Consider the following 115,343-nt stretch of genomic DNA (forward strand, 5'->3'; position numbering starts at 1 on the left):
GGCCCCCCCGCGCGGCCCGGGGGGGGCGGGGGGCCCCCCCCCCCCGGGGGGGGGGGGGGGGGGGGGGGGTGGGTGGGGGGTGCCCCCCCCCCCCCCCCCCCACCCCCCCCCCCCCCCCCCCAACACTCGGTGTCTGCGGATGCAGCTGACCGAACACTCGGTGTCAGCGGGGGACAACTGACCGAGTACTCAGTGTCAGCAGGTGCAGCTGACCGAGTACTCGGTGTCAGGCAGCGGGGGCAGCTGACCGAACGCCCGGAAGCGGGGCGGGGGGCAGCTGACCGAAACGGGACCATCGCCGCCAGGCACCCGGTTCAGCCGGTCAGTACGACGTGGCCGAGGTTGCCGCGATGCGCTCAGCCTGGGCACGGGTGATGTCACGGACGATCCGGATCCACAGGACGAGCGCCACGATCATCGCGACCGTGGCGACGACCTCGAGCGGCACCAGCCCGTCCGCGGCGATCGCCGCCGCCTCCGGCGTCGTGCGGAGGTTCATCCGGCCGACGGCGTTCGAGACCGTGAGGAAGACGAGCCACGCAGCCCACCATCCGCCGACGCCTCCGAGGATCCGTGTCGCCGTCGCCCGCCGCGTGTCGCGCACGACCTGGTAGGGGAACCAGAAACTGACCACGGGCACGACCCAACCCAGCCAGACCCAGACCCGGCCGCGGGCGTGCACGAAGGACGGGTCGGCGGCCTCGGCCGTCGTCCGGCTCGCGTAGAGCCAGAGGCAGGTCACCACGAAGGCGGCGAGCTGCAACGGGACGTACAGGAGCCCGATGGCGTCGTACCCGGTGAAGGCGCTGGCGAGAGCACCCTGGCCCGCGTCGGAGGCCGCACGCAGCGCCTCGGCCGCCTGGGGTGCGAAGGCGAGCCGGAGCACCTGGACCACGGTCCACGCGCAGGCCAGCACGATCGCCGCGACGCCGAGCCCGGCGGCACTGCGCAACGGCGGCTGCCCATAGGGCGGCACGCCGTGGGCGTAGGCCGGCACCGGGGGCGCGGCGGGGTCCACGGGCGCTGCCACGGGCAGGTTCCCAGGCACGGGCGGCGTCGGGCCGCCGGGCGCTGTGAAGGGGTTGTCGGGCTGCGTCATCGAGGTGCCTTTCCGGACGTTCTCAGGAACACCGGAACGCTAGCCCGACCAAACCACCACCTAAGGCCGAAAAAGGGTGAACTCGTGGGCGAAAGAGAACGGGGCCGTGCGCCTGATCTGGCTGATCAGGCACACGGCCCCGTCCCCCGGGTGCCGGCCGTTACGCCTCGACGACCACCGGCACGATCATCGGCTTGCGCCGCAGCCGGGTGGCCACGTAGCGACCGATGGTCCGCCGCATGATCTGCTGAAGCTGGTGCGTGTCCGTGGCCCCGCCCGCGATCGCGTTCTCCAGCGCCGCGGTGACCTCCGGCATCACCTTGTCGAACACCGAGGCGTCCTCGGCCATACCCCGCGCGAGCACCTGCGGGGGTGCCAGCACCTTACCCGTCGCCGTGTCGATCACGGCGAAGACCGAGACGAAACCTTCCTCGCCCAGGATCACGCGGTCCTTGAGCTCGGCGTCGGTGATCTCGCCCACCGACGAGCCGTCCACGTACACGTAGCCGCACGGCACGGCGCCGACCACGGAGGCCTTGCCGTCCACGAGGTCGACCACGACGCCGTCCTCGGCGAGCACCACGCGGTCAGCCGGCACGCCCGTGCGGACCGCGAGCGCCCCGTTGGCCACGAGGTGGCGCACCTCGCCGTGCACCGGCATGACGTTCTTCGGCTTGAGGATGTTGTAGCAGTACATGAGCTCACCGGCCGAGGCGTGCCCGGAGACGTGCACCTTGGCGTTGCCGCCGTGCACCACGCGCGCGCCGAGGCGGGTGAGCCCGTTGATGATGCGGAAGACGGCGTTCTCGTTGCCCGGGATGAGCGACGAGGCCAGGATCACGGTGTCGCCGTACTCGACCTGCACCTTGTGGTCGCCGTTGGCCATGCGGCTCAGCGCGGCCATGGGCTCGCCCTGCGAGCCGGTGGACATGTAGACGATCTGGTCGTCCGGCACCGAGTCGGCCTTCTTCAGGTCGATCAGCACGCCCGGCGGCACGTCGAGGTAGCCGAGATCGGCGGCGATGCCCATGTTGCGCACCATGGAGCGCCCCACGAGGGCGACGCGGCGGCCGTGGGCGTGCGCGGCGCGCAGCACCTGCTGCACGCGGTGCACGTGGGAGGAGAACGACGCGACGATGATGCGCTTGTCCGCGTGGGCGAACACGTTGTCCAGCACGGGGCCGATCTCGGCCTCCGGCGTCACGAAGCCCGGCACCTCGGCGTTGGTGGAGTCGACCATGAACAGGTCGACGCCCTTCTCGCCGAGGCGGGCGAAGGCGCGCAGGTCGGTGATGCGGCCGTCGAGCGGCAGCTGGTCCATCTTGAAGTCGCCGGTGTGCAGCACGGTGCCGGCGGCGGTGGTGACCGCCACGGCCAGCGCGTCCGGGATGGAGTGGTTGACCGCGACGAACTCGCAGTCGAAGACGCCGAGCTTCTCCCGCTGCCCCTCCCGCACCTCGAGGGTGTAGGGCTTGATGCGGTGCTCCTTGAGCTTCGCCTCGATGAAGGCGAGCGTCAGCCGGGAGCCGACCAGCGGGATGTCCTTGCGCAGGCGCAGCAGGTAGGGCACGGCGCCGATGTGGTCCTCGTGCCCGTGCGTCAGCACGATCGCCTCGATGTCGTCGAGGCGGTCCTTGATGTAGTCGAAGTCCGGCAGGATCAGGTCCACGCCGGGCTGGTTGTCCTCGGGGAACAGCACGCCGCAGTCGATGACGAGCAGCTTTCCGGCATGTTCCAGGACAGCCATGTTGCGTCCCACCTCGCCCAGGCCGCCGAGGGCGACCACGCGCAGGCCGCCTTCGGGCAGCGCAGGGGGCAGGGACAGTTCAGGGTGAGGATGACTCACGTGGCCTCCAAGGCCTCGTTCCAACAGAAAAGTTTCAGTGCCCGACGGCGGCGCTCGCCTCCGCGAGCTCGTTCGCCTCGGGCCGGGGTGCGCCGTCGCGCAGCAGGCCGGCCTCGGCCAGCACCGCGCGCAGGACGGCGACCTCGTCGTCGGTCGCGGCGACGTTCGGCAGCCGCAGGAAGCGGTTGTCGGTGATGCCGAGCAGCTCGACCGCGGCCTTGGCCATGACGGCCTGCGCACCGGCACCGTTGAGCGCGTCGATCACGCCGGTGGTGGTACGGAAGACCTCGGCCGCGCCGGCCAGGTCCCCGGCGTCGAACCGGCGGACCGTCTCCGCGAAGCGGGCGCCGACCACGTGGGCCGACACGGACACGATACCCGCGCCGCCGACGCTCAGGAACGGCAGGAGCAGCCCGTCGTCGCCGGAGTACCAGGCCAGGCCCGTCTCGCCGATGAGCTTGGTGGCCGCGTAGACGTCGCCGGTGGCGTCCTTGTTCGCGACGATCCGGGGGTGCTGTGCCAGGCGGCGGTAGGTGTCGGGGGCGATGCGCACCACGGTGCGGCCAGGGACGTCGTACAGCATCACGGGCAGGTCGGTCGCGTCGGCGACGGCCACGAAGTGCTGGTACAGGCCCTCCTGGCTGGGCCGGGAGTAGTAGGGGGAGACGACGAGCAGGCCGTCCGCGCCGGACTCCGCCGCCTGCTCGGCCATGCGGATCGCGTGCACGGTGTCGTTCGAGCCGGCGCCCGCCACGACGGCGGCGCGGTCGCCCACGGCCTCCACGACCGCGGCGACGAGCTCTTCCTTCTCGGGCGTGTGCGTGACCGGCGACTCGCCGGTGGTGCCGGACAGGACGAGACCGTCGTTCCCGTCGTCGACCAGCTTCTTCGCCAGCTTGACCGCCGCCTTCAGGTCCACGGCGCCGTCGGGCGTCATCGGGGTGACCATGGCGGTCAGGACCGCGCCGAACGGGCGCGCGGGGTCAGTGGGAAGAACCATGGCACTACCGTACCGTTTACGGCACCGTTCACCGCCCGGTGACGGGCGTGCGGAGCCGCTGCACCGAGCGACGGACGCCCGGGTCGCGCGGCGCCGTCGGCCGGGCTCCCGCCGCGCTCAGCGCTCGACCAGCACCCCGTCCTCGTCGGCGTAGACCATCGCGCCCGGCCGGAAGACGACGCCGCCGATCTCGACGGGCTCGTCCAGGACCCCGGCACCGGTCTTCGACGACTTGCGGGGGTTGGTACCGAGCGCCTTCACGCCCAGGTCCAGCCCGCCGATCGCCACCGAGTCGCGGATCGCGCCGTAGACGATCGCCCCGGCCCAGCCGTTCTCGACGGCGGCGCCCGCGATGAGGTCGCCCATCAGGGCGCTGCGCAGCGAGCCGCCGCCGTCGACCACCAGGACCGCACCGTCGCCCGGGGTCTGCGTCACCGCCTTGACGATGCCGTTGTCCTCGTGGCACCGCACGGTGCGGACCCGGCCGGAGAAGGCCCGGACCCCGCCGAAGTCCCGGAGCTGGACGGCGAGCGAGGCCAGGGCCTCGCCGTGCTCGTCGTACAGGTCGGCAGTCACGGTCATCGTGGTCCTCCGTCTCGTGGGCGTAGGCCGGACGATACCGGGGAGCCGGGCAGCCCCCGCGGTCACCGGCGGCTTGCGCGGGCGTGGATACTCGAAACATGACGGCGACGACGCTCTCCCCCGCCCTCGTGGCGCACCTGCCGACCGGTCTGCTCGTCGACGGGCACTGGGGGCCCGCCGCGGACCGGGCCACGTTCGAGGTGGCCGACCCCGCGACGGGTCAGACGGTCTTCGACGTCTCCGACGCCACGCCCGCGGACGCCGTCCGCGCCCTCGACGCCGCCCACGTGGCCGCCCCCGCCTGGCGGGCGGTGCCGCCGCGCGAGCGCTCCGAGCTGCTGCGCGCCGTGTTCGCCCGCCTGGTCGCACGTGCCGACGACATCGCGGCCCTGATCACCGCCGAGGCCGGCAAGCCCCTGGCCGAGGCGCGCGCCGAGGTGGTCTACGGCGCCGAGTTCCTGCGCTGGTTCGCCGAGGAGTCCGTGCGCGCCGACGGCCTGGTGCGCAGGGCGCCGTCGGGCGGGAACACGCAGTACGTGAGCCGCCGGCCCGTGGGCCCGTCGCTGCTCATCACCCCCTGGAACTTTCCCATCGCGATGGCGACCCGCAAGATCGCCCCCGCCCTGGCCGCCGGCTGCACCGTCGTGGTCAAGCCGTCGGAGCTCACACCGATGACGACGCTGCTGGTGGCCGAGATCATCCGCTCCGAGGCGGAGTCCCGCGGCCTGCCGACGGGCATCGTCAACGTCGTGCCCACCACGCACGCCGCCGCGGTCACCGGGCCCCTGTTCGAGGATCCCCGCCTCCGCAAGGTCTCGTTCACCGGCTCGACGGGCGTGGGGCGCACCCTGCTCGCCCAGGCCTCGAAGAACGTGCTGCGCAGCTCGATGGAGCTGGGCGGCAACGCCCCGTTCGTCGTGTTCGAGGACGCCGACGTCGACGCCGCGGTGCAGGGCGCGCTGATCGCCAAGCTCCGCAACTCCGGGCAGTCCTGCGTGGCGGCCAACCGGTTCCTGGTGCACGACGCCGTCGCCCACACGTTCGCGGAGAAGTTCGCCGCCGCGGTGGGCGCCAAGGTGACCGCCCCGGGCACCCAGCCCGGGGCCGAGGTCGGCCCGCTCATCAACGAGGCCGCCGTCGAGAAGGTGACCGACCTGGTGGACGACGCCGTCGCGCACGGCGCGCAGGTGCTCACCGGCGGATCCCGCCTGGAGCGCCCCGGCCACTTCTTCGAGCCGACCGTGCTCACCGGTGTGGACGGCGACGCGCGGATCGTCACCGAGGAGATCTTCGGCCCGGTCGCCCCGATCGTGGCCTTCGGGTCCGACGACGAGGCGTACGAGCTGGCCAACGGCACCCCCTTCGGGCTCGCCGCCTACGCGTACACGACTTCGCTGGCCCGCGCCCAGCGGGCGATGGACGAGATCGAGGCCGGGATGATCGGCATCAACCGCGGGCTCGTGTCGGACGCGAGCGCCCCGTTCGGTGGCGTGAAGTCCTCCGGGCTGGGCCGCGAGGGCGGGGACACGGGCATCGACGAGTACCAGGAGACGGTGTACGTGGCGCTGTAGCGCCCGGTCGCGCTGCCGTCCGGTCGGCGGGCAGCCGCGCCGCCGCGCACCCGCGACGACGTAACCTCGCCGCGTGAAGCTTCTCCCCAGCGACCCCGCGGCCCGTGCGGCGGTCCGCCAGGGCGTGAGCGTCTCGGTGGCCACGGGGCTGTACGGCGTCTCGTTCGGCGCCCTGTCGGTGGCCGCGGGCGTCGGCCTCGGCCCGACGATGGCGCTGAGCCTGCTCATGTTCTCGGGCGGCTCCCAGTTCGCGCTGGTCGGCGTGATCGGCGCGGCGGGCACCCCGGTCGCCGCCGTCGCCACCGCCGCCCTGCTCGGCCTGCGCAACACCCTGTACGGCGCCGTGGTCTCACCGCTGCTCCAGGTGCGCGGCTGGCGCCGCCTGGCCGCCGCCCAGCTCACCATCGACGAGTCGACGGCGGTCGCCGTCGCCCAGCCCGGGCCGGCGGCGGCGCGCGTGGGCTTCTGGGTGACGGGCGCCGGCGTGTTCGTGCTCTGGAACACGTTCGTGCTGCTCGGGGCGCTCGCCGGGGACGCGCTCGGCGACCCGCGCGCGTGGGGGCTCGACGCCGCGGCCGCCGCCGCGTTCCTCGCCCTGGTCTGGCCCCGGCTCGCCCCGCGGCGGGCCCAGGTCGTGGCGGGGCTCGCGGTCGTGGCCACGGCGGCCCTGATCCCGTTCGTGCCGGCCGGCATCCCGGTGCTCGCGGCGGCCGCGGTCGCGATCGTCGTGGGGCTGGTGGCGCCGAACGGCGGCGCGGCAGGCCCGGGCCAGGGCGGCCCGGAGGACGGCACGGCGACCCGTCCCGGCGGGACCGGCCACGACACCGGCCACGACACCAACCGGGACACCAGCCATGACACCGACCGGGAGGCCGTCCGATGACCACCGCAGCCCTCTGGACCACCGTGCTGGTCGCGTCGTTCGCCTGCTTCGCGCTCAAGCTCGGCGGGCACCTCGTCCCCCGCTCCTGGCTCGCCTCCGAGCGCGTCTCCCGGGTCACCACGCTCGTCACGGTCGCGCTCCTGGTGTCGCTCGTCGTAGTCCAGGGCTTCGCCGACGGCCGCTCGCTCGTGATCGACGCCCGGGTGCCCGCCCTCGCGGTCGCGGCCCTCGCCCTCGCCCTGCGCGCCCCGTTCATCCTCGTGGTCCTCCTGGCGGCGGCCACGGCAGCGGGCCTCCGCGCCCTCGGCTGGGGCTGACCGCACCCGACGCCGGGCCCGGCTGCTGCCACCACGACCGGCCCGTCCTGGCAGCGGCAGCCGTGGTGAACGCCGTCCGGCGGGCGACGCTAGGGTGGGCCGATGGCACTGTTTCGTGAGATCGCCGACGTGTCCGTGCGGCCCGCCGTCCCCGGCGACGAGTCCGCCGTGACCGCCGTGCAGGTGGCCTCCTGGCGAGCGACCGGTGTGCTGGGAGAAGGCGTCATGGAGGCCCTGGACGTCCCCGCGATGCGCGAGCGCTGGGCCTCGGCCATCACCTCGCCGCCCGGCCCCGGGTTCGCCGTCCTCGTCGCGCTCGACGGGCCGGACGTCGTCGGGTTCGCTGCCGTCTCCCCGGGTCAGGTGCTGTCGCTGGAGGTGCTGCCGGAGGCACAGCGCGCCGGCCACGGGTCGCGGTTGCTGGCGGCTGCCGTGGACCGCCTCCGTGCGGACGGGTCGGACACGGTCACCACGTGGGCGCTCGCCGACGACACGGCGCGCGCCGCCTTCCTGGACGCCAGCGGGCTGGGCGAGGACGGTCGCAGCCGCACCCTGGCGACGGGGGTCCGCGAGGTCGTCGAGCACCGCTGGTCCGCGCAGATCTGACGCCGGCGGGTGCCCCCGTGTTCGCCACGCGAACCCCAGGTTTCACGCCCGTGTGACAGTCCCGTGACACGGCCTTGCGACGATCGCCGGCATGGGGATCCGCACCGAGTACTTCGCAGCGCCGACCGACGAGGCGGCGGCGACGGTGCTCCTCGCGCCCGGCGGGCCCTCCGAGCCGGACCTGCGCACCGACCAGCCCCGGTTCGACGCCGTCGCCGTACCGTCCGTGGACCCGTTCGTGATGCTCGGCGGTCTGGCCGGCGTGCTGTCCGGCCGGTCGTACGCCGAGGTCACCGCGCACCCGCGGCACGGCGCCCTGGTCGGCAGCGGGGGCGAGGAGGGGCCGTGGGTGGTGTCCGTCCAGCAGCCGCTCGTCGACGACCTCGCCTCGGCCGGACCGGCCCGGCTGGCCGAGGCCGCGCGGGAGTGGTCCGGCACGGCGACGCGCGTCGTGGCACCCCAGGTGCTCGTGGCCGCGCTGCTCTCCCTCGGGGCGCTCGCCGCGCGCGCCGCCGACGAGCGGCAGAGCGTGTACTGCTGGACGAGCCTGACGGACTGAGAGAGCAGCGTCATGCGCGCCACCGGCACCCCGCCCGTCGTCGTGCACCCGTTCGGACCGGGCTCCCCGACGGAGGGCCTCGCCGCCCTGCTGACCGCGTACCACCTGCAGACGGAGGCTGAGAAGGGCATCCCGGCCGGGCACGTCGAGGCCCTGCCCGACCGCTACCGGGCGGAGATCACCGACCCGCGGACCGCGTTCGCGGACGACACGGTGCTCCTGGCGGGGTGCGGTCCGGCGTCGGTCGGCTGCCTGGTCGGCGCGGCGCCGGTCGCCGGCCGCACCGAGCTGAAACGGCTCTGGACGGACCCCGCGCTGCGGGGCCAGGGCGTGGCGTCCCTGCTGATCGGCACGGCGCTGACCCGGGCGGCCGCGGCCGGCGTGCGCACGGCCGCGCTGTCCGTCTGGGCGTGGCGGACGGGTGCGATCGGGCTGTACGAGAGGCTGGGCTTCACCGTCGTCGACCCGTGGGACGAGCGGGAGGGTCTGGTCTGCATGGAACGGCCCCTGTAGCCCTCGCCGGCCGAGGGACGAGGCGGGTGCACGGCCACCGTCGCGGAGGTGCTTCACTAGCCCCGTGACCCGCTCCCCCAACCCGCTGTGGCGGACCCTCGTCGAGCTGCGCGGCAACCCCCGCGCCTGCGTGTGGACGGAACCGCTGTGGGGCCTGTCGATGGCTCTGGTGCTCCCGTACGCGTCGGTGTTCATGCTGGCGCTGGGCCTGCACGACTACCAGATCGGGTTCCTCGCGACCGTCGGCATGATCTCCCAGGTCGGCTTCGGGCTGGCCGGCGGGATCATCACCGACCGGCTCGGCCGGCGCGCCACGACGGCGTGGTTCGACGTGATCGCCTGGGTGATCCCGTGCGTGCTGTGGGCGTTCGCCCAGGACTTCTGGTTCTTCCTCGCGGCCTCGCTGGTCAACGGCGCCCTGCAGGTCACGCAGAACTCCTGGGACTGCCTCATGGTCGAGGACGCCGAGCGGGGCCAGATCACCCGGATCTACTCGCTGGTCAAGGTCGCTGCCGACTGCTCCGCGCTGTTCGCGCCGCTGGCCGCCGTCCTGGTGGCCCAGCTCGGCCTGGAGCCCGCCGTCCGCATCCTGTACGTCAACGCGGCGGTCGTGATGACCGTGAAGATCGTCTGGCTCTACCTGTGGTCGCGGGAGACCCGCCAGGGCCGGATCCGCATGGACGCCACCCGCGGGCAGAGCACGTGGCGGCTCCTGGCCGGGTACCGCGGGGCGCTCGGGCTGCTGCTGCGCTCGCGCGGGTCGCTGCTGGCGCTCGGCATCGCCGCGCTGACCGCGGCCGTCACGCTCGTCAACGGCACGTTCTGGCAGGTGGTGGCGAGCCAGCACCTGCACGTGCCGGACGCGCTGCTGCCCTTCTTCCCGATGGTCCGCTCGGTGCTGTCGGTGACCTTCTTCTTCACGCTGATCCCGCTCCTGACCACCGCCGTCGACCTGCGTCGCGCCGCCCTGTGGGGGTTCGGCGTGCATCTGGCCGGGCAGGTCGTGCTGGTCGCGATCCCGGCGGCCGACGGCGCTGCGACGGCGTCGACGTACGCGTTCCTGGGCCTGTGCCTGCTGCTGGACAGCTTCGGCGCGGGCATGCTGTTCATGCTCTCGGAGTCCCTCGTCGCGCTGCACGTGGACGCCGGCGAACGGTCCCGCGTGATGGCCATCCAGCGCACGTGCATCATGCTCGCCGCGGCGCCCTTCGGCTGGATCTCCGGGTGGCTGTCCGGCATCGACCGCACCTACCCGTTCGTGCTCACGTCCGCGCTGCTCGTCGTCGGGCTCGTGCTGGTGGCGGTGCGCTGGGTGCCGACGCACCCGGACGCCGACCCGTCGCCCGAACCGGCCTGACGCGGCGGGGCCTGGGGTGGTGCTCGCCAGGCCCTCCCCGCAGGAGCACGTGCCCGGGCGCCCGACGCGGTGAGCCCGGCACCGCCGGTGACCGGTACGCCGCCAGGACCGCTCCGGCGGCGGTCGCGAGCAGCATCACGGCCCCGCCGGCGACCAGGGCACCGCGCACGCCCAGCAGCTCCATCAAGAGGCCGAGCAGCGGCGGGCCTGCCAGGCCCCACACCGTGCTCGCGCTGCGCCAGACACCCAGGACACGGCCCCGCATGGCGGCCGGCGGATCGGTCTGCAGCACGGTGGCCCCCGCGGTGTCCGACAGCGACTCGACCACGGCCATCGGTGCCACGGCGACCAGCAGCAGGGCCAGGTTCGGCGACAGCCCGGCCCCGACCTGGAGCAGCGCCCCGGCCGCGGCCAGCACCGCCACGAGCCGCACGGTCGGACGGCGGAGCCGCCCCGCCAGGAACGCACCGACGATGCCGCCCACGGCCAGCACGGTGGCCACGGTCGCGAAGTCCTGCGTGGTCCCGGCGAGGGCACCCGTGACGAGCACGGCCAGGGTGAGGGAGTAGTTGCGCCCGAGGACGGCGCTCACCGCGGTCACGCCCAGGAGCGCGACCAGGCGGGGACGGCCCCAGAAGTACCGGATGCCGTCGAGCGACCCACCCCGTGCCGGGGCAGGCTCGACCGGGCGGGGCGGGAGCGCCGCGGGGACGGGCTCCACCGCCTCCAACGGCTCGGTCGCCCGGGGAGGCCGCCGGTACGGCCGCAGGAACGGCACGAGCGCGGCGACCGCCAGGAACGAGACGCCGTTGGCCAGGTACGCCGCGGCCGGCCCCGTGAGCGCGACGAGGCCACCCGCGAGGCCGACGCCCGCCAGCCGGCCGACGCTGTGGGTCACGGAGCCGAGGCCGATCGCGGAGGGCACGTCGCCGGGTGCCACGAGGTCGTTGCCCAGCAGCGACGTGGCCGGGCCGTCCACGGCCGCCACCAGTCCGGTGATCGCCGACAGGGCGAGCAGCACCGGCGTGCTGAGCAGGCCGAGGCCGACCAGCCCCGCGGTCACGAGAGCGATGACGCCCAGCGCCGCCTGGCTCACGGCGACCACGGTCCTGCGCGGCCACCGGTCCACCACGGCGCCACCGGCGACGCCGAAGAGCAGGCCGGGCGCGGCCTGGACCGCCAGCGAGAGGCCGGTCGCGGCCGGGGAACCCGTGATCTGGAGGACCAGCAGGTTCTGGACGGTCATCTGCGTCCAGGTGCCGGCGCTGGAGACCAGGTTGGCGCCGGTCCACCAGCGCATCGCAGGATGCCGCAGGGCCCGCCACGGGGACCGGCCGGAACCGGTGCCGGGCAGGGTGTTCGTCTTCGGCGCGCGCGGGCGCGCCCGGAGGGAGGCAGGGGCGGGCACGGCAACTTTCCGTCAGGGAGGAGACGCCGCCCGGCCGGTGTCGCCGGGCGCGGCGCCGACCATTGAAACAACCGCTTCCCGGTGCGCTCCACCCTCGGGGCCCGTTCGTGAGCAAGGTCGCAGACGACCCCGCCCGCCCGGCCCTGCACCTCAGGCCCCGCGCCTCAGGCCCCGCGCGTCGGACCCTGCCTCAGGAGGCCTTCGTGGTCCCGGCGCGGTAGAGGCCTGCGGCCCTGCGCAGCGCCTCGCGGGCCCGCCGGCGGTCACCCGCGGCGTCGTAGGCGAAGGCCAGGTGGTACCAGGCGCGCCAGTCCTCGGGGGCCGCCTCGACGGCGGCGCGCCGGGGCTCGAACGCCTCGTCGGCCGCGGCCCGGTCGATGCGCCCGCCCGGCGAGCGCGGCAGGTCGTCCACCGGCAGGTCGCCCTCGGCGAACAGGGTGTCCGCCATCCGCTGCACCGTCGCGGCGAGCCAGTACTCCCGGGCGATGAGCCCGATGACCAGCAGCGGGATGACCAGCACACCGAGGCCGATCGCGATCAGCACCGGCTCGCCCGTGCCGATCATCGCGACGCCGCGCCCCGCGATCTGCCACACGTACAGCGCGAGCAGCGCCGTCACGGCCAGGGCGCCCGCCAGCCCTCGGGGCAGGCCCCGGCGGCCCGCCGACGCGTCCGGCGTCGACGGCCCCGGCACCTCCGCCGAGCCGTCGGAGCGCTCGCGGCCCTCGTCGCTCACGACAGGTCCAGCACGTTCTCGAGGCCCACGGTGAGCCCGGGACGGGACACCACGGAGCGGACGGCGAGCAGCACGCCCGGCATGAAGGACGCGCGGTCGAAGGAGTCCTGCCGGATCACGAGCTGCTCCCCCTCGTTGCCGAACAGGATCTCCTCGTGCGCCACCAGGCCGCGCAGCCGCACGGCGTGCACGCGTACCCCGTCCACGTCGGCGCCGCGCGCCTCCCAGCCGGACTCGGTGGCGTCCGGCGAGGGCCCGCGTCCCGCCTCGGCGCGGGCCGCCGCGATGGCCGCGGCGGTGTGCCGGGCGGTGCCCGACGGCGCGTCGACCTTGTTCGGGTGGTGCAGCTCGACCACCTCGGCCGACTCGAAGTAGCGCGCGGCCTTGGCGGCGAACGTCATGGCCAGCACCGCCGACAGGCCGAAGTTCGGGGCGATGAGCACGCCGAGCGCTCCCGGGCTGCCCTGGCCCCCGGGGGACAGCTCGGCGAGGTGCGCCGCGACGCGGGCCCGGGAGTCGTCGTCCCAGCCCGTGGTGCCGACCACGGCGTGGGCGCCGGCGTCGAGCACGGCGTGCACGTTCGCCTCGGTGACGGCCGGCACGGTGAAGTCGACGACGACGTCGGCCCCCGCGAGGCTCTCCGCGGAGATGGTGTCGCCGCGGCCCAGGCGCGCGACGAGCCGGAGGCCGTCGGCGCCCTCGACCGCCGCGCACGCCTGGCTGCCCATGCGCCCGCCCGCACCGAGCACGGCCACCTTGATCTCACTCACGATCTACCCCTACCTCCTCGTTGAGTGCCGGATCTTCGCCCTTCCAAGGACCGGAAGGGGGCGAGTATCCAGCGCTCAGCGTGCGGTTCAGTTGTTGGACGGGCCGACCCGGACTATCGAGCGGGGGCGGGACGCCAGGTCCTGCGCCAGCGACTGGACGTCCGACGCCGTGACCGACTGGATGCGGTCCAGCGACTCGGCGAGGGACAGGAGCTCGCCGTAGACGAGCTCTGCCTTGCCGAGGCGGCTCATGCGCGAGCCGGAGTCCTCCAGGCCGAGCACCGTACCGCCGGAGAGCTGCCCGACGGACCGCTTCAGCTCGGCCTCGGTGATGCCGTCGTGCGCGAGCTTCTCCAGCTCCGCCACGAGCAGCTCGGTGACCTGGTCCGCCTTCGCGGACGCGCAGCCCGCGTACAGGCCGAAGGTGCCGAGCCCGCCGTGCGCGGAGGCGAACGAGTAGGTCGAGTACGCCAGGCCCCGCTTCTCGCGGATCTCCTGGAACAGCCGGGACGACATGCCGCCGCCCAGCACGGCGTTGAGCACCGACAGGGCGAACCGCCGGTCGTCCGTCGCGGAGATGCCCGTGGAGCCGACGATGATGTTGGTCTGCTCGACCGGCCGCTCGACCAGGCGCTCGGTGCCGGCGTCCGGCACGCCCACGCGGTCCTCCACGACCGGCCGGCGGTCGCGGGGGGCGACGGCGGCATCGAGGTCCCAGCCGCCGTCGGACAGGGCCTGGGTCACCTGCTGCACGAGCTTGTCGTGGTCGATCCCGCCCGCCGCGGTGACGACCAGCGTCTCCGGGCGGTAGTTCCAGCGGTAGTGGTCCCAGACGGCGTCGCGCGGCACCGCGTTGATGGTCTCGGGGGTGCCGCCGATGGGCCGGCCCAGCGCGTGGTCGCCCAGGACGGCGGCCGAGAACTGCTCGTGCACGACGTCGGTCGGGTCGTCGTCGTTCATCGCGAGCTCTTCGAGGATGACGCCGCGCTCGGTCTCCAGCTCGTCGGAGTCCAGGCGGGCGGAGGTGACCATGTCGGAGATGACGTCGACCGCCATCGGCAGGTCCGAGTCGAGCACCCGCGCGTAGTAGCAGGTGTGCTCCTTGCCCGTGGCGGCGTTGGCCTCCCCGCCGACGGCGTCGAACGCCTCGGCGATGTCCATCGCGGTCCGCCGGGTGGTGCCCTTGAAGAGCAGGTGCTCCAGGAAGTGCGTCGAGCCGAAGTGGCCGTCGGTCTCGTCCCGCGAGCCGACGCCGATCCACGCGCCCACCGTCGCCGAGCGCTGGCCCGGCATGTGCTCGGTGAGGACACGGACACCGCCGGGCAGGACGGAGCGACGGATCGTCGCGCCGTCCTGCCCGGCGGTGAGCTCGGCACCGGGCTCGCCCGCGGGGACGAGCGGCAGGTGCCATGCCATGTCAGGCGTCCGCGGGTGCGGGGGTCTCGGCGGCCTCGGCCGGGGCCGACTCCTCCTCGTCGGTGACGGCGACCAGCGACAGCTTGCCGCGCGGGTCGATCTCACCGATCTCGACCTGGACCTTCTGGCCGATGGACAGCACGTCGTCGACGTTCTCGACACGCTTGCCGCCCACGAGCTTGCGGATCTGGCTGATGTGCAGCAGACCGTCCTTGCCCGGGGACAGCGAGATGAACGCGCCGAACGACGTCGTCTTGACGACGGTGCCGACGAACCGCTCGCCCACCTCGGGGACGTGCGGGTTGGCGATCGCGTTGATCGCCGCGCGGGCGGCCTCGGCCGAGGGGCCGTCGGTGGCACCGATGTACACGGTGCCGTCGTCCTCGATGGAGATGTCCGCGCCCGTCTCCTCCTGGATCTGGTTGATCATCTTGCCCTTCGGGCCGATGACCTCGCCGATCTTGTCGGTCGGGACCTTCACCGTGATGACGCGCGGGGCGTTCGGGGACATCTCGTCCGGGACGTCGATCGCCTCGGCGAGCACCTCGAGGATCGTCAGGCGGGCGTCGCGCGCCTGCCCCAGGGCGGCCGCGAGGACCGACGCCGGGATGCCGTCGAGCTTGGTGTCGAGCTGGATGGCGGTGACGAACTCCTTGGTGCCGGCGACCTTGAAGTCCATGTCGCCGAAGGCGTCCTCGGCACCCAGGATGTCCGTCATCGCGGCGTAGCGGGTCTCGCCCTCCACGGTGTCGGACACGAGGCCCATCGCGATGCCGGCGACCGGGGCGCGCAGCGGCACACCGGCGTTGAGCAGCGACAGCGTGCTGGCGCACACGGAGCCCATCGAGGTCGAGCCGTTGGAGCCGAGCGCCTCGGACACCTGGCGGATCGCGTAGGGGAACTCCTCGCGGCTCGGCAGCACCGGCACCAGGGCACGCTCGGCGAGCGCGCCGTGGCCGATCTCGCGGCGCTTCGGGCTGCCCACGCGGCCCGTCTCACCGGTCGAGTACGGCGGGAAGTTGTAGTTGTGCATGTAGCGCTTGCGCGTCTCCGGACCGAGCGAGTCGATCTGCTGCTCCATGCGGAGCATGTTCAGCGTGGTGACACCCAGGATCTGGGTCTCGCCGCGCTCGAAGATCGCCGAGCCGTGCACGCGGGGCAGCACCTCGACCTCGGCCGAGAGGGTGCGGATGTCCGCGAGGCCACGGCCGTCGATGCGGACACCGTCGGTCAGCACGCGCTGGCGCACGAGCTGCTTCTGCAGCGAGCGGAAGGCGGCCGACAGCTCCTTCTCGCGGCCCTCGAACTGGGCGTCGAGCTGCTCGTGCAGCCCGGCCTTGATCTCGTCGAGGGTGTTCTCGCGCTGCTGCTTGTCGGCGATGGTGAGCGCGTCGCGCGTGGCGGCGGTCACGGCACCCTCGACGGCGGCGTACGCGTCGGGCTGGTAGTCCGGGAAGAGCGGGAACTCCTGCGTCTCCTTGGCGGACTGCGCGGCGAGCGCGGCCTGCGCGTCGCACAGGGCCTTGATGAACGGCTTGGCCGCCTCGATGCCCTCGGCGACGACCTCCTCGGTGGGGGCCGCGACGCCGTCGTTCTTGATGAGGTTCCACGCGTCGTCGGTGGCCTCGGCCTCGATCATGGCGATCGCGACGTCGTCACCCACGACACGGCCGGCCACGACCATGTCGAAGACCGCGCGCTCCTTGTCGGAGTACTTCGGGAACGCGACCCACTGGCCGTCGACCAGCGCGATGCGCACCGCGCCGACCGGGCCGTCGAACGGCAGGCCGGAGATCTGGGTCGACGCCGACGCGGCGTTGATCGCCAGGGTGTCGTACGCGTCGTCCGGGTGGATCGCCATGACGGTGATGACCACCTGGACCTCGTTGCGCAGGCCCTTGACGAACAGCGGGCGCAGCGGACGGTCGATCAGGCGGCAGGCCAGGATCGCCTCGGTCGAGGGGCGGCCCTCGCGGCGGAAGAACGAGCCGGGAATGCGGCCCGCGGCGTACATCCGCTCCTCGACGTCCACCGTCAGCGGGAAGAAGTCGAACTGGTCCTTGGGGTGCTTGCCGGCGGCCGTGGTCGACAGCAGCATGGTCTCGCCGTCGAGGTACGCGGCGACGGAGCCGGCGGCCTGCTTGGCGAGGCGCCCGGTCTCGAACCGGACGGTACGGGTGCCGAAGCGGCCGTTGTCGATGACGGCCTCGGCGAACTGGATCTCGGGACCCTCCACGGGTGCCCTCCTTGTTCTCTCGTACGCCCCCGTGCCCGACGGTCATCGATCGAGGCCCACCGAGCCGTCGCTGGTGCGACGTTCTCGGGAGGCCACTACCGAGGACCGGACGAGGTCACGGGCGGCGCTGTGGTTGTTGTACTACAGCATCTCACCAGACCAGCCCGGCCCCCGCAGTGGGGGCCGGGCTGGTAGGCGTCAGGTTCAGCGGCGCAGGCCGAGCTTGTCGACCAGGGCGCGGTAGCGCTCGATGTCGATGCCCCGCAGGTAGCCCTGGAGACGACGACGCTGGCCCACGAGGAGCAGCAGACCACGACGGCTGTGGTGGTCGTGCTTGTGCTCCTTGAGGTGCTCGGTCAGGTCCTTGATGCGCTGCGTGAGGAGCGCGATCTGCACCTCGGGCGAGCCGGTGTCGCCCGGCTTGGTCCCGTACTCGGAAATGATCTGCTGCTTCGTGGCAGTGTCGAGCGGCATGGCTCTCCTTCAGTGTCGTTGCGCGGTGCTCCGGGACTCGTTCACCGGGCGCTCTGGATCCGCGGCCGTTCAGACGGCGGTACAACATTACCAGTGCTGAGCCCGTACGTCCGACTGCCCGGATGAGACCTCCCGCACGTGTCAGACGCTCAGGTCGCCCGGGCGACCTGAGCGTCCGACACGTGCGGCGGGGTGGGCGTCACGCGCCGTCGTGGCCCGCGTAGCCCGTGCCCGCGGTGTCCCGGCGGAACCGCGGCAGGCCCGCCTCGTCCTGACCGACCGGGAACACCCCGGCGAACGCCAGCAGGTCCGTGATCGTCGTGACCAGGCGCCCGTCCTCGAACCGCACCCCGTACGCCGGGTTCCAGTCGCCGCCGGGCCGGCGCATGAACGAGTCGGGGTCCAGGCGCAGCAGGTAGAGGAACGTCTCGACCAGGATGCGGCTGCCCACCTCGCCCAGGAAGCTGCCGTTGCCCTGGACCTCGGCCTCCTTGAGCACGTAGTACCACAGGGGTGTGCCGTCCAGGTCGTCGAGCGCCGCCACCACCTCGGGTGACGCGTTCCGGCGGAGCTGCTCCGGCGTGAGCGGACGCACGCGCAGCGCCCGCGCCACGGCCTCCCCCGTCGGGATCGCCAGCATGTACCCGCGCAGCAGGTTGCGCTGCGCGAGCTGCTTCAGCAGCGCCCGGACCGGACCCGAGGCCGCGTTGCCCTCGTTGAGCAGGTCTCCGAGGCCGTCAGCCAGGAACGGGTCGATCTTGCGGGCCATGCGGAACGTCAGGGGGTCTCCCTTGTCGGTCAGCCGGGTCCACTCGACGGGCCAGTTCGACGGCAGGGCGGGCAGCGGGTTCGCCGGGTCGGGCGACAGCCCGCCGTTGCCGGTGAACCGGAAGAGCTGGTCCAGCGTCGCCACCCCGCCGGGCCCGCCGCCCGTGAAGTTGACGTTGAAGTCGTAGGCGCCGCGCACCATCGAGTGCCCGAACCGGAACGCCGCCACCGCGAACTCCAGCGGCATCGCGACCCGGCGGGCGGGCCGGAACAGCGACGGCCCCGTCGCCAGGACCGAGTCCAGCACGCCGGCCTTGGTCAGGGTGCGCAGGTAGTCGTGCACGACCAGCCACTGGTAGTGGAACCGGACGAGCTGCTGCGCGCGGTCGAACAGCGAACGCTGCGTCACCGCGAACCACGGCTCGTGCCGCGACACCCAGTCCACCACCGCGTTGTGGAACCGGATCATCGCCACGTGGAACTGCGCCACCACGAGGTTCTCGTCGTTGCGGCTGTCGGGGATCAGCGGCATGCGCTCGCTGCCCGGTGCGGTGCTGCGGGGCAGGTCGCGCTGCGGGTCGTCGCCGGGCGCCACGAGCTGGAACCCGCCGATCGGCTGCGTCGAGACCCGGCCGAGGCGCAGCTTGGCCGAGCCCGGCACGTACGCCGCCTCGCTGCGCGTGGTGCCCCGGTCCTTCTCCCCCTCGAACCGGGGCCCCGACCCGTACAGGCTGTCGAGGTCCAGGAGCGGGATGCGGCCGTTGTGCAGGCTGCGCCGGACGACGTCGGGCGCGAAGACGCGGAAGGGGTCGCTGACCACGTCACCCAGCGCCTGGTCCCCGCCCGGGCCGGAGCCGTCGTCGGGGCCGTTCGTGTTGAGCGTGATGTCGTGGTCGATGAACTGGCCCCAGTAGGTGTAGATCGCGGGGACCGTCGAGTCGCGCGGCGGTACCGGCGTCGCCGGGGGCGCGCCCGGTGACGGCGCGGGCGGGGGCCCCGCGGGGGCCTCGATCATGCCGGCACCGAGCCGCAGCAGGGCGTCCCGGGTCTGCGCCACCCGGTCGCCCACGGGCAGGTGGGCCTCCGGGAACTGCCGGGCGAGGTCGCGCAGCAGGTAGTCGAACGACGTCGTGGCGTCGAACCGGTGCTCGCGCAGGTCGCGCCGCACGGCGGCCTCGGTGCGCGGCATGAGCGTCGCCGTGCTGTCCTGCGGCGCGGCCTGCGCGTCCGCGTCGGCCGGTACGAACACGCCACCGTGCCCGATGCGGCGCACCGTCCGGCCGGCCGGTGTCTGCGCCAGGTCGACCGCCTCGTGCGGGGTGTGGTTGGGGTCGCCCTGGGGCGGCGCCTGGGTGGTCTGGGCCATGATCCTCTCCTTGGCTGGTGTGAAGGCCTTCCACCAGGGGAGAGCAGGACGCCGCGGCCTGCGTGCCGGGTTCGGCCAGGGCCGAATCACCCGGCGCAGGTGTCACGACGTGCGCTTGACGTGCGCGGCCCACAGCACCGCGCCCACGGCGCACACCACCTGCGCCGCGACCACCGCCGGCGCGGCGGGCCCGGCAGCCGCCGCCCAGGCGAGCGGCACCGTGCCGAGCACCGTCAGGTCCAGGCCCCTGAGCTGGTGCAGCACCAGCCCCGTGGGCAGGGCGCCCGCCGGCGTCGCGATCATCGGCACGTCCCACGGCACCGGGCCGCGGTAGGCGGTCCGCACGGCGGCGGCGCCGAGCACGACGGCGGCCGGGACCGCGGTGGCGACCCACGCCCCGCCACCGGTCGCCACGGCGACCGCCAGCAGCACAACGGCGGCGCCCGCCGTCGGCCAGACCGTGCGGACCGCCCGGGTGCCCCGGGCGCCGAGCGGGACCAGCGCGTCCAGGCGCGGGTTCTCCCCCGCCGCCCGCGGGCCGACGGCGCTCGCGACGGCCCCCGCGTAACCGAGGACCGCCAGGACCGCCCACAGCCCGATCCCGTCGGCCAGCAACGGCACCTGGACGGCGACGGCACCCGTCGCCGCGAGGGCCACCAGCCCCGCCAGCGCCGCGGACGAACGGGCCAGGAACGTGACGTCGGCGGCGAGCACCGCGCTGACGGGTCCGCGCGCCAGCCGGGGCACCCCGGCCAGGACGCGCGACGCCGTCGGGCCGGAGCTCAGCAGCGCGCGGCTCACGCCCCCGCTGTCGAGCGACAGCAGCGCCGCCGAGGCCTGCATGGCCGCCGAGGCCCGCGCCCGCAGGTCACCGGCGCGGAGCCGGTCGAGCCCCGCCGGCCAGGCCGCGAGGGCCGCCGTGCCCACGAGCGCCAGCGCCGCGGGCACGGGCCACGGCACGGTCCAGGCCGCCCAGCCGGGCACCCACAGGGCCCCGGCCAGCCCTGCCACCGGCACGGCGGCGAGCAGCAGGGTCAGCACCTGCCCGAGCCGCGTGCCGGACGTGGTCCCGGCCACCTGGAGCAGGCCCGCACCGGTCACGACGACGAGACCGAGCGCGCCACCGAAGGCGGCGTCGAGCAGGATCCCCACCGGGCTCACGCCGACGAACGCCGCGGGCAGTCCGCCCACCACGACGCCGGCACCCGTGCCGGCCAGCACGGTCCGGACGAGCGACGGCGATGCCAGGCCGGTCCGCCCGGCGGGCGTGGGCAGCCACCACCGCACCCCCGCAGCCGGCAGCCCTGCCGGGCCCAGCCGCGTCGCGAGCACGGCCCCCGCGGCGACGGCGAGCGCGAGGACGAGCGCCTGGATCAGCCCGGGACCGAGCCCGAACCCCGTCGCGTCCGAGCCGAGCAGCTCGCGCACGGGTGCCCCGAAGCCCCACACGTACAGGGCGACGAGCGTGAGCAGGATGGTCACCTCGCCCACGTCCGTCGCCACCTGCCCGGTCTCGGGCGGCAGGTTGTGGGCTCGCACGCGCGCCGTGAGGCGGCGCAGCTCGGCGCCGGTCAGTCGTTCGGCGTCGTCCCCGGCGAGGCGCGGAAGCGGCCGGACGACGCCCGGCGCCCCGCCCAGGCCCGGCTCCGCCGCCGCGTCCGGTGCCCCGCCCGCCTCCGGCGTCCCGCCCGTCACCGGAAGCCCGCCAGCACGCCCGGCGCCTCGGCCGGTTCGAGCAGCTCGGCGCCGTCGTCGGACAGGTGGAGCGCGCGGGCGCCCGTGGCCGCCAGCAGCCGGTCGTCGTGCGTGGCGAACAGCACCGCCGTCCCGGCGTCGGCCTCGGCGCGCAGCGTGTCGCCCAGGCGGGCGCGCATGGCGGTGTCGAGGCGCTGCTCGGGCTCGTCCAGGACGAGCAGGTCGCGGGGGCGCACCAGGGCGCTCGCCATCAGGAACCGGCGGCGCTGCCCCGAGGAGAGGGTGTGCGGCATGGCCCCGCCGTGCGCGGCGATGCCGACGTGGTCGAGCACCTGGTCGGTGACGGCTCCCGCGTCCGGCACGCCGTGCCCGCGTGCGGTGAGCACGAGGTGCTCGCGGACGGTGACGCCGGGGAAGAACGCGTCGTCGTCCAGCACGCCCGCGACCCGGGCCCGGAAGCCGCGCTCGCGCTCGTCCACGACCCGCCCGAAGGCGCGGACGGTGCCGCTCAGGGGTTCCTGCAGTCCGAGCACGGTGCGCAGGAGCGTGGACTTGCCGGTGCCGTTGGTGCCGATCACCGCGACCACGTCGCCGGGTGCCACCGTGAGCGTGACCGGCGGGCAGACGGCGTTGCCGCCGTACCCGACCACCAGGTCCGACAGTTCGAGGAGCGTCATGCCCGGCTCAACGTACGAGCGCCGCAAACGTCTCCACGACCTCAGGCCCGGAGGATCTCACGGGAGCGTGCCACGTCGTCGTTCATCTGGGCGATCAGCGGCTCGATGCCGTCGAACCGCAGCGTGGGGCGCAGGTGGGCCACGAACTCCAGCACCACGGTCTGGTCGTACAGGTCCAGGTCGGTGCGGTCGAGCACGTACGCCTCCACGCGGCGCTCGACGCCGTCGAAGGTCGGGTTGGTGCCCACGGAGATCGCGGCGGGCAGGATCTCCTCCTGCCCCCGGGCGCCCTCGTCCGCGGGCGTCGCCAGGCTCGCGCACGTCGCCGCCGTGCCGCGGCGCAGCCAGCCGGCGTAGACGCCGTCGGCGGGAACGAGGCCGGTGATGTCGCCGAGGTTCGCGGTCGGGAAGCCCAGCTCCCGGCCCCGGGCGTCGCCGTGCACCACGGTGCCGCGCACGAGGTGGGGGCGGCCGAGCACGTCGGCGGCCTGGCCGACGTCGCCCTCCGCGAGGAGCGCGCGCACCGCCGTCGACGACCAGCGCTGGTGCCCGTCGCCCGCCGAGTCGCCCACGTCCTCGATGGCGACCACCTCGAAGCCGTGCTGCCCGCCGAGCTCGACCATGGTGGCCAGCGTGCCGGCGTTCTGCTTGCCGAAGCGGACGTCGTGCCCCACCACCACAGTCCGCGCCCGCAGCCCGTCGACGAGGTACCGGGAGACGAACTCCTCCGGCGTCTGGGCGGCGAAGTCGAGGGTGTAGTGCACCAGCAGCGTGGCGTCCAGGCCGGTGCGCTCCATGAGCGCCAGGCGGTCCTCCAGGCCCGTGATGAGCTCGGGCGCCGACTCGGGCCGGTGCACCGCCGACGGGTGCGGCTCGAACGTCACGGCGACGGCGCTCGCGCCGTCACCCCGGGCGAGCCGGAGGATGCGGTCGAGCACCGCCTGGTGGCCGCGGTGGACGCCGTCGAAGTTGCCGATCGTCACCACGGATGGCCCGAATCCCGGGGGAACCTGCTCCAGGTCCGTCCACAGCTGCACGCGGGTTGCTCCTCATGAATCAGGTGGCGCGGGGTGCGGGCGTCGCATCGCGCCGTCCCGCACCGAACGTCAAAAGCGTAGCCCGAGCCCGGCGGTGCCCCGTGCGCGGGGCCACCCGGCGGCGCCCGGTCGCCTCAGTCGGCCGGTGCGAGCACCAGCACGGGCCGGGCCAGGTTCTCGCCGCGCCGGCGCGTGTCCTCCAGCAGCGCCACCAGCGTGCCCGACGGCGACAGCGCGGCCACCACCTCGGGCCGGCCGGACGGCTCGACCCACTGCCCGTAGCCCAGCGCCCGCACCTCGACCTCGTCGAGCCGGCGGACCGGGAAGGTGCCGCGGGCGGCGTCGGCCAGCGGGAGGGTGGCCAGGGTGCCGTCGGCGTCGGCCTGCGCCTCCAGCTCCTCCAGCGTGCGGGCACCGGTGAGGTCGTAGCCGCCCACGCGGGTGCGGCGCAGCGCGGTCAGGTGCCCGCCGGTGCCGAGCGCGGCCCCGAGGTCACGGGCCAGGGCACGCACGTAGGTGCCCGACGAGACGGTGACGCGCACGTCCACGTCGATCACGGGCACCTCACGCGTCGGGACGCCGCCGGGGTCCGCGGCGGTCGGCGCGCGGCCCGGCTGCGCGGCATCGCCCGGGGAAACGTCGTCCGGGTCCACGTGGACGTCGGCGAGGTCGCCGTCGGGCACCGCCGTCGTGGCCGTGCGGACGTCCAGCACCTCGAACCGGGACACCGTGACCGGCCGCGCCTGGAGCGTGACCTCCTCCCCGGCGCGGACACGCGCGTAGGCGCGCCTGCCGTCCACCTTGATCGCGGACACGGACGTGGGCACCTGCAGGATGTCGCCCGTGAGCCCGGCGACCGCGGCGTCCAGCGCCGCCCGCTCCACACGCCCGACCGCCTCCGGTCCGGCGACGGCCGCGACCGCGCCCTCGGCGTCGTCCGTCGTCGTGGCCACGCCGAGCCGGATCGTCGCGTCGTAGTCCTTGTCCGCGCCCACCACGTAGGTGAGCAGGCGGGTCGCCTTGCCGACACCGAGCACGAGCACGCCGGTCGCCATCGGGTCCAGCGTCCCCGCGTGCCCGATCTTCCGCGTCCCAGCGAGCCGCCGCATGCGCCCGACGACGTCGTGGCTCGTCCAGCCCTGCGGCTTGTCGACGACGACGAACCCGTCGGCCGCCGTCGGACGACGGGTCTGCGCCTGCGGGGTGGGAGAAATCATGGGTACCAGTATCTCGCGGCTCAGGGGTGGCGCACGGCATCGGGGTCACCCGCGGGCGCGGGGCCCGGGGTCACTCCGCGTCGTCGTCCTCGCGCGGCTTCTTGTACGGGTCGGCCTCGCCGGCGTACTGGGCGCCGGCGCGCAGCGCCTCGAGCTCGGCGTCCCGCTTGCGGGCCTCGATCAGCGCCGCGTCGAGCGTGGCGGCGGTCTCGGGCACCGAGTCGAGGTGGAACTCGATGGTGGGCGTCAGGCGGATCCCCGTCTGCTTGCCCACCTCCGAGCGGATCAGGCCCGTGGCGCTCTTGAGCGCCGCGGCCGTACCCGCCCGGTCCTCGTCCGAGCCGTAGACCGTGTAGAACACCGAGGCGTTCTGCAGGTCGCCGGTCACCCGGACGTCCGTGACCGTCACGAAACCGAGGCGCGGGTCCTTGATCCGCGTGTCGATCATCTGCGCGACGATCACCTTGATGCGGTCGGCGAGCTTGCGTGCCCGCGGGTTGTCGACCATGAGTCTGTTCCCTTTCAGCGTGAGTGCGGGGTATCCGCACGGACCGGACCAGCCGGCCGGGCAGATACCCCGCACTCAATGAACCATCAACGTCAGGCGCGCGGCTTCTCGCGCATCTCGAACGTCTCGATGGTGTCGCCCTCGGTGACGTCGTTGAACGACCCGAGACCGATACCGCACTCGAAGCCCTCGCGGACCTCCGTGACGTCGTCCTTCTCGCGGCGCAGCGACTCGATCGTGAGGTTGTCCCCCACCACCGTGCCGTTCCGCAGCACACGCGCCTTGGCGTTGCGGCGGATGGTGCCCGAGCGGACCACCGAACCGGCGATGTTGCCGAACTTCGAGGAGCGGAAGACCTGACGGATCTCCGCGGTCCCGAGCTGGACCTCCTCGTACTCCGGCTTGAGCATGCCCTTGAGGGCCGCCTCGACGTCCTCGATCGCCTGGTAGATGACCGAGTAGAACTTGACGTCCACGCCCTCGCGCTCCGCCAGCTCCTCGACGCGCTCGCCGTACTTCACGTTGAAGCCGATGATCACGGCGCTGTCGACGGTGGCCAGGTTGACGTCGTTCTGCGTGATCGCACCGACACCGCGGTGGATGACACGCAGCTCGACCTCGTCGCCCACGTCGATCTTGAGCAGCGCGTCCTCCAGTGCCTCGACGGCACCGGACACGTCGCCCTTGAGGATGAGGTTGAGGCTCTCGACCTTGCCCTTCTTGAGCTCGGTGTCGAAGTCCTCGAGGCTGATCCGCTTGCGACGCTTGGCCAGCGTCGCGGCGCGCTCGGCCGCCTCGCGCTTCTCGGCGATCTGCCGAGCGGTCCGGTCGTCCGGCGCCACGAGGAACGTGTCGCCGGCGCTCGGGACGCTCGTCAGGCCCAGCACCTGCACCGGACGGGCCGGCAGCGCGGCCTCGACCGAGTTGCCGTGCTCGTCGAACATCGCGCGGACACGGCCGTGGGCCGTACCGGCGACGATCGCGTCACCGACGTGCAGCGTGCCGGACTGCACCAGCACCGTGGCCACGGAACCGCGGCCCTTGTCGAGGTTGGCCTCGATGGCGACGCCGCGCGCGTCCTTGGTCGGGTTGGCGCGCAGGTCCAGCGAGGCGTCCGCCGTGAGCAGGACGGCCTCGATGAGGTCGTCGATACCGATGCCCGGCTTCGCCGCGACGTCGACGAACATGGTGTCGCCGCCGTACTCCTCGGCCACCAGGTTGTACTCGGTGAGCTGCTGACGGACCTTCGCCGGGTTGGCACCCTCGACGTCGATCTTGTTGACGGCGACCACGATCGGCACGCCGGCGGCCTGCGCGTGGTTCACGGCCTCGACCGTCTGCGGCATCACGCCGTCGTCGGCCGCGACCACGAGGATCGCGATGTCCGTGACCTGCGCACCACGGGCACGCATGGCGGTGAACGCCTCGTGACCCGGGGTGTCGATGAACGTGATGGCGCGCTCGACGCCCTCGTGCTCGTGCGTGATCTGGTAGGCACCGATGTGCTGGGTGATGCCACCGTGCTCGCCGGCCACCACGTCCGACTTGCGGATGGCGTCCAGCAGCTTGGTCTTACCGTGGTCGACGTGACCCATGACGGTCACGACCGGCGGGCGGGCGACCAGGTCGTCGTCGGACTCCCCGGCCTCCTCGGCCTCCAGGTCGATGTCGAAGGTCCCGAGCAGCTCGCGGTCCTCCTCCTCGGCCGAGACCATCTCGATCACGTAGCCGAGCTCGGCGGCCAGCGTGCCGAAGGTGTCCTCGTCCAGGGACTGCGTGGCCGTGGCCATCTCGCCCAGGTGGAACAGGACGGTCACGAGCGACGCGGGGTTCGCGTCGATCTTGTCCGCGAAGTCGTTCAGCGAGGCGCCGTGGCGCAGGCGCACGACCGTGCTGCCGTTGCCGCGAGGAACCTGCACGCCGCCGAGCGACGGGGCCTGCATCGCCTCGAACTCCTGGCGCTTCGCCCGGCGCGACTTGCGTCCGCGGACCGGCTTGCCGCCGGCGCGCCCGAAGGCACCCTGGGTCGCACCGCGCCCACCGGCACCACGACGCGGGCCGCCGAAGCCGCCACCGCCACCGGGACGACCCGGGGCACCGGCACCGGCGCCACCACCGGCACCACCCGGACGACCGCCGCCACCGGGGCGACCGCGGCCACCACCCGGCGCCGGGCGGTCACCCGGACGCGGCATCGAGGTCTTGCCCGGCATCATGCCGGGGTTCGGACGCGGACCGCCGCCACCACCGGGACGGGGGGCCGACGGACGGGGACCACCGGGGCGGGGGCCGCCCGAGCGCTCGCCGCTCGCGTCCGCACGCTCGGGGCGCTGCCCCGGGCGGGGCATGCCCTGGCTCGTCGCGAACGGGTTGTTGCCCGGACGCGGGTTGCCACCGGCAGGCCGGTCACCGGAACCTGCGCCCGGACGGCCGCGGCCGCCACCGGGACGGGGCATGCCCTGGCTCGTGGCGAACGGGTTGTTGCCCGGACGCGGCGTGCCGCCACCCGGACGGTCGCCACCCGGACGCGGACCACGACCACCGTCACGCGCGGGACGCGCGCCCGAGGGCGCGGCACCCGGCTTCGGGGCACCGGGCCGCGGGGCTGCGGCCGGCTTCGGCGCACCCGGCTTGGGTGCGGCCGACGGCTTGGCCGACGCCGCGGGCGCGGCCGGGGCCTCGTCGGCGGCGGGAGCCGGAGCCGGGGCCGGGGTGGCCGGCGCAGGGCTGGCGGGAGCCGGAGCCGGAGCGGCCTCGGCCTTCGGGGGTGCCGCGGGTGCCGGAGCAGGCGCGGCGGGCTTCTGCGCCGCGGGCTTCGCGGCGGGCTTGGGTGCGCTGGGTGCGGGCTTCGCCGCTGCGCCCTTGTCGGACGGGCCGGCAGCGCCACCAGCCGGGAACTTGTCACGCATCGCACGCTCGACCGGCGCCTCGAGGGTCGAGGAGGCCGAACGGACGAACTCGCCTGCGGCCTTCAGCTCGGCCATCAGGGTCTTGCTCTCCACTCCGAGCTGCTTTGCGAGCTCGTGAACGCGGATCTTAGCCACATCTCTCCTGTCTCGGTCCATCCCGGGACAGGGAGGACCGCCATTAGTACCAGGTACTCATCGCTGGGGACTCATCGGGTGCCCATCGGCTTCTGACCCGCTTCCTTGTCGACGATTCGCTAGGTTCGGCCGGACGCGCAGGGGCGCCCGGTCGGGACGGTCTTGCGGCCGGCGCACTCACCGGCCGAGGTGTGCTCGTACCTCGGCCAGATCGACGGGGCCGTCGACGCGCAGTGCGCGGGACACGGCCCTACGACGCTCGGCGAGCTCCAGGCACCGCGGCTCCGGGTGAACCCAGGCGCCGCGACCCGGCAGGCAGGCCCGGACATCGACGACGACGTGCCGTGGACCTGCCACCGCATCACCGTGCATCGAAGGGTCCGGCACCAGACGCAGGAGTGCAGACCGCTGGTCGCGCCCCCGGCATCCGACACACGTTCGCACCGGACCCTGGACGGGTGGTCCCGGATCAGGCACGGGGGAGGTCGAAAGACGGGCGCGTGGCCCAGACTCGGACAGTCTACCGCGCCGTCCCACCTGGCGTTACCGACCCCTCTGCGTGTCGGCGGGCGTCCCACCTGCGCCGGAGTCGGTCGCCTCGTCCGACCGGATGTCGATGCGCCAGCCCGTCAGCTTCGCGGCGAGGCGCGCGTTCTGCCCCTCCTTGCCGATGGCGAGGGAGAGCTGGTAGTCCGGCACGACGGCCCGCGCGGCGCGGGCGTCCGCGTCGACCACTGTGACCGACGACACACGGGCCGGCGACAGGGCGCTGGCCACGAACGCGGCCGGGTCGTCGCTGTGGTCGACGATGTCGATCTTCTCGCCGTGCAGCTCCGCCATCACGGCGCGCACGCGAGCGCCCATCGGACCGATGCAGGCACCCTTGGCGTTCAGCCCGGCCACCCGGGACCGGACCGCCATCTTGGTGCGGTGGCCCGCCTCGCGGGCGATGGCCGTGATCTCCACCGAGCCGTCCGCGATCTCCGGGACCTCGAGCTCGAAGAGCTTGCGCACCAGGTTCGGGTGCGTACGGCTCAACGTGATCTGGGCGCCCTTCATTCCGCGGCTGACCTCGACCACGTAGGCACGCAGGCGCTCGCCGTGCACGTACTCCTCGGTGGGCACCTGCTCGTGCGGCGGGAGCACGGCCTCGGTGCCACCGACGTCCACGAGCACGACGCGCGGGTCACGGCCCTGCTGGATGACGCCGGCCAGCACCTCGCCCTCCTTGCCGCGGAAGGTGCCGAGCACCTGGTCGTCCTCGGCGTCGCGCAGACGCTGCACGATGACCTGGCGGGCCGTGGCCGTGGCGATCCGGCCGAAGTCCTGCGGGGTGTGGTCGAACTCGGGGCCGAACTCCACGGTGGGGCGCGCGTCGGGGTCGTCGGGGTCGGGCTCGACGGGCAGCTCCTCGCGCGCCCAGACCGTGACGTGACCGGACGAGCGGTCCAGCTCGACGCGGGCCCGGGTGTAGGCGTCGGGGGTGCGGTGGTAGGCCGAGAGGAGTGCCTGCTCGATGGCCGCGACGAGGACGTCCAGGCTGAGATCTCTCTCGCGCTCCAGCATCCGCAGGGTGGTCATGTCGATGTCCATGTCAGCCTTCCTCGTTGCGGCCGGGGTACCCCGCGGTCGCGTCGTCGAAACCAGCACCGTCGACGTCGTCGTCGGTGTCTTCACCTGCACTCTCGCCCAGTTCGGTGCCCTCGGCATCCTGGACGTCGTCGAGCCGCTTGAGCTCGACCTCGACCTTGCCGCGGACCACGTCGGCGAGGTCGATCCGCCGGTCGTCGTCGAGCACGAGGACCGCCGTGGCGCCGTCGGCGAGCACGTCGGTCAGCCGGCCCTCGGCGCGGCCGCCGTCCGCCAGCTTGAGCGTCACCAGCCGGGTGCGGGCCCGCTTGAAGTGCCGCAGCTCGGTCAGGGGCCGGCTGGTACCCGGCGTCGAGATCTCGAGCGTGTACGCACCGGCGACGACGTCGTCCACGTCCAGGGCCGCCGACACGGCCCGCGACACGTCGCCGAGGGCGTCGGAGTCGAGGCTGCCCACCGCGTCCTCCGGCAGGTCCACGGTGATCCGCACGACCGACCTGCTGCCGGCCCGAGTGGTGGTCACCTCTTCCAGGTACAGACCCGCGGCCTCGACCGCCGGCCGCACCACCTCGCGGACCGCTTCCGCCTGCTGTGTCATCGCCTGCCTCCCGTCGGCTCCCCCGTGCGGGGGCACGGTTCGAGCCGGAACGGTTCGACCGATGTGCTGTTGTCGTCTGTGCTTGCTGCCTGTGTCCAGCCTAACGAAGCGCCGGGGCACGGCACCTCGCGCGGGACGTGACGTCCGTGACCCGACCGCAACCGGCACGGCCCGGGTCAGCGCACGAACCGGCCTGGGGAACGTGGCATCATCGGCCACGATGAACCCCAACGGCCCCAGGTCCCGTACGCGACGCCGGTCAGGCCTGACCGCGCTGGTCCTGACCTGCGCGATCATTCTCTCAGGTTGCGGGGTGCGTCTGGAGACGCCCCCGCCGACCGAGCCGGTGCCCGACGCGGCCGAGGTGGTCCGGCGCACCGCCGTGGCGGACGCCCTGCTCGTGGCGGAGCAGGCCGAGGCCGCCGCCGGCACGCAGGGGGTCGACGCCGACGTCGCGGCCGAGCTGGAGCGGATCGCGACGGCCACCACCGAACAGGCGGAGCAGCTCGGCGGCGAGTACGACTCGGGCCTGGACGACATCGTGACCGACCGGTCCGCCTCCTCCCCGTCGGCGACCACGCCGGACCACACCCCCGCCGCCGTCCTCACCTCCCTGGTCGACGCCGCGACCCGCACGCGCGCCGCGGCGAACCAGGTCCAGCTCGGGCCGCTCGGCCGGCTGCTCGGGTCGGTCTCCGCGGCGCAGACGCGGTACGCGACGGACCTCGCGCGGCTGACGGGAGCACAGGCCCCCGACCTTCCGCCGACGACGATCCCCGAACCCACCGCGCCCAGCGCCGATCCCAGCGAGGGTGACGAGACCGCGGCCACCCCGGCCGCCGCATCCGTCCAGGACGCGCCCGTGGTGCCGACCGGGCTGTCCGCCGAGGACCTGAGCGCCCTGGTGCTCGCCGAGGACACCGCCGGCTACGCCCTGGAGGTGCGAGCCGCGCAGGCCGAGGGCGACGTGCGGACCCGGGCCGCCGACCGTGCCCGGGCGCACCGTGCGCGGGCGCAGGCCTGGGCCCTGGTGGCCGGCGTCGACGGCACGGACCAGGACCCGCGCCGGGTCGCCTACACGGTTCCCCGGGGCGACACCCCGACGCAGGACCTCGCCCGCGACCTCGAGAACGACCTGGCCCAGAACTACGCGTCCCTGGTGGGCCTCGCCGAGCCCGGCACACGCACCGTGCTGGTCTCGCTCCTCACGGACGCCGCCCTGGCCGCCGGCCGGTGGGGCGCCGCGGCGGTGCCCTTCCCGGGGCTTCCGGAGCAGGCCTGACGGCGCCTGGTCGTGGGCGGTTGCCCGCGCACGGCCAGGCGGTGCCGAGGCGATGGCCCGGCCAGGTCGGCGGCCTGGCCGAGGCGATGGCCCGGTCAGGCCGAGGCCGGTGGCCTGGCGCCGGTGGTCACGCCAGGAGCGCCGCCACCCGGGCCGCCACCGCGTCCGCGGCCTCGCCCACGGGAAGCTGCTCCGCCTCGCCGGCGCGCGGCCGCACCTCGACCACGCCGTCGGCCAGGCCCTTGCCCACCGTGACCACGAGCGGGGCGCCGAGCAGCTCGGCGTCCTTGAACTTCACGCCCGGCGACACCTTGCCGGTCCGGTCGTCGTAGAGCACCTCGACGCCGCGTGCGGCCAGGTCGTCGGCGAGCGTCGCGGCCGCGTCGAACACCTCGGCGTCCTTGCCCGCCGCCACCAGGTGCACGTGCACCGGCGCCACGTGAGCCGGCCAGGCCAGGCCCTTGTCGTCGTGGTTCGCCTCGGCGAGCGCCGCGAGCGCCCGCGTGACGCCCACCCCGTAGGAGCCCATGGTCACGACGGCCTGCTTGCCGTTCTCGTCGAGCACCACGAGGCCCAGGGCCTCGGCGTACTTGCGGCCGAGCTGGAAGATGTGGCCCATCTCGATGCCGCGCGCGAGCTCCAGCGGGCCGGAGCCGTCGGGCGCCGGGTCGCCGGGGCGCACCTCGGCGGCCTCGACGGTGCCGTCCGCGGTGAAGTCACGGCCGGCCACGAGGTCGAACACGTGCTTGCCGGGCTCGTTGGCACCGGTGATCCAGCGGGTGCCGGACACCACGCGGGGGTCGAGCAGGTACCGGATCGCGGGGATCTTCTCGCCGTCGGCTCCCTCGACCTGCTCGCCCTGGGGTCCGAGCACCTGCGGGCCGATGTAGCCCTTGACGAGCTGCGGGAACTTCTTGAAGTCCTCCTCGGTGGCGGCCTCGGGCTCGGCCGGCGTCAGCGTCGCCTCGATGCGCTTGAGGTCGACCTCGCGGTCACCGGGCAGGCCGACGACGACCAGCTCACGGGTGCCGTCGGGCTGGTTGAGCGCCAGCACCACGTTCTTGAGCGTGTCGGCGGCGGTCCAGGGCCGGTCGGGGCGCGGGAACTTCGCGTTGGCGACGTCGACCAGCGTGGCGATGGTCGGGGTGTCCGGGGTGTCCTCGACGTGGGCCGCGGGGGCGTCGTCGTAGGGGACCGCCTCAGGGACCGGGGTGACCACGGCCTCCACGTTGGCGGCGTACCCGCCGGGCGAGCGCACGAACGTGTCCTCGCCGATGGGCGAGGGCGAGAGGAACTCCTCGGAGCGGGAGCCGCCCATGGCACCCGACATCGCGGACACGATCACGTAGTCCAGGCCGAGGCGCGTGAAGATCTTCTCGTACGCCTCGCGGTGCTTCTGGTAGCTGACCTCGAGGCCCTCGTCCTTGACGTCGAACGAGTACGAGTCCTTCATGATGAACTCGCGCCCGCGGATCAGGCCCGCGCGGGGGCGCGCCTCGTCGCGGTACTTGGTCTGGATCTGGAACAGCGTGACCGGCAGGTCCTTGTACGACGAGTACAGGTCCTTGACCAGGAGCGCGAACATCTCCTCGTGCGTGGGCGCGAGCAGGTAGTCGGCGTCCTTGCGGTCCTTGAGCCGGAACAGGCCGGCGCCGTACTCCTCCCAGCGACCCGTGGCCTCGTAGGGCTCCCGCGGCAGCAGCGCCGGGAAGTGCACCTCCTGGCCGCCGATCGCGACCATCTCCTCGCGGACGATCGCCTCGATCTTGGCCAGCACCCGCAGGCCCAGCGGCAGCCACGAGTAGATGCCCGGGGCGGCCCGGCGGATGTACCCGGCCCGCACGAGGAGCTTGTGGCTGGCGACCTCGGCCTCGGCCGGGTCCTCGCGCAGGGTACGGACGAAGAGGGACGACATGCGCAGCACGTCGCCCTGAGTGAGGCGTGCGGAAGACATGGGGCACAGCCTATCCGCGCGGAGGCTTGCGGTTCTCCTGGAATACGTGGTGCCGGCGGTGTGCGGCGGGAGGGCGGGGGTGGGTGTTCGGTCGGCTGCGGCCGGATGGGGCGAGTGGTCGGTTAGCTGCAGCCGGACAGGGCGAGCGGTCGGTCAGCCGCGCCCCGGACAGGGCGAGCGGTCGGTCAGCCGCGCCCCGGACAGGGCGAGCGGTCGGTCAGCCGCGCCCCGGACAGGACGAGCAGTCGGTCAGCCGCGCCCCGGACAGGACGAGAGTTCGGTCGGCTGCAGCCGAACGGGACGAGAGTTCGGTCGGTTGCGCCGAGATCGGTCGATCGAGTGACCGATCTCGGGGCAACCGACCGAAGACAGAGCCGTGCGACCTGCAAGAGACCGAACCCAGGAGCGCCGCCTTCCTCTGCCCACCTGCCACTTCCCCCTCCCACCTCCCGCTTCCCCCTGCCACCTCCCATCTCCCGCTTCCCCCTGCCATCTCCCACCTGCCGCCCCGCCACCTCCCACCTGCTGCCTCCCCTCACCCACCTCCCACCTGCCCCTCTTTCCTCTCCCACCTGCCCCTCTCCCACCTCCCACCTGCGCACCTCCCACCTGCCCTCTCCCAACTCCCCCTGCCACCTCCCACCCCCGCCATCTGCCACCTCCCACCCTCCCCACCCCAGCTCCTCCCTTGCCGCATCCGCCGAACTCTCGGAGGATGGGCGCATGCCTGAGCTGCCCGAGGTCGCCGCGCTCGCGGACTTCCTGCGCGAGCGCACCTCCGGGCACACGGTCCGCTCGGTCGAGGTGGGCTCGATCGCGGCGCTCAAGACGTTCAGCCCGTCGCCCGACGCGCTCGCGGGCGGCACGGTGGGCGGGGTGGCCCGGCACGGCAAGTGGCTCGACGTCGTCGTCACCACGCTGCCCGACGGCGAGCCGCTCCACCTGGTCTTCCACCTCTCGCGGGGCGGGTGGGTGCGCTGGTCGGACGCCCTGCCGGACAAGCCCGTGCGGCCTTCGCTGGGCGGTTCCAGCCGGGGCGCCGTGCTCGCGCTGCGGGTGCGGCTCGACGACGGGTCGGGGTTCGACCTCACCGAGGCGGGCACCCGCAAGCGCCTGGCCGTGCACGTGGTGCACGACCCGGCCGAGATCGAGATGGTCGCCTCCCTCGGTGTCGAACCGCTGGACCCCGCCTTCACGACCGAGGTGCTGGCCGGGCTGCTCGCCGCGAGGAACCAGCAGGTCAAGGGCCTGCTGCGCGATCAGCGGGCCATCGCGGGCATCGGCAACGCCTACAGCGACGAGATCCTGCTCGTGAGCCGGTTCAGCCCCTACAAGCTCACCGGGTCGTTCACCCCGGAGGAGACCGCCCGGCTGCACCAGGCCGTCGGCGACGTGCTCACGGAGGCGATCGCGGCGGCGTCGGGCAAGCCGGCCAAGGAGCTCAAGGACGCGAAGCGGGCCGGGATGCGCGTGCACGGCCGTACCGGCCAGCCGTGCCCCGGGTGGAACGGTGTGCCGTGCGGCGACACGGTGCACGAGGTGTCGTTCGCGGACCGGTCGATGCAGTACTGCCCCACGTGCCAGACGGGCGGCAAGCCGCTGGCCGACCGGCGGATGTCGAAGCTGCTGCGGTGACAGTCGTCTACTGGCGCCGGACCGACGTCGTGGGGCTGGAGCGCCTGGAGCTCACCGCCGGCCCCGACGGCGTGACCGCGTCAGGGTCCGTCATCTGCATGGAGGACGGCGGGTTCCGGCTCGACCACCGCTGGTGGCTCGACCCCGGCTGGAGCGCGCGACGCGTCGAGACCGAGGTCTGGGCACGAGGGACCCGGGCCGCGCTCGTGCTGGAGCGGGCGGGGTCCGGCTGGCTCGTCGACGGCGAACCTCGTCCCGACCTGGACGGTGCCGAGGAGCCCGACCTGTCGGTCACGCCCTTCTGCAACACGTTGCCGGTCCGGCGGATGGGTGCCGCGCCGCGCCTGGTCCTGGACACCGCGTACATCGACGGGCCGGCGCTGACCGTCACCCGCTCCAGGCAGCGCTACGACGCCGCGGGGCCGGGCCGGGTGCGGTACGTGGACCTCGGCCTGTCCCGGGGGTTCGAGGCGGACCTGACGGTGGACGACGCCGGGCTGGTGGTGCGTTACGAGCACCTGTTCGAGCGGGTGGAGCCGCAGGCCTGACGGGTCAGAACAGGACCGTGGCGAACGTGCCCACCTGCTCGAAGCCCACGCGCCGGTAGGCCGCCACGGCCCGCTCGTTGTAGGCGTTCACGTACAGCGACACCACCGGGGCCACGGTGGCGCGGGTGGCCTCGACCACGGCGGCCATGCCCGACTCCGACCAGCCCCGGCCGCGGAACGCCGGCTCGACCCACACCCCCTGCACCTGCGCGACGCCGCCGGCCACCGCGCCGAGCTCGGCCTTGAAGGCGATGGCGGGGCGGCCGCCGACGTCGGGCACCATGCGGACGAACGAGCGGCCCTCCGTGATGAGCGACCGCACGCGCTCCGCGTAGGCGGAGCCGCCCGAGGCGACCGGCGAGTAGCCGACCTCCTCGGTGAACATACGGACGCAGGCCGGCAGCACGAGGCCCAGCTCCGTGGGCACCGACCGGCGGACGGTGGGCTCGGGCGGCAGCGCGGGCGCCGTGCCGATGGCCATGGACGGCTGGTCGGCCCGCACGTCACGCGCCGGCGGCCAGTGTGGCGACAGGTGCTCCCAGAGCGTGAGCGCGGCCCACTGCTCCCCCACGATCGACGAGGAGCGGCGCCCGTGCACGCGCGCGACGTCGGCGAACGCGGCCACTGCCTGGGCGCGCCGCTCGGGATCGGTGATCGGGACCACCGGCACCAGGTTGGCGCCGGCCCAGCAGACGGCCTCCAGCGGGCCGGCGTCGGGAAAGCCCCACGCCTGGCCCGCCGCCGCGCCGAACCCCGAGCGGAGCGCGATCTCCAGCCGGGCGGCGGCGAGCACCGACGCCACGGGGTCGACGGCGCAGACGGCGAGCGCCTGCGTCAGGTCCTCACGCGTCAGCGAGCGCGCGGTGTCCCGCCGCTCGCGCCGGGCGAGGTCACCGGGGCGAGCGGGCCCGTCCGGGCGCGCCCCGGCCGGAACCGGGGTGCGCCAGCGGGCCATGTCCTGCTCCGTTCGACTCAGGTTCCCGGGTGGCGATCAGCCGACCGAGACGACCGGCGAACCGGCCTGTGCTTCATTCTCCGGCGTCGGCATCTCATCCGCGATCCGCATCGCCTCTTCGATGAGCGTCTCGACGATCATCGCCTCGGGGACGGTCTTGATGACCTCGCCCTTGACGAAGATCTGGCCCTTGCCGTTGCCGGAGGCCACACCGAGGTCGGCCTCGCGGGCCTCGCCCGGGCCGTTGACGACGCAGCCCATGACGGCGACGCGAAGCGGGACGGTCATGCCCTCCAGGCCGGCGGTGACCTTCTCGGCCAGCGTGTAGACGTCCACCTGGGCCCGGCCGCAGGACGGGCAGGAGACGATCTCGAGCTTGCGCGGGCGCAGGTTGAGCGCCTGCAGGATCTGGTTGCCGACCTTGACCTCCTCGACCGGCGGGGCCGAGAGGGAGACGCGGATGGTGTCGCCGATGCCCTTGCTGAGCAGGGCGCCGAACGCGGTGGCCGACTTGATGGTGCCCTGGAACGCGGGGCCCGCCTCGGTGACGCCGAGGTGCAGGGGCCAGTCGCCGCGCTCGGAGAGCAGCTCGTAGGCGCGGACCATGACCACGGGGTCGTTGTGCTTGACCGAGATCTTGAAGTCGTGGAAGTCGTGCTCCTCGAAGAGGCTGGCCTCCCACACGGCCGACTCCACCAGGGCCTCGGGGGTGGGCTTGCCGTACTTCTCCAGGAGGCGCTTGTCGAGCGAGCCCGCGTTGACGCCGATGCGGAGCGACACGCCCGCGTCCTTGGCGGCCTGGGCGATCTGCTTGACCTGGTCGTCGAACTTGCGGATGTTGCCCGGGTTCACGCGGACGGCGGCGCAGCCGGCGTCGATCGCGGCGTACACGTACTTGGGCTGGAAGTGGATGTCCGCGATCACGGGGATCTGCGACTTCTTGGCGATGATCGGCAGCGCCTCCGCGTCGTCGGCGCTCGGGACGGCGACGCGGACGATGTCGCAGCCGGCCGTCGTGAGCTCCGCGATCTGCTGGAGGGTCGCGTTGATGTCGGTGGTGGGCGTGGTGGTCATGGACTGCACGCTGATGGGTGCGTCACCACCCACCTCGACCTTGCCCACCTTGATCTTGCGGGTCTTGCGGCGGGGGGCGAGGACCGGCGGGGGTGCTGCTGGCATGCCGAGGCTGATTGCGGTCACGGACTCAGTATCCACTCTTCGGAAGGGTCAAAACGCACATCGTGCTCGGCGTCACGTGATCCGCACCGGATCCACCAGGTCGGCCACGATGAGGATGCCGCCCACCCCGAGCAGCACGAGGAAGACCACATAGGCCACGGGAGTCATGCGGGCGACGTCGGCCGGGCCGGGCAGGACGGCGGCGCCGCGCACCCGGGCGACCGTGCGCTTGCCGCCCTCGTAGAGGGCGTTGACCAGATGCCCGCCGTCCAGCGGCAGCAGCGGGATCATGTTGAAGACGAACAGCGCGATGTTCAGGCTGGCGAGCAGGCTCAGGTAGATCATCACGCGGTCGAGGATCGCCTCGTCCAGGGCCATGATCTGGCCGCTGATCCGCGCGACGCCGACGACCGACTGCACCGAGTCCTGCGAGCGTTCCTCGGCGCTGAAGGCCTGCGTGGCAGCGTCGGCCACGCGGACGGGCAGCGTGGCGACCATGGTGGCCGTCTGCCAGGTCTGGTCCGCGACGGCCGGCAGCACGCTCGACACGGGCTGGGGCTCGCGCACCTGGAGCGGCGAGAAGCCCACGAAACCGCCGGGGCGGACGACGGGCTCGCCCGCGGCATCCAGGACGGGGGCGCCCTCCTCGTCCACGACGGGGCGGTCGGTGCGGGCCGGGGTGACCTCCAGGGCGACGCGTTCGCCGTCGCGCAGCACCACGATCTCGGACTCGCGCCCCGCGGAGTCGTTGATGAGGCCGACGAGCTGCTGCCAGCCGTGCACCTCGGTGCCGCCGAACGAGACCACCTCGTCGCCGGGCTCCAGCCCGGCGGCCACGGCGGGTGCGGCGGGCTGCCCCTCGCAGTCGTCGCCCGAGGCGGTGGAGGTGACGGAGGCCGGCACGCACTCCGAGAGCTGGGCGACCGTGGTGGAGACGGCGGGCAGTCCGTACCCGATGAGGATGACGGCCATCAGCACCGTCGCGATCACGAGGTTCATGAACGGCCCGCCGAACATGACCACGAGCTTCTTGGGCGTCGACAGGTTGTAGAAGGCGCGGTGCTCCTCACCGGGCCGCACCTCGGCCACCGAGGCGTCCCGTGCGTCGGCCACCAGGTCGCTCCAGAAGCCCTTGCCGCGCCGCGCACCCTCCGGGGCCGGGGGCATCATGCCGACCAGCCGCACGAACCCGCCGAGCGGGATCGCCTTGATCCCGTACTCCGTCTCCCCCTTGGTCCGCGACCAGAGCGTGGGCCCGAAGCCCACGAAGTACTGGCTCACCCGGACGCCGAACTTCTTGGCCGGGACCATGTGCCCCAGCTCGTGCAGCCCCACCGAGACGACGACGCCGAGCAGGAGGACGAGCACACCAACGATGTGCGGAACGATGCTCACGGCACCGAGACTACGGCACCTGTCCGACAGCCCGGAAGGCAGCGCACGGCTCCCCTCGGCTCGACCACGCGACATTCACGCCACTCCCGTTCCATGACAATTCCTTGAAACTTCGGTTACCGATCATTAACCTGGCGGCATGTCTGTTTCGTCCGTACCCGAGGTCGGGCACACCCACGGTCCCGCGGCGCTCGCCGACAGCCTCGCCGCGGTCTTCCAGACCGAGGCGTGGTCGGGTCCGGACGGCGACTCCCGGGTGGCCCGGCACCTGCGCGAGGCCGGGGTCGACGTCAGCGCGATCTGGGCGGCGTCCCGCTGGAACATGGGCGAGGACGGCGAGGCGCCCAACCGGCGCCACCCGCTGCCCGGCGACCCGCGCGGCCCGCAGACCGCCGCCGCCCTGCGGGCCGTCGCCGGGCTGCCGCGCGGTGCCGCGCTCCTCGGTCTCTACCTGTGGTCGCAGGCCAGCGACGCGCTGCAGTACACCTTCCGGCACGGCCGGATCATCGTGCCGCTGCGCGCGTTCGTCGAGACCTGGGAGACGTGCCGCGACGAGGCCCCCGACGCCGTGTGCCGGGCCGAGGGCGACGCCGTGGCCGTCCTGCTGCGCACGCTCATCACGCAGATGCACACGTCGGCCGCCCGCAGCGCGGGCAGCCTGCCCCGGCTCGCCGGGGCCGCCGCGCGGGCCGGTCAGAGGTGCGCGGACCTGCTGCGTGCCGCCCGGGCCATCCCCGACCCGGCGTCCCCGTTCCGCCGGGAGCTCGTACCGCAGGCCGTGACGCGGATCCGCTACTTCCGCGCGCTCGCCGAGGCGTCGGTGGCCGCGGACGAGGCGATGGCGGGCCGGCCCGACCGCCTCGGCCCCGCGCTCGACGGGCTGCGCGCCGCCGAGACCGACCGGCACCTCAACTACATCCTGGCCAGCGAGCTGCGCTCCTACCGGATGCACCTGACGGAGCTGCACCGCAACCTCGGCGCGCGGTGGCTCACGCTGGACCGGCTCAAGACCGTCTACATCTACCCGTTCGGGCTGCGGGACGTGAGCCCGGCCGCCGCCGTCGCGGCGATCCGCGGCATCGCCGACCGCGACGAACGCCCCTGGCTGCTGGGCGTCCGGACCGTCGCGACACGCGCCCGCCTCAAGATGGACGACGTCTGGGCGAGCGTCGACCGTGCCGCCCGCCCGTACGGCGGGGCCTCGCTGTCCATGCCCGACGTGCGGCTGGAACAGCCCGACGGCACGCTCATCGCCGAGCTGACCTGCGACGTGCGGTTCACCGAGTTCGGCAACCACTACGTGCGGTTCCGGTACTCGGCGCACGACCAGTCGCCGCAGCAGGTGCGCGACGCCCGGTTCCGGCTGTCCAACCTGCACGCCGACATCCGGGTGCGGTGGATCGCGCCGGACGGCTCGCCGCTCGACGTCGACCACGGCGACGCCCTGCCGCCCGAGCGCCTGTTCGACCTCGCCGACCTGCTCCAGCGCGCCACGGCGGACCTGGTCCGCACGGGGACCGAGATCGCCCAGGGACGGGCGCACGTGGTCACCACCGTCTACGAGGCCAGCCGCGGCACCGGCCCCGCGGCACCCCGGGCGGCCCGCACGCCGGTCGCGATGGGTGACGAGCTGCTCGCCGCGTTCGGCTCGCAGGTGCTGCTCCAGCCGGTCTCGTACGGCACCGCGACGCTGTGCGACTGGACCCTGCGCCAGCGCAACCCGGTGCTGCTGGAAGGCGTGCGGCACCTGGGTGACGTCGTGGCGGTGACCACCAACTCCACGACGGTCGCGCTGGTGGGCGCGGCGCACTTCAAGATCTCCCAGTACGGCTCGCTGGCCGAGTTCGTCGCGAGCCTCAACGGGCTGTTCAGCGCCTGGAACGCCACGCTGGCCGACCACCTGCGGATCGTCGCGGCCATGCTCGCCGACCACGACGTGAACAACGGCGCCGACCTGGCCGAGCGCAAGGAGCGGCTGACCCGCGAGCAGCTGCGCCTGCACGAGTTCGCCTCGGAGGTGCGCACCACGCTGACCACCATCACCTCACCCACGTTCCTGGCCTCCGCCCTCGAGTCCCGGATGCTCAACCAGCTCCTGCACGCCTCGCACTTCGAGCAGCAGGCCGCGGTGGTCACCGAACGGCTGCGCGAGCTGCTCCAGGAACCCATCGCCACGCGGCTCGCCGCCCTCGAGCGCCTGCACGGCGACCGCGAGCGCGCCGAGGAGGCGAGGCGGGAGCGCGGCAGGCGCCGGCTCATGGACGGCACCCTCTCGGCCATCACGGTGTTCGCCGGCGTCTACGCGCTGATCGGGACGGTCCAGGTGGCCCTGGACGCGGCGCTGATCGACGGCGTCCAGGCGGTCGCGGCCACGGCCCTGGTCACCGTGGGCGCGCTGGTGACAGGCCTGGCCGTCTTCAACTGGACGCGCGGTCACTGACCCCTCGATCCGGTCTAGGGTGGGCCCACATGGCGCGGGGCGCCGGGGCACAGCCCGGCTGAGACGTACCCGTGGAACCTGATCTAGGTAGTGCTAGCGAAGGGAACGCCTCATGGGCTCCGTCCTGCCCGAACCTCTGCCCGGCGCCGCAGCGCGCACGCGTCCCGCCGGCCACCCCGTGGTGGCGCTGACGATCGCCGGCTCCGACCCGTCCGGCGGGGCCGGGATCCAGGCCGACCTGAAGACGTTCGCCGCCCTGGGCGGCTACGGCTGCGCGGTGCTCACGGGCCTGACCGCGCAGTCCACGACGGGCGTGACCCGGGTGCTGCCCGTCCCGGCCGACATGGTCACCGCACAGCTCGGCACCCTGTTCGCCGACGTCGCCGTGGACACGGTGAAGATCGGCATGACGACGGACGCCGAGGTCGCCCGCGCGATCGCCGCCGCCCTGCGCGACCTTCGGGCCGGTGCGCGGCCGCCGTTCGTGGTGCTCGACCCGGTCATGGTCGCGACGTCGGGCGACCGGCTGCTGGCGCGCGAGGCCGAGACGGTGCTCCGCGAGGAGCTGCTGCCCCTGTCCGACCTCGTGACGCCGAACCTGCCCGAGGCGGCCGTGCTGCTCGGCACCGACCCCGCCCGGGACGCCGCCGAGGCCGCGGACCAGGCCCGCGCGCTGCTGGGCCTCGGCGCACGGTTCGCCCTGGTCAAGGGCGGGCACCTCACGTCCGCGGAGGCGGTGGACCACCTCGCGGGCCCGGGGCTCGGGGCGGGAGCCGGCGACGTCGTGGCGCTCGCCGCGCCCCGGGTCGCGACGCGCAACACCCACGGCACGGGCTGCACGCTGAGCTCGGCGTGCGCCGTGCTGCGGCCCGTGCACGACGGCTGGGAGCCCGCGGTGCGCGCCGCGAAGGACTACCTCACGGGGGCGCTGCGCGCGGCGGACGACCTCGTGGTGGGCGGCACCGGCACGGCGGCCGGGCCGTGGCGCGGCCACGGCCCCGTCCACCACGGCTTCGCCACCGCCTTGTCACCTACGCCGTCTTGAGGATCTCCGCGGCCCGCGCCCGGGCCCACGCGTCGGCCTCGAGCACGCCCTCGACCGACCCCGCATCGCCCGCGCCCGTCGCCGCGTGCGCCTCGACGACGGCGGCGACCGTGTCGACGATGTCGAGGAACCCGATGGTGCCGTCGTGGAAGGCGTCCACGCAGACCTCGTTCGCCGCGTTGTAGACCGCGGGGAACGTCCCGCCGGCCTCACCGACCTGTCGCGCCAGGCGGACGGCGGGGAAGGCGTCGTCGTCCAGCGGCGCGAACTCCCAGGTGGCGGCCTGCGTCCAGTCGATCCCGACGTCGACGTCGGGCAGGCGGTCCGGCCAGGACAGGCCGAGGGCGATGGGCACGAGCATCCGCGGCGGGCCGGCCTGCGCGATGGTGGACCCGTCCACGAACTCGACCATGGAGTGGATCATCTGCTGCGGGTGCACCACCACGTCGATCGCGCTGAACGGGAGGTCGAACAGCAGGTGCGCCTCGATGACCTCCAGCCCCTTGTTCACCAGGGTCGCGGAGTTGGTGGTGACCACGCGCCCCATCGCGAAGTTGGGGTGCCGCAGGGCCTGCGCGGGCGTCACCTCGCGCAGCTCGTCGCGGGTGCGTCCCCGGAAGGGCCCGCCGCTCGCGGTCACCACGAGCTTGCGCACCTCGGACGCCGACCCCGAGCGCAGTGCCTGGGCGATGGCCGAGTGCTCCGAGTCCACGGGCACGATCTGGCCCTCGTGCCGCACGGCCGCCGTGACCAGCGCGCCGCCCACCACCAGCGACTCCTTGTTCGCGAGCGCCAGCGTCGATCCGGCCTCCAGCGCGGCGAGCGTGGGCCGCAGTCCGACCGAGCCCGTGATGCCGTTGAGCACGACGTCGCTGCCGCGGCCGGCCAGCTCGGTGGCGGCGCCGGGCCCGGCGAGCACCTCGACGCCGTCGGCCCCCGCCTCGGCGAGCAGGGCGGTCAGCGCGGGGCGGGCGGCGGCGTCGGCCACGGCGACGGCGCGGACGCCGAGGGCGGCCGCCTGGCGCGCGAGGAGCGGCAGGTCCGTGCCGCCGGCGGACAGCGCGTCCACGCGGAACCGGTCGGGGTTGCGCCCGATGACGTCGACGGCCTGGGTGCCGATGGAGCCGGTGGAGCCGAGGAGGGTGACGCTTCGCATGGGGCCATCCTGTCAGGCCCGGCGGGCGGGTCTCAGCCCTCCCCGGGCTGCCCCGCCCGCCCGCGGCCGAACATGCGCCACCCGCGGACGACGCCGCGCGGGTCGGGGACGGGGTCGCCGTCGGCCTCCCAGCCGGCGTCGCCGTCGAGCGGCACCACGTGCAGCCCGAAGTCCGCGAGGATCACGGGGATGGCCCGGATCGCCGCGCGGTCCTTCTCCCGGTCCGCCTCGGACAGCTCGTCCCAGGGGCGCAGGTCGGGGTGCAGGCGGCGGGCGTCGTCCCGCTGCGGCCCGTAGGTCCAGCCCGCGGCCACCTTCTCGGCCGTCCAGCGGTCGTGCTCGTCCACGGCCCGCGCGTCCACGACGGGTTCCGGGATGCGACCGTGCTCGGTACCGCGGGCGGGCGCGACCGTGCAGCCCATCTGGCGCAGCCGGTCCGGGATGGCCCGCACCTGGGCGCGGTTGGCGGCGCGCAGGTCGTCGGACAGCTCGGCCCAGGAGACCATGGCCGGCGTGCTCTCCCAGGCCACGCCGGCCGCGCGCTGGTTGCGCAGGTAGGTCAGGTGCGCCGAGACGGCCATGAGGTCGTAGACGTCGTCGTGCACCAGCGCGCCGGGTGCCGTCGCGCGGCGCAGCAGCGTGCCCGGCTCGACCACGTCGAGCCGTCCCCCGAGGTCGTCGAGGATGGCGCCGTCGTGCGTGCCGAACAGGCCGCCCAGCCCGGCGAGGCGGTTGAGGCGCAGCACGACGGCGCCCTCGCTCGCCCGCCACAGGTCGCTGTCCCGCAGTGCCTCGCGCAGGGCGTCGCCGTCGTCGTCGTGGCAGACGTAGATCCGCGCCGGGACGCCGATCGCACGCACGTCGGCGAACGTCTCGACCGGGACCAGCCGGCAGGCCGCGCGGACGGCGGGCCAGCGGGCGTGCAGCGCGCGGGCGGCGTCGTGCGCGCCGGGCCCCACCAGGGTGACCGTGAGCGGTTCGCCGCCCGAGGCGATCTCGACGCTCCGCAGCCGCGCGAACGCGACCACGAGCGCACGGCCGAACGTGCCGTGCCCGACCACCGAGACGTGCGGCGCGTCCCCGCGCACCACGAGCCGGTCGCGGCGGGCCAGGGAGCGGGCGACCAGCTCGCCGAGCGTGAAGAAGTCGACGCCGGGCTGGGGGTGGCTCAGGTGCCGCGCCTGGAGGGCCAGGGCGAGCTCGGGGTCGCTGACGTGCGCGTTGAGCCGCAGGCCGGGCAGGTCGGGGTTCCGGTCCACGCGGTTGGCGACGGCCACGGTGAGCACGTTGACGCCGGGCTCGTCGTCCTCGGCCTCGCAGGCGTACAGGACCGCGGCGCCGGCCACCCCCGCGTCGCGCAGGGAGTCGGCGTCGCCCGTCGCGGTCCGCACCACCAGGGCGCCCCGTGCCGCGAGGGCCTCGGCGATGAGGTCGGCGGCGGGCGTGCGGCCCACCACGATCGCGTGCCCGCGCATCCGGCGCGTCCGCATCAGCGCGAACTGGTCGGCGAACAGCGAGCGCACGGCCTCGAACACGGCGTAGCCGGTGGCGACCGGGGCCAGGAAACGGGCGGCCTGGAGCTGCCAGGGCAGGTCGCCGCCGTCGTTGGTGGCCTCGGCGCCGAGCACGAAGAGCTGGACGGAGTAGTAGACGACGTCCCAGCCGGTGGTGCCCCAGGCGAAGCCGGGGTCGGTCCGGTAGACCGCGAAGCCCCACAGCCCCAGGCCGAACGCGACGCCGAACAGCCCCGTGAAGCCCGCGCGCACCCAGGAGCGGCGCATCCGCAGCCGCCGGGTACCGCCGCTCGGACGGACGAGCTCAGGTGCCGCCATCTCCCGCCTCCCTCAGCCGACCGTGCATTTCACCACGAAAGTGGCTACGGTCACGACCTGCGGCGACACTACACACCGGGGAGGTCTTTCCACCGGTCCACGACCTTCGCCGTGGAAGGGCCGCGGGGTCGAGGATGTCCGAACGGCGAGCTCGCTCCCTGTTTCCCGCCCACCGGGCGCACGCGGCACCGCGCACCGACCGGTACGACGCCTTTCTCTCCTACAGCCGTGACTCCGACGGCGAGTTCGCGCCCGCGTTCCACGCACAGCTCCTCAACTTCGACCGCCGCGAGGGCGTGCCGGACCTGAACGTGTTCCTGGACCGGACCGGGCTGGCCAACAACCCGAGCCTCTGGGACTCCATCCAGCGCAAGCTGGAGCGCTCGGACTACCTCATCCTGTTCGCGTCCGAGGGCGCCGCGAGCTCGCACTACGTGGCCAAGGAGGTCGCCTGGTGGCTCGACCACCGCGAGCCCGAGACCCTGCTGGTGGCGCTGACCAGCGGCAAGATCGTCTGGGACCAGACCAGCGGCGAGATCGACACGATCAGCACCACCGCGCTGCCCGCACCGCTGGCGCACCGGATCGACCACGAGCCCAAGTGGACCGACCTGACGCGGCTGCGCCAGCGCCGGTTCTGGCGGCACCACCCGGACCGCGCCACGGCGCTGGCCGAGCTGGTGGCCCCGCTGCGCGGCCCCGACGTCAGCACCGAGGAGATCCTCAGCGCCCACATCGCCCGGCAGAGCTCCGTCGGGCTGCGCAACCGCCTGGTGAGCACTGCCCTCGGGGCCGCCCTGGTGCTGGCCGTCGGCGCGACCGGCGTGGCGGTCCGGGAGGCGACCCGGGCGAACGAGGCCGTCAACGCCAACGCGGCCCACCTGCTCGGGGCGACGTCGCACGTGGTGCACCAGGACGACCCGGCCACCGCACAGCTCCTGGCCGTCGAGGCGGTACGGCGCCTGCGCGACGGGCAGACCCGCACCGCGCTGTTCAACGCGGTCACGGCGAACGAGCCGGCCGACCCCTACCTGCTGCGCACCGTCGACGTACCCGAGGAGACCGAGCTGGCCGACGTCGCGCCGACGAGCACCGGCGTGGTCGGCCGCACCGGCACGGGCGACCTCGTGCGCTGGAACCCCGACGACGGCGCCCCCGAGGTGCTGCGCGGCGACCGCACCCCGTTCGGCACCGTCACCGGCCCCGGGCGCACGGGGCCCGCCGTGGCGGGCAGCGCGGACGGGACGGTGGTCGCGGCCGTCGACGACCTCGGCGTGACGGTGGGCCGGTTCGGCCCGCTGCCCGAGGGCAGCACCAGCCGCCAGACCCACCTCGACCTGCCCGGCGCGACGGCGGTCGCCGTGACCCCCGCCGGCGACACCCTGCTCATCGCGTGGCACGACGCCGCCACCGACCGGGACCGGATCGGCAGCATCAACCTCACCGGCCGGGACCTGGCGGTCCTGGAGTCGGACGACGGCTCGCTGCGCCCCCACGAGCAGCACCTCGCGTTCCGCAGCAAGGTCGGCACGAACCTGTCGGTCACGTCGCTGGCGGTCGGCTCCAGCCGCACCGTGGCCGTGGCGGACGCCGCCGCGGGCATGCTCGAGGTCCGCGGCCTCGACACCCTGGAACCGGCCGCCGACGCACCCGTCGACCTGCCCGCGGACGCCGTCCCCTCGCCCTCGCTGCGCGACTGGGCGGCGCTGACACCCGACGGCTCCGGCGTCACCGTGCACCACTGGGCGGACGGCACGGTGCGGACGGCCGACTGCCCGGTCCCGCGCGCCTGGCGGCACCCGCAGATGGTCGCGATCGACGACGGCGCCACCCGCGCCCTGGTCGCCACCGACGACGGGCTCGTCGTCTGCGAGATCTCCGCCGGCACCGGCGTGCACCGCACCTGGCACCTGTCCGGCGTCCGGCGGACCGGGCCGCCCGTGCTCGTGGGGACCGACCGCGTGGCCGTGGCGACGGACGGACGGATCGCGCTGTGGACCACCGCCGGCACCGACGGGGACCTGCCGCTGCCGCCCGCGGCCGGAAAGGTCGCGACGTCGACGCCGGACCAGGCCGCCGACGGGCCCACGGCGGTGCTGGCGACCTACCGCGACCCGGAGACCCGGCAGGTGAGCACCGCCGCCGCCTGGTCCGACGGCACCGTCACCATCCACGGCCTCGGCACGGTGACCCTCCCCGCCGGCAGCCCCGACACCGGCAGCCCGCTGCTGCCGGTCTGGCTCGACGGCGACCGGCTCCTGCTGATCGCGCCCGACGGCACCGCCTACCGGACCCAGGGCGGGACCGTCGCCGGGTACGAGGCCGGGTTCCGCGACCTCGTCGCGCCGGGCCTCGACGGCGGCGACCCCGCCTGCGCCACCGTCGTCAGCGCCCAGCGCACGCGCGACGACGTGCTGCTGGTCGACGCCTGCTCCGGGCTGCACCTGCTCGACGCCGACCTGGAGGAACGAGCGGTGCACGTTCCGGGGCCGCTGGGCAGCACGCCGCGGCTGGAGACCGAGTGGGCACAGCCCGGCCGCGTCGCCGTCACCGACGACGGCCTGCGGGTCGCCGTCGCCCCCCGGGACTTCTCCCTGCGGGTCGCCGACCTGGAAGCGGTCGCCCGCGGCGAGCGCGACGTCTGGACGGTGCGCGGCAGCAGCGTGGCGCAGGTACGCCTGATCGGCAGGCGCGACGGCTCCGGCACGCTGCCGGACCAGCTCGTCACCCTGGGCCTGGACTCGGCGGTGCGGCTGCGCGGCGTCGACGACGGCTCCGACCCGCGGAGCCTGGACCTCGCCGGCACCTCCGGCGACGTCCTGGCGGTGCTGCCGGGACCGAACCTCGTGGCGCGGAACCAGGGCCCGGCGCTCGCGTTCTTCGACATCGAGACCGGGCAGAAGGTCGGGGAGCTCGCGACCCGGCTCTACTCCCCCGGCGGCGCCGTGGCGGCGAACGACGTGCACGCCGCCGACGGCCAGCTCCTGGTGGTCCAGGACCACGGGGTCACGACCGGCTGGACGTTCTCGGACGACCAGATGATGGCCCGCGCGTGCGCCATGGCGGGCCGTGAACCCACGGCGGCGGACATGCCGGACGGCGTGCCCCTGTCGAGCACCCCCACCTGCCCCGCAGCCCGCTGACTGCTGGGTATTCGCCCTCCTGGCACACTGAAAAGGGCAAACACCCAGCACTCAGCGGTGGGGCGGGTCAGGACTCCAGGCGGGTGGCTTCCTTGTCCGTCTCGTCCGCCTCGTCGTCGCGGCCCTCCTTGCGCAGGACGCCGGACAGCGAGCGCATCGAGGTCACCGCGTCGCTCTTGACGAGGTCCGACGTGGTGCCGCGCAGCTTGCCCCACAGGCTCATCGCCTCCTCGGCGACCTCCAGCACCTGCGACCGCTCCTTGCCGCCGAGCGTCGACGTCGTGAACGTCTCCAGCGCGTGCTCGAGCACCTCACGCTGCTTGTCCGGGTCGTCGTCGTCCAGGCTCTTGTAGAGCTGGACGGCCTCGCCCATCAGCGTGGTGGTCGGCTTGTCCTGGTCCTTCGCAGCGGCCTGGCTGCCGAACGACAGCAGCGCCACGGCCAGACGTGACACCGTGCTGCCGGTCTCGCCGGGCAGCTTCTCCGCGCCCGAGGCCACCAGCTGGTGCAGCCGGGCGGCGGTGCGCGTCTCGAGGTTGTCCTCACGCTCCGGGGCCTGGTCCTGCGCCGGGGCCGGGCTCGCGGCCGGCGTCGTGCCGGCCTCCTGCTCGGCGACCGGTGCCGCCGTCTCGACGGCCGGTGCCTGCTGCGGCGCCGCCTCGAGCACCGTCTCCCCTGCTGCGGTGACCTGCGCCGCCTGTGCCTCCTGAGGCAGTGCGTCCGTGCTCACTCGTTCCTCCTGTCCACGGTGCGACGAAACTACCAGAACGGGCGTTCAGTCCGGTATGCACCGCGCGGCGCCGGCAGACGGCGCGCGCGCACGCCCGCCACGGCGTCCACCCGGTACCGTCGGCGGCCATGGAGACCACCATCCGGACCTGGTCCCGCAGCGCGGCCCGCGACCTCCTCGGGCGGGCCCGCACCCGGCACGCCCTGGGCGCGGACGCACTGACGGAACGCGCCGCGGCACCCGAACGGGTACGAGCCGCCTACCGCGCCGCCCGTGACGCCACGGTGCTCGCGGAGCTCGCCGAGGTACCCACCGACCGGATCCGTGAGGTCAGCACCGGGCGCCTGCGGGTCGGCCCCGTCGAGGCCGCCGGGTTCCGCACCGTCGCCCAGGTGCTGGAGGCGACCACGCCGGAGCTGGAGGCCGTGGCCGGCGTCGGCCCGCGCACCGCACGGCTGCTCCAGGACGCCGCGCGGCAGATCTTCGACGCCGTCGACGCCGCGCTCACGTTCCGCATCGCCCACGCCCCCGCCGACCCGCTCGCCACCGGCCTGGTACGCGCCCTGCACGCCCACGAGCAGGTCGCCCGGTTCTTCGACGCCTGGGGCGAACGGCTCGACGTCGACGTGCCCCGGCTGGCCGACCTCGAGCAGGCCGGAGCCGTGCGCGGCACCCTGGTCCGGCGGCTGTTCGCCGGCCGCGACCGCACCGCGACGGCCGACGCCGCCCTGACCGACCTGGACCGGACCGTCGAGGGCCTCGACCGCTCCGGTGTCACCGACGCCCTGCGCCGCCTGGACCAGGCGCTGACCGGGACGCCGGACGAGGAGGTGTGGCGCGACTACGAGCTCCGCGCCGCCGCCTACTACACGACGCTCGGCGACCTGGTCGACCTCGGCGTCGACGTCGAGGCCGCGGAGGGCTACCTGCCCGAGGAGGTTGTCCACCAGGTCACGAACCAGGATCTGGACACGTCCCTGCTGACCGTCTCGCTGCGCGGGTACCAGGCGTTCGGCGCCCGCTACGCGCTGGTGCAGCGCCGCACGATCCTCGGCGACGAGATGGGGCTCGGCAAGACCGTCCAGGCCATCGCGACGATGGCGCACCTCGCCGCCCACCGCCGCCGGCACTTCCTCGTCGTCTGCCCCGCGAGCGTCGCGTCGAGCTGGGGCCGTGAGGTCGCGGCGCACTCCCGCCTGCCCGTGCGCGTGCTGCACGGCGAGGACCGGGACGACGGCATCCGCGCGTGGGTGGCCGACGGCGGCGTCGGCATCGTGACCTTTCCCCAGCTCGGGCACCTGCGCGCCGACGGGATGCCCCGGCCGGCGCTGCTCGTCGTGGACGAGGCGCACTACGTCAAGAACCCGCGGGCCCAGCGCTCGGAACGGGTCGCGGCCTGGTGCCGGACCGCCGAGCGGGTGCTGTTCATGACGGGCACGCCCATGGAGAACACGGTGGACGAGTTCCGCAGCCTCGTGCGCTACCTCAAGCCCGAGGTCGCGGAGTCGATCGACCCGGCGGCCGGCCTGGCGGGCGCCGCGGCTTTCCGGCGGTCGGTCGCCACCGTGTACCTGCGGCGCAACCAGGAGGACGTGCTCACGGAGCTGCCCGAGCTGGTGCAGGTGGACGAGTGGGAACGGTTCGGCAGGCACGACGGCGCCGCCTACCGGCGGGCGGTCCTGAAGCGCTCGTTCGCGGACATGCGCCGGGCGGCGTTCGTCGAGGCCCCCGAGCCGACCGCGAAGCTGGTGCGCCTGCGCGAGATCGTCGCCGAGGCCATGGACAACAACCGCAAGGTCGTCGTCTTCTCGTTCTTCCGGGACGTCATCGAGCGGGTGCTGGCCGAGCTCGGCCCGCTCGCCGTCGGCCCCATCACGGGCTCCGTGCCCGCGCGGCGGCGGCAGGAGCTGGTGGACGAGTTCACGCGCTCGCCCGAGCCCAAGGTGCTGGTGAGCCAGATCGAGGCGGGCGGCGTGGGCCTCAACATCCAGGCCGCGTCCGTGGTGATCCTGTGCGAGCCCCAGGTCAAGCCGACCGTCGAGGCACAGGCGATCGCCCGGGCGCACCGGATGGGTCAGGTCCGCACGGTGCAGGTGCACCGGCTGCTGGTCGAGAAGAGCGTGGACGAACGGCTCCTGGAGATCCTGGGCACCAAGGCCGAGCTGTTCGCCGAGTACGCGGGGCGGTCGACGGTGGCGGTGGCCCCGGGCGCCACCGACGTCGCCGACACCGAGATCGCCCGGCGGATCGTCGAGCAGGAGCGGGCACGGCTGGGCGAGGAACCGGCGGCCTGACCGACCGCTCTTTCCTCGCGGACCGGCTCGCCACCTGCTGAGATAGGGGCATGCCGGCCACCACTTTCACCCGGGGTCCCGTCCGCGCCGCCGAGCGCTCGCCCGCACCCGACCTGGCGCGCGGCTTCATGCTGCTGCTCATCGCGATCGCCAACACGCCCTACTACCTGTGGGCCAGCGAGATGAGCGCCGGCGCGTCCCACCCCAGCGACGGCTCGGTGATCGACAAGGTGGCCGACTTCCTCATCATCGTGCTCGTGGACCTGCGGACCTACCCCATGTTCGCGTTCCTGTTCGGCTACGGCATGATGCAGCTCTACAACCGCCAGACGGCCTCCGGCACCTCGCCGGACACGGCGCGGCGGCTCCTGCAGAAGCGCAACTGGCTGCTGCTCGCGTTCGGGTTCGTGCACGCGGCCCTGCTCTGGATGGGCGACGTGCTCGGCGCCTACGGCCTGGCCGGGCTGCTCATGGTGTGGCTCTTCTTCCAGGTCAAGGACCGCACCCTGCTCGTGTGGACGTGGGTGCTCGGCGGGCTGCTGACGATCGGCACCGCGTTCGCGGTGGTCGGGGCCTGGTTCACGGCGCAGCTCCCCGCGGACGACCCGGTCGCGCGTGAGCTGGCGGCAGGTTTCGCGACCTCCACGGGCGAGTCGATGACCACCACGTCGTACCTCGCCTCCATGGGCGAACGCCTGGCGTTCTGGGTCCTCGGGACGGTGGGCCAGGGTGTGCTCATGCTCGTGGTCCCGATGATGCTGCTGCTCGCCTTCTGGGCCGGCCGCCACCGCATCCTGGAGAACCCCGGTGACCACCTGCCGCTGCTGCGTCGCGTGGCCGTCGTGGGCCTCACGATCGGCTGGCTCGGGCCGCTGCCGTCGGCGCTCGACCATGTCGGCGCGTTCGGCGTGCCGGACCACGCGGCCTGGGTGTTCCTCCCCGTCCAAGTGCTCACGGGCTTCTTCGGCGGGCTCGGGTACGTCGCGCTGTTCGGCCTGATCGGCCACCGCGTGGCCCAGCGGCGAACCGGCACGCCGTCGCGGAACCTCTTCCTCACCGACGGACCGTTCACGGGCGCCGTCCAGGCGGTGGGCAAGCGGTCACTGACCTCCTACCTGCTCCAGTCCGTGCTGTGCGCCCCGGTCCTCGCCGCGTGGGGCCTGGGACTGGGCCAGCACCTCGGCTCGGCGAGCATGCTGCTGTACGCCGTCCTCGTGTGGACCCTGACCGTGGCGTTCGCCGTCTGGCAGGAACGCACCGGCCGGCGCGGCCCGGCCGAGGTCGCGCTGCGCCGGCTGATGTACGGCAGGCCCGCGCAGGCGCCCGCGGCGTGACACGCACCCGGCTGGACGAGCCTGCCGCCTGAGATCTTCACCCTTTTTCATCGCGACCCCCGCGCTGACCTGGTGTGATGTTCCCATGTCAACAACCGTCCTGATCAGGGGACCCGTCCAGGCCGCCGAGCGATCGCCCGCGCCGGACCTGGCCCGCGGCTTCATGCTGCTGCTGATCGCGATCGCCAACACGACGTACTACCTGTGGGGCTCGGAGATGAATCCCGGGACGTCACACCCCCGGGACGGCTCGTCGGTCGACAAGGTGGCCGACTTCCTGACCATCACGCTCGTGGACATGCGGACCTACCCCATGTTCGCGTTCCTGTTCGGCTACGGCATGATGCAGCTCTACCACCGCCAGGTCGCCTCAGGGACCCCGGACGCCACCGCCCGCGGCCTCCTGCAGAAGCGCAACGGGCTGCTCATCGCCTTCGGGTTCGTGCACGCCGCACTGCTCTGGATGGGTGACGTGCTGGGCGCCTACGGCCTCGCGGGCCTGCTGATGGTGGCATTCTTCTTCCGGGTGAGGGACCGCACGCTGATCGTGTGGACGTGGGTGCTCGGCGCACCGGCGGCGCTGCTCGTGGTGCTCTCGGCCGTCGCCGCGGGGTTCATCGCACAGCTCCCGGCCGACGACCCCACGGCACGACAGATGACGGCCGACTTCCTGCCCTCCGACAGCGAGTCGGTGTCCACCACGTCGTACCTCGCCTCGATCGGCTGGCGGCTGGCGTACTGGACCTTCGGCACGGTCGGGCAGGGTGTGCTCACGCTCGTGGTCCCGGTGATGCTGCTGCTCGCCTTCTGGGCCGGCCGCCGCCGCATCCTGAAGAACCCCGGTGACCACCTGCCGCTGCTGCGTCGCGTGGCCGTCGTGGGCCTCACCATCGGCTGGCTCGGACCCCTGCCCGCGGCCCTCGACCACATCGGCGCCATCGGCGTCCCCGACCACGCCGCCTGGGTCTTCATGCCCGTGCAGATCCTCACGGGCTTCTTCGGCGGGCTCGGTTACGTCGCGCTGTTCGGCCTGATCGGCCACCGCGTGGCCCAGCGGCGAACCGGCACGCCGTCCGGCAACCTGTTCCTCACCGACGGGCCGTTCGCGGGCGCCGTCCAGGCGGTCGGCAAGAGGTCACTGACCTCCTACCTGCTCCAGTCCGTGCTGTGCGCCCCGGTCCTCGCCGCGTGGGGGCTCGGGCTGGGCCAGCACCTCACGTCGTGGACCATGCTGGTCTACGCCGTGCTCGTGTGGGGGCTGACCGTGCTCTTCGCCGTCTGGCAGGAACGCACCGGCCGGCGCGGCCCGGCCGAGGTGGCCCTGCGCCGGCTGATGTACGGCCGCCCGGGCGTCACGACGACGTGAGGGCCGCGCCGACGTGAGGGCCGCGCCGACGTGAGGTGCACGGCGACGTGAGGGCCGCGACCACGTGAGGTGCGCTTCTACCCAGTCATTGCGCCCGGAAAACACACTTGGCGTGGGCGCAATGACTGGGTAGAAGCGCACTTCTGGGCGAGACGCCGACGGCGGAGCCGAGCCGGACGGCGACGGGTCAGGCGGCGTGGAGCCGGATCGGGCAGGGTGGAGCCCCGGACCAGGTCAGACCGGGAACGAGTCGACCGGCTCGTCCTCGCCGTCGCCGTCCGTGTCCACCGAGATGGTGCGCGTGCCACCGGCGGTCTCCATGACGACGTCGGGGCGTCCGTCGCCGTCGGTGTCGTACAGCTCGACGTCGGGCACGCCGTCGCCGTCGTAGTCCTCGAACTGGGCGTCCACCACGCCGTCACCGTCGGTGTCGGCGACCTCGACGTCGGTCACGCCGTCCCCGTCGAGGTCGAACTTGCCGGGCTTGTCGGCCAGGAACTCGGACACGTGCTTCTCCTTGCGCTGTGCTTGCTCGTCGTGTCGTCCACGTGGTCGTGGCCGCTCCCCCGATCATGCACCACGCGCGGCCCGAGCCGGGCGACCGGCAGACGTATCGAGAATTTCACCCTCTTCCCCTCGCGGGTGAAATACCAGGACGCATAGATTCACCCCATGCTGATCCAGGTACGCAAGACCCGTCGCCGTGGCGCCCTCCTGGCCGCCACCACCTGCGCGCTCCTGGTGGCCTCGGGCAGCGCCGTCGCGGCCGTCACCCCGGGCACCGCTTCCGACCCGGCCGCGCAGGCCTGGTCCGTCGACCTCGCCACCCTCACCGCCGACGACACCGGTGTGCGCCACTCCGACGGTGGCCTCCGCCTCTCCTCCCCCGCGGACGACGGCGCCGCTGCCCCTGCCGAGGACGGCGCCGCCACGCTCGCCGCCGATGCCCCCGCCACGGTGCCGGACGCCGGCACGCAAGCCACGACGCCGGACGCCGGCACGCAAGCCACCGGGCCCACCGAGCCCACCGAGCCCACCGGGCCCGCCGCCGCACCGTCCGCCACGGCGGACCAGGAGCACTCCGGACAGCTCGTCGCCCCGCCGGTGACCCTCGACGAGCCCGCCGGGAGCGTCACGGCCGAGGTCGACGCCACGACCCCGCACGGCACGTCGGTCCTGGTCGACGTGCGCGCCCGCCTCATCGAGCAGGGCCCCGACGCCTGGACCGAGTGGGTCCCGGCGGGCTCGACGCTGCCCGCGGCGTCCGGCACGGTGCAGGCACGGGTCACGCTCGTCGGCGCGCAGGCCGCGGGCCCGACGGTCCGCGAGGTGACGCTGACGCCCGTGTCGCCCCGGTCGCGGTCCCTCCAGGAGGTCGAGGCAGAGTCCGCGACGACGTCCGCCGCTGACGTGTACCGCGTCTTCGCCACCCGCGAGGGTCTCGTGGGCGGGACCACGGCGAACGGGCACGTCATCACCCAGCGCGACCACTTCGTGGCGCTGCCGTCGCGGCGCGGGCTGTCGGCGAACAGCTCGGGCAGCTACTCGGTGCGCGTGTGCGCGGCCAGCACGGGCCGGTGCGCGTACGCCCCCGTGTGGGACGTCGGCCCGTGGAACACCACCGACGACTACTGGAACGCGGCGAGCACCCGCCAGTCCTGGACGGACCTGCCGCAGGGCCGCCCTCAGTCGCAGGCCGCGTACGAGGACGGTTACAACGGCGGTCTCGACGGGTTCGGCCGCCGGGTCGCCAACCCGGCCGGCATCGACCTGGGCGACGGCACCTTCTGGGACGGCCTCGGCCTGACCGACAACGCGTGGACCACCGTGACCTATCTCTGGACGGGCAGCGGCCCGCGCGGGATCGTCCGCACCAGCGGCGGCCCCCTCACCGTCCGTTCCGGTCCCGGCACCGGCACCTCCGCGGTGGGGCTGGCGGGCAACCACGCGAACGTGGTGATCGAGTGCACGGCGACGGGTACCACCGTGACCGGCACCTACGGCACCACCAACGTGTGGAACCGCATCGGCCCGGGCAACTGGGTCTCGGACGCCTACGTCAACACCGGCTCGTCGGCCCCGGTCGCCCCGAGCTGCTGACCCGGGAACGGGGTCGTACCCGCCGGGGTACGACCCCGTTCCGTCGGCGCCTCAGCGCGGAGGCACGCCGGAGCAGCGCCGCGGGCGGGAGGGCGAGGGCGAAGGTCGCCACCGCGACCACCGCCGCGGCGAGCGGCGGGAGCGCCGCCACACCGCTCGCGGCGACGACGGCGGAGGCCAGCGCCGCGCCGACGGCGATCCCGCCGTTGAACAGCACCGGGATCAGGGCCCCGGCGAACGAGCGACGTTCCGGTCCGGCCAGCCGCAGGATCAGTGTCTGCGCGAACGGCGGCATCCCGCCCGACGCCACACCCCACGCCACGACCACCGCGACGCCGACCGCGGGGTGCACGTCCACGGCCCCCAGGCCCAGCAGGGTCAGCGCCGTGGCCCCCACGCTCACCACGAGGGCGGGCCCGCTCCGGTCGCCGAGCCGGCCTGCCAGGGCGACACCGACCGCCGACGCGATCCCGAAGACCAGCAGGAGGGTGCTCATCCCGCCCGGCAGCGCCTGGGCCGGCCCCTCCGTCAACCGGGTGACGTAGGTGTACGCGCCGTAGTGACCCACCAGCACCACCGCCACGAGCGCGGTCACCGCCAGCAGGGGTCCGGACCCGCTCCGCGTGCCGCCGACGGCGCGGCCGGCGGCGTCGACGTCCCGGACGCCGTCGTCCCCGGCGCCGCGGCCGGGCGTCGTCCCGGCGCTCGTGGTCCCGTGCCCCGTCGTCGCGGGGCCGCGTCCGGGCGTCCCTGCACCGTGCCCGGCCGGCTCCGCGGCCTCGTCGGGTGTCCCTGCGACCCGGTCGGGCGCGCCTGCGACCGCGAGCCGCACCGCCACCGCGGCCACCAGGCTCAGGACGGCCAGGGCCCAGAAGGCGGCCCGCCACCCCGCGGCGTCGGCCACGAACCGTGCCAGCGGCGTGCCCACCACCATGCCCAGGGTCGCGCCGCCGAGCACCACCGCGATCGCGCGCCCGAGCAGGCGGTCCGGGACCAGGTCGGCCACGTGGGCGTTGGTGGTCGCCCACAGCAGCCCGACGGCGGCCGCCCCCACGACCCGGGCGCCCACCGCGACCGGATAGGTCGGCGCGAGCGCCGTGAGCACGGACGACGCCGCGAGGACGGCCAGGCCCCCGGCGATCACGGTGCGCCGGTCCCATCCGCGCGTGAGCCGCACCAGCGGAAAGCTCAGCACCACGACGACGGCCGCCCACATCGAGACGAGCAGGCCGGTGCTCGACTCCGCGACGCCCAGTCCTGCGCTCATCTGCGCGAGCACTGCCGTGGGCAGCATCTCCGCGGTGACCATGAGGAGCGTCCCCGTACCGAGCACGAGGAGCGAGGGCCAGGGCAGACCGGCGGCGGGCGGTGCGAGGTCGGCCGGAAGGGTGTCGATGCTGGTGGGGGTGGCTGCAGTACGGCCTGTCGTGTCCATGCCCGCCACGCTAAAGTTTGACACTGGTGTCAATGTCAACCCCGGTGTCGATCCAGTGCGGAGGCAGGCCATGAAGATCGGTGAGCTCGCTGCGCGGACGGGCGTCACGACCCGTCTCATCAGGTACTACGAGCAGCAGGACCTTCTGGCGGCCGACCGAGCGCCCAACGGCTACCGCACCTACACGGAGGCCCACGTGGAGCGGGTGTCCCGGGTGGCCGGGCTCGTCCAGGCCGGCATCCCCACCCGGCTCGTCAAGGTGCTGCTCGACGCCGAGGCCGCCGCTGACCGCCAGGACCCGACCTGCCCGCGCGAGGTCGCCGAGCAGCTCGCGACGGAGCTGGTCGGGGTCGAGGCGCGCATCGACTGCCTGACCAGGAGCCGGGACGCGATCCGCGGATTCCTGACGGCCACCCGGCACGAGGTGCTGCTGCGCGAGGCGCAGGAGGCGGCGGTACCGGCCTGACCCACCCGTGCCGCAGCAGACCTGGGGCCAAGACAGAGAAGGGCCGGAGCGCTGATCAGCGCACCGGCCCTTCTCTTCCCGGCGTGGGTGGCCTACTCGACGCCGAGCAGGACCTCCACCGCGCGGCTCAGGAACGCGTCCACCGAGGCCTCGTCGTAGGCGTCCGCACCCCGGGCGCGGCCGAACGTGGCCGACCGGATGTCACCGGCCGTCAGCGGCTCCTGACGGTCGAAGTAGCCGATCAGACGGTCGCACATGTCGTCGACGTCGTCCTTGTCGTACCCCTGCGAGCCGCGGTCGGCGGGCGCGAACTTCTCGCCGTCGGGCCGGCCCAGCCGCCCGTAGAGCGAACGTGCCCGCTCCGCGAGGGCGTTCATCCACGCCTGCTGGCCGTGCGCCGCCGCGTACTCGGCACGCTGCCGGGCGATGAACGCCGCCTCGAGCCGGTCGAGCGCCGCGTCGACCTCGTGCGTGTTGTAGCCGCCCCGGGTCAGGTCGAACGTGGACGCCTGGATGTCCGCGCTCGTCAGCCTGTCCGCGGTGCGCCCCTCGTAGGCCTGCCGGGCGTGCTCGAAGAACTCGTCAACCTCGTCCTTGTCGTACCCCGTGCGCATCCGGGGAACGGTGTTGAACATCCCACTCACTCGTCGTCCTCCTCCGCCGCAAGCTGCCCGCAGGCGCCGTCGATATCGCTCCCGCGGGTATCACGGATCGTGGTCGGAATGCCGTGACCGCGCAATCGTGCCACAAACTCGTCCTCGACCTCACGGTCGCTCGCGGTCCAGATCGAGCCGGGCGTCGGGTTGAGCGGGATCGGGTTCACGTGCACCCAGCCGCGGCCGCGGGCGTTGAGCTTCTCGCCCAGCAGGTCGGCGCGCCAGCCGTGGTCGTTCATGTCCTTGATGAGGGCGTACTCGATGGACACGCGGCGCCCGGTCACCTCGAAGTACTCGCGCGCGGCGTCCAGGGCCTCGTCCACGCTCCACCGGGTGTTGATCGGCACCAGCTCGGAGCGGAGGTCGTCGTCCGGCGCGTGCAGCGACAGGGCGAGCGTCACGGGGATGCCCTCCTTGGTCAGCTTCTGCATCGCCGGGACCAGGCCCACGGTCGAGACCGTGATGTTGCGGGCCGACATGCCGAAGCCTTCCGGCTGCGGCGCGACCAGCGCGCGCACCGTCTCGATCACGGCCTTGTAGTTCGCCAGGGGCTCGCCCATCCCCATGAACACCAGGTTGTTCAGGCGGGTCGCGCCGCCCGGGATCTCGCCGTCGGCCAGGGTGCGGAAGGCCGCGCGGACCTGCTCCAGGATCTCTGCCGTGGACAGGTTGCGCGTGAGGCCGAGCTGCCCGGTGGCGCAGAACGGGCAGGCCATGCCGCAGCCGGCCTGGCTGGACACGCACAGCGTGGTGCGCTGCGGGTAGCGCATGAGCACCGACTCGACCTTGGCGTCGTCGAACAGGTGCCAGAGGGTCTTGACCGTGGTTCCGCCGTCGGCCTCGAGCGTGCGCGTGGGACGGATCAGGGACGGGAACATCGTCGTCGCCAGGTCCTCGCGGGTCCGCGCCGGGAGGTCCGTCATCTTCGCCGCGTCGCTCGTGTAGTGCGTGAAGTAGTGCGTCATGAGCTGCTTGGCGCGGAAGGCCGGCTCACCCGCCTCGACCACGGAGGCGACACGCTCCTCGGGCGTGAGGTCGGCGAAGTGCCGCGGCGGCTTGCCGCGACGGCGCGGGGCCATCTGCAGAGGGATCGCCGGGGTCTCGTCCGAGGGGCGGACGGTCGGCTGGGCAAGGGGAGTTTTCATCAGGCAACCACCGAGAGCACGAGGTAGACGAAGGGCGCTGTGATGACCAGCGAGTCGAGGCGGTCCAGCACGCCCCCGTGCCCCGGGAGCAATGAGCCCATGTCCTTCAATTCTAGGTCACGCTTGAGGAGCGACTCGGCGAGATCGCCCACCGTCGCTGTGATCGCGGTCATCACGCCGAGCGCGACGCCGAGCACCGGGCTCTGGCCCAGCCCGTACACCGCGCCGATCACCCCCACCGCCGTGGCCAGCACGATCGAGCCGGCCAGGCCCTCCCAGGACTTCTTGGGGCTGACGGTCGGGGCCAGCGGGTGCCGGCCGAGCAGGACGCCCGCGACGTACCCGCCGGTGTCGTTGGCGACCGCCAGGAGGATGAACAGCGCCACGCGGATCTCGCCGTCCGGCTGCGCGAGCATGAGCACCACGAAGCCCGCGAGGAACGGGAGGTAGGCCGCCGCGAAGATCGCCGCCGCCGAGTCGCGGACCGCGGCCAGCCCGGAGCCGTCCAGCGCACGCCACACGACCGTCGCCGCGACCGTCAGCACGAAGGCGACGAACAGCGCCTCCGCGCCGCCGCGGTAGGCGGACACGATCATGCCCGCGGCGCCCACGAACAGGGGCACCATGGGCAGCCGCAGCGCACGGCGCGCGAACGCCTGCCGCAGCTCCCAGAGCCCCGCGCAGAGCAGGACGATCACGAGGAGGACGAACGGCTCGGGCCGCCAGTACAGCGACGCGCCGACGCCGCCGAGCAGGCCCACGCCGACGAGGATCGCGGCGGGCAGGTTACGGCCCGCCCGCGACTGCTTGGAGGCCGGTACGGGCTCGGGGTCTGAGGTCACGTGGGTGTGCGCGTCGTCTCGCTCTGTTCTGTCTCGGGGCGGTGCGGACATCAGACCTCGAGCAGCTCGCTCTCCTTGCTGGCGAGCAGCTGGTCGATCTGCTCGACGTGGCTCTTGGTGAGCTTGTCCAGCTCCTTCTCGGCGCGCGTGACCTCGTCCTCGCCGGCCTCGCCGTCCTTGACGATGCGGTCCAGCTCCTCCTTGGCCTTGCGGCGGATGTTGCGCACCGAGACGCGCGACTCCTCCGCCTTGGCCTTGGCGAGCTTGACGTAGTCGCGCCGCCGCTCCTCCGTGAGCGAGGGCAGCACGATGCGCACGACGTTGCCGTCGGTCGCCGGGTTCACGCCCAGGTCGGAGTCGCGCAGCGCCTTCTCGACGGCGGGCAGCGAACCCTTGTCGAACGGCGCGACCATCACCGTGCGGGCGTCCGGGATGTTGAACGACGCGAGCTGCTGCAGCGGGGTCGGCGCACCGTAGTAGTCGACGGTGATCTTGCTGAACATCCCCGCGTTGGCACGACCGGTGCGGATACCCGCGAAGTCCTCCTTGGCGACCTCGATCGCCTTCTCCATCTTTTCCTCGGCTTCGAGGAGGGTCTCGTCGATCACCACTGCTCCTTCATTCGTCTACGGGTGGTGCCTGGGCCACTCTACGGACACTTTGCCCGGCTACCGAAAGCTTCGCGCGTCCGGCTCGGCCGGGGCGCGCGGTGCCGCGCGGTCAGCGCGCGGTGATCAGCGTGCCGATCGGCTCGCCGGCGAGCGCACGAGTCACGTTCCCCTCGCCCTCCATGCCGAAGACCCGCATCTGGACGTCGTTGTCGCGGCACATCGCCAGCGCCGTGTCGTCCATGACGCCGAGCCGGTTCACCAGGGCGTCCGTGTAGGTCAGGTGGTCGAGCTTCTTCGCGTCCGGGTTGCGGCGCGGGTCGGAGTCGTAGACGCCGTCGACCCCGTTCTTGCCCATGACCACCTGCTCGCAGCCCGTCTCCAGGGCGCGCTGCACCGCCACGGTGTCGGTCGAGAAGTACGGCATGCCGGCACCCGCGCCGAAGATGACGACGCGCCCCTTCTCCAGGTGCCGGATAGCGCGCAGCGGGATGTACGGCTCGGCGACCTGGCCCATCGTGATGGCGGTCTGCACGCGCGTCTTGACGCCGGCCTGCTCCAGGAAGTCCTGCAGGGCGAGGCAGTTCATGACCGTGCCGAGCATGCCCATGTAGTCCGCGCGGGCGCGGTCCATGCCGGCCACGCTCAGCTCGGCGCCGCGGAAGAAGTTCCCGCCGCCGACGACGATCGCGACCTGCACGCCGTCGCGCACGGCCACGCCGATCTCCTTCGCGATGCGGCGGACGACGTCGGCGTCCAGCCCCACGCTGCCCCCGCCGAACGCCTCGCCCGACAGCTTCAGCAGCACACGCCGAGCAGGGTTGCCTGCCGCGTCCACCGCCACGCCCTGGGTCGCCTCGTCACTCACTGGTCCGTCACCCTTCGTTCGACACTGCCGGGACGCTGCCCCTCCCGGAATACTGCCCGACTGACGGGCAACCCACCTCTGCGCAGGGGCACAGGCGTCCGGGCCGGTCACGACCGGCCCGCGTACAGGTCGGCCCGGCCCGCGCCGAAGCGCGGACCGGGCCGACCGGGATGCGTCAGGAACCGACGCGGAAACGCACGAACGAGTTCAGCGAGCCGTTCACGGAGGCGACGTGCTTGCCCACCGTGACCTTGGGGTCCTTGGCCAGCGGCTGGTCCACGAGCACGACCTCCTTGAAGAAGCCGTTCAGGCGACCCTCGACGATCTTGGGCAGCGCCGCCTCCGGCTTGCCCTCGTTCTTCGAGGTCTCCAGAGCGATCTCGCGCTCCTTCTCGACGACGTCCGCCGGGACGTCCTCGCGCGTGAGGTACTTCGGGGCCATCGCCGCGATGTGCTGCGCGACGTCCTTGGCCACGGCCGCACCGGCCTCGTCGGTGACGACGAGCACGCCGATCGACGGCGGCAGGTCCTTGGCCGTGCGGTGCAGGTAGGTCGTGACCTTCGGGCCCTCGACGCGCGCGACGCGGCGCAGGGCGAGCTTCTCGCCCAGCGTGGCGCCCTGCGCGGCGATGAACTCCGCGACGGTGCCCTCGGGGGCGGGCGCGGCGGCGGCCGCGACCTCGTCCGCGGCACCGGCGGCGGCAGCGGCCTCCAGGACGGCGTCGGCCAGCGCGATGAACTTCTCGTTCTTGACGACGAAGTCCGTCTCGGCGTTCAGCTCGATCATGGTGGCGACCTGGCCGGCGGCGGTGTCCTCGACCTTGACGGCCACGAGGCCCTCGGACGTGGCGTTGCCCTCGCGCTTGGCGGCGCGCGCCAGGCCCTTGGTGCGGATGATCTCGATGGCCTTGTCGGCGTCGCCGTCGGCAGCGTCCAGGGCCTTCTTGACGTCGAGCATGCCGGCGCCGGTGCGCTCGCGCAGCGCCTTGATGTCAGCGGCGGTGTAGTTCGCCATTGTTCTGGTCCTCCGTGCAGTCGTGTTGTTCGTGGGAGGTCGTGCGACCTGAGGGCCGGTGCGTCGCCCGGGCCCCCCCCGGGGGCCCGGGGCCCCCCCCCCGCCCCCGGGGGGGGGGGCCCCCCCCCCCGCCCCCGGCCCCCCCGGCCCCCGCCCCCCCCCCGGGGCCCACGGGGTGGTTGGGGGCTTTTGGGGGGGGGGGGGGGGGGGGGGGTGTGGGGGGGGGGGGGGGGGGGCGGGGGGGGGGGGGGGGGCGGGGGCCCCCGGGGGGGCCCCCGCCCCCCGCGACAGGTCACTTCTCGGTCTCGGCCTCAGCCTCGGCCGGAGCAGCCTCGGCAGCCGGAGCGGCCTCGGTCGCCTCGGCGGCGGGGGCGGCCTCGGCCTCGGGGGCGGCGGCCTCGGCGGGCGCGGCCTCAGCCGGGGCAGCAGCCTCGGCCGGAGCCTCGGAGCCGGCCAGGAGCTCGCGCTCCCACTCGGCCAGCGGCTCGGCGGCGGCCTCGGCCTCGGCACCGGTCTTGGCACCGCCCGAGTGGCGCTGCATGAGGCCCTCGGCGGCGGCGTCCGCGATCACGCGGGTGAGCAGCGTGACGGAGCGGATCGCGTCGTCGTTGCCCGGGATCGCGTAGTCGACCATGTCGGGGTCGCAGTTGGTGTCGAGGATCGCCACGACGGGGATGCCCAGCTTGCGGGCCTCGTCCACCGCGAGGTGCTCCTTGTTGGTGTCGACGATCCACACGGCCGAGGGGACCTTGGCCATGTCACGGATGCCGCCCAGCGTGCGCGAGAGCTTGTCCTTCTCGCGACGCAGGACCAGGAGCTCCTTCTTCGTGAGGCCCGAGGCGGCCACGTCGTCGAAGTCGATCTCCTCGAGCTCCTTGAGGCGCTGGAGACGCTTGTGCACGGTGGTGAAGTTCGTGAGCATGCCGCCGAGCCAGCGGTGGTTCACGTAGGGCATCCCGACGCGGGCGGCCTGCTCGGCCACCGGCTCCTGGGCCTGCTTCTTGGTGCCGACGAACAGGATCGAGCCGCCGTGGGCGACCGTCTCCTTGACGAAGTCGTAGGCGCTGTCGATGAAGTGCAGCGACTGCTGCAGGTCGACGATGTAGATGCCGTTGCGCTCCGTGAAGATGAAGCGCTTCATCTTCGGGTTCCAACGGCGGGTCTGGTGTCCGAAGTGGACACCGCTCTCGAGGAGCTGGCGCATGGACACGACGGCCATGACACGTCCTTTCGGTGCGGCCGGGATCGCCCCGGTGGTTCCGCACGCATTTCAGGCGGCGCGGGGCGATGCCCCAGGCCGCGGTCGGGTTGAATCGGCACCACTGCTGCTCTGGTGCCCCTGGCGTCACGACGTGCCCGACGCCGACCCTCTGGGCCGGACCGCTGCCGGGCGCGACTCGATGTGACGCGCGGTGTCGACCGGGTGCCCCTCGCCCCGGTGGGCCGCCGACCGAAGGCCGTGGGTCCACCGGACGGAAGTTCATGCCGGTCGCGGGAGGAAGTCTACCCGACCAGCCCTTGCGACGAGGACCCGGCGAACGGGTCGCGACTGTGACATCGCCCGCCGGCTCGCACAGGCACCGGCGGTGGCGCCGACAGGCACCGAGCGTGACCACAGGAGCGGTTCGAGCTGCACTGTGCACAGGCACGGGGAAAGGGCTGCGCACGGTGGCAGGCGGCGGGCGATGCTCACCGCATGACGACATTCTCCCGTGGCCCCGGTGTCCCTCCCCGTGCACCTCGTCCTGTCGGCTCGGCCGTGCTCGGCCACGTCGCGCCTGCCCGCGCCGAGAGGGCGATCGGAGTGCGGTGGGGCTTCGCCGCCCTCTCCGCCGTCGCGCGGACCGTGCTGATCGCCGTCCTGCTCGTCGGGTCGATGGCGGGCGCCCCCGCGGCGGCCCTGCGCGCTGGGCCCGACATGACGGTGCGCTCGGTACCCGACAGCTCCCCGACCGGGTACATGGCACCCGTCCCCGGTGTCGATCCACCGTCCGGCGTGGAGCGGTCGTTCGACCCGCCCGAGCACGAGTGGGGTCCCGGCCACCGGGGCGTGGATCTCACGGCGGCGGTCAGCGTCGACGTGGTGTCCCCTGGCCCGGGCGTCGTCACGTTCGCGGGGCCGGTGGCGCGACGCGGCGTCGTCGTGATCACGCACCCCGACGGCCTGCGCAGCAGCCTGGAACCGGTCACGGCGTCGGTAGCGGTCGGGACCGCCGTGGCGGCGGGGACCGTCATCGGCACCGTGGAAGGCGACGGCGGGGGCGACAACGTGTCGGCGAACCACTGTGCGCCGCGGTCGTGCGTGCACTGGGGCGTCCGGCGCGGCGAGCGGTACATCGATCCGCTCACGCTCCTGGACCGTCCGCCCATCGTGCTCCTCCCGGACCGGTGACGGTGAGCAGTGGGGACCCGGCCATCTCCGTGTGGCCGGCCTTGAGCGGCCATCTCCGTGCGGCCGGCTTCGTGCGGCCGGGTGGACGTCGAGGCGATCGGCGACCCGGTCAGGCGCGTGGGAATGCCTGGGCGTAGGTGCTGCGCAGGCGCTCGGCGTCGACGTGGGTGTAGCGCTGGGTCGTGGCGAGGTTGGCGTGCCCCAGCACCTCCTGCACGGCGCGCAGGTCCGAGCCGCCCTGCAGCAGGTGCGTCGCCGCCGAGTGCCGCAGCGCGTGGGGTGCCACGTCGTCGACCCCGGCCTGGGCCGCGAGGCGGTGGATCGCCTCGCGCACCTGCCGCTGCCCCCAGCGTCCGCCGCGCTCCCCCACGAGCAGCGCGTCGCCCGTCGTGGCGGTCACGAGCGCGGGTCGCCCGTCGGACAGCCAGGCCTCGACCGCACGCGCCGCCGGGATGCCGAACGGCACCACGCGTTCCTTGCCGCCCTTGCCGAGCACCCGCACGAGGCGGTCCCGGGCATCGACGTGCCCGACGTCGACGGACACCAGCTCGCCCACCCGGATCCCCGCGCCGTACAGCAGCTCGGCGGCGACCCACGACCGCAGTGCAGCGGGGCGTGTCGCCTCGTCGGCCTCGTCGGCCACTGCCCGGGCGCCGTCGAGCAGGCGGCCGGCGGCGTCCACGTCCAGCACGGTCGGCAGCGTGCGCGGGACCTTGGGGCTGGCCAGGCGCGACGACGGGTCCACGGGCACGAGCCCGGCGCGGTGCGCCCAGCGCAGGAACGCACGTGCGGAGGCCCCCCGGCGCGCGAGCGTCGAGCGGGCGAGCCCACGGTCGGACTGGGAGGCCAGCCAGCCGCGCAGCAGGGTGAGATCGATCGCGTCGAGGCGCGTGGTGCCGTGGCGCATCGCGTAGCGCAGAAGGTCGGTCACGTCCGCCACGTAGGCGCGCCGCGTGTGGGCGGAGTGCCCGCGCTGCGCGTCGAGATAGCTGGCGAACCGGGACACGGCGTCGGACATCTGCTCGGGCAGCCGAGGCAAGCCGGACAGGTCGGTAAGGTCCACGTTTTCCAGTGTGCGCCTCGCCTGCCACCAGGCGACGAAGGCGCGCCGTCCGCACGCGGTGCCCCGCACCGCCCCGCACCCGCCCGCACCCGGGACACCGGCCGGCCCCCGGCCGATCTCACGCTCGGACACGAGCCACGGACGCTGTGCGACCGCCCTGGTCATCGTCGCCGCCAGCCACCGTCCTTCTGCTCGGCCAGTCCCATCAGCTCCAGCAGCCCCAGCGCACCCGTCGTCTCGCCCAGCGCCAGACCTGCCGCGCGGGCGACCGATCTCTCGTGGGCCGGTCTCCGTACGGGCAGCGCGTCGAGCACGGCCTTGCCGGCGGCGTCGAGGTCGTCCTCGGGGCGCGTCTCACCCCGGCGTGGCGGCGCGGTCTCCCCTGCGTCCCCGACCAGCTCAGCGGCCTCTGCGGCGTCCGTGACACACACCGCGGCGCCGCGGCGGAGCAGCTCGTGGCAGCCCGCCGACGCCATCGAGGTGACCGGCCCGGGGACCGCGCCGAGCGGCCGCAGCAGTCGCACGGCGTGGTTGGCGGTGGACAGCGCGCCGGAGCGCACGGACGCCTCGATCACCACCGTGCCGGACGTGAGCGCCGCGATCAGCCGGTTCCGCTTGAGGAAGCGCTGCTTGCCCGGCACCGAGCCCGGTGGCACCTCGCTCACCACGGCGCCACCCTGGTCGGCGGCCCGACGCAGCAGGTCGGTGCTGCTCGCCGGGTACAACCGGTCGACGCCGCCGGCCAGGAAGGCCACGGTCGGCGCACCGGAGACCAGCGCGCCCCGGTGGGCCTCCGCGTCGATGCCCGCGGCGCCCCCGGAGACCACGGTGAACCCGCGGTCGGCCAGGCCGCACGCGAGGGATCGTGTCACCCGGATGCCGTAGTCGGTGCATGCGCGCGACCCGACGAGCGACACCGAGCGCTCCGCGAGCCTGCCAAGCTCCGGTTCCCCGCGCACCCAGAGCGACAACGGCGCGATGGCACGCAGGGCACCCAGCGATACCGGCCAGCGCGGGTCCTCCGGGGTCAGGAAAGTGCCGCCGTACCGGTCGAGCACCGCGAGCTCACCGGCGGGATCGAGCCGCTCGAGCCGAGGTGCCCAGCGCCGAACGGTCGCCACGACGAGCTCCACTGCCCGCGCCCCGGAGGCCGCCGGCCCCTCCGTCGCCGACTTCTCCGTGGCCGGTCCTTCCGCCGCCAGTCCTTCCGCCGCCAGTCCTTGCGCCGGTCCTTCCGCGACCGGTCCGAGCAACCGCCCGGGTGCGTCCGCGGCCCCGCCGAACAGCGCCCGGCCACCCGCGATCCGATGGAGCACTGCCTGCGCCTGTTCCGGCGCACCGGCCGCGTCCATCAGCCAGCGGAGCGCATCCACCGGGCCGAGGCTGTCCACCAGGGCACCCGCCACGGGATCGCCCGGCTCGGCGAGGCGGCTCCATGCGGCCCGGGCCAGGACCGGGTCGTCGGCGTCGAACCGGAGGCCGGGTCCGGGCCGTCCGAAGAGCGCGTCAGGCATGGTCGCCTCCCGTACGCAGCAGCAGCGCGTTGCCGACGTCGGCCACGGTCGGCGCCGCACGGCCCGCGAGGTCCGCGACGGTCCAGGCGATCCGCAGCACCCGGTCCACCCCGCGCAGGCTCAACGTCCCGGCGGTCATCGCGCGGTCGATCGGGCCCAGCAACCCGGGGCGCGGCCGGAGCAGCTCGCGCAGGAATCGCCCGGGCATCTCGACGTTGGTCGACCAGGGTGTCTGGGCCAGCCGGGCGCGCGCCGCCTCGCGGGCGCCGAGCACCCGGGCCGCCACCGCCGCCGTCGGCTCGGAGGAGCCCTCGAGCCGCTCGACCCGGTCCACGCGCCGCACCTCGACCTGGACGTCGACGCGGTCCAGGAGCGGGCCGGACAGACGCGCGAGGTACCGGCGGCGCACGGTCGGCGAGCAGCTGCAGTCCAGCCCCTTGCCCACCGCCATCCCGCACGGGCAGGGGTTGGCCGCCAGGACGAGCTGGAAGCGGGCCGGGTAGCGGGCCGCACCGCCCGACCGATGGATCACGAGCTCGCCCTGCTCCAGCGGCTGGCGCAGCGTCTCCAGCACGTCGGACCGGAACTCCGGGGCCTCGTCCATGAACAGGATGCCCCGGTGTGCCCGCGACACCGCACCGGGACGCGGCACGCCGGACCCGCCGCCCACCACGGCCGCCGGCGTCGCCGTGTGGTGCGGGTCCTCGAACGGGGGCCGGCGGATCAGCCCGCCGCCCGGATCGAACGTGCCCGCCACGGAGTGCACGGCCGTGACCTCCACCGCCTCCTGGTCCGTCAGGTCGGGCAGGATCCCCGGCAGGCGGGACGCCAGCATCGTCTTGCCCGCACCCGGCGGCCCGACCAGGAACAGGTGGTGCCCGCCGGCGGCGGCCACCTCCAGGGCGAACCGCGGCCGGTCCTGGCCGAGCACGTCGGCGAGGTCACCGGGCAGCCGGGCGGGCGGCGCGGAGCGCTCCGGCCGGACCGTCACCACCTCGCGCACCAGCTCGGGCGGGCCACCGTGCAGCACCAGCACCTCGGCGAGGCTGGCGGCACCGACCACCCGCGCGCCGGGCACCAGGCGCGCCTCGTCGAGGTCCCCCGCGGCCACGACCACGTCCGGGAAGCCGGCGTCGACCGCGGCCGCGACCGACGGCAGCACTCCCCGCACGGGCCGCAGCCGCCCGTCGAGTCCCAGCTCGCCCAGGTGCACCGTCCGGGCCAGGCTCTCCTGGCGCAGCCCCGGCGACGCCGGGCCGTCGGCACCGGCCAGGACCGCCACGGCGATCGCCAGGTCGTAGGCACTGCCGCGCTTGCGGAGCGACGCGGGCGACAGGTTCACCGTGATCTTCCTGACCGGCCACGGCACCCCGGAGGAGGTCACCGCCGCACGCACCCGGTCCCGCGACTCGCTCAGCGCGGTGTCCGGAAGCCCGACCAGGGTGAAGCCCGGCACGGACGCCGCCAGGTGCGCCTGCACCTCCACGACGTGCCCCTGCATCCCGACGAGCGACACCGCCCGCGTGGTCGCCACCCCCATCAGGCCACCGCCTCGAGGTGCTCGACCACGGCCCGGCCACGCCGGGGCAGGGTCACGGCAACGACGTCGATCCGGATCGAGCCGAAGCTGGTCCGCGTGTCCGAGAGGACCGGCGCCGCGCCGGCAGACGCCCCGCCGGGAGCCCCGACCGGCATCCTGACCGACGCGGCCTCCTCGGCGAGCTGCGCCGCCACCGTCCGTTCCCGGAACGCGGTGAGCCACTGCCCGGTCAGCCGCTTGACCCGCGCCAGCTTGCGCGCCGTGACCGCCTCGGCCGGATGACCGTAGCCGAGTCCGGTCCGTGTCTTGACCTCGACCACCACCAGCACGTCGCCGTCGACCGCGACGATGTCGAGCTCACCGTCCTTGCCGCGCCAGTTGGTGTCGAGCACCGCCCAGCCGCGCTCCTCCAGGTACCGCCGCGCCACCCGCTCGCCGTACCGGCCCACGCCGTCCTTCTTCGCCATCGCGTCCACCTCCGTGACCAGCCTTGGTCACGACAGGGGGCGACGGCAGCGCCTGCGGGCTCACATGTGCACAGACCGACGATCCACAGGCTGGGCGTAACGCTCGCAGCCCCGGAACGGCGGCAGGAGGGTCCCTACCCGCACGGGACGAGTTTCAGAGGGCCAGCTCGGCCTTCGCCAGCTCCTCGACGTTCACGTCCTTGAACGTCACGACGCGCACCGACTTCACGAAGCGGGCGGAACGGTAGACGTCCCACACCCAGGCGTCCCCGAGCCGCAGCTCGAAGTACACCTCACCCGCCGCCGACCGCACCTGCAGGTCCACCTGGTTGGCCAGGTAGAAACGGCGTTCGGTCTCCACCACGTAGGAGAACAGGCCCACCACGTCGCGGTACTCGCGATAGAGCGCTAGCTCCATCTCCGTCTCGTAGTTCTCGAGGTCTTCGGCGCTCACGACGACATCATCCCACCGACGCCGCGGTTCCGGGCAGGTTCCAGGACCTGCGGTGCTGCGGTGTCGGGCCGTGCAGGCCGAGGGCGTCCATGTGTGCCTTGGCGCTGTAGCCCTTGTTCTGGTCCCACGCGTACTCGGGGTGCCGCTGGGCCAGCTCGACGAGGATCGCGTCGCGCTCGACCTTGGCCAGCACGCTGGCGGCGGCGACCGACGTGCACGTCATGTCGGCCTTGACCAGGGTGCGCACCGCGGGCTCGGGCACGTCGTCGTCCGGGATCTCCGACGCCGCGAACAGGTCGAGCGCCGGCCTGGACAGCCAGTCGTGCTTGCCGTCCAGCACCACCACGTCGACGTCTCCGCAGACCAGCCGCACCTGCGCGAGCGCTCGCCGGCCCGCGAGCCGGAGCGCCGCGATGATCCCGACCTCGTCGATCTCGGCCGGTCCCGCGTGTCCGACGCCCCAGGCCACCGCCCAGCGCCGCACGGCGGGAGCGATGGCCTCGCGCGCGGCGGGCGTCAGGAGCTTCGAGTCCGCCACGCCCTTCGGCCCGGTGCGGGTGGTGGCGTCCACCACCACGACGCCCACGCTGACCGGGCCCGCCAGGGCACCGCGCCCCACCTCGTCCATGCCCGCCACGAGGCGGGCGCCCGAGGCGAGGAGCGCGCGCTCCTGCCGCAGGGTCGGCACCGTCACCACGGCCTACTCCCCCGCGGGTGGCTCGTCGGGAACGTTCGCGAAGACGTCGGACGGGGTGCTGTGCCAGTTCAGCCGGTCCAGCGGCCACACGGTGGCGAACGCCGTGCCCACGACGTTCTCGACGGGGACGAACCCGCCGCCCGGCTTGCCGCGGTTGTACCGCGAGTCCTGCGAGTTCTGCCGGTTGTCGCCCATGACCCACAGCATGCCGTCGGGCACCGTGACCTCGAACGAGTCCTGGCTCGGGATCGACCCCGGCTTGATGTACGTCTCGTCGATCGGCGTGCCGTTCACCGAGACGCGCCCCTCGGCGTCGCAGCACTCCACCGTGTCGCCGGGCAGCCCGATCAGGCGCTTGATGAGGTGGTCACCGGTGTCCTGCGGCAGCAGGCCCACCGTGGTCAGGAACGACACGGCGGCGTCGCCGATCGGCCCGCGCTCCGGCGGCACGTACGGCGGGAGCCAGTCACCCGGGTCCACGAAGACGACGATGTCCCCGTGCTCCAGGTCGAACGGGCCGGGCGTCAGCCGCGACGCCATGACGCGGTCACCCTGCGTCAGCGTGTCCTCCATGGAGGCGCTCGGGATGTAGAACGGCTGCACCAGGAAGGTCTTGATCAGCCACGACAGCACCAGCGCGCTGACCACGATGATGCCGATCTCCCGCAGCATCGCGAGAACGCCCGACTGCTGCTTCGGCGCACGACCGTGCGCGGCCCCGTCCCGACGATGCGCCCCGCTGTTGCCCCACGGATCTGCTGCGCTCAACGGCGTCCCATCGGTAGGGGTGGGCGGTGCCACCCGGTCGAAACTCGTCACGAGGGTAACTCTGTCACCTCTCGGTGCCCGCGGCGAAACGGCCTCGCGAGCCCACACCGACCCCGTCTGATATCACCACAGAACGGGGCAGGCGCGGCATCGGCCGCCACCCTCCGACAGAGGGTGACGGCCGACACGGGAACGCTCGGAAGCGTCAGACCTCGCGCTTCTCGCGGATCTTCGCCTTCTTGCCGCGCAGCTCGCGCAGGTAGTACAGCTTCGCGCGACGCACGTCACCACGGGTGACGACCTCGATCGACTCGATGGTCGGCGCGTGCAGCGGGAACTTGCGCTCCACGCCCACACCGAAGCTGACCTTGCGAACCGCGAACGTCTCGCCGATTCCACCGCCGTGGCGGGAGATGACGACGCCCTGGAACGCCTGGACGCGAGAGCGGTTGCCCTCGACGACCTTGACGTTGACCTTGACGGTGTCACCGGCGCGGAACGCCGGGATGTCGGACCGCAGCGAGGCGGCGTCGATCATGTCGAGCTTCTGCATCGTTCTCTCCGGGCCTGCCACAGGTCAGGCGCGAATATCGTGGGCCCTGCCGCGGCCGTGCGGCCGCCAGGGTCCCGGAAGGGTGAGGATGATGGTGCGGCTTGACCCGGTCAGGGACGGTTGCCCGCCCCGGTCGTCCCCTGTGGCAGAGACCTGACCGGCGACGCACCAACGGCTCATTCTGCCACACATGCGTGTCCGCACCGACACGTACGTGTGTGATGTCAGGCCCGCACCAGCGCGTTCCCGTCGGGCCCGGGCACCCAGCCCAGCTCCGCCAGCAGCGCCAGGTCGTGCTTGTCCAGGCCCGCGGGGTCCAGGGCCGCGATCATGTCCGGCCGGCGCGCGGCGGTCCGCTCCAGGGCCCGGTCCCGGCGCCAGCGCTCGATCCGTGCGTGGTGCCCCGACAGCAGCACCTCCGGGATCTCCAGGTCCGCCCACGCCGGCGGCTTCGTGTACACGGGGTACTCGAGCAGGCCCGCGGCACCGTGCGACTCCTCGACCAGGGACTCCGGGTTGCCGACCATGCCGGGCACCAGCCGCGCGACGGCCTCGATCATCACGAGCGAGGCGACCTCGCCGCCGTTGAGCACGTAGTCGCCGATCGAGAGCTCCCGCACGGTGACCCCGGCGGCGCGGTAGTGCTCGGCGACGCGGGCGTCGATGCCCTCGTAGCGCCCGCACGCGAACACGAGCTGCTCGGCCGTCGCCAGCTCCTCGGCGTGCCGCTGGGTGAACACCTCGCCCGACGGCGTGGGGACGATGAGCTGCGCACCCGGCGTCAGCACGTCGTCCAGGGCGACGCCCCACACGTCGGGCCGCATGACCATGCCCGCTCCCCCGCCAAACGGTGTGTCGTCCACGGTGCGGTGCCGGTCGGTGGTCCAGTCCCGCAGGTCGTGCACCCGCAGGTCCAGCAGGCCCCGCTGCCGCGCCTTGCCGACCAGCGACAGGTCGAGCACCGACAGGTAGTCGGGAAAGATCGAGACGACGTCGACCCGCACGTCAGCCGTCCTCGCCGTCGACGTCGTCGGCCCGGTCCACGATCGCGGCGTCCGCGTCCCGCGCGAGCAGGCCGCCGGGCGGCGTGAGCACGACGCGACCGCCGGCGACGTCGACCACGGGCACGATCGCCATCACGAACGGCACCAGGGTGCGGGCCGTGCCGCCGTCGGGCAGCGTCTCCTCGACGAGCAGGGCCTCGTGTGCCGGCAGGTACTCCAGCGTGACGACGGTGCCCACCACGGTGCCGTCCTCCAGCTCGGCGCGCAGGCCCGCCAGCTCGTGCGGGTACCAGGCGTCCTCCTCGTCGGAGACGTCCGCCTCGACGACGAGCTCGACGCCCCGCAGCTCCTCGGCCGAGTTCCGGTCGGGCACCTCGGCGAACGTCACCAGCCACCGCCCCTGGTGCTGCCGGGCGTGCGTCACCGTGAGCGGACCCGCGTCGGCGGGCACCGTCTCCAGCCGCTCGCCGACGGCGAGCCGGACCTCCGGCTCGTCCGTGCGCAGGTCCAGGGCCACCTCGCCCTTGAGCCCGTGCGCCTTGGTGACGCGGGCCACGGTGAGCTGCATGTCTCTCCTCGAAGATGAGCGAGGCCCGGTCCACGTCCGGACCGGGCCTCGTCGTCGTGCTGGGTACCGAGCGGTCAGCGCCGGTCGACGTCCACGACGTCGACCCGCACCGGGCCGTCGGTGGCGAGCGCACCGATCACGGTGCGCAGGGCGCGCGCCGTGCGACCACCCCGGCCGATGACACGGCCCAGGTCGTCGGGGTGCACACGGACCTCGAGCAGGTCACCACGGCGCAGCGTCTTCGCGGAGACGCGTACGTCGTCCGGGTTGTCCACGATGCCGCGCACCAGGTGCTCGAGGGCCTCCGAGAGCATCAGGCCTCGTCGCCCTCGGCCGGCTCGGCCGGAGCCTCGGCGGCGGCAGCGGCAGCCTTCTCGGCAGCCTTGGCCTTGGCCTTCTCGGCGTCGGCGTGCACGGCCTCGATCGCGGCGGCGGCGTCGGCCTTCTCGCCCTTGACCTTCAGGGTGCCCTCGGCACCCGGCAGGCCCTTGAACTTCTGCCAGTCACCGGTCACCTTGAGGAGAGCGGCGACCTGCTCGGTCGGCTGAGCGCCGACGCCGAGCCAGTACTGCGCGCGCTCCGACTTGATCTCGATGAGCGACGGCTCCTCGGTCGGGTGGTACTTGCCGATCTCCTCGATCACGCGACCGTCGCGCTTGGTGCGCGAGTCGGCGACGACGACACGGTAGTACGGGGCCCGGATCTTGCCGAGGCGCTTGAGACGAATCTTGACGGCCACGAAGTGGTCACTCCTGGTTCTGAATGGGATGGCCCGTGCACCGCGACGTGGGGTGACGCAGTGGGTGGGACCGGGACACGACCTGACCGGGTGAGAGGGGTCCGGGCACGCCGAGTACCCGCATATTGTGCCAGACCGCGGAGGGCCTCACCAACCAGGCGTGCCTCACACCGCGCGGTCGCGACACGCCCGCGCGACCCGTCAGCCTGCGGCCGGGTAGACGACGCCGCGCAGCACCACCGCCGTGGGGTGCCGCAGCACCTCGATGTCCTCGCGCGGGTCGGCCGGGTACACCACGAGGTCCGCGCTGGAGCCCTCCACCACCGCCCCGAACCCCAGGTACTCGCGGGCCCGCCACGAGGCCATCGCCACGACCTCGGCCGGCGGGATCCCCGCCGCCACCAGCTCCGCGCACTCGTCGGCGATCCGGCCGTGCGAGATGGTGCCACCCGCGTCGGTGCCGACCAGGAGCCGCACCCCGGCGTCGTACAGGTTCCGCACGTGCTCGTACCGGCGGGCGTACATGGTGCGCATCCGCTCCGCGTACACGGGGTACTTGCCGTCCGCCTGCGCGGCGATGTTCTCGAACTGCCCGATCTGCAGCATCGTGGGCGTCACCGCGACACCGCGTTCCGCGGCGAGGGCCATGTGCTCGGCCGTCATGCCCGTACCGTGCTCGATGCAGTCGACGCCGGCCGCCAGCAGCCCGTCGATCGTCTCGGTGGCGAAGGCGTGCACGGTCACCCGCGAGGCCTCGGCGTGCGCCACCGCGACGGCCTCGGCCAGCAGCTCGTCCGACCAGAGCGGCCGCAGGTCGCCGTCGGCCCCCAGGGTGCGATCGATCCAGTCGCCCACGAGCTTGACCCAGCCGTCGCCGCGGCGCGCCTGCGTGCGGACGGCGTCGGGGAGCAGGTCCGGGGACTCCAGCTCCAGCCCGTAGTTGCGCAGGTACCGCTTGGGGCGCGCGAGGTGCGTGCCCGCGCGGAGCAGGTGCGGCAGGTCGGGACGGTCGTGCACCCAGGCGGTGTCCAGCGGCGAGCCCGCGTCCCGGACCAGGAGCACGCCCGAGTCACGGTCCGCGACCGCCTGCTTCTCCGCCTCCTCGACCGGCACGGCGCCGTCGGCGGCCAGCCCGATGTGGCAGTGCACGTCCACCAGACCGGGCAGGGCCCAGCCCTCCAGCACCCGCATGTTGGTGCCCTGCGCCGACGGCCGCGTGAGGCTCACCCGGCCCGAGCGGACCCAGATCTCCTCGGCCTCGCGGTCGTCACCGAGCAGGATGTGCCCACGGATCGCCGCGGTCGGACCTTCCAGCGCAGACATGCGGCTCCTTCGCTCTCCCCGATTCACCCTGTGGACACGCCCCGCACCGCACCACCGTCGGCCCGCCCGCCGGAACCACCCGGCGGACGGCGCGCACCGCCGACCTCACCGACCCAGGAACTTCTCCAGGCCCGGCGGCAGCTCGAGGTTGCTCAGGTCGGGCGTCTCGTCCTTCTTCGGGGCGACGCCGAAGGCCGAACCCGCCGGCGCGGACGAGACGGACGTGGCCGGCCCGCCGCCGAGCGCACGCTGCATCGCTTCCTTCTCCTGCTGGGCACGCTTGGCCGGGTTCCCGGACTTGCCCTTCTTGGCCTTCTTGGGCGGCTGGGTCTTGCCGCGCGACTTCTTGCCCATGCCCATGCCGGGGCCACCCGGCATGGCGGGCATCCCGCCCGGGCCCAGGCCGCCGCCCTTGGACATCTGGCGCATCATCTTCTGCGCGTTCTCGAACCGCTCCAGGAGCTGGTTGATGGCCGTCGTGGTGGTGCCGGAACCCTTGGCGATGCGCGCGCGGCGCGAACCGTTGATGATCTTCGGGTTGTCGCGCTCGGCGGGCGTCATCGAGTGGATGATCGCCTCGATGCGGCCCACCTCGCGCTCGTCGAACTGGTCGAGCTGGTCCCGCATCTGCGCCATGCCCGGCAGCATGCCGAGCATCTTCTTCATCGAGCCCATGTTCTTCAGCTGCTGCATCTGCACCAGGAAGTCCGCGAGCGTGAAGTCCTGGCCGCTGGCGAGCTTGCCGGCCATCTTCTCGGCCTGCTCGGCGTCGAACGCCTTCTCGGCCTGCTCGATCAGGGTGAGCACGTCACCCATGTCGAGGATGCGGCTCGCCATGCGGTCGGGGTGGAAGACCTCGAAGTCCGTCAGCTTCTCGCCGGTGGACGCGAACATGATGGGCCGGCCGGTCACCTTCGCGACCGACAGCGCGGCACCACCGCGCGCGTCGCCGTCCAGCTTGGACAGGACGACGCCGGTGAAGTCGACGCCGTCGGCGAACGCCTTGGCGGTGTTCACCGCGTCCTGACCGATCATCGCGTCGATGACGAACAGGACCTCGTCCGGGTTCACCGCGGCACGGATGTCCGCGGCCTGCTGCATGAGCACCTGGTCGATGCCGAGGCGTCCGGCGGTGTCCACGATCACGACGTCGTGCTGGCGCTCCTTGGCGAACGCGACACCGTCGCGGGCCACGCCGACCGGGTCGCCGATCAGGGGCGCGTCGGCGGCCGGGTCGTCGGCGTCCGAGGTGTTGCCGGGGTGCGGCGCGAAGACGGGCACGCCCGCCCGCTCGGCCACCACGGAGAGCTGGGTCACGGCGTTCGGGCGCTGGAGGTCGGCGGCGACCAGCAGCGGCGTGTGCCCCTGCCCCTTGAGCGCGTGCGCGAGCTTGCCGGCCAGGGTGGTCTTACCGGCACCCTGCAGACCCGCGAGCATGATCACGGTGGGCGGCGTCTTGGCGAGCGTCAGCGGCCGGGTGGCGCCGCCGAGGATGTCGACGAGCTCCTCGTTGACGATCTTGACGACCTGCTGCGCCGGGTTCAGCGCACCCGAGACCTCCGAGGAGAGCGCCCGCTCGCGCACCGCGGCGGTGAACTCCCGCACCACGGGCACCGCGACGTCCGCGTCCAGGAGGGCGCGGCGGATCTCCCGCACGGTCGCGTCGATGTCCGCCTCGGAGAGACGGCCGCGCGTGCGCAGGTTCTTGAACGTCGAGGTGAGCCGGTCGGACAGGGAGTTGAACACGGACACAGCCTAATCCAGCATGCACCACAATCGGATTCGTTTGTGAGGCACCGCCCTTCTCGGGCGTCCAGGTCTCAGGCCGCGGGTGCGGTCTGGCTGGTTCCTACGTCGTCCAGTCCCTTGCCGCCGCGGCCACGAGAGCCGGGCTGGGTAGGGGTGCGCTGTCGGTAGGCGTTGGTGACGGGGCCGGCTGCTTGACGGTCCCCGACCCGGGCAGCACCACGCCCCGCACCGTCGGTGACAGTTCGGGTGTGGTTCTCGGCCCAGGCGGCGAGATTCACTGCGGCATTCAGGTCCCGGTCCATGACCAGCCCGCACTGGCGGCACCCGAAGGTGCGGTCCTTGAGCGTGAGGCCCTTGTGGAGGGTGCCGCAGGCCGAGCACGTCTTGGACGACGGGAACCACCGGTCCACGACCAGGACCTGCCCACCACGCCAGGCCTGCTTGTAGGCGATCTGCCGGGCCAGCTCACCCCAGGCAGCGTCCGAGACGGCGCGGGAGAGCTTGCGGTTGCTCGTCATGCCGGTGATGTTCAGGTCTTCCAGGACCAGCAGGGCGTGGTTCTTGACCAGCTGGTTCGAGACCTGGTGCAGCGTGTGGTGGCGGCGGTCACGGATCCGGGCATGCTGCCGCCCCAGACGCACGGCAGCCTTCTGGCGGTTCTTCGATCCCTTCTTCTTGCGCGACACGGCCCGGGACAGGTGGCGCAGCCGCGGCAGACCGTGCCGTAGGGCACGCAGATTGGTGACCCGCAGGACCTCGACGCCATCAGCCGAGCCCGCGACAGCCAGGGCGTGCAGACCACGATCCACACCCACCCAGTCGTCGGCCCTCACCTGCGGGGACGACTCAGCAGACTGAGGCAGGTGCCGCACCGCGGGGTGCAGGTCAGCGGCCTCCACGGTGATCGATATCCACCATCGGCTCACCCCACGGGATACCGTCACATGCAGGACCCGCGCCCTGCCCCTGGAGATCATCCTGCGCAACCGCCGGGTGTCCTCCCGCACCCGCAGAACGCCGATCTTCGGCAATCTCACCGACCGGGCGTGACCTCCATCCCCGAAACGGATGCTGGCCCGACCCTTCCTGGCCTTGTTTCGAATCCGGAACGACCCACCGGTCAGGCTCTTCCTCCTGAACCGCGGGAACCCGACCTTCGGCCCCCTCCTGGCACCGGTCCGGGAGTCGTTCCACGCTTTCAGCCCGCGGCCGAGATCGACGGTGGCTTCCTCGAACACCTCGGACGACACCTGATCCCGCCACGCCAGGCCGGCCACCTCCACGCGCACAATCCCGCTCGGTTCAACGAGGAACCGGCGTCCAGCGGCCTCGGACCTTTTCCAGGCGTTGAACACGTTGATGAGGTCGAACCCCGTCCACGGCACCCGACCAACACGCGGGCCGTCGCCGTTCCCGGGGTCGCCGTCCGACCCCACCCCGGGTGTCTGCCCGCGCTGGGCAGCGGCGTAAGCATCCTTGTGCAAGCGCAGGGCCTGGTTGTACGCAAACCTCGCCGCTCCCACGTGCCGGGACAGCACACGTTCCTGCTCGACCGACAGATCGAGACAGAACCGGAACGACGTGTGTCTTGCCACGCACATGATCCTGTCACGAGCCCTCCCGACATCGCACACCCGTTCTATGCGTCAGGAAGAGCCCGGGTCAGCCGCCGGACCAATGCGATACCAAAGGTCTGACTCACCGGGTGAGCACGAGGCGCGCCCGCTCGGTCAGCCCGTCCACGAGCTGCGCTCGCCACTCCGTCCAGGTCTTCGGCCCCAGCGACGTCGTGTCCGCCTCGGTCAGGGCCCGCAGCACGTCGAGCAGGTCGCGGCGGTGGTCCACGGCGTCCAGCAGCCGCGTCACCGTCTCCGGGTCGTCGGGGTCGGCCCGCGTGGCCAGGTCGGCGAGCGTGAGGTGGTGCCGCACGAGCCGCGTGACGTCGTCGACCACCTCGGGCGCGAAGCCCGCCCGGGCCAGGATGGCCGGCACCCGCGCGGCACCCTCCACGGAGTGGTCGGCGGCGCCCCGCACCTTGCCGATGTCGTGCAGCAGCGCGGCGAGCAGCAGCAGGTCGCCCGACGTCGCACCACCGTGGGACCCCACCTCCGGCAACCGCCGCCGCAGCTTCGCCGCCACCGCCGCGGTCTCCACGAGGTGCCGGTCCACGGTGTGCCGGTGGATGGCCGCGCGCTGCGGCCGGTTGCGCACGTCCGCCCACTCCGGGAACCAGGAGGTGACCACGCCGGCGAGGTCGAGGGCCTCCCAGACGGGCACCTGCGCGGGCCCGGCACCCAGGAGCGCCAGCAGGCTCTCGCGGGCGGCGGGCGGCCACGGCTGCGGCAGGGGCGGGCACTGCTCCAGGCTGCGGATCGTCACCGGGGACAGCACGAGGCCCGTCCGGGCAGCCGTCGCGGCGGCCCGCAGGGGCAGCAGCGGGTCCGAGGCCGGGCGGGTGCCGACACCGAGCACCAGCTCGCCGTCGTGCTCCACCAGGCCGTCACCCACCGAGCGCAGGCGCGGCGGCGTGCGCCGCCCGCGCACCATGAGCGGCTTGCCCACGCCCACCGGACGGGCCAGCGCCTGGCGCGCCCGCCGGATGGTCATGTCCAGCGCGTAGGAGATGACGCGGCCCGACTCGGCCAGGGCCGCCAGGAGCTCGTCGCCGTCGTCGTGACCGGTCCGCTCGGCGACCTCCTCGAGGTCCGCCAGCAGCAGGCGGCTGGTGCGCCGCCGGGTGACCACCTGGAGCGTGTCGCGCACGTCGAGCAGCTGCGTGTACGCGGCGTCGACCGCGCCGTGCGGGCGGTCGGTGAGCCAGGTCGCGGCCAGCGCGGAGAGCAGCACGGCGTCCCGCATGCCGCCCCGGGCCTCCTTGAGGTCGGGTTCGATGAGGTAGGCGAGCTCCCCCGCACGCTGCGCGCGGTCGCGCGTGGACGAGATGAGCTCGGGCAGGCGCCGCCGCGCGGCGGCGCGCCAGTCGGTCAGCACCGCCGACGCCGCCCGGTGCACGACGACGGCGTCCCCCGCCACGGGCCGCACGCTCAGCCAGCCGATCACGGCGGGCAGGTCGCTCGCGGCCACCTGGCGGGACTGGCTCAGGGACCGTACGGCGTGGTCGATGTCCACGCCCGAGTCCCACAGCGGGTACCAGAGCCGTTCGGCGACCTGCTTCAGCTCGTCGGCGCCGTGGGTGCGGCCGTCGTGCACCAGCACGAGGTCGAGGTCGCTGAGGGGGCCGAGCTCCCCACGCCCGAGGCTGCCGACGGCCGCCAGGGCGATGCCCGACGGGTCGACGCCGTCCGTCGCCTCCGCGAACAGCGCGCCGAGGCGTTCGGTCGCCCGCTGGCCGACGGCGGAGCGCCGGGCCAGGCCGGAGCGACCCGGACCGGTCAGGTCGGTGGCGATGGTGAGGAGCTCGTCACGGAGGCCCCGCACCCCTGCGGTGGGGTGCGGGGCCTCCGCCTGCTCCCGGGCGCCCTCGGACGCCGGGTCAGTGGTCATGCGACGTCGGACACTCCCCGTCAGAGGGCGGCGTCGCCGTGCTCGCCGGTGCGGACGCGAGCCACGTCCTCGACGGGCACGACCCACACCTTGCCGTCACCGATCTTGCCGGTCTGGGCCGCGCCGACCACCGCGTCCGTGACCGCCGCGACGTCCGCGTCGGTGACGAGGACCTCGATGCGGACCTTGGGCACCAGGTCGACGGTGTACTCGGCACCGCGGTACACCTCGGTGTGGCCCTTCTGCCGGCCGTAGCCGCTGGCCTCGCTCACGGTCATGCCGCGAACCCCGACACCTTCCAACGCCGTCTTCACGTCATCCAGCCGGTGCGGCTGGAGGACCGCCGTGACAAGCTTCATGCGCTGCCTCCTAAGCAGTCTGGTCGCTGCACCGTAGTACGGTCAGCGCACCTCGGTGATGGTGGAACCGGAGTTCTCGTACGCCGTCTCGCCGTGGACGGCGAGGTCGATACCGCTGACCTCGGCCTCCTCGGAGATCCGCCAGCCCATCGTCGCCTTGAGGGCGTAGGCGATGACCGCCGTGACCACGAAGCTGTAGACGACGGCGATCAGCGCGGCGACGATCTGCGTGATCAGCTGCGTGACGCCACCACCGTAGAAGAGGCCGTTGAGCGAGCCCTCGAAGTAGAACGAGTCGTAGCGGCCGTTGGTGGCGAAGAAGCCGATCAGGACCGTACCGACGAGGCCACCGACCAGGTGGACGCCCACGACGTCGAGCGAGTCGTCGTAGCCGAACTTGTACTTGAGGCCCACCGCGAGGGAGCACAGGACACCGGCGACCAGGCCGATGACGATGGCGCCCCAGCTGTCCACCGTGCCGGCGGCCGGGGTGATCGCGACCAGACCGGCGACGACGCCGGACGCGGCGCCGAGCGAGGTGGCCGCACCGTCGCGGAACTTCTCCGTGACCATCCAGCCGAGCATGGCGACACCGGTCGCCACGAGGGTGTTGACCCAGGCGCGGCCCGCGGTGCCGTCGGCGGCGAGCTCCGAGCCCGCGTTGAAGCCGAACCAGCCGAACCACAGGAGCGCGGCGCCGAGCATGACGAACGGCAGGTTGTGGGGGCGCATGGCCTCCGTGCCGAAGCCCTTGCGCTTGCCGAGGATGAGCGCCAGGGCGAGCGCGGCGGCACCGGCGTTGATGTGCACCACGGTGCCGCCGGCGAAGTCGATGGGCAGCGAGAGCGCCGAGGCGAGCCAGCCGTCGGCGCCGAACATGCCGCCGCCCCAGACCCAGTGGGCCAGCGGCGTGTAGACGATCGTGACCCAGATCGCCGTGAAGACGACCCAGGTGCCGAACTTGGCGCGATCCGCGATGGCACCCGAGATGAGCGCCACGGTGATGATGGCGAAGGTCGCCTGGAAGCCCGCGAAGACGAGAGCCGGGATGCCCATGGCCGTCGTGGGGCTGGCGGCGTTGTCCACGGTCAGGCCGATCAGGCCGGCCGGGTTGCCGATGAAGCCGCCGAGGTCCGGGCCGAACGCGAGCCCGTAGCCGTAGACGACCCACACGAGTCCCGCGACGCCGATCGACGCGAAGCTCATCATCATCATGTTCAGAACGCTCTTGCCACGCACCATGCCGCCGTAGAAGAACGCCAGGCCCGGCGTCATCAGCAGCACGAGCGAGGAGGCGGTAATCAGCCAGGCAGTGTTGCCACTGTCCAGTTCGAATTCCATCGGTTGCCTCTCTCCCCGGACCGGTCCTTGGTGACTCGGCCCACCGCGGACTACCGTCCCGGGAAGGCGTTACACGCGGCCCGCATCGAGGTTACGGATGCGTGACGCAGGGCCGAGGCATGTAAACGTCTCATTTCGCGAGCGAAATGGGCGAAATTATTCAATCGACCGTGATGGGATCGTGATTCCTGCGCTATCCGCCGGAAACACACCGTTCTCGCATGGTGGACACAAGGCAATCCGACGACAATTCACGCCGCATTCAGTAGGCGGCCCGCATTCAGCCGAGAATGCCGTCCACGAACTCCTCGACGTCGAACGGCGCCAGGTCGTCCGGCCCCTCGCCCAGGCCGATCAGCTTGACCGGCACGCCGAGCTCCCGCTGCACCTGCACCACGATGCCGCCCTTGGCCGTGCCGTCCAGCTTGGTCAGCACGATGCCCGTCACGCCGGCGACCTCCGCGAACACCCGGGCCTGCGACAGCCCGTTCTGACCGGTGGTCGCGTCGAGCACCAGCAGCACCTCGCTCGGCGGCACCACCTTGCTCGAGACGCGCACGATCTTGCCGAGCTCGTCCATGAGCCCCGCCTTGTTCTGCAGGCGCCCGGCGGTGTCCACGAGCACCACGTCGATCTTCTCGTCGCGCCCGCGCGCCACCGCCTCGAAGGCGACCGACGCCGGGTCGGCACCCTCGCGGTCCGACCGCACGGTCGGCACGCCCACGCGGTTGCCCCACGTGGTGAGCTGGTCGGCGGCCGCCGCCCGGAACGTGTCGGCGGCACCGAGCACCACGCTGCGGCCGTCGGCCACCAGCACCCGGGCGAGCTTGCCCACCGTGGTGGTCTTGCCTGTGCCGTTGACGCCCACCACGAGGGTCACGGCGGGCAGGTGGGTGCCGTCGTCCGCCGTGGTCGGCTCGGTGCGCAGTGTCCGGTCCAGGCTCGGGTCGAGCAGCGTGACGAGCTCGGACCGCAGCAGCTCACGCACTGCCTCGGGCTCGCGGACACCGAGCACCCGCACCTTGGTGCGCAACGCGTCCAGGAGCTCCGTGGTGGGGCCCGCGCCGACGTCCGCGAGGAGCAGCTCCTCCTCGATCTCGTCCCAGTCGTCCTCGGTCAGCGCGTCCCGGGACAGGACCGACAGCAACCGGGCCCCGAGCGGCGACCCGGAGCGGGCGAGCCGGTCGCGCAGGCGCACGAGGCGGCCGGCGGTCGGGGCGGGCGTCTCCACCGCCGGGGCCGCCGGCTCGGGTGCGACGTCGGGCTCCGGCCGGGTGGCGGTGGCGGTGCCGCCCGCCGCAGGCTCCGCGGTGGCCTGGGCCGACGTCCCGGGCTCACGCTCCAGGGTGGTCGTGCCGCCGCCCCGTTCCTGGTCGTGCCGACGACGGCGCGCCACCAGCAGGCCGGCGACGCCACCGCCACCCGCGAGGACGACGACGGCGGAGATGATCTCGATCCAGGGAAGCTCGTTCACGCCCCAGATTCTTTCATCCCGCGCGGGGCGGTGCGGAAGCACCCTCGCGGGCGGTGCGGAAGCACCCTCGCGGGCAGGTCGGCCCGCACCCGCGGCCCGGCACCGCTGACTCGTTCGGTCAGTTGCCCGCCCAGTTCCCGCGAGCTCGGTCCCTTGCCCCGAGACCGGTAGATCGATGGACCGAAGTCAGGGCACCGGACCGAACATCGAGCCGGACGTCACGCTGTTGACCGAAGTCGCTGCACGCACCGGCCGCGCGACCGGGCGCACGTCCTCTAGCCTCGGCTGTCACACCGCGGAACGGGCGAGCGCCCCCGCGGCCGGCTAGCTGGCGGCCTGGGCCGGGCCCTGGTCCGCCGGCGGCTCCTGCGGGATCTTCTGCACGCTGCGCACCGGGCGCACCGCACGGAGCTGGCCGGGCACGAGGTTGGCCGGCTTGAGCGGCACCGTGCCCAGCGGCACGTGGAGCGTCTTCTGCGCCTGGTCCCGCGCACGGTTCAGCACGTCGGTGAGCTCCTCCGCGTCGACGTACCCCGGCTTGGACTCGATGGTCGCGGCGAAGAACTCGGACATCCCCATGTCGACCGGGGACGTGTCGGGCTTGAGCACGGGCGGCTTGCCGACCCAGACGGACGGAGCACCCACCGCGTGCGTCGCCACGGCGGACGCGCCGTGCCGGCGACCGTCCCGGCGACGCGAGTGATCACCCCGCAGACGCGCGAGACCCGACCGGAACCACTGGAGGAACGAGAAGTCCTCGGCCTTGTTCGAGGGCGCGTCCATCTGGCTGGCGACGACGAACACGCCGACCGCCAGGACCAGGCACACCACGAGCAGAATGACCGACCACCACATAGCCCTATTGTGTCGTGTCTTGTCCGGTCGCGCCGTGCGGACCGCCGCGACACGCCGGACGACACGCACGAACGTGCCGGGAGAATTCGCTCACACCCGAACGTTCCTGGCCGGGCACGCGAGAAATTCACCCGCTCGGGCTCAGGCGGTGACCGTCTCCCGGTCGCCCATGCGCTGGCTGATCAGCGTCGTGACGCCGTCGCCCCGCATGGTCACGCCGTACAGGGCGTCCGCGACCTCCATGGTGCGCTTCTGGTGCGTGATCACGATGAGCTGGCTGTCCTTCTGCAGCTCCTTGAAGATCTCGATGAGACGCCCGAGGTTCACGTCGTCGAGCGCCGCCTCGACCTCGTCCATGATGTAGAACGGGCTGGGCCGGGCCTTGAAGATCGACACGAGGAACGCGACCGCCGCGAGCGAGCGCTCGCCGCCCGACAGCAGCGAGAGCCGCTTGACCTTCTTGCCCGCGGGCCGCGCCTCGACCTCGATGCCGGTGGTCAGCAGACTCTCCGGCTCCGTGAGCGTGAGCTTGCCCTCGCCACCCGGGAACAGCCGCGGGAAGATCTCCAGGAACTTGGCCGCCGTGTCCTGGAACGCCTCGGCGAACACCTGCTGCACGCGCTCGTCGATGTCGTCGACGATCTGGAGCAGGTCCTCCCGCGACTTCTTCAGGTCCGCGAGCTGGTCGGTGAGGAACTGGTGCCGCTCCTCCAGGGCCGCGAACTCCTCCAGCGCGAGCGGGTTCACGGCGCCGATCCGCGACAGCGCCTTCTCGGCCTTGGCCAGCCGCGCCTCCTGCTCCTCGCGGACGTACGGGACCATCCGGTCGGGCTTCGGCTCGGCCGGTGCGGCCTCCTCGACCCCCGCCTCGCCGTCCGGCGCCGGCTCCTCGGCGGGTTCCGCCCCGGCCGCCGCGACGACCACCGCGGTCGCCGCCGGGTCGTCGGGCCGCAGGCCCGCCTCGTGCAGGGCACGCGTCCGCGCGATGAGCGCGTCCTCGCGCGCGGCGGCGCCGCGCGGCAGCGGCGGGTCACCCGCGTACCGGATGGGGTTGCCCTCCTCGTCCCGCTCGACGACGGCGCGTCGCTTGCGGCCCCGGACCGCGACGTCCCCCTCGTAGACGGGCACCATCTGGTGCGGGCCGAACTCCTCCACGAGCACGTCGGGGTCGGTGCCCAGCTCCTCGGTCGCGCGGGTCTGGAGCTGCTCCAGGCGGAGCATCTGCTGCGCGCGGGCCACCTCGTCGCGGTGCGCCACGTCGGTCAGCTCGCGCAGCTCGGCGGTGAGCGACTCGACGCTCCCGCGCACGGCCAGGAGCTGCTCCGAGCCGGCGGCGCGGGCCTCCTCGGCGGCGGCCTTCTCGGCCGTCGCCCGGTCGAGCGACCGCGCGATGGCCTCCAGCGCCACGGCGACGCCCTGCTGGACCTCCAGCGCCCGCGCCGCGTCGCGCCGTCGGGCCTCCTCGCGCTCGGCCGCGCGGGCGCGGGCCTCCCGTTCCTGCTCGGCCGCCGCGACCAGCGCCTGCGCGCGGCCGGACACCGCGCGGGCCCGCTCCTCCGCCGTGCGCAGGGCCAGCCGCGCCTCGGTCTCGCGCCCGCGCGCGGCGGTCGCGGCCTCGGCGGCGGCGTCCCGCTGGGCCTGCAGCTCGTCGACGGAGCCCTCGCCGTCGTCGGGCTCCTCCTCGGCGATCGTCATGCGCTCGACGAGCGCCTCCAGCTCGAGCTCGTCCTCCGCGCGGCGCGTCTGCGCCTGCTCCAGCGCGGCGCGGTGCCGGTCGGCCTCGGCCCGGGCGGCCCGGGCAGCGGCGCCCAGGGACCCGAGCTGCTCGGCGGCGGCGGCGCGCGCGGCGTCCGCCTCCCCGAGGCGGGCCAGCGTCTCGTCGTAGCGTTCCTGGGCCGCGGCGCGCTCGGCGCGGGCACGCTCCAGGTGCACCGAGCCGTCGGCCTCCCGGGCCGCCGCCTCGTCGCGCGCCGCCTTCGCCTCGTCGAGCGCCGACTGCAGGTGCAGCACGCTGGGCGCGGCCGCCGACCCGCCCCAGGCACGCGTGGCACCCAGCAGGTCGCCGGCCCGGGTGACCGCGACCACGGGCTGGTCACGCACGAGCACACGGGCACGCGCCAGGTCGTCCACCACGACGACGTCGCGCAGGATCGTCCGCAGCGCGGCCGACGCCGGGCCCGCGACCTGCACCACGTCCGTGGCCCAGCGGGCGCCCGCGGGCAGCTCGACGTCGGGGCGGCCGGCCTCCGCGGCGGCGCCGCCCACGACCAGGCTGGCGCGGCCGGCGTCCTGGTCCCGGAGCAGCCGCAGCGCGTCCACGGCCTCGTCGACGCCCGCCACGGCCACGGCGTCCGCCACCGGGCCGAGCGCGGCGGCCACCGCGTCCTCGAAACCGGCCTCGATGCCCAGGAGCGCCGCGACCGAGCCGAGCACGCCTGCGTGGTCGGCGGCCAGCAGGGTGCCCGCGCCGTCCTTGCGGTCCAGGCTCAGCTCCAGTGCCTCCACCTTGGCGGCCGCCGCGCTGCGGTCCCGTTCCGCCGTGGTGACCTGCTCCTGGAGGTGGCGCACCTCGGCCTTGGCGAGCTCCAGCACCTCGGACGCCGCCTCGTGCGCGACGTCGAGCCCCTCCACGCCGTCCTCGCCGCCCCCGCCGACCTCGGCCTCGAGGGCGCCGAGCTCGCGCGAGGTCTCCTCGACCCGCTGCTCGGCCTCCAGCAGTGCCTCCCGCAGGCGGTCCAGCTCGGACTGCGCTGCCTCGACGCGGCTGCGGCGTGCGGCAACCTGGCCGGCCAGGCGCGCCAGGCCCTCGCGCCGGTCCGCGGCGGCACGCAGCAGCGCCGCGTGCGACCGCTCGGCAGCCTGCGCGGCCGCCTCGGCCTCCGCCCGGGCGTCGACGGCGGTCTCCACGACCTCGCGGGCCATCTCGACCTCGGTGACCAGCTCCTCCTCGCTGGCGCGGGCGCGGGCCGCCTGGGCCTCGAGGTCGTCGGGGTCCTGGCCCTGGTGCGCGGGCTCGGCGGTGCCGAGCAGGCGGGCGCGCTCCCCGGCCAGGGACTGCAGGCTGCGCAGCCGCTCACGCGTCTGGGACAGCGCGAAGACGGTGTCCCCGGCCTGGCTGACCTGCTGCGACTCGGCCGACATCGCGGCCTCCAGCCGGGCCAGGGTGCCACGGGCCTCGGTGAGCGCGGCCTCCGTCTCGGCCTGCCGCTGCTTGAGCGACCGCTCGTCGGCGAGCTCCTGCTCGAGCTGGGCGGTGAGCTGGGCCAGGTCGTCGGCGAGCAGGCGGGCCTTGGCGTCGCGCAGGTCGCGCTGCACGGTCTGGGCCTTGCGCGCGGCCTCGGCCTGCCGGCCGAGCGGGCCGAGCTGGCGCCGCAGCTCGGCGGTCAGGTCGCCCAGGCGCGCGAGGTTGCCCTGCATCGCGTCGAGCTTGCGCAGCGCCTTCTCCTTGCGCTTGCGGTGCTTGAGCACCCCGGCGGCCTCCTCGATGAAGCCTCGCCGTTCCTCGGGGGTGGCACGCAGGACGGCGTCGAGCTGTCCCTGCCCCACCACGACGTGCATCTCGCGGCCGATGCCGGAGTCGCTCAGCAGCTCCTGGATGTCCAGCAGGCGGCAGCTGTTGCCGTTGATCGCGTACTCGGAACCGCCGCTGCGGAACAGCGTGCGCGAGATCGTCACCTCGGTGTAGTCGATCGGCAGCGCGCCGTCGGTGTTGTCGATCGTGAGGGAGACCTCGGCACGGCCCAGGGGCGCGCGGCCGGACGTGCCGGCGAAGATGACGTCGTCCATCTTGCCGCCGCGCAGCGACTTGGCGCCCTGCTCACCCATGACCCAGGCCAGGGCGTCGACCACGTTCGACTTGCCGGAGCCGTTGGGGCCCACCACGCAGGTGATGCCCGGCTCCAGCTCAAGGGTGGTCGCCGACGCGAAGGACTTGAATCCCCGGAGCGTGAGCGTCTTGAGGTGCACTGGGTGAGCCTAACTGTGGATACGGGTTGAACGTCGGACATACGGCGGATGTACGCCGAAGCAGAGCGTCCGTCCGGGACGCGCGGACGACGCCGCGCACGTCCCGGACGGACGCTCTGCTCCTACGGTCCGACAGGTCAGCGGCCGCGCCGTCCTGCGGGATCTCAGCCCAGCTCGGGGAACCAGAGGGCGATCTCGCGGGCGGCGGACTCGGCCGAGTCCGAACCGTGCACCAGGTTCTGCTGCACCTTCGTGCCCCAGTCGCGGCCCAGGTCGCCGCGGATCGTGCCGGGGAGGGCGTCGGTCGGGTTGGTGGCGCCGGCCAGGGAACGGAAGCCCGGGATCACGCCCTCGCCCTCGGCCACGACGGCCAGGACCGGGCCCGACATCATGAACTCGACCAGGGGGCCGTAGAACGGCTTGCCCTCGTGCTCGGCGTAGTGCGCGGCCAGCAGCTCGGCGGTGGCGTCCTTGAGCTGCACGGCGCGCAGCGTGTAGCCCTTGGCCTCGATGCGGCGCAGGACCTCCCCCGACAGGCCACGGCGCACGCCGTCCGGCTTGACGAGGACGAGGGTGCGCTCGGCCACGGGCTGCGTCGAGGCCTCCGTGGGCAGGGTCTTCTCTGCGACGTCGGTCATGGCGCCCACCTTATCGGGCTGCAGAGGTGCGGACGCCCCCGTCACCAGGGTGACGGGGGCGTCCGGGGGCAGGAGGCGTTCGGGGTCAGGAGGCGTTCGGTGCCGTCTCCGGGTGGGCGGCGTCGTACTCCGCCCGCTCGCGGTCCACGCGCGCGCCCAGGCGCAGCGCGTAGACCCACAGGACCACGAAGATGCCGCCGACGAGGAACATCATCGGCACCAGCAGGCCCATGGCGAGCACGGGCACCTGGGCGACCGTCCCGGCCGCCCGGCCGGCCGGCGTTCCCTGCGCCCGGGACAGGACGAGCAGCACCAGGACCAGGACGCCGCCCAGCACCCAGATCGCCGCGCTCGACTCGATGCGCAGGGGCCCGCGCCCGAAGTCCGAGTCGCGCAGGCCCCACACCGCGAGCGTCGCGAACAGCACGAGGAACACCTCGAGCAGCAGCGTGGTGGACGTGAACTGCACCAGTGCGGACTTCTTGGGCCTGATGCGGTCGCCGGGGGCGGGTCGGTCCTTGCTCACCGGTCCAGGATATCCGTCTCCTTGCGACCGGGGACCGGGTCCGCCCCGGGCTCGGCGACGGCGACCGTGTCGGCATCGGTCACGACGTCGGCCGCGGGCGTGCCCGCACCCTCCACGACCGCCTCGCCGCGGGCGACCATGCCGGCCTCGTTGGAGAGCTTGACCTCCTTGAGGAACAGCGCGAGCACCAGGCCCACCACGACCAGCGGCACCAGGTACCAGAACGCCGGGGCGAGCGAGTCGGCGAACGCGTCGACGACGCCGCTGCGCAGGGGCTCGGGGAGCTGCTCCACGAGTGCCGGCGTCAGGCCGGAGCCGCCGCCCGCCGGTGCGGCCCCCTCGGGCAGCCCCGCGAAGACCTCACCCAGGTTGTCCGTCAGGCGCGAGGTGAACACCGTGGTGAACGCAGCCGTACCGACGGCGGCACCGATCTCGCGGAAGAAGTTGTTCGACGACGTCGCCGTGCCCAGCTCGTGCGGGTCCACCGAGTTCTGCACCGCGAGCACGATGGTCTGCATGATCAGGCCCATGCCGGCGCCGAGCACGAAGATCATCGCGCCGAAGAGCCACAGCGACATGCCGCCTTCGAGGCGGGTCAGCCAGATCATGCCGAGGATCGTGACGGCGAGGCCGACCACGGGGTACATCTTGTAGCGGCCCGTCTTGGAGATGGCGAAGCCGGAGAGGATCGAGGTCAGCATCACGCCGGCCATCATCGGGAGCATCAGCAGGCCGGACTCCGTGACGCCCGCGCCCGCGGACATCTGCAGGAACGTCGGCAGCATCGCCATGGCGGAGAACATGCCCATGCCGAGCACCAGGCCGATGAGCGTGGTGATGGTGAAGGTGCGGTTCTTGAACAGCCGCAGCGGGATGAGCGGCTCCGCCACCCGGTTCTCGATGAGGATGAACAGGCCGACCATGACGGCGGTGCCGAGCAGCACGCCCAGCAGCGTCGGGTCGGACCAGTCGTAGCCGTCGTGGCCGAGCGACTCCCAGCTCGTCAGCAGCACGATGCCGGTGGTGCCGAGCGCCATGGTGAGAATGCCGCCCCAGTCGGTGGGCCGACCCGAGCGGTGCGAGGGCAGCTTGAGCGCGAAGTAGGCGATGAACCAGGCGGCGATGCCGATCGGCACGTTGATCCAGAAGGTCCAGCGCCAGCCGGGGCCGTCGGTGAGCCAGCCGCCGAGCAGCGGGCCGGCGACGGCGGAGATGCCGAACAGGGCACCCATCGGGCCCATGTACTTGCCGCGGTCGGACGCCGGGATGATGTCGGCGATGATCGCCTGCGACAGGATCATCAGGCCACCGCCGCCGAGGCCCTGCACGGCGCGCCAGGCCACGAGGGCCTCGAAGGACTGCGCCATGCCGCCGCCGAGGGAGGCGACCACGAACAGGCCGACCGCCACGAGGAACGGCCAGCGCCGGCCGTACAGGTCACCGAACTTGCCGTACAGCGGCATCGCGACGGCGATCGCCAGGATGTAGGCCGTGATGACCCAGCCCTGGTGCTCCACACCGTTGAGCTCGCCCACGATGGTGGGCATGGCGGTACCGACGATGGTCTGGTCCAGGGAGGACAGGAACATGGAGGCCATCAGGGCCCCGAAGATCAGCCAGATCGTGCGCTGGTTCAGGACGACCAGCGGCTTGTCCGGCGCCGTGGCGACGGCGTGGCTCATGGGTGACGCCTTTCTGGGGATCAGGTCGTGCGAGGTGCGGGACGAGGAGGAGGTTCAGTCGAGGTCGCGTGCGACGACGTCGACGAGCTGCGCGACGGCGCCGGGCAGGTGGTCGGCCGGGCTGCCGGCGTAGCCGGCGTGCTCCCAGGCGACGAGCGAGGTGCGCAGGAGGAGCAGGACGAGCATCGTCAGCAGCTCGGTGTCGGTGCTGAACGGGGTGTGCGCCCGCCGGGCCTCGAAGAGCTCGACGAGCTGGTTCTTGTGCCGGTCCATCCAGACCACGTGGCGGCGCAGGAGACGCGGCTCGTGCTGCATCAGGTCCATGGCCCGCTTCACCCGGTCGTGGGCCTCGTCGGCCGTGGCGAGCAGGGCGGCGACCAGGGCCTCGAGGTCGGACAGCAGACGGCCGGTGGGCCCGCCCTCCACGAACGTCCGGACGACGGCCTCCGGCAGCCCGGCGTCCTCCGCGCCGATCACGGCGTCGTCCTTCGACTCGAAGTAGTTGAAGAAGGTGCGCGGCGAGACGCCTGCCTCCGCGCTGATCATCTCGACGGTGACGGCGTCGAAGCCGTGCTCCGCGACGAGCTCCTGCGCGGCGTCGATCAGGGCCAGGCGGCGCGCCCGCTTCTTGCGCTCACGCAGCCCCTGTTCGGCCGGCGACCCCTCGAGCGCCCCGGCGAGCTCGCGCAGGCCGGGGCCCGACGTGTCCGCGGGCGCGACGGACTCGCGCGAGGAGGTGGGAACCATGCCTCAATTCTTGCACCCCGCGCAAAAATTCATCAACTGCAAAAAGATGAGACGGGCGTCACACCTCGCCGAAGCCTCCGTCGATCATGTCGACCACCGTGGCCACCGCCTCGGCCGCGCGCTCCCCCGTGGCCTCCACCCGCAGCTCGCGCCCCTGCGTGGCGCCGAGCGCCATGAGCTGCAGCACGCTGGAGGCGTCCACGCCGTCGACGGTCACGGCCGCACCGAGCTCGGCCACCTTGCGCGACACGAGCGCCGCCGGCCGCGCGTGCAGGCCCAGCGGGTTGCGCACCGTCACGGTGCGCGACGTGGCGCTCTCCGCGTCCGGCGCACCGGCCGGCTGCGGCGCCTGCGCCGCCTCGATCGCCGCGAACATCGACGCCGACGCGGTGGCCGACTCCAGCACGGCGGCCCGGTCCGCACCGCCGTGCGCCGTCACCGCTGCCGCGACCGCGCCCTCCACGAACGGGGCCCGCGCCAGCACCACGTGCTCGGCCAGGGTGTCGTCCAGCTCCAGGGCCGCCTCCACCGTGAGCACCGACGACCCGAGGTCCCCGAGCACGACGACGCCGCCCCCGCCCGGCGCCGCGGCGTCGTCCAGGGCCGTCAGGATCTCCGCCAGCGCCTTCTGCACCGCGTCGAGCGAGGTGCCCAGGCCGCCGTCGGGGCCGCCGCCCACGCCACGCACCAGCACGTCGGGCGCCATCTGCCCGGCGAGCTCCGCGGCGCCGCGGGCCAGGTCCGCGGAGTGGGAGACGAGCAGCAGGGCCACGCGCGCCGTCATGCGACGTCGTGGGGGTCGGCGGGCGCGGCATCCGGGGCGGACAGGGCCGCGGCCATCGCGGCGCCCAGCACCAGCGCGGTGGACCGGGCACCGGGGTCCTCGTGCCCCGCGCTGCGCTCACCCAGGTACGAGGCACGGCCCTTGGTCGCGATCATGGGGATGGTGCCGGTCGCCGCCGAGTCGGCGGCCTCCGCCGCCGCCCGCAGCACGTCCACCTCGGAACCGCCGCCGCCCGCCGCGGCCTCGGCCGCCTCGACGGCCGCGTGCCACGCGTCCACCATCGTCTTCTCCCCCACCGTCGCCTTGCCGCGCGAGGTCACGCCCTCAAGCGCGGCCTCCAGCACCGCGACGACCACGGGCGGGTCGATCCGCGGCCGGCCCGACACCTTCGCCGCGCGCAGGTACGCCGTCCCGTACAGCGGGCCCGACGCACCGCCCACGGTGGACATCAGCGTGGTCGCCACGAGCTTGAGCACGTCGCCGACCGTCCGCTCGTCACCGGCGCCCTGGTCGGCCGCGGCGTCGTCCAGACGCGCCACCACCGCCTGGAAGCCGCGGTGCATGTTCTCGCCGTGGTCGCCGTCGCCGATCTGCCGGTCGAGCTCGGTGAGCTCGTCCTTCGCGTCCGCCACGGCATCCGCCGTGCGGCGGACCCATCGCTCCGCCCAGTCCGCGTCCAACGCCATGTCCGCCAGCCCTTTCCTGTCTCACCACCGAAGTGCCGCAGTGTTCACCGGCGCGTCCCAGAGAGCCTCCAGCTCGTCGTCCAGCCGGAGCACCGTGACCGACGCCCCCTGCATCTCGAGCGACGTCACGTAGTTGCCCACGAGCGACCGGGCGACCGTCACGCCGCGCTCCTCGAGAAGGCGCCGCGCTCGACCATAGACCACGTACAGCTCCGAGAGCGGGGTGCCGCCCATACCGTTGACGAACAGCAACACTCGCTCGCCGCTCGTCAGGCCCAGGTCGTCGGCCACGGGCGTGAGGAGCATCTCGGTGACCTCGTCGGCGCTCGCCGCGGGCACCCGGTGCCGTCCCGGCTCGCCGTGGATGCCGATGCCCACCTCGATCTCGTCGTCGCCCAGGTCGAAGCTGGGCCGGCCCACGTGCGGCACGACGGGCGCGGCCAGGGCCACGCCCATGGAGCGCACGTTCGCCACGACGCGCTCGGCGACGGCCTTCACGGTCGCCAGGTCGGCGCCCCGGTCGGCGGCCGCCCCCGCGATCTTCTCGACGGCGAGCGTGCCGGCCACACCGCGCCGGCCGGCGGTGTACAGGGAGTCCTCGACGGCGACGTCGTCGTTGACCAGCACCGAGGCCACCTCGACGTCCTCCGCCTCGGCGAGCTCCACGGCGGTCTCGAAGTTGAGCACGTCGCCCGTGTAGTTCTTGACGATCGTGAGCACCCCGGCCCCGCCGTCCGCGGCCTGGATCGCGGGCAGGATCTGGTCGGGCGTCGGCGAGGTGAACACGGCGCCCGGCACGGCGGCGTCGAGCATGCCTGCGCCCACGAACCCCGCGTGCAGGGGCTCGTGCCCCGAGCCCCCACCGCTGACCAGGCCCACCTTGCCGGTCACCGCGCCCCCGGCACGGCTGACGAACACGGGTGACGTGCTCACCTGGACCAGGTCGGCATGCGCGAGCGCGAAGCCGGCCAGGGAGTCGGCGACGGCGTCAGCAGGATCGTTCAGCAGCTTCTTCACGGCGACCTCCTCGTGGGCTGCGCGACCCGGCGACGGCGCCGGGCCGGCGGACGCGTCCCATGGTTCTCATGTAACACCACACCGGCCCGGGTCGTACAGGACACCGGGTGCCGGACGGACAGGTCACCCGGGTGACCTGTCCGTCCGGCAGGGCCGTGGCGGACGGCCCGGTCGGGCGCGGCGGACGGCGCGGTCAGCCGCGGCCGACCAGGATCCGCGTGTCGGCCACGGTCACCACGGAGCCGGTGACGAGCACGCCGGAGCCGAGCCCGGTGCTGCTCGTGTTGTCCGCCTCGGCGAGGTCCGTCGCCACCTGCAGCGCCTCGTCCAGCCGCGCGGCCACGTGCACGCGCTCCTCGCCGAAGACCTCGCGCGCCACCTCGGCCAGGTCCTCCGGGTCGGCGGACCGTTCCGACGAGTTCCGCGTGACCACGATCTCCGCGACGGCCGGCTCCAGGACGGACAGGAGACCCTCGGCGTCCTTGTCCGCCATGACCGCGACGACGGCGACGACGCGCTCCAGGTTGAACGACTCCTCCAGCGCGTCCACCAGGGCCTCCGCGCCGGCGGGGTTGTGCGCGACGTCGACCAGCACCGTCGGGCTGGTCCGCACGAGCTCGAGGCGGCCGGGCACCTCGACGTCCGCGAAGCCCGCCTCGACGATCTCCGCCCCCAGGGCGCGCCCGCCGGTGATCAGGGCCTCGGTGGCCGCGAGCGCCAGCAGCGCGTTGTGCGCCTGGTGGGCCCCGTGCAGCGGCACGAAGATCTCCGTGTACACGCCGGCGGGCGTGCGCAGGTCGACGAGCTGCCCGCCGACGGCGATGCGCCGGTCCACGACCTCGAGGTCGATGCCCTCACGGACCAGGTGGGCGCCCACCTTCTCGGCGCCCTCGAGGATGGGGCCGAGCGCGGCGTCGGTCTGCTCGGCGATGACGGCGGTCGCGCCGTCCTTGATGATGCCGGCCTTCTCGGTGGCGATCTCCTCGACGGTGGAGCCGAGCCAGCGCTCGTGGTCCAGGGCGACGGGCGTGATGACGGCGACCTCGCCGTCCACCACGTTGGTGGAGTCCCACGTGCCGCCCATGCCGACCTCGACGACGGCGACGTCCACGGGCGCGTCCGCGAACGCGGCGAACGCCATGACCGTGAGCACCTCGAAGAAGCTGAGACGGGGCCCGCCCTGCTCCTGCGACTCGCGGTCGACGACGCCGATGTAGGGCGCGACGTCCTCGAACACCTCGACGAACCGTTCCTGGCTGAGGGGCTCGCCGTCGACGGAGATGCGCTCGGTGACGCTGGTCAGGTGCGGAGAGGTGAACCGTCCGGTGCGCAGGCCGTGCTCCCGCACGAGGCGCTCGATCATGCGAGCCGTCGAGGACTTGCCGTTGGTGCCGGTGATGTGGACGGTGCGGTAGGCGCGGTGGGGGTCGCCGAGGAGCTCGAGGACGCGCTGCACTCGGGCCATGGTGGGGTCGATGTCGATCTCGGGGGCTCGCGATGCGATCTCGCGGCGTACTGCTTCAAAGGCTTCGTCCACGGGACGAGGATAGGGTTCCGGCATCAAGGTTGCCGATCTCGCGCGGAGGCTCAGCAGGTGTCGGACGAGCAGCAGACGTCGAGCGCAACCCACGACATACCGACCCTCAGCCTGGACTTCGAGCGTGTCTTCAGCGCCAACCAGTACGCGGGCGAGGGCTCGTCGTGGCCGTCTTCGGTCGCCGACCATGTGGCGGAACCGACACCCGGGCTGTTCGAGATCATCGGATCCACTCGCCCCCGTGTCGTGGTGACGGCACCGCACGCCACCAATCACGAGCGTGCGGGTTCGACCAAGGTGGCGGACCGCGGCACGGGTGGCCTCGCCGTCCTGCTCGCGCACCTGACCGGCTGTACCGCGCTCGTCGCGCTGGGCGCTCCCGGGGACGCCAACTTCGACGGGGAGCACCCGCTCAAGGACAGACTGGCGGAGCTCCGGCCGACGATCGTGATCGACCTGCACGGGATGCGCACGCGGGTCGAGTCCGATGTGGACCTGGGCACGGGCGCCGGCCTGGTTCCGTCAGCCGTCTCGACCCTGGCCGAGGACAGCGACCTGCGGGTCACGGTCAATCAGGTCTTCGACGCGATGCGCCCCACGACGGTCACGGCGTTCGCCCAGGAACTCGGCATCCCGGCGGTACAGGTGGAGATCGGCGCACACCTGCGGCCGCCCCTGGGGACGCCAAAGGCTGTCACCCGCCTCGTCGCTCTGCTGACCCACCTGGTCGAGGCGCCCGTCGTACCACCCACCACGGACCTGGTGACCATTCCGGTGCGGATCGCGTCAGGTCTACCGACCGCCGTCGTACACCCGGACCTGCTGTCCGGGATCGATGGACCTGTGCCGATCACCGTCCTCACCGATGTGCGACAGACCATCGCATGGGCGTGGAGCGCGACGGCGGACGGCGTGCCGGAGTCCGCAGAGGCGCTGTCACCAGGCCGGATCGGGGTGAGCCGCCGCCTGCGATCGGAGCTGGGCGACGCACGATCGGTCGCGGTCCGGGTACCGCCGCTCATGAAGCTCCGCACCGTCGCGGCGCTCGTCGACGACATGCCGGGCGTCGACGAGGTACACGTCAACCCCGCGGACGTCAGGCCAGGGACCTACCTGTTGATGCAGCGCGGCGTCACGGCGTGGGTGCGAGCCGTGGGACGCGACCATGTGCTGTCCGGCACCGTCCGGCTCGCGTACCAGCTCCGTCTGCTCACTGCTTCCGACGGAGACGGACCCGACCCGGGCGTGCTCCTCGTCGCGGCCGCACCCCAGGTGATCGCCCGGAGCAGCGCGATCGGCCGGTTCCGGCGAGTCCGCAACTCGGTGGACAACGCACTGGAGCACCTGTGGCGCGCACTGTTCCGCGCACCCGAGTTCTCTGCGCGGGTCGTCCAGGCACACGCGGGCGACGACGGGTCGGCAGTTGTCACCCTCCACCCTGCGGTCTTCGACCGCCTCGGGATCGTCTCGGGACAGCAGGTGCTCGTCCGGTGGGGTGGGCGCGAGGTGGTCGCGCTCGCCGTGGCCGATCACGATCCTCCGGTCGCGGCAGCGCAGTCGGCGTCGATGAGACGCGTGCAACGGGTGAACCGGTTGTGGCCGGACCTTCCCGACGGGATGTCGCCCCACGTGACCGTGCGCGTCTCGACGCGTCTGCGCGAGGAGCTCCGGGCGCCGGTGGCGACGGTCGTCACGATGCGCCGGCGATTGCGGCCGGTGCTGGTGCAGAACCTCAACGCCCTGGTGGTGCCGCTGGCCAGCCTGGTGCTCGCCGGGGCCGCCCTGCCCGATCCGCACTGGCCGACCCTGGGTCTCGGCACCGCGCTGATGTCCCTGTTCGCGATGGCCCGGCTGCGCATCCCGCAGCCCCGGAGCGGTGCTCGCGTGGACCGTGAGTGGGTCGAGCACATGGCTGGGCCGGACCGGATGAACGAACCTGAGGCCCTCCAGACCGGTGAGAGGCTAGGCCGGTGACCGCTCAGCACCTTCCCGGAGATGTCGCCTTCTTCGACGAGTGGCGCAACAAGCAGCCCGGCACGCACCGGTCCCTGGACCGCGCGCGCGCCGTGGGCGAGGCCATGGGCACATGGGAGCGGACGCCACCGGTCCTCGTCGTCGTCGGATCCAAGGGCAAGGGGACCACCGCCGTGCACGCGGCCGCAACGCTGTCCGCAGCCTTGGTGGGTACCCGTCCGGCGCACGTGGGACTCGTGACCTCGCCCGGGCTGCGCACCAACCGCGAACGGATCCGCTTGGACGGTGCCGCCATCACGCCCCGCGAGTACGACGAACTGGCGAGCACGCTCGAACGGGCCCGCGCATCGGTCCCGTCGACGGACGACGGGTACCTCTCCCCCACGGGCGCCTTCACGGTCACCGGCGCAGCGTGGGCCGCCGCGCGTGGTGCCGACGCGCTGGTCCTCGAGGAGGGCCTCGGCGGACGCTCCGACGAGGTCAGCCTGTTCGCACCGCTCGTCGTCGCGGTGACACGCGTGTTCTACGAGCACGGCGAGCAGCTCGGTCCCACGCTGGACGACGTGGCACGCGACCTGCTGGGCGTCGTCGGTCCGACGACGCGGACGATCGTCACGGTCGAGCAGGACGCCGAGGTGACGGCGATCATCGAGGAGACCGCGGCGGCGGTGGGAGCCCGAGTCGTCACCGTCACGACGTCCTCACCGTCGTCGGCCCCCACAGCCCTGGCGCCCCTGACGCGGCTGAACGCCACCGCCGGTGAAGCTGCCGGCCGAGCCCTGGCCGCGGTGGCGGGCTGGACGGTGGGCGACGAGGTCCTTGCAGCCTTGGCGAGCGTCCACGTGCCGGGTCGGCTGAGCCGGCACGTCCTCGACGAGGTACCCGTGCTCGTCGACGGCGCGATCTCGCCCGACGGCGTCTCCGCCGCCGTGACGGAGTACCTCGCCTGGCGCGGCAGGCTGGACACAGTGGTGGCGAGCTTCCCCGACACGAAGGACGTCGAGGCATGCTTCGACGAGCTGCGTGGATTCGACCGGGTCATCGCGGCACGCGCGGACGACTACCTCTCGTTCTCCCGGGCCGAGGCATCGCAGGGCAAGGTCCTGGATGCCCGGACCGCGCTCGTGCAGAGTGTTGGGACCGCACACGACGAGGGCGGTGGATGCCTGATCATCGGGACGCAGTCGTACGTAGGGATCGCGCTGGACGTGCTGGGTGTGGAGACAGAGCGGGCCTTCACCCCGCCGTCAGGCTGACGTACGAGACCACCTGACACCTCGGCCTCGTCCCCACCACACGCCCCTGTTGCACGTTTTCACCCCGTGAAGAACGATGACACCCGCAACGCCGGGTCGGCGCTGCTCGAGTCGGTTCGGGGGGACGACGATGAGACGACACAGCTCTGTCCGGCGGACGATGATCGTCGGGGCCATGGCACTGGCAGCGGTCCTCGCCGCCCCGGCGGCGGCCATGACCGGCACACCGGTGCGCGGCGGCGTCGTCGGCCCGGTGGAGGCGGCCGGGACTGCCCGGACGCTCCCGGCGGACGACACCGCCGGCACCCACACGCGGGCCACCGACGCCCGCGAGGCCACCGACGCCCGCGAGGCCACCGACGCCCGCGAGGCCGCCGTCGACCGCACCGCCGCCACCGCCACGGCGCTCGCCGGGGTGCCCGGCTACGCCGGGGTGGCCGTCGACTACGACGCCGCCACGGTGACCGTCTCGTGGAAGGGTCATGCCCCGGCGCAGGTCAGCAGGCTGCTGCAGCAGGCCCCGGTGAACGTCGAGGTGCGGCGCACCGTCTTCAGCGAGGCCGAGCTGCGTGCCGCGAGCACGCGGCTGCTCGACGGTCAGCGCGCGGCGCACGGGCCGGACGCCGTGCTAGCCGTGCTCCCCGCCGCCGACTACGCGGGGCTGGTCGCCGAGGTCAGCCGGGACTCTGCCGTCGCGGCCCGGCCCGACCTGACGGAGCACCTGGAGCGCGCGGCCGGCGTACCCGTGCGGGCCACCCTGGTCGACGGCGGCGTCCAGTCCACTGCCGGGAGCCGCCGTGACGACCAGGCTCCGTGGCACGCGGGTGGCGCGATCGCGACCGCGGACGGGACCGACTACTGCTCGACCGGCTTCTCCATCGTCACGCCCGAGGGGCACCGCCTGGTCACCGCGGCGCACTGCAACGAGCGGGTCGGCGACGTCGTGCGCGACGGCACGGGCCAGCGCCTCGGTACGGTCACCGACCGCGCGCTGCACCTCGACGCGCAGCTCATCGACCCGGTCGGCGGCCCCAAGACGGCCGCGGCCGTGTTCGGCGGCCCGTGGGACGCGGCTCCCGGGGACAAGAGCTACTCGTTCCCGGTCACGAAGGTGCAGCGGCCCGCCGTCGGGCAGAACATCTGCAGCTCGGGTGCGGTCACCGGGGAGCACTGTGCCACCATCCGGGCCACCGACATCGCCTGGACCTGCGGCGACGAGACGTGTCACGGGTTCCGCGCGAGCCGGGACGACGGCGGCGTCACGGTCGGCGGGGGCGACAGCGGCGGGCCCATGTACATCGTCATCGGCGGTGAGGCGTACGCCCGCGGGATGATCGACGGCGGCTCGAACCGCCGCAGCTGCGGCCGCACGTCCCTGCCGACGCAGTGCTTCTCGTACGTCTACGGCATCCCGATGGTCGACATCCTGGAGCACTGGGACGCTCGCATCGACACCTGATCCAGGGCGCGGACACGGCGGGAGGGGCGAGGCCGGCGGCACCGGTCTCGCCCCTCCCGTCCTCAGGCTCTCAGGCCTTGGCCACCGACACCGCGCGCTCGGCGCCGGCCGTGACCGTGAGCGCCGTCGCCAGCGTCTCCCGCGTCACCAGCTCGCGGTGCTGCTCCACGGCCGCCACCCACTCGGCCGGGACCGTCAGGTCCAGCGCGATCCGGTCCGCCACCTGCAGGCCGGCGGCCTTGCGGGCGTCCTGCACGTCGCGGACGACGTCGCGGGCGTACCCCTCGGCACGCAGCGCGTCGTCGAGCGCCAGGTCGAGCACCACGAAACCGCCGCCGGTGAGCACCGCGGCCGCGACGTCCGCCGAGTCCGCGTCACCGGCCACCACGGTGGTCAGCTCGTACTCGCTCTCGAGCAGCTCGACGTCGCCGTCCGCCGTCGTGACCACCACGGCACCCGAGGGGGCCACGGACCAGTCGCCCGCCTTCGCGCCCTTGATCACGGCCTGCACGCCGCGCCCGAGGCGCGGACCGGCGGCACGTGCGTTGACCGCGAGCCGCTCGGTGACGCCGAAGGATGCCGCCACCTCGGGCGAGAACTCGACCAGGCGCACCTCCTTGACGTTCAGCTCGGTCTCCAGCAGGCCGGTGAACGGCGCGACGCCGTCCGGGTCCGCGACCGCCACGACGAGCGACCGCAGCGGCTGCCGCACGCGCAGCTTGTTCGCCTTGCGCAGCGCCAGCGTCTGCGACACCACGGCCCGCGCGGACTCGACGGCGGCGACGAGTGCGTCGTCGGCCACGAGCACGGAGCCCTCCGTGGAGTCGAGCGACGGCCAGTCGGTCAGGTGCACCGAGCGGCCGCCCGTCAGGCCCCGCCAGACCTCCTCCGTGAGCAGCGGCGCGAGCGGCGCCATGACCCGGGTGAGCGTCTCCAGCGCGGTGTGCAGGGTGTCGAACGCGTCGGCGTCCTCGGCCCAGAAGCGGTCGCGCTGCGTGCGCACGTACCAGTTGGTCAGCGCGTCCAGGTACTGGCGCACCGAGTCGCAGGCACCGGCGATGTCGTAGACGTCGAGCTGCTCGGTCACGTCGGCCAGCAGGCCGCGCGTGCGGGCCAGCAGGTAGCGGTCCATGACGGGCAGCCCGGAGACCCGCTCGGGCGTGAGCGGCTGCGCGGAGTAGCCCGCGCCGTCGTTCGCGGCGTTGGCGTACAGCGTGAAGAAGTAGTAGGTGCTCCACAGCGGCAGCAGCACCTGGCGGACGGCGTCACGGATGCCGTCCTCGGTGACGATGAGGTTGCCGCCGCGCAGGATCGGCGAGGCCATGAGGAACCAGCGCATCGCGTCGGACCCGTCACGGTCGAAGACCTCGTTGACGTCCGGGTAGTTCTTCAGCGACTTGCTCATCTTGCGGCCGTCGGAGCCCAGCACGATGCCGTGCGAGACCGCCGTCTTGAACGCGGGCCGGTCGAACAGCGCCGTGGACAGCACGTGCATCATGTAGAACCAGCCGCGCGTCTGCCCGATGTACTCCACGATGAAGTCGCCCGGGAAGTGGTGCTCGAACCAGTCGCTGTTCTCGAACGGGTAGTGCACCTGGCCGTAGGGCATCGAGCCGGAGTCGAACCAGACGTCCAGCACGTCCTCGACACGGCGCATCGTGGACTTCCCGGTCGGGTCGTCCGGGTTGGGCCGGGTCAGGTCGTCGACGAACGGCCGGTGCAGGTTCGGCTTGCCCTCGTGGTCGAGGGGCAGCCGCCCGAAGTCGCGCTCCAGCTCCGCGAACGAGCCGTACACGTCGACGCGCGGGTACTGCGGGTCATCCGACTTCCAGACCGGCACGGGCGAGCCCCAGAACCGGTTGCGCGTGATGGACCAGTCGCGGGCGTTCTCCAGCCACTTGCCGAACTGGCCGTCCTTGATGTGCTCCGGCACCCAGGTGATCTCCTGGTTGAGCTCGCCCATGCGGTCCTTGAACTTCGTCACCTCGACGAACCACGAGGACACGCCCATGTAGATCAGCGGGTTGCGGCAGCGCCAGCAGTGCGGGTAGGAGTGCGCGTACTGCTCGCGGCGCAGCAGCACGGTGCCCGACGTCGTCCGCCCCGCCTCGCCGTCGGCCGGGCCGCGCGTGCGGGCCTTGAGGTGGTCCATGATCGGCGCGTTCGCGTCGAAGACCTGCAGGCCCACGTACTCCTCGACCGGGAAGGTGAAGCGGCCGTCGGCGCCCACCGGGATCACCGGGTCCACGCCCTCGCGGTCGGTGACCTGCTTGTCCTCCTCACCGAAGGCGCCGGCGTTGTGCACCAGGCCGGTGCCGTCGGTCGTGGTGACGAAGTCGGCCTCGACCACGCGGTGCGCACCCGGGTGCCCCTCGAAGTAGTCGAACGGCGGCTCGTAGGCCGCGCCCAGCAGGTCGCTCCCCGTCAGGCGCCCGACGACGGTCGGCTCCTCGTTGCCCTCGTCCGTCAGCTCGCGGGCGTACGCCGCCACGCGCGCCTCGGCCAGCACGTAGCGCTGCGGGGTACCCGTGAAGGACGACTCGACGATCACGTAGTCGACGTCGGGGCCCACCATGACCAGCAGGTTGGAGGGCAGGGTCCACGGCGTCGTCGTCCAGATGAGCAGGTGGTCGCCGGCGCGGAGCACGTCGGCGCCGTCGGGCACCTCGGTGATCCGGAAGCCGACCGTCACCGCCGGGTCCTGACGCTGCTGGTAGACGTCGTCGTCCATGCGCAGCTCGTGGTTGCTCAGGGGGGTCTGGTCGTTCCAGCAGTAGGGCAGCACGCGGAAGCCCTCGTAGATCAGGCCCTTGTCGAACAGCGACTTGAAGGCCCAGACCACGCTCTCCATGAAGGTCGGGTCCAGCGTCTTGTAGTCGTCCTCGAAGTCCACCCAGCGGGCCTGGCGCGTCACGTAGGTGCGCCACTCGTCGGTGTACTTGAGCACGCTGGAACGGCACGCGGCGTTGAACTTGTCGATGCCCAGCTCGACGATCTCCTCCTTGGTCTTGATGCCGAGCTGGCTCATCGCCTCCAGCTCCGCCGGCAGACCGTGGGTGTCCCAGCCGAAGCGGCGCTCGACGCGCTGGCCCTGCATGGTCCGGTAGCGCGGCACCACGTCCTTCGCGTACCCGGTCAGCAGGTGGCCGTAGTGCGGCAGGCCGTTGGCGAACGGCGGGCCGTCGTAGAAGACGAACTCGTTGCTGCCGTTCTCGCCGGCCGGACGGGCCTCGACGGACGCACGGAAGGTGTCGTCCTTCTCCCAGTAGGCGAGGACGTCGCGCTCGAGGTCGGGCAGGCTGGGGGACGCGGGGACGGCGCCCTCGGCGTCGCTGGGACGGTGCAGCGGATAGGCCATGGTTCTTCTGGCTCCTGGCGGGTTCAGCGGTTCGGCAGCAGGTGGACTTCGGTGGTGCTCTGCTGCGAGGACGCCGCACCTGGGTGCGCCGCGGTACCACCCCGCTTGCCGCCCGCTTGCGCACGCGACCGCTCGTTGACGGCTGTGACGGGCCTACCCGTCCGGTTCTACTGGGGCGGCCCGCTGGGCACCCGTTCTTCCGGAGGCTCACCGGTGATAGCCGGGTCGATGCCTGTGGACCCATCGTAGCGGGACCGGGCAACCGGGGCGGGCCGCCGCACACCGCCGGCCGCGGCGGCGCCGGCTCCGACGCCAGCTCCGACGACCATGCGGTTGCTGCCAGGACCGGCCCGTTCCTGGCAGCAACCGCATGGTGTCCTGTGGATGACGACGGACGTCACGCAACGCCCTTCGATCTAATCGTGGTGTGCCCGCCAAGGAACCAGTCCCGACCAGCCTCCTGCACCTCGCACGGCAGCAGTGCGGGCTGCTGCCCTCCCAGCAGTGCGACGCGGCTGGAGTCGGGCCGTCCCGGAGGCGCAACCTGGTCGCGCGAGGCGGGTGGCGACGCGTGACCCGCTGCGTGCTCGACACGGGCGCGACACCCGAGGGGCTGCACGTCTACGACATCGAACGGCGGCGAGCCGCATGGACGGCCCTGCTCGCCAACCCGCGGGCGATCGCCGTCGGGTGCTGCGCGCTGGCTCTGCACGGCGTCGCGGGGCTCCCTCGCCGGATCGTCCCGGAGGCGGCACTCCCCCGAGGCACCGCACGCAAGGCCAGGGACGGGATCGCCTTCCGGCAGTACGCCACCGAACAAGAGACCGTCGAGATCGAGGGCAGGACGGTCGTCACCGTACGCCGGGCGCTGGTGCAGGCACTGCCCACGCTCAGCCGCGACGAGGCGGTCGCATGCCTGGACAGCGCACTCCATCAGGGCCTGATCACGCCTGGGGACCTGCGGACCATCCGACGTGATCTCTTGCGCCGGAGGGGTTCGGCGCGGGTCATCCCGTGGCTGGACCGGGCCGACGGGCGCGCCGAGTCCCCTCCCGAGAGCCACGCCCGGCTGCGGGCCGAGGACGCAGGGTTCGCCCCCGACGACGTCCAGCGCGACTTCTTCGACGTCAGGGGCCGCTTTCTCGGCCGAGCCGACCTGGCCTGGCACCTCGGTGGCGACAGGTGGCTCGTCGTCGAGATCGACTCCCAGGCGTTCCACGGGGCCGAGCGTCAGGTACGCCGGGATGCGCTCCGCCAGAACGATCTGGTGCGCGAGGGGCGGAACCTGGTCATGCGGTTCTTCCCGGGTCAGGTCACGGGCGGCGACTTCGCCGGCGACGTGGCCCGCGTCCTCGACCGCGAGGGCTGGCGGCCCGACCAGGAGCTGCCACCCCGCCCGACGAGACGACGACCCACAGCACGAAGGCGGTGACCATGCGGTTGCTGCCAGGACCGGCCCGATTTTGGCAGCAACCGCATGGTCACATGCCCCCTCGACAAGATGAGTGAGCCAGATCACATACTGATCGGAAATAGTTGGTGCTGTGCAAATCATTGATGCTGGAGGCCGCATCGGCCGATCGACCGATCTCCAGGAGGACCTCCACCATGGCAACACTGCTGCACATCGACGCGAGCATCCAGGGTGACAGCTCCGTCAGCAGGCAGCTGAGCGCCCGTGCTGCCGACGCCTGGCGCGCTGCGCACCCGGACGGGACGGTCACGTACCGTGACCTCGCTGCCGACCCGGTACCCCACTTCGACGCGGCGGCCAACACCAGCCGCGGCGTGCCCCAGGACCAGCACACGCCGGACCAGGCCCGCTCCTGGTCCCGCATGGAGCAGCTCACGGGCGAGATCGCGGCTGCGGACACCGTGCTGCTCGGGCTGCCCATCTACAACTTCGGACCGCCGAGCACCGTCAAGGCGTGGCTGGACCACCTCGTCGCGCCGGGTCTGGGCTTCGACCCCGAGACCCGGGAGGGGCTGCTGGGCCGCTGCAACTTCGTCGTCGTGGTCTCGCGCGGCGGCGGGTACGCCGAGGGCACCCCGCGGCACGGCTGGGACCACGCCTCCGCCTGGCTGCCGCACGGCCTGTCACTGGTGGGGATCGAGCCGCGGTTCATCACCGCGGAGCTCACGCTGGCGGCGTCGACCCCCGCGATGTCCGGCCTGGTGCCGCTCGCCGAGGAGAGCCGCCGGCAGGCCGAGGCCGAGATCGACAGCCTCTGGGCACCGGCCACCACCACGGCCTGATCCGGCGACGCTCGCCGCATAATTGCGCACGTCACGCCCCCGCACCGCCGTAGAGTGGTGGCGCGGGGGCGCGACGACGAGGGAGATGCCGTGGACGAGCAGCAGGTCATGGAGCAGTCCCTGAACCGGTCCGGCGCGCTGATCGACTACCTGGCGCGGCACCTGCGCCGCCGGTCCGAGTCCGCGCTCACCCCGCTCGGTCTGCGCACCCGGCACCTCGTGGCTCTGACCGTGCTGCGGGAGCGGGGCGAGATCACCCAGCAGGACCTCGCGGCGGCCCTCGTGCTCGACAGCACCAACGTCGTGGGCCTGCTCAACGAGCTGGAGCGGCGCGGCCTGGCCGAGCGGCGCCGCTCGGCCCAGGACAGGCGCCGGCACGTCGTGTCCCTGACCGACGACGGCGTGGCGCTGCTCTGCCAGGCGGAGCTCGCGCTGTCGGTCGTGGAGGACGAGGTCTTCGCCGCCCTGGACCGTCCGCAGCGCGAACAGCTCCACGAGCTGCTCGTCGCCGCCACGTCGTCGGCGTCCGCCCCCTTCTGCTGAGGGCTGCCGGCGGGCGGCGTCAGCCCACCGAGACCTGCACCGTGTGCCAGCCCGTGGCGCCGTCGGGCGCGGGCGGGGCCTCGGCCTCGGTCTGGACCAGGCCGTCGGCGTCCGTGGCCCGGACCGTCAGCGTGTGGTCGCCCTCGGCGAGGTCGAGCGAGGCGTGCCACTGGCGCCAGGTGTCGGGCCCGACGGTCTCGGCGAGCTCGGCCGTGACCCACTCGCCGTCGTCGGCCCGGACCTCGACCGCGCCGATGCCGGTGTGCTGCGCCCACGCGACCCCGGCCACGGTGACGGCGCCCGGTGCCGCGGAACCCCGCGGCACGTCGATGCGGGACTGCACCTTGACCGGCCCCAGCGCGGACCAGCCGCGCGGCGTCCAGTAGCCCTGGTCGGCCTCGAAGGTGGTGACCTCCAGCGACGTCACCCACTTGGTGGCCGAGACGTAGCCGTACAGGCCCGGCACCACGAGCCGCGCCGGGAAGCCGTGCTCCACCGGCAGCGGCTCGCCGTTCATGCCGATCGCGAGCAGGCTGTCCCGGTTCGGGTCCAGCAGCACCTCGAGCGGGGTGCCGGCGGTGAACCCGTCGTCGCTCCGGGAGAGCACCATGTCGGCACCGGCCCGCGGCCTGGCCCGCTCCAGCAGGGCGCGGATCGGGTAGCCCAGCCACAGGGCGTTGCCGATCAGGTCGCCGCCCACGGTGTTGCTGACGCAGGCGAGCGTCACGTGGTGCTCCTCCAGCGGCAGCGCGAGCAGCTCGTCCCACGTGATCGTGAACGGCTCCTCCACCATGCCGCGCACCTCCAGGGACCAGTCCGCCGGGTCGAGCTGCGGCACCCGCAGGGCCGTGTCGATCCGGTAGAAGTCCAGGTTCGGGGTGACGTAGGGGGTCAGGCCGTCGAGCCCCAGGTCGGCGCCCGAAGGGACGGGGGCGGCCGCCCGGCGCGCGGCCGGCAACCGGATCTTGTCCCGCACCACGCTCACCGCGGCCGACCCCGCCGACAGCGCCCGCGAGCCCGCCAGCGCCAGCACCGCGACGCCCGCGGCGATCCCGGTGGCGGCGAGGAAACCGCGCCGGTCCACCACGCCGGCCCCCGGGGACCGCAGGTCCGGCTCCGGCCGCAGGCGTGCCACGGCCGCGCGCAGCGCGAGCACGGCGCCGCCGATCCCGATCAGGCTGGGCAGCGCCCACAGCGGCGTCGCCTCCGGGCGCAGCACCGCGACGATCGCGCCGATGACGCCCACGCCGCCGATGAGCTGGGACCCCAGGGGCGGACGGCGCAGCTCGGCCCAGCCCGCGAGCGCCGCGCCGGCGGCGAGCACCACTCCCATCGTGCCGAGCAGCACCGCCTTGTCGGCGGTGCCGAACCACTGCACCGCGAGATCCTTGAGCCAGCCGGGCACGGCGTCGACCACGGCGGCGCCGCCCGCGAACAGGGTGCTGGAGCCGGGCGCGACGAGCGCGGCCACGAGCTCAGCGACGGCCAGCCCCGCGCCCCCGGCGACGACGCCGGCGAGGGCCGCCCACCACCCGTCGTGCGGCGGACGGTCGGTCCGCGAGGTCGCCGGGGTGTCGGTTGCCTGGGTCATGTGCCCAGCCTGGCACGCCGATCCACGCTTGCGCGGGGACGAGGGCGGACCGTCACGACTCCGTAAGGCCCGCCCGTCAGACGCCCGTGCCGCGGACGATCTTCGAGTTGTGGGCCTGGGCCCGGGGGCGGATCGTCACGAGGTCGATGTTCACGTGGTGCGGGCGGGAAAGGGTCCAGGCGATGGTGTCGGCGACGTCGTCGGCGACCAGGGGCGTGTAGCCCTCGTAGACGGCGGCGGCCTTCTCGGCGTCCCCGCCGAAGCGCACCAGCGAGAACTCCTCCGTGGCGACGGCGCCCGGCGCGATCTCGATGACGCGCAGGGGTTCGCCCGCGGTCTCCCAGCGCAGCGTCTGGGACAGCATGTGCTCGGCGTGCTTGGCGCCGGTGTAGCCGGCACCGCCCTCGTAGGCGCCCTGGGCGGCGGTGGAGGTCACGTTCACGACGTCGGCCACGCCCCTGGCCGCGCCCGCGGCCCGCAGCAGGGGCAGCACGGCCTGGGTGACGCGGAGCGTGCCGAGCACGTTGATCTCGTACATGCGGCGCCAGCCGTCGATGTCGGCGTCCTCGACGCGGTCCAGGCCGAAGGCCCCGCCGGCGTTGTTGACCACGGCGTCGAGGCCGCCGGTGGCGCCGAGGTGGCCGGCGAGCGCGGCCACGGCGTCGCCGTCGGTCAGGTCGACGGCGTAGACCTCGCAGCCCGTCTCCGCGGCGAGCGCCTCCAGCCGGTCCGCGCGGCGGGCGGCGGCCACGACGGTCCAGCCGTCGGCGCGCAGGCGGCGCACGGTCGCGGCGCCGATGCCCGACGACGCCCCGGTCACCAGGGCGCGGCGGGTCGGGATGGTCTCGGGGGTGGCGGTCTCGGGGGCGGTGCTGTCGCTCATGGCCGCACTGTAGCCGCCGGCTCAGCGGAGCAGCCCGGCGGCGTAGCCCGCGAAGAGGGCGACGACCAGCCCCGCCAGGCACGGGCGTGGTCCGGTCGCTCGCGGACGGCGCCGCGGCCGGGCCGCCGGCGACACGACCCCGCGGGGCCGGCACCCCACGCCCGACGCTCACAGCGAAAACCGCACCGGCCGTGTCTCTCCCCCGGTGTATCGTGGCGGCGGGTCGCGGGCCCTCCTCTGGCCCGCCGACGCGGCTCTCGCTGTGAGCCGCTTCCCACCCCGGACGCGAGATGGCGCGTCGCTGCTCGCCCACGGTCCTGCGGTCGTGGGCCGTTCGCCGACCCCTGGAGCCATCCGTGCACCCCCACCGTGTCCGACCTGCCCGCCCGTCCCTGCCCAGCGGGGCGGACAGCGCCCGCCGCGCCCTGTCCGCCGTCCGCTCGCGCGGGCGGTACGCCCTGCCCGCCGTGACCGCGGCCGCGGCTCTCGCCCTGGCCGCCTGCTCGGCCACGGCCGCCGACGAGCCCGACGCCGCGGCGTCGGCGTCGGGCGCCTTTCCCGTGACCCTCGACAACTGCGGGTTCGAGACCACCGTCGAGGCGCCACCGGAGCGCGTGGTGACGATCAAGTCGTCGACGACGGAGATGCTGCTGGCCCTGGGGCTGGGCGACCGGATCGTCGGGTCGGCGTTCCTCGACGGGCCCGTGCCGGACTCCCTGGAGACGGTTCCCGCCGTCGAGGAGCCGTTCGCGGACGAGGCGCCGGGTTCCGAGGCGACGCTGGCCCTCGAGCCGGACCTGGTCTACGCGGGCTGGGAGTCCAACCTCACGGCCGAGACGGCGGGCGACCGCGCGACGCTCGCGGGTCTCGGCGTCACCACGTACGTCTCCCCCGCCGCCTGCAAGGCGGAGGGCTACATGCCGGACCCGCTGACGTTCGACACGGTCTTCGACGAGATCACGGAGGTGGGCACCCTGTTCAACGCCGAGGAGGCCGCCGCGGCCCTGGTCGAGGAGCAGCGTGCGGCGCTGGACGCGATCGAGCCGGACGACCGGGGGCTGACGGCCCTGTGGTGGTCCTCGGGTGACGACACCCCGTACGTGGGGGCAGGCATCGGCGCCCCGCAGATGATCATGGAGGCCGCGGGGCTCACGAACGTCGCGGCCGATGTCCACGACACCTGGACCTCCCTGGGCTGGGAGAGCATCGTGGAGGCGGACCCGGACGTCGTCGTGCTGGTGGACGCCGCCTGGAACCCCGCGGACGCGAAGATCGAGGCCCTGGAGTCGAACCCGGCCACGCGGGAGATGACGGCGGTCAAGGAGGAGCGGTACGTGGTGGTGCCGTTCCCGGCGACCGAGGCGGGCGTCCGCAACGTCGACGCCGTGGCCTCGGTGGTGGACCAGCTGGCGGACCTCGACCGGTGAGCGCACGCGGTACGGCGGGACGGACGGGCCCGGGCAGAGCCGGGCTCGCCCTGCCCGGCGCGGCCGTGGTGCTCGTGCTGAGCGTGGGCGTGGCGGTCACGATCGGTCCCGCGGACCTGGCGCTGTCCGAGGTGTGGCGGTCGGTGGCCAGCCACCTCGGGCTGGGCGGACCGCTCGGCCTGGAGCCGCTCACCGCGCTGCGCGACGGCATGGTGTGGCAGCTGCGCATGCCGCGGATCCTCACGGCGGCGGCCGTGGGCGCGGGCCTCGCGCTGTGCGGTGCCGTGATGCAGTCGCTCACCCGCAACCCGCTCGCCGACCCGTACCTGCTGGGCCTGTCGTCGGGCGCGTCGCTCGGCGCCGTGCTGGTGCTGCTCGTGGGCGTGCCGCTCCTGCTGCCGGTGGCGGCATTCGCCGGCGCGGTCGGCGCACTGGCCCTCGCGCTGACGCTGGCCGGTGCGCTCGGGACGATCACGCCCACCCGCACGGTGCTCGCAGGGCTCGCGATCAGCCAGCTCTGCGCGGCGGCGGTCTCGTTCGTGATCTTCTGGTCGGCCACGGGCGACGCCTTCCGGGAGGTGCTGTCGTGGCTGATGGGCTCCGTCGCGTCGGCGACGTGGACGTCGGTGGCCGTCGCGGGCGGTGCCGTGCTCCTGGTCGGTGTGCCGCTCGCGCTGAGCGGCTCGGTGCTCGACGCGTTCACGTTCGGGGACACGGCCGCGGCCGCCCTGGGGGTGTCCGTGCAGCGGACGCGCTGGGTGCTGCTGGTCGGCGTCGCCCTGCTGACGGGCGCGCTCGTGTCGCAGAGCGGGTCCATCGGGTTCGTCGGGCTGATCCTGCCGCACGCGGTGCGGCTGCTGACCGGCGCGCGGCACCGCCTGCTGCTGCCCCTGTCGGCGCTGGCCGGGGCCTCGTTCCTGGTCTGGGCGGACACGCTGGCCCGCACCGTGTTCGAGCCCCGGGAGCTGCCGGTGGGCATCGTCACCGCGGCGATCGGTGCCCCCGTCTTCGCGTTCCTGCTCTGGAAGGGAGCCCGGCGATGAGCGCGGGACCCTCGGTGGACCCCCGGCCGGCGACGCAGGAGGCGACCGGCGCGGGCCTCGCGGCCGCCGCCGTCACCTGGCAGATCGACGGCCGGCTGATCCTGGACGACGTGGGCGTCCTGGCCCCGCCCGGCGCCGTCACGGGGCTGCTGGGCCCCAACGGGTCCGGCAAGTCGACGCTGCTGCGGGTCCTGGCCGGGGTGCAGCAGGCGGGACGGAGCGGGGCGCCGTCGGGCGGGGCGCCCTCGGACCCGGTGCCCGCGACGTTCGGCGGCACGGACCTGGCCGCGCTCTCCCGGCGCGAGCGCGCCCGCGTGCTCGCCCTGGTGGAGCAGGACGCCACCACCGACCTGCCCCTGTCGGTACTGGACGCCGTGCTGCTGGGCCGCATCCCGCACCGCGCCCTGCTCGCCGGCGACTCCGACGCCGACCGCGCCGCCGCGCGCGCCGCCCTGGCCACGGCCGGGGCCGAGGGCCTGGCCGGCCGGGAGATCGCCACGCTGTCGGGCGGCGAGCGCCAACGCGTGCACATGGCCCGGGCGCTGGCCCAGCAGCCGCGGCTGCTGCTGCTCGACGAACCGACCAACCACCTGGACATCGCCGCACAGCTCGACGCCATGCGGGTGCTGCGCGACCTCGCGGCGGACGGCGTGACCGTCGTGACCGCCCTGCACGACCTCAACCTCGCGGCGGCGACCTGCGACCACGTGGTGCTGCTGGCCCGCGGCCGGGTCGTGGCGGCGGGGCCGGTCGGCGAGGTGCTGGTGCCGGCGGTGCTGGAACCCGTCTACGGGGTGCGGGTCGACGTGCTGACCCATCCGCGGACGGGCCGTCCCGTGCTGTCCTTCGAGCGACGGCCGGGGACCGGGTCCGGCTCAGGCTGACGGATCGCCGCTCCTGAACCATGATGGGGGCCATGGCCGCACCCGAGATCGTCGTCCAGGCAGGCAAGGTCCTCAACCCGTGGATGCTCCGCATCGCCGGTCACGTCCCGCCGTGGGTCGTGCTGCACCACGTGGGGCGCAGGTCCGGCACGGAGTACGCCACCCCGCTGGTCGCGTTCGCGGCCCAGCCGCAGGAGCAGGTCGTGGCCGTGCTGCCGCTCCCGTGGGGTCCGGGCACCGACTGGGCCCGCAACACGATGAGCTCCGGCACGGTGCGGCTGACGCGCGGCGGAGACGAGTTCGAGGTGCGCGACGTGCGCCTGGTGCCCGCCGCGGAGGCGGTCGGCTGGCTCGCCCCCGTGCCGGCGCGTGCCCTGTCGACGGTCGGCGTCAAGGAGTGCCTGGTCGGCACGCTGCACCGCGCCTGACACCTGCCCGGGGCCCGCTGTCCCCCGGCCGCCTGGCGCGGGAGTATCTTGCGCGTCGTGAACTTGCGTACAGCCACGCTGTCCGACGCCGCCGCGGTCGCCCGGGTGCACCACACCACCTGGGTCACCACCTACGGGTCCGTCCTGCCGCCCGAGTTCTGGGTCACCGCCACCCTGGAGCGCCGCGTGGCGACGTGGGAACGATGGCTGGGCAACGGTGCTGCCCCGGTGGTCGCGGAGGTCGCCGGCGAGGTGGTCGGCATCGCGATGGCCGGCGAGTCCGTGGAGCAGGACGACGTGCTGCCCGTGCGCGACCAGCAGCTCTACCTCCTGTACGTCCTGGCGGCCCACCACGGGACCGGCGTCGGGCAGGCGCTGCTGGACGCCGTCGTGCCGCCCGGGACCGCCGCCCAGCTCTGGGTCGCCGAGGACAACCCGCGCGCCCGGCGCTTCTACGAGCGCAACGGCTTCGCCATGGAGGGCGCGCGCGTGCTCGACACGAACGCCGCCGACCTGGCGGAGGTCCGGATGGTCAGGTAGTCGGGTTACCGTTCCACCCATGTCAGATTTCCACGTCCGCGCCTCGACCCCGGACGACGCCGTCGGCATCGCCGCGGTGCACTGGACCACGCGGCGGGCGGTCTTCGGCGACCTGCTGCCGCCCGCGCACTGGGAGACCGAGACGCTCGGCACCCGCACCGAGGGCTGGATGCGCATCCTCGCCGCCGGCAACAAGGCACTGGTCGCCGAGGTGGGCGACAAGATCGTCGGCTTCGCGATGAAGAACCCGTCCGGCCCCCACCTGGGCCACCCGCCCGTCCGGGCGGTCGAGCTCCACGAGCTGTACGTCGACCCGAGCTACCACGGCACCAACGTGGGCCACGCCCTGCTGGAGAACGCCCTCCCGCCCGGCACCGCGGCCCAGATCTGGACGTTCGCGTCCAACCCCCGCGCCCGCAAGTTCTTCCAGCGCGCAGGTTTCCTGCCCGACGGCGTCA

At 73.5% G+C, this 115,343-nt stretch carries 99 protein-coding genes and 1 riboswitch (1 of these 100 running past the window's edge); of the genes, 31 read left to right on the forward strand and 68 right to left on the reverse strand.

Annotation, left to right across the window (positions count from 1 at the left end; all coding sequences use genetic code 11):
- Nucleotides 1-322 precede the first annotated feature (322 nt).
- The 4 genes from ACIBBF_RS18165 to rraA all read right to left on the reverse strand — a co-directional run bounded on the left by ACIBBF_RS18165 (nt 323) and on the right by rraA (nt 4,527).
- Nucleotides 323-1,099, reverse strand: coding sequence for a DUF4328 domain-containing protein (locus ACIBBF_RS18165; protein ID WP_397415973.1), 777 nt, complete (start codon nt 1,097-1,099; stop codon nt 323-325).
- Between the two features lie 160 nt (nt 1,100-1,259).
- Nucleotides 1,260-2,945, reverse strand: a complete 1,686-nt coding sequence (locus tag ACIBBF_RS18170) for a ribonuclease J (protein ID WP_397415975.1) — start codon at nt 2,943-2,945, stop codon at nt 1,260-1,262.
- A gap of 34 nt (nt 2,946-2,979) precedes the next feature.
- Nucleotides 2,980-3,945 (reverse strand): 4-hydroxy-tetrahydrodipicolinate synthase, encoded by a 966-nt coding sequence (gene dapA, locus ACIBBF_RS18175; RefSeq protein ID WP_397415977.1) that lies wholly within the window; start codon nt 3,943-3,945, stop codon nt 2,980-2,982.
- 117 nt (nt 3,946-4,062) lie between these two features.
- Nucleotides 4,063-4,527: a ribonuclease E activity regulator RraA gene (gene rraA / locus ACIBBF_RS18180; RefSeq protein WP_397415980.1), complete on the reverse strand. Its 465-nt coding sequence runs from the start codon at nt 4,525-4,527 to the stop codon at nt 4,063-4,065.
- Between the two features lie 98 nt (nt 4,528-4,625).
- Here rraA and ACIBBF_RS18185 point away from each other — a divergent pair, with 98 nt between their 5' ends.
- From ACIBBF_RS18185 to ACIBBF_RS18215, 7 genes are all read left to right on the forward strand, one after another.
- Nucleotides 4,626-6,098 (forward strand): NAD-dependent succinate-semialdehyde dehydrogenase, encoded by a 1,473-nt coding sequence (locus ACIBBF_RS18185; protein ID WP_397415983.1) that lies wholly within the window; start codon nt 4,626-4,628, stop codon nt 6,096-6,098.
- A gap of 73 nt (nt 6,099-6,171) precedes the next feature.
- Nucleotides 6,172-6,981, forward strand: a complete 810-nt coding sequence (locus ACIBBF_RS18190) for an AzlC family ABC transporter permease (protein ID WP_397415985.1) — start codon at nt 6,172-6,174, stop codon at nt 6,979-6,981.
- Nucleotides 6,978-7,298: an AzlD domain-containing protein gene (locus ACIBBF_RS18195; RefSeq protein WP_397415987.1), complete on the forward strand. Its 321-nt coding sequence runs from the start codon at nt 6,978-6,980 to the stop codon at nt 7,296-7,298. Before ACIBBF_RS18190 ends, ACIBBF_RS18195 begins: the two co-directional genes overlap by 4 nt.
- 102 nt (nt 7,299-7,400) lie before the next feature.
- A complete protein-coding gene (locus tag ACIBBF_RS18200) occupies nt 7,401-7,904 on the forward strand; it encodes a GNAT family N-acetyltransferase (RefSeq protein WP_397415989.1) in 504 nt (167 codons plus the stop codon).
- Between the two features lie 91 nt (nt 7,905-7,995).
- Nucleotides 7,996-8,463: a hypothetical protein gene (locus tag ACIBBF_RS18205; protein ID WP_397415991.1), complete on the forward strand. Its 468-nt coding sequence runs from the start codon at nt 7,996-7,998 to the stop codon at nt 8,461-8,463.
- 12 nt (nt 8,464-8,475) lie between these two features.
- A complete protein-coding gene (locus tag ACIBBF_RS18210; RefSeq protein WP_397415994.1) occupies nt 8,476-8,976 on the forward strand; it encodes a GNAT family N-acetyltransferase in 501 nt (166 codons plus the stop codon).
- 64 nt (nt 8,977-9,040) lie between these two features.
- Nucleotides 9,041-10,333, forward strand: coding sequence for an MFS transporter (locus ACIBBF_RS18215; RefSeq protein ID WP_397415996.1), 1,293 nt, complete (start codon nt 9,041-9,043; stop codon nt 10,331-10,333).
- On the opposite strand, the gene ACIBBF_RS18220 is transcribed toward ACIBBF_RS18215, so the two are convergent.
- The 16 genes from ACIBBF_RS18220 to rimP all read right to left on the reverse strand — a co-directional run bounded on the left by ACIBBF_RS18220 (nt 10,239) and on the right by rimP (nt 29,873).
- Nucleotides 10,239-11,741 carry an MFS transporter gene (locus ACIBBF_RS18220; RefSeq protein ID WP_397415998.1) on the reverse strand — a complete coding sequence of 501 codons (1,503 nt, stop codon included), beginning with the start codon at nt 11,739-11,741 and terminating at the stop codon, nt 10,239-10,241. The genes ACIBBF_RS18215 and ACIBBF_RS18220 overlap by 95 nt on opposite strands.
- 190 nt (nt 11,742-11,931) lie before the next feature.
- Nucleotides 11,932-12,435: a hypothetical protein gene (locus ACIBBF_RS18225; RefSeq protein WP_397416304.1), complete on the reverse strand. Its 504-nt coding sequence runs from the start codon at nt 12,433-12,435 to the stop codon at nt 11,932-11,934.
- Nucleotides 12,436-12,473: 38 nt separating this feature from the next.
- A complete protein-coding gene (gene dapB / locus ACIBBF_RS18230; RefSeq protein WP_397416000.1) occupies nt 12,474-13,247 on the reverse strand; it encodes a 4-hydroxy-tetrahydrodipicolinate reductase in 774 nt (257 codons plus the stop codon).
- Between the two features lie 87 nt (nt 13,248-13,334).
- Nucleotides 13,335-14,663 (reverse strand): M16 family metallopeptidase, encoded by a 1,329-nt coding sequence (locus tag ACIBBF_RS18235; RefSeq protein WP_397416002.1) that lies wholly within the window; start codon nt 14,661-14,663, stop codon nt 13,335-13,337.
- A 1-nt stretch (nt 14,664) separates the two neighbouring features.
- Nucleotides 14,665-16,899 (reverse strand): polyribonucleotide nucleotidyltransferase, encoded by a 2,235-nt coding sequence (locus tag ACIBBF_RS18240; protein WP_397416004.1) that lies wholly within the window; start codon nt 16,897-16,899, stop codon nt 14,665-14,667.
- Between the two features lie 204 nt (nt 16,900-17,103).
- Nucleotides 17,104-17,373, reverse strand: a complete 270-nt coding sequence (gene rpsO, locus ACIBBF_RS18245) for a 30S ribosomal protein S15 (protein WP_119137907.1) — start codon at nt 17,371-17,373, stop codon at nt 17,104-17,106.
- A 199-nt stretch (nt 17,374-17,572) separates the two neighbouring features.
- Nucleotides 17,573-19,507 (reverse strand): heme peroxidase family protein, encoded by a 1,935-nt coding sequence (locus tag ACIBBF_RS18250; RefSeq protein WP_397416007.1) that lies wholly within the window; start codon nt 19,505-19,507, stop codon nt 17,573-17,575.
- Between the two features lie 102 nt (nt 19,508-19,609).
- Nucleotides 19,610-21,202 (reverse strand): DUF6297 family protein, encoded by a 1,593-nt coding sequence (locus ACIBBF_RS18255; protein WP_397416009.1) that lies wholly within the window; start codon nt 21,200-21,202, stop codon nt 19,610-19,612.
- Nucleotides 21,199-21,879 carry an ATP-binding cassette domain-containing protein gene (locus ACIBBF_RS18260; RefSeq protein ID WP_397416012.1) on the reverse strand — a complete coding sequence of 227 codons (681 nt, stop codon included), beginning with the start codon at nt 21,877-21,879 and terminating at the stop codon, nt 21,199-21,201. The genes ACIBBF_RS18255 and ACIBBF_RS18260 overlap by 4 nt, the downstream gene beginning before the upstream one ends.
- A 41-nt stretch (nt 21,880-21,920) precedes the next feature.
- Nucleotides 21,921-22,916: a bifunctional riboflavin kinase/FAD synthetase gene (locus tag ACIBBF_RS18265; protein ID WP_397416014.1), complete on the reverse strand. Its 996-nt coding sequence runs from the start codon at nt 22,914-22,916 to the stop codon at nt 21,921-21,923.
- A 134-nt stretch (nt 22,917-23,050) separates the two neighbouring features.
- Nucleotides 23,051-24,133, reverse strand: a complete 1,083-nt coding sequence (truB, locus tag ACIBBF_RS18270; RefSeq protein ID WP_397416016.1) for a tRNA pseudouridine(55) synthase TruB — start codon at nt 24,131-24,133, stop codon at nt 23,051-23,053.
- A gap of 70 nt (nt 24,134-24,203) precedes the next feature.
- Nucleotides 24,204-24,641 carry a 30S ribosome-binding factor RbfA gene (rbfA, locus tag ACIBBF_RS18275; protein WP_397416018.1) on the reverse strand — a complete coding sequence of 146 codons (438 nt, stop codon included), beginning with the start codon at nt 24,639-24,641 and terminating at the stop codon, nt 24,204-24,206.
- A 92-nt stretch (nt 24,642-24,733) separates the two neighbouring features.
- Complete coding sequence (infB, locus tag ACIBBF_RS18280) at nt 24,734-27,685, reverse strand: translation initiation factor IF-2 (RefSeq protein WP_397416020.1); 2,952 nt, start codon at nt 27,683-27,685, stop codon at nt 24,734-24,736.
- A 177-nt stretch (nt 27,686-27,862) separates the two neighbouring features.
- Entirely contained in the window at nt 27,863-28,222 is a 360-nt protein-coding gene (locus tag ACIBBF_RS18285; RefSeq protein ID WP_397416022.1) for a YlxR family protein, read from the reverse strand.
- A 6-nt stretch (nt 28,223-28,228) separates the two neighbouring features.
- Entirely contained in the window at nt 28,229-29,278 is a 1,050-nt protein-coding gene (nusA, locus tag ACIBBF_RS18290) for a transcription termination factor NusA (RefSeq protein ID WP_397416024.1), read from the reverse strand.
- 1 nt (nt 29,279) lies between these two features.
- On the reverse strand, nt 29,280-29,873 hold the full coding sequence (gene rimP, locus ACIBBF_RS18295) for a ribosome maturation factor RimP (RefSeq protein ID WP_397416026.1): 594 nt from the start codon (nt 29,871-29,873) through the stop codon (nt 29,280-29,282).
- Nucleotides 29,874-30,186: 313 nt separating this feature from the next.
- Here rimP and ACIBBF_RS18300 point away from each other — a divergent pair, with 313 nt between their 5' ends.
- A complete protein-coding gene (locus ACIBBF_RS18300; RefSeq protein ID WP_397416029.1) occupies nt 30,187-31,155 on the forward strand; it encodes a DUF4439 domain-containing protein in 969 nt (322 codons plus the stop codon).
- Nucleotides 31,156-31,282: 127 nt separating this feature from the next.
- On the opposite strand, the gene ACIBBF_RS18305 is transcribed toward ACIBBF_RS18300, so the two are convergent.
- Entirely contained in the window at nt 31,283-33,109 is a 1,827-nt protein-coding gene (locus ACIBBF_RS18305; protein WP_397416031.1) for a proline--tRNA ligase, read from the reverse strand.
- A 723-nt stretch (nt 33,110-33,832) separates the two neighbouring features.
- On the opposite strand from ACIBBF_RS18305, the gene ACIBBF_RS18310 reads away from it, so the two are divergent.
- Both ACIBBF_RS18310 and ACIBBF_RS18315 read left to right on the forward strand, forming a co-directional pair.
- Nucleotides 33,833-34,744 carry an Fpg/Nei family DNA glycosylase gene (locus ACIBBF_RS18310; RefSeq protein ID WP_397416033.1) on the forward strand — a complete coding sequence of 304 codons (912 nt, stop codon included), beginning with the start codon at nt 33,833-33,835 and terminating at the stop codon, nt 34,742-34,744.
- Nucleotides 34,741-35,292, forward strand: a complete 552-nt coding sequence (locus ACIBBF_RS18315; protein WP_397416035.1) for a putative glycolipid-binding domain-containing protein — start codon at nt 34,741-34,743, stop codon at nt 35,290-35,292. The genes ACIBBF_RS18310 and ACIBBF_RS18315 overlap by 4 nt, the downstream gene beginning before the upstream one ends.
- A 4-nt stretch (nt 35,293-35,296) precedes the next feature.
- Here ACIBBF_RS18315 and ACIBBF_RS18320 read toward each other — a convergent pair whose 3' ends face one another.
- The 3 genes from ACIBBF_RS18320 to ACIBBF_RS18330 all read right to left on the reverse strand — a co-directional run bounded on the left by ACIBBF_RS18320 (nt 35,297) and on the right by ACIBBF_RS18330 (nt 38,821).
- On the reverse strand, nt 35,297-36,247 hold the full coding sequence (locus ACIBBF_RS18320) for a GNAT family N-acetyltransferase (RefSeq protein ID WP_397416037.1): 951 nt from the start codon (nt 36,245-36,247) through the stop codon (nt 35,297-35,299).
- A 36-nt stretch (nt 36,248-36,283) separates the two neighbouring features.
- Complete coding sequence (ispG, locus tag ACIBBF_RS18325; RefSeq protein ID WP_397416307.1) at nt 36,284-37,426, reverse strand: flavodoxin-dependent (E)-4-hydroxy-3-methylbut-2-enyl-diphosphate synthase; 1,143 nt, start codon at nt 37,424-37,426, stop codon at nt 36,284-36,286.
- Nucleotides 37,427-37,498: 72 nt separating this feature from the next.
- A complete protein-coding gene (locus ACIBBF_RS18330; protein WP_397416039.1) occupies nt 37,499-38,821 on the reverse strand; it encodes a M50 family metallopeptidase in 1,323 nt (440 codons plus the stop codon).
- A gap of 139 nt (nt 38,822-38,960) precedes the next feature.
- On the opposite strand from ACIBBF_RS18330, the gene ACIBBF_RS18335 reads away from it, so the two are divergent.
- Nucleotides 38,961-41,261, forward strand: a complete 2,301-nt coding sequence (locus tag ACIBBF_RS18335; RefSeq protein ID WP_397416041.1) for a hypothetical protein — start codon at nt 38,961-38,963, stop codon at nt 41,259-41,261.
- 25 nt (nt 41,262-41,286) lie between these two features.
- A riboswitch (TPP riboswitch) is annotated at nt 41,287-41,384 on the forward strand.
- Complete coding sequence (gene thiD / locus ACIBBF_RS18340; protein WP_397416043.1) at nt 41,374-42,306, forward strand: bifunctional hydroxymethylpyrimidine kinase/phosphomethylpyrimidine kinase; 933 nt, start codon at nt 41,374-41,376, stop codon at nt 42,304-42,306. Its footprint overlaps the riboswitch before it by 11 nt.
- Here thiD and dxr read toward each other — a convergent pair.
- Both dxr and ACIBBF_RS18350 read right to left on the reverse strand, forming a co-directional pair.
- The gene (gene dxr / locus ACIBBF_RS18345) at nt 42,293-43,462 is read right to left on the reverse strand and encodes a 1-deoxy-D-xylulose-5-phosphate reductoisomerase (RefSeq protein ID WP_397416045.1); all 1,170 of its coding nucleotides are present in this window, start codon (nt 43,460-43,462) and stop codon (nt 42,293-42,295) included. The genes thiD and dxr overlap by 14 nt on opposite strands.
- A 32-nt stretch (nt 43,463-43,494) precedes the next feature.
- Nucleotides 43,495-45,294 (reverse strand): RyR domain-containing protein, encoded by a 1,800-nt coding sequence (locus ACIBBF_RS18350; RefSeq protein ID WP_397416047.1) that lies wholly within the window; start codon nt 45,292-45,294, stop codon nt 43,495-43,497.
- A 134-nt stretch (nt 45,295-45,428) separates the two neighbouring features.
- On the opposite strand from ACIBBF_RS18350, the gene ACIBBF_RS18355 reads away from it, so the two are divergent.
- A complete protein-coding gene (locus ACIBBF_RS18355) occupies nt 45,429-48,437 on the forward strand; it encodes a hypothetical protein (protein WP_397416050.1) in 3,009 nt (1,002 codons plus the stop codon).
- A 67-nt stretch (nt 48,438-48,504) separates the two neighbouring features.
- Here the strand turns inward: ACIBBF_RS18355 and ACIBBF_RS18360 are convergent, their stop codons facing one another.
- Complete coding sequence (locus tag ACIBBF_RS18360; protein ID WP_397416052.1) at nt 48,505-49,167, reverse strand: hypothetical protein; 663 nt, start codon at nt 49,165-49,167, stop codon at nt 48,505-48,507.
- Between the two features lie 128 nt (nt 49,168-49,295).
- Here ACIBBF_RS18360 and ACIBBF_RS18365 point away from each other — a divergent pair, with 128 nt between their 5' ends.
- From ACIBBF_RS18365 to ACIBBF_RS18375, 3 genes are all read left to right on the forward strand, one after another.
- Nucleotides 49,296-51,461: a DEAD/DEAH box helicase gene (locus ACIBBF_RS18365; RefSeq protein ID WP_397416054.1), complete on the forward strand. Its 2,166-nt coding sequence runs from the start codon at nt 49,296-49,298 to the stop codon at nt 51,459-51,461.
- Between the two features lie 50 nt (nt 51,462-51,511).
- Nucleotides 51,512-52,795, forward strand: a complete 1,284-nt coding sequence (locus ACIBBF_RS18370) for a DUF418 domain-containing protein (RefSeq protein WP_397416056.1) — start codon at nt 51,512-51,514, stop codon at nt 52,793-52,795.
- 85 nt (nt 52,796-52,880) lie between these two features.
- The gene (locus ACIBBF_RS18375; protein ID WP_397416059.1) at nt 52,881-54,161 is read left to right on the forward strand and encodes a DUF418 domain-containing protein; all 1,281 of its coding nucleotides are present in this window, start codon (nt 52,881-52,883) and stop codon (nt 54,159-54,161) included.
- 234 nt (nt 54,162-54,395) lie between these two features.
- Here ACIBBF_RS18375 and ACIBBF_RS18380 read toward each other — a convergent pair whose 3' ends face one another.
- Entirely contained in the window at nt 54,396-54,668 is a 273-nt protein-coding gene (locus ACIBBF_RS18380) for a hypothetical protein (RefSeq protein WP_397416061.1), read from the reverse strand.
- Between the two features lie 165 nt (nt 54,669-54,833).
- On the opposite strand from ACIBBF_RS18380, the gene ACIBBF_RS18385 reads away from it, so the two are divergent.
- Nucleotides 54,834-56,261 (forward strand): hypothetical protein, encoded by a 1,428-nt coding sequence (locus ACIBBF_RS18385; protein WP_397416063.1) that lies wholly within the window; start codon nt 54,834-54,836, stop codon nt 56,259-56,261.
- Here ACIBBF_RS18385 and ACIBBF_RS18390 read toward each other — a convergent pair.
- The gene (locus ACIBBF_RS18390) at nt 56,221-57,696 is read right to left on the reverse strand and encodes an MFS transporter (protein WP_397416065.1); all 1,476 of its coding nucleotides are present in this window, start codon (nt 57,694-57,696) and stop codon (nt 56,221-56,223) included. The genes ACIBBF_RS18385 and ACIBBF_RS18390 overlap by 41 nt on opposite strands.
- Nucleotides 57,697-57,766: 70 nt before the next feature.
- Here ACIBBF_RS18390 and ACIBBF_RS18395 point away from each other — a divergent pair, with 70 nt between their 5' ends.
- Nucleotides 57,767-58,162: a MerR family transcriptional regulator gene (locus ACIBBF_RS18395; protein ID WP_397416068.1), complete on the forward strand. Its 396-nt coding sequence runs from the start codon at nt 57,767-57,769 to the stop codon at nt 58,160-58,162.
- Nucleotides 58,163-58,254: 92 nt separating this feature from the next.
- Here ACIBBF_RS18395 and ACIBBF_RS18400 read toward each other — a convergent pair whose 3' ends face one another.
- The 7 genes from ACIBBF_RS18400 to rpsB all read right to left on the reverse strand — a co-directional run bounded on the left by ACIBBF_RS18400 (nt 58,255) and on the right by rpsB (nt 64,515).
- Nucleotides 58,255-58,797, reverse strand: a complete 543-nt coding sequence (locus tag ACIBBF_RS18400; protein WP_397416309.1) for a DivIVA domain-containing protein — start codon at nt 58,795-58,797, stop codon at nt 58,255-58,257.
- Between the two features lie 5 nt (nt 58,798-58,802).
- Complete coding sequence (gene rlmN, locus ACIBBF_RS18405) at nt 58,803-59,897, reverse strand: 23S rRNA (adenine(2503)-C(2))-methyltransferase RlmN (RefSeq protein ID WP_397416311.1); 1,095 nt, start codon at nt 59,895-59,897, stop codon at nt 58,803-58,805.
- A gap of 65 nt (nt 59,898-59,962) precedes the next feature.
- Nucleotides 59,963-60,805, reverse strand: a complete 843-nt coding sequence (locus ACIBBF_RS18410) for a phosphatidate cytidylyltransferase (protein ID WP_397416070.1) — start codon at nt 60,803-60,805, stop codon at nt 59,963-59,965.
- 50 nt (nt 60,806-60,855) lie between these two features.
- On the reverse strand, nt 60,856-61,413 hold the full coding sequence (frr, locus tag ACIBBF_RS18415) for a ribosome recycling factor (protein WP_397416072.1): 558 nt from the start codon (nt 61,411-61,413) through the stop codon (nt 60,856-60,858).
- Nucleotides 61,414-61,525: 112 nt separating this feature from the next.
- Nucleotides 61,526-62,281 carry a UMP kinase gene (pyrH, locus tag ACIBBF_RS18420; protein WP_397416074.1) on the reverse strand — a complete coding sequence of 252 codons (756 nt, stop codon included), beginning with the start codon at nt 62,279-62,281 and terminating at the stop codon, nt 61,526-61,528.
- Nucleotides 62,282-62,456: 175 nt separating this feature from the next.
- The gene (gene tsf, locus ACIBBF_RS18425; RefSeq protein WP_397416076.1) at nt 62,457-63,296 is read right to left on the reverse strand and encodes a translation elongation factor Ts; all 840 of its coding nucleotides are present in this window, start codon (nt 63,294-63,296) and stop codon (nt 62,457-62,459) included.
- Between the two features lie 292 nt (nt 63,297-63,588).
- Nucleotides 63,589-64,515 carry a 30S ribosomal protein S2 gene (gene rpsB / locus ACIBBF_RS18430; RefSeq protein WP_397416078.1) on the reverse strand — a complete coding sequence of 309 codons (927 nt, stop codon included), beginning with the start codon at nt 64,513-64,515 and terminating at the stop codon, nt 63,589-63,591.
- A gap of 477 nt (nt 64,516-64,992) precedes the next feature.
- Between rpsB and ACIBBF_RS18435 the strand changes: the two genes are divergently transcribed.
- Nucleotides 64,993-65,688 carry a murein hydrolase activator EnvC family protein gene (locus ACIBBF_RS18435; protein WP_397416080.1) on the forward strand — a complete coding sequence of 232 codons (696 nt, stop codon included), beginning with the start codon at nt 64,993-64,995 and terminating at the stop codon, nt 65,686-65,688.
- Nucleotides 65,689-65,797: 109 nt separating this feature from the next.
- Here ACIBBF_RS18435 and ACIBBF_RS18440 read toward each other — a convergent pair whose 3' ends face one another.
- The 29 genes from ACIBBF_RS18440 to ACIBBF_RS18580 all read right to left on the reverse strand — a co-directional run bounded on the left by ACIBBF_RS18440 (nt 65,798) and on the right by ACIBBF_RS18580 (nt 97,267).
- Entirely contained in the window at nt 65,798-66,706 is a 909-nt protein-coding gene (locus tag ACIBBF_RS18440; protein WP_397416313.1) for a tyrosine recombinase XerC, read from the reverse strand.
- A 206-nt stretch (nt 66,707-66,912) separates the two neighbouring features.
- A complete protein-coding gene (gene dprA, locus ACIBBF_RS18445; protein ID WP_397416082.1) occupies nt 66,913-68,265 on the reverse strand; it encodes a DNA-processing protein DprA in 1,353 nt (450 codons plus the stop codon).
- Nucleotides 68,258-69,805: a YifB family Mg chelatase-like AAA ATPase gene (locus ACIBBF_RS18450; RefSeq protein WP_397416085.1), complete on the reverse strand. Its 1,548-nt coding sequence runs from the start codon at nt 69,803-69,805 to the stop codon at nt 68,258-68,260. The genes dprA and ACIBBF_RS18450 overlap by 8 nt, the downstream gene beginning before the upstream one ends.
- Nucleotides 69,805-70,272 carry a YraN family protein gene (locus ACIBBF_RS18455; RefSeq protein WP_397416087.1) on the reverse strand — a complete coding sequence of 156 codons (468 nt, stop codon included), beginning with the start codon at nt 70,270-70,272 and terminating at the stop codon, nt 69,805-69,807. Before ACIBBF_RS18455 ends, ACIBBF_RS18450 begins: the two co-directional genes overlap by 1 nt.
- 154 nt (nt 70,273-70,426) lie before the next feature.
- On the reverse strand, nt 70,427-70,726 hold the full coding sequence (locus ACIBBF_RS18460) for a DUF2469 domain-containing protein (protein ID WP_119137991.1): 300 nt from the start codon (nt 70,724-70,726) through the stop codon (nt 70,427-70,429).
- A gap of 7 nt (nt 70,727-70,733) precedes the next feature.
- Nucleotides 70,734-71,423 (reverse strand): ribonuclease HII, encoded by a 690-nt coding sequence (locus ACIBBF_RS18465; RefSeq protein ID WP_397416089.1) that lies wholly within the window; start codon nt 71,421-71,423, stop codon nt 70,734-70,736.
- Nucleotides 71,424-71,426: 3 nt separating this feature from the next.
- Complete coding sequence (gene lepB / locus ACIBBF_RS18470; RefSeq protein WP_397416091.1) at nt 71,427-72,191, reverse strand: signal peptidase I; 765 nt, start codon at nt 72,189-72,191, stop codon at nt 71,427-71,429.
- 205 nt (nt 72,192-72,396) lie between these two features.
- Nucleotides 72,397-72,744, reverse strand: coding sequence for a 50S ribosomal protein L19 (gene rplS / locus ACIBBF_RS18475; RefSeq protein WP_397416093.1), 348 nt, complete (start codon nt 72,742-72,744; stop codon nt 72,397-72,399).
- Between the two features lie 224 nt (nt 72,745-72,968).
- Entirely contained in the window at nt 72,969-73,748 is a 780-nt protein-coding gene (gene trmD / locus ACIBBF_RS18480) for a tRNA (guanosine(37)-N1)-methyltransferase TrmD (RefSeq protein ID WP_397416095.1), read from the reverse strand.
- 1 nt (nt 73,749) lies between these two features.
- A complete protein-coding gene (rimM, locus tag ACIBBF_RS18485) occupies nt 73,750-74,316 on the reverse strand; it encodes a ribosome maturation factor RimM (RefSeq protein ID WP_397416097.1) in 567 nt (188 codons plus the stop codon).
- 74 nt (nt 74,317-74,390) lie between these two features.
- Nucleotides 74,391-74,630, reverse strand: coding sequence for an RNA-binding protein (locus ACIBBF_RS18490; protein WP_119138001.1), 240 nt, complete (start codon nt 74,628-74,630; stop codon nt 74,391-74,393).
- Entirely contained in the window at nt 74,630-75,055 is a 426-nt protein-coding gene (gene rpsP, locus ACIBBF_RS18495; RefSeq protein WP_397416100.1) for a 30S ribosomal protein S16, read from the reverse strand. Before rpsP ends, ACIBBF_RS18490 begins: the two co-directional genes overlap by 1 nt.
- A 201-nt stretch (nt 75,056-75,256) precedes the next feature.
- Nucleotides 75,257-76,378: an amidohydrolase family protein gene (locus ACIBBF_RS18500; RefSeq protein WP_397416102.1), complete on the reverse strand. Its 1,122-nt coding sequence runs from the start codon at nt 76,376-76,378 to the stop codon at nt 75,257-75,259.
- A gap of 105 nt (nt 76,379-76,483) precedes the next feature.
- Nucleotides 76,484-78,124 carry a signal recognition particle protein gene (ffh, locus tag ACIBBF_RS18505; RefSeq protein ID WP_397416104.1) on the reverse strand — a complete coding sequence of 547 codons (1,641 nt, stop codon included), beginning with the start codon at nt 78,122-78,124 and terminating at the stop codon, nt 76,484-76,486.
- A gap of 74 nt (nt 78,125-78,198) precedes the next feature.
- Complete coding sequence (locus tag ACIBBF_RS18510; RefSeq protein WP_397416107.1) at nt 78,199-79,722, reverse strand: RNA-guided endonuclease InsQ/TnpB family protein; 1,524 nt, start codon at nt 79,720-79,722, stop codon at nt 78,199-78,201.
- A gap of 103 nt (nt 79,723-79,825) precedes the next feature.
- Entirely contained in the window at nt 79,826-81,631 is a 1,806-nt protein-coding gene (locus tag ACIBBF_RS18515; RefSeq protein WP_397416109.1) for an HD domain-containing protein, read from the reverse strand.
- Nucleotides 81,632-81,651: 20 nt separating this feature from the next.
- Nucleotides 81,652-81,990, reverse strand: a complete 339-nt coding sequence (locus ACIBBF_RS18520; RefSeq protein ID WP_397416111.1) for a P-II family nitrogen regulator — start codon at nt 81,988-81,990, stop codon at nt 81,652-81,654.
- Between the two features lie 42 nt (nt 81,991-82,032).
- A complete protein-coding gene (locus ACIBBF_RS18525; RefSeq protein WP_397416113.1) occupies nt 82,033-83,331 on the reverse strand; it encodes an ammonium transporter in 1,299 nt (432 codons plus the stop codon).
- 280 nt (nt 83,332-83,611) lie between these two features.
- Entirely contained in the window at nt 83,612-84,805 is a 1,194-nt protein-coding gene (gene ftsY, locus ACIBBF_RS18530; RefSeq protein ID WP_397416115.1) for a signal recognition particle-docking protein FtsY, read from the reverse strand.
- A gap of 324 nt (nt 84,806-85,129) precedes the next feature.
- Nucleotides 85,130-85,660, reverse strand: a complete 531-nt coding sequence (locus tag ACIBBF_RS18535; protein ID WP_397416119.1) for a hypothetical protein — start codon at nt 85,658-85,660, stop codon at nt 85,130-85,132.
- A gap of 141 nt (nt 85,661-85,801) precedes the next feature.
- Nucleotides 85,802-89,626, reverse strand: a complete 3,825-nt coding sequence (locus tag ACIBBF_RS18540; RefSeq protein ID WP_397416122.1) for a chromosome segregation SMC family protein — start codon at nt 89,624-89,626, stop codon at nt 85,802-85,804.
- 164 nt (nt 89,627-89,790) lie between these two features.
- On the reverse strand, nt 89,791-90,264 hold the full coding sequence (ndk, locus tag ACIBBF_RS18545; RefSeq protein ID WP_397416125.1) for a nucleoside-diphosphate kinase: 474 nt from the start codon (nt 90,262-90,264) through the stop codon (nt 89,791-89,793).
- A gap of 85 nt (nt 90,265-90,349) precedes the next feature.
- A complete protein-coding gene (locus ACIBBF_RS18550; RefSeq protein ID WP_397416127.1) occupies nt 90,350-90,790 on the reverse strand; it encodes a DUF4233 domain-containing protein in 441 nt (146 codons plus the stop codon).
- A complete protein-coding gene (locus ACIBBF_RS18555; protein ID WP_397416130.1) occupies nt 90,787-92,472 on the reverse strand; it encodes an MDR family MFS transporter in 1,686 nt (561 codons plus the stop codon). The genes ACIBBF_RS18550 and ACIBBF_RS18555 overlap by 4 nt, the downstream gene beginning before the upstream one ends.
- A gap of 54 nt (nt 92,473-92,526) precedes the next feature.
- The gene (locus ACIBBF_RS18560; protein WP_397416133.1) at nt 92,527-93,219 is read right to left on the reverse strand and encodes a TetR/AcrR family transcriptional regulator; all 693 of its coding nucleotides are present in this window, start codon (nt 93,217-93,219) and stop codon (nt 92,527-92,529) included.
- Nucleotides 93,220-93,277: 58 nt separating this feature from the next.
- On the reverse strand, nt 93,278-94,003 hold the full coding sequence (locus tag ACIBBF_RS18565) for an HPr family phosphocarrier protein (protein ID WP_397416136.1): 726 nt from the start codon (nt 94,001-94,003) through the stop codon (nt 93,278-93,280).
- Complete coding sequence (dhaL, locus tag ACIBBF_RS18570) at nt 94,000-94,689, reverse strand: dihydroxyacetone kinase subunit DhaL (protein ID WP_397416139.1); 690 nt, start codon at nt 94,687-94,689, stop codon at nt 94,000-94,002. The genes ACIBBF_RS18565 and dhaL overlap by 4 nt, the downstream gene beginning before the upstream one ends.
- A gap of 21 nt (nt 94,690-94,710) precedes the next feature.
- Complete coding sequence (gene dhaK, locus ACIBBF_RS18575) at nt 94,711-95,706, reverse strand: dihydroxyacetone kinase subunit DhaK (RefSeq protein WP_397416142.1); 996 nt, start codon at nt 95,704-95,706, stop codon at nt 94,711-94,713.
- Between the two features lie 193 nt (nt 95,707-95,899).
- The gene (locus ACIBBF_RS18580; RefSeq protein ID WP_397416145.1) at nt 95,900-97,267 is read right to left on the reverse strand and encodes a bifunctional folylpolyglutamate synthase/dihydrofolate synthase; all 1,368 of its coding nucleotides are present in this window, start codon (nt 97,265-97,267) and stop codon (nt 95,900-95,902) included.
- Nucleotides 97,268-97,300: 33 nt separating this feature from the next.
- Here ACIBBF_RS18580 and ACIBBF_RS18585 point away from each other — a divergent pair, with 33 nt between their 5' ends.
- The 3 genes from ACIBBF_RS18585 to ACIBBF_RS18595 all read left to right on the forward strand — a co-directional run bounded on the left by ACIBBF_RS18585 (nt 97,301) and on the right by ACIBBF_RS18595 (nt 101,932).
- Nucleotides 97,301-99,217, forward strand: a complete 1,917-nt coding sequence (locus ACIBBF_RS18585; RefSeq protein ID WP_397416148.1) for a hypothetical protein — start codon at nt 97,301-97,303, stop codon at nt 99,215-99,217.
- Nucleotides 99,214-100,473, forward strand: coding sequence for a hypothetical protein (locus ACIBBF_RS18590; RefSeq protein ID WP_397416151.1), 1,260 nt, complete (start codon nt 99,214-99,216; stop codon nt 100,471-100,473). Before ACIBBF_RS18585 ends, ACIBBF_RS18590 begins: the two co-directional genes overlap by 4 nt.
- A gap of 175 nt (nt 100,474-100,648) precedes the next feature.
- Nucleotides 100,649-101,932: a hypothetical protein gene (locus tag ACIBBF_RS18595; protein ID WP_397416154.1), complete on the forward strand. Its 1,284-nt coding sequence runs from the start codon at nt 100,649-100,651 to the stop codon at nt 101,930-101,932.
- Nucleotides 101,933-102,002: 70 nt separating this feature from the next.
- Here the strand turns inward: ACIBBF_RS18595 and ileS are convergent, their stop codons facing one another.
- Nucleotides 102,003-105,290 carry an isoleucine--tRNA ligase gene (ileS, locus tag ACIBBF_RS18600; protein ID WP_397416157.1) on the reverse strand — a complete coding sequence of 1,096 codons (3,288 nt, stop codon included), beginning with the start codon at nt 105,288-105,290 and terminating at the stop codon, nt 102,003-102,005.
- 427 nt (nt 105,291-105,717) lie between these two features.
- Here ileS and ACIBBF_RS18605 point away from each other — a divergent pair, with 427 nt between their 5' ends.
- The 3 genes from ACIBBF_RS18605 to ACIBBF_RS18615 all read left to right on the forward strand — a co-directional run bounded on the left by ACIBBF_RS18605 (nt 105,718) and on the right by ACIBBF_RS18615 (nt 108,089).
- Nucleotides 105,718-106,722 carry a hypothetical protein gene (locus ACIBBF_RS18605; RefSeq protein WP_397416159.1) on the forward strand — a complete coding sequence of 335 codons (1,005 nt, stop codon included), beginning with the start codon at nt 105,718-105,720 and terminating at the stop codon, nt 106,720-106,722.
- Between the two features lie 176 nt (nt 106,723-106,898).
- Nucleotides 106,899-107,546 carry an FMN-dependent NADH-azoreductase gene (locus tag ACIBBF_RS18610; RefSeq protein ID WP_397416161.1) on the forward strand — a complete coding sequence of 216 codons (648 nt, stop codon included), beginning with the start codon at nt 106,899-106,901 and terminating at the stop codon, nt 107,544-107,546.
- Nucleotides 107,547-107,636: 90 nt separating this feature from the next.
- Nucleotides 107,637-108,089, forward strand: a complete 453-nt coding sequence (locus ACIBBF_RS18615) for a MarR family winged helix-turn-helix transcriptional regulator (protein ID WP_397416163.1) — start codon at nt 107,637-107,639, stop codon at nt 108,087-108,089.
- Nucleotides 108,090-108,108: 19 nt separating this feature from the next.
- Here ACIBBF_RS18615 and ACIBBF_RS18620 read toward each other — a convergent pair whose 3' ends face one another.
- On the reverse strand, nt 108,109-109,680 hold the full coding sequence (locus ACIBBF_RS18620; protein ID WP_397416165.1) for a molybdopterin-dependent oxidoreductase: 1,572 nt from the start codon (nt 109,678-109,680) through the stop codon (nt 108,109-108,111).
- Nucleotides 109,681-109,756: 76 nt separating this feature from the next.
- Nucleotides 109,757-110,563, reverse strand: coding sequence for an SDR family oxidoreductase (locus tag ACIBBF_RS18625; RefSeq protein WP_397416167.1), 807 nt, complete (start codon nt 110,561-110,563; stop codon nt 109,757-109,759).
- A gap of 425 nt (nt 110,564-110,988) precedes the next feature.
- Between ACIBBF_RS18625 and ACIBBF_RS18630 the strand changes: the two genes are divergently transcribed.
- The 6 genes in view from ACIBBF_RS18630 to ACIBBF_RS18655 are tightly spaced (at most 57 nt apart) and all read left to right on the forward strand, a layout consistent with a single transcriptional unit that may run on beyond the window.
- On the forward strand, nt 110,989-111,990 hold the full coding sequence (locus ACIBBF_RS18630) for a putative F420-0 ABC transporter substrate-binding protein (protein WP_397416315.1): 1,002 nt from the start codon (nt 110,989-110,991) through the stop codon (nt 111,988-111,990).
- On the forward strand, nt 111,987-113,033 hold the full coding sequence (locus tag ACIBBF_RS18635; RefSeq protein WP_397416169.1) for a putative F420-0 ABC transporter permease subunit: 1,047 nt from the start codon (nt 111,987-111,989) through the stop codon (nt 113,031-113,033). Before ACIBBF_RS18630 ends, ACIBBF_RS18635 begins: the two co-directional genes overlap by 4 nt.
- Complete coding sequence (locus tag ACIBBF_RS18640; RefSeq protein ID WP_397416171.1) at nt 113,030-113,917, forward strand: ATP-binding cassette domain-containing protein; 888 nt, start codon at nt 113,030-113,032, stop codon at nt 113,915-113,917. The genes ACIBBF_RS18635 and ACIBBF_RS18640 overlap by 4 nt, the downstream gene beginning before the upstream one ends.
- Nucleotides 113,918-113,949: 32 nt before the next feature.
- On the forward strand, nt 113,950-114,345 hold the full coding sequence (locus ACIBBF_RS18645) for a hypothetical protein (protein ID WP_397416173.1): 396 nt from the start codon (nt 113,950-113,952) through the stop codon (nt 114,343-114,345).
- Between the two features lie 57 nt (nt 114,346-114,402).
- Nucleotides 114,403-114,885 (forward strand): GNAT family N-acetyltransferase, encoded by a 483-nt coding sequence (locus ACIBBF_RS18650; RefSeq protein WP_397416175.1) that lies wholly within the window; start codon nt 114,403-114,405, stop codon nt 114,883-114,885.
- Nucleotides 114,886-114,904: 19 nt separating this feature from the next.
- Nucleotides 114,905-115,343, forward strand: the 5' portion of a protein-coding gene (locus tag ACIBBF_RS18655) for a GNAT family N-acetyltransferase (protein ID WP_397416177.1). It continues 50 nt past the right edge of the window; 439 of the gene's 489 nt are visible here — the first part of the coding sequence; it begins with the start codon at nt 114,905-114,907; its stop codon lies off the right edge, out of view.

The sequence above is a fragment of the Promicromonospora sp. NPDC050880 genome (assembly GCF_044456525.1).
Classification (GTDB): Bacteria; Actinomycetota; Actinomycetes; order Actinomycetales; family Cellulomonadaceae; genus Promicromonospora.

Coding starts and splice junctions, on each gene's coding strand:
- ACIBBF_RS18320 (WP_397416037.1), bottom strand. CDS start 36,247: ATGGCCCGCTGGCGCACCCCGGTTCCGGCCGGGGCGCGCCCGGACGGG.
- ACIBBF_RS18535 (WP_397416119.1), bottom strand. CDS start 85,660: ATGTGGTGGTCGGTCATTCTGCTCGTGGTGTGCCTGGTCCTGGCGGTC.
- ACIBBF_RS18185 (WP_397415983.1), top strand. CDS start 4,626: ATGACGGCGACGACGCTCTCCCCCGCCCTCGTGGCGCACCTGCCGACC.
- ACIBBF_RS18560 (WP_397416133.1), bottom strand. CDS start 93,219: ATGGTTCCCACCTCCTCGCGCGAGTCCGTCGCGCCCGCGGACACGTCG.
- ACIBBF_RS18250 (WP_397416007.1), bottom strand. CDS start 19,507: ATGGCCCAGACCACCCAGGCGCCGCCCCAGGGCGACCCCAACCACACC.
- ACIBBF_RS18195 (WP_397415987.1), top strand. CDS start 6,978: ATGACCACCGCAGCCCTCTGGACCACCGTGCTGGTCGCGTCGTTCGCC.
- ACIBBF_RS18645 (WP_397416173.1), top strand. CDS start 113,950: ATGGCCGCACCCGAGATCGTCGTCCAGGCAGGCAAGGTCCTCAACCCG.
- ACIBBF_RS18395 (WP_397416068.1), top strand. CDS start 57,767: ATGAAGATCGGTGAGCTCGCTGCGCGGACGGGCGTCACGACCCGTCTC.
- dapA (WP_397415977.1), bottom strand. CDS start 3,945: ATGGTTCTTCCCACTGACCCCGCGCGCCCGTTCGGCGCGGTCCTGACC.
- rpsB (WP_397416078.1), bottom strand. CDS start 64,515: ATGGCCGTCGTGTCCATGCGCCAGCTCCTCGAGAGCGGTGTCCACTTC.
- ispG (WP_397416307.1), bottom strand. CDS start 37,426: ATGCCAGCAGCACCCCCGCCGGTCCTCGCCCCCCGCCGCAAGACCCGC.
- ACIBBF_RS18640 (WP_397416171.1), top strand. CDS start 113,030: ATGAGCGCGGGACCCTCGGTGGACCCCCGGCCGGCGACGCAGGAGGCG.
- ACIBBF_RS18625 (WP_397416167.1), bottom strand. CDS start 110,563: ATGAGCGACAGCACCGCCCCCGAGACCGCCACCCCCGAGACCATCCCG.
- ACIBBF_RS18565 (WP_397416136.1), bottom strand. CDS start 94,003: ATGACGGCGCGCGTGGCCCTGCTGCTCGTCTCCCACTCCGCGGACCTG.
- rlmN (WP_397416311.1), bottom strand. CDS start 59,897: ATGGCCCCGCGCCGTCGCGGCAAGCCGCCGCGGCACTTCGCCGACCTC.
- tsf (WP_397416076.1), bottom strand. CDS start 63,296: ATGGCGAACTACACCGCCGCTGACATCAAGGCGCTGCGCGAGCGCACC.
- ACIBBF_RS18490 (WP_119138001.1), bottom strand. CDS start 74,630: ATGCTCTCGGAGGCCCTCGAGCACCTGGTGCGCGGCATCGTGGACAAC.
- dxr (WP_397416045.1), bottom strand. CDS start 43,462: ATGCGAAGCGTCACCCTCCTCGGCTCCACCGGCTCCATCGGCACCCAG.
- ACIBBF_RS18455 (WP_397416087.1), bottom strand. CDS start 70,272: ATGGCGAAGAAGGACGGCGTGGGCCGGTACGGCGAGCGGGTGGCGCGG.
- ileS (WP_397416157.1), bottom strand. CDS start 105,290: ATGGCCTATCCGCTGCACCGTCCCAGCGACGCCGAGGGCGCCGTCCCC.
- ACIBBF_RS18210 (WP_397415994.1), top strand. CDS start 8,476: ATGCGCGCCACCGGCACCCCGCCCGTCGTCGTGCACCCGTTCGGACCG.
- ACIBBF_RS18450 (WP_397416085.1), bottom strand. CDS start 69,805: ATGGGGGTGGCGACCACGCGGGCGGTGTCGCTCGTCGGGATGCAGGGG.
- ACIBBF_RS18165 (WP_397415973.1), bottom strand. CDS start 1,099: ATGACGCAGCCCGACAACCCCTTCACAGCGCCCGGCGGCCCGACGCCG.
- ACIBBF_RS18310 (WP_397416033.1), top strand. CDS start 33,833: ATGCCTGAGCTGCCCGAGGTCGCCGCGCTCGCGGACTTCCTGCGCGAG.
- rpsO (WP_119137907.1), bottom strand. CDS start 17,373: ATGCCGCTCGACACTGCCACGAAGCAGCAGATCATTTCCGAGTACGGG.
- truB (WP_397416016.1), bottom strand. CDS start 24,133: ATGATTTCTCCCACCCCGCAGGCGCAGACCCGTCGTCCGACGGCGGCC.
- rplS (WP_397416093.1), bottom strand. CDS start 72,744: ATGCAGAAGCTCGACATGATCGACGCCGCCTCGCTGCGGTCCGACATC.
- rbfA (WP_397416018.1), bottom strand. CDS start 24,641: ATGGTCGACAACCCGCGGGCACGCAAGCTCGCCGACCGCATCAAGGTG.
- ACIBBF_RS18235 (WP_397416002.1), bottom strand. CDS start 14,663: ATGGCATGGCACCTGCCGCTCGTCCCCGCGGGCGAGCCCGGTGCCGAG.
- ACIBBF_RS18500 (WP_397416102.1), bottom strand. CDS start 76,378: ATGTCTGCGCTGGAAGGTCCGACCGCGGCGATCCGTGGGCACATCCTG.
- ACIBBF_RS18435 (WP_397416080.1), top strand. CDS start 64,993: ATGACGACATTCTCCCGTGGCCCCGGTGTCCCTCCCCGTGCACCTCGT.
- ACIBBF_RS18610 (WP_397416161.1), top strand. CDS start 106,899: ATGGCAACACTGCTGCACATCGACGCGAGCATCCAGGGTGACAGCTCC.
- ACIBBF_RS18335 (WP_397416041.1), top strand. CDS start 38,961: ATGTCTGTTTCGTCCGTACCCGAGGTCGGGCACACCCACGGTCCCGCG.
- ACIBBF_RS18520 (WP_397416111.1), bottom strand. CDS start 81,990: ATGAAGCTTGTCACGGCGGTCCTCCAGCCGCACCGGCTGGATGACGTG.
- rimP (WP_397416026.1), bottom strand. CDS start 29,873: ATGACACAGCAGGCGGAAGCGGTCCGCGAGGTGGTGCGGCCGGCGGTC.
- ACIBBF_RS18515 (WP_397416109.1), bottom strand. CDS start 81,631: ATGACCACTGACCCGGCGTCCGAGGGCGCCCGGGAGCAGGCGGAGGCC.
- ACIBBF_RS18580 (WP_397416145.1), bottom strand. CDS start 97,267: ATGCCGGAACCCTATCCTCGTCCCGTGGACGAAGCCTTTGAAGCAGTA.
- ACIBBF_RS18365 (WP_397416054.1), top strand. CDS start 49,296: ATGGAGACCACCATCCGGACCTGGTCCCGCAGCGCGGCCCGCGACCTC.
- ACIBBF_RS18375 (WP_397416059.1), top strand. CDS start 52,881: ATGTCAACAACCGTCCTGATCAGGGGACCCGTCCAGGCCGCCGAGCGA.
- ACIBBF_RS18555 (WP_397416130.1), bottom strand. CDS start 92,472: ATGAGCCACGCCGTCGCCACGGCGCCGGACAAGCCGCTGGTCGTCCTG.
- ACIBBF_RS18205 (WP_397415991.1), top strand. CDS start 7,996: ATGGGGATCCGCACCGAGTACTTCGCAGCGCCGACCGACGAGGCGGCG.
- ACIBBF_RS18385 (WP_397416063.1), top strand. CDS start 54,834: ATGCTGATCCAGGTACGCAAGACCCGTCGCCGTGGCGCCCTCCTGGCC.
- rimM (WP_397416097.1), bottom strand. CDS start 74,316: ATGCAGCTCACCGTGGCCCGCGTCACCAAGGCGCACGGGCTCAAGGGC.
- ACIBBF_RS18370 (WP_397416056.1), top strand. CDS start 51,512: ATGCCGGCCACCACTTTCACCCGGGGTCCCGTCCGCGCCGCCGAGCGC.
- nusA (WP_397416024.1), bottom strand. CDS start 29,278: ATGGACATCGACATGACCACCCTGCGGATGCTGGAGCGCGAGAGAGAT.
- ACIBBF_RS18350 (WP_397416047.1), bottom strand. CDS start 45,294: ATGGCGGCACCTGAGCTCGTCCGTCCGAGCGGCGGTACCCGGCGGCTG.
- ACIBBF_RS18595 (WP_397416154.1), top strand. CDS start 100,649: ATGGCACTGGCAGCGGTCCTCGCCGCCCCGGCGGCGGCCATGACCGGC.
- ACIBBF_RS18305 (WP_397416031.1), bottom strand. CDS start 33,109: ATGTCTTCCGCACGCCTCACTCAGGGCGACGTGCTGCGCATGTCGTCC.
- ACIBBF_RS18440 (WP_397416313.1), bottom strand. CDS start 66,706: ATGTCCGACGCCGTGTCCCGGTTCGCCAGCTATCTCGACGCGCAGCGC.
- dprA (WP_397416082.1), bottom strand. CDS start 68,265: ATGCCTGACGCGCTCTTCGGACGGCCCGGACCCGGCCTCCGGTTCGAC.
- ACIBBF_RS18260 (WP_397416012.1), bottom strand. CDS start 21,879: ATGACGCTCCTCGAACTGTCGGACCTGGTGGTCGGGTACGGCGGCAAC.
- dhaL (WP_397416139.1), bottom strand. CDS start 94,689: ATGGCGTTGGACGCGGACTGGGCGGAGCGATGGGTCCGCCGCACGGCG.
- ACIBBF_RS18400 (WP_397416309.1), bottom strand. CDS start 58,797: ATGTTCAACACCGTTCCCCGGATGCGCACGGGGTACGACAAGGACGAG.
- ndk (WP_397416125.1), bottom strand. CDS start 90,264: ATGACCGACGTCGCAGAGAAGACCCTGCCCACGGAGGCCTCGACGCAG.
- ACIBBF_RS18525 (WP_397416113.1), bottom strand. CDS start 83,331: ATGGAATTCGAACTGGACAGTGGCAACACTGCCTGGCTGATTACCGCC.
- ACIBBF_RS18355 (WP_397416050.1), top strand. CDS start 45,429: ATGTCCGAACGGCGAGCTCGCTCCCTGTTTCCCGCCCACCGGGCGCAC.
- thiD (WP_397416043.1), top strand. CDS start 41,374: ATGGGCTCCGTCCTGCCCGAACCTCTGCCCGGCGCCGCAGCGCGCACG.
- ACIBBF_RS18620 (WP_397416165.1), bottom strand. CDS start 109,680: ATGACCCAGGCAACCGACACCCCGGCGACCTCGCGGACCGACCGTCCG.
- ACIBBF_RS18390 (WP_397416065.1), bottom strand. CDS start 57,696: ATGGACACGACAGGCCGTACTGCAGCCACCCCCACCAGCATCGACACC.
- ACIBBF_RS18200 (WP_397415989.1), top strand. CDS start 7,401: ATGGCACTGTTTCGTGAGATCGCCGACGTGTCCGTGCGGCCCGCCGTC.
- rraA (WP_397415980.1), bottom strand. CDS start 4,527: ATGACCGTGACTGCCGACCTGTACGACGAGCACGGCGAGGCCCTGGCC.